We start from the raw sequence: 111023 nt of genomic DNA on the forward strand, positions 1-111023 counted from the left end.
TCAACGACCGCGTGACCCTCGACCTGGCCTATCGCTACATGAACCTGGGCGATGCCATGAGCGACACGGTCATTGCCTATGACGGCAGCGGCACGGCTGACGGTCTGGAGTTCGAGGATATCGACTCCCACGACGTGATGCTGGGCGTGCGCTGGAAGTTCGGCCATTGCTGCGGCCAGCCTGCGCCGATGCCGGTAGCCTTCAAGTAGCCTGACCGGCACAAAAGATCCCCGTTCTCATTGCAGGGAACGATCGAGGGGCTGTCCGTTTCTCCTGGCGGGCGGCCCCTTTTCATTTGCGGGACCGGTGCTTGCGCAGCCCTTCGCTTGACCTCGGCAACAAGCTGCCTTTATGGCGATAGATACTGTGCCTTTCAGTTCGGCGAATCACCGCCTGAGCGAGGTCTGCCTAATGTCCGCCAAGCCCCCAAGACGCCCTGAAAATCCGCGGTTTTCGTCCGGTCCCTGCACGAAGCACCCGGGCTGGTCAGTCGAATATCTCCAAGGCGCCTCGTTGGGGCGCAATCACCGCTCCGACGTGGCCCATGCCAAGTTTCAGCTCGCACTGGAGAAGAGTCGGGAGCTCTTGCGGCTGCCGGACGACTATCTCATCGGCATGGTGCCGGCCTCGGACACGGGAGCCATGGAGATGGCGCTGTGGAGCCTGCTGGGGCCGCGCGGCGTCGACGTGCTCGCCTGGGAAGCGTTCAGCGCCGACTGGGTCACCGATATCGTAGAGCAGCTGAAGCTCACCAATGTGCGTGCCGTTGTGGCGCCCTATGGCGAGCTTCCGGATCTGAATCAGGTCGATTTCAAGCGTGACGTGGTGTTCGCCTGGAACGGCACGACCTCGGGCGTGCGCGTGCCCAATGCGGATTGGATTTCAGCGGATCGGGAAGGGCTCACCATCTGCGATGCGACCTCGGCGGTCTTCGCCCAGGAGATCGACTGGTCGAAGCTCGATGTGGCGACCTATTCCTGGCAGAAGGCGCTTGGCGGCGAGGCGGCCCACGGCATGCTGATCCTTAGCCCCCGCGCCGTGCAGCGGCTGAAGACCTATACGCCGCCCTGGCCGCTGCCGAAGATCTTCCGCCTCACCCATGACGGTGTCTTCCTGAAGGAGATCTTCGAAGGATCGCCCATCAACACGCCGTCGCTGCTGTGCCTTGAGGATTATCTCGATGCGCTTTCCTGGGTGGAAAGCATCGGCGGGCTGGATGCGATGATCGCACGGGCGGATGCGAACGCCGCGGTCGTGGATTACTGGGTGGAGCGGACCGAATGGGTGGAGTATCTCGCCGCCGATCCTGCCACGCGCTCCAACACCAGCGTGTGCCTGAAGGTGGTGGACCCGGATGTGCTCAGCTTGCCGTCCGAGGCGCGGGCCGCGTTTCCGCGGGCGATCGCGAGCCTTTTGGATGCGGAGGACGTGGCGAAGGATATCGCGTCCTACCGGACTGCGCCGCCGGGCTTGCGGCTTTGGACAGGCGGCACGGTCGAGCAGAGCGATCTGGAGCTTCTGATGCCCTGGCTGGACTGGGGCTTCGAGCAGGCCAAGCAGGCCATCGCACGGGCGGCTTGATTTCACGAAGGTGAGACACCGCTAGCGCTCGCATCGGAGCGCGCCTCACGCTATAAGACGACACGGCCCCCAAGAACCGCGGGGCCGTTTTTGATGTCAGGACAGGAGCAGCGGCCCCATGGCCAATGTTGCGGTCGTCGGCGCCCAGTGGGGCGACGAAGGCAAGGGAAAGATCGTCGATTGGTTGTCTGAGCGCGCCGATGTGGTGGTGCGCTTCCAGGGCGGCCATAACGCTGGCCACACGCTCGTGATTGCCGGCACCACCTACAAGCTGTCGCTGCTGCCCTCGGGCGTGGTGCGGTCCACCAAGCTGTCGGTAATCGGCAATGGCGTGGTGGTCGATCCGTGGGCGCTGGCCGACGAGATTACGCGGCTGCAGGAGCAGGGCGTCACCATCGACCGCAGCAATTTGCGACTGGCGGAGAACGCGACGCTGATCCTGCCGCTTCATCGCGAGTTGGATGCGCTGCGCGAGGCGGCGGCCGGCGACGGCAAGATCGGCACCACCAAGCGGGGCATCGGCCCGGCCTACGAGGACAAGGTGGGGCGGCGCGCGATCCGCGTGATGGATCTCGCCGAGCTTGAGAGTCTGAAGCCGAAGCTTGCCCGTATCCTCACCCATCACAATGCGCTGCGCCGCGGCCTGGGCGAAGAAGAGATCGATGGCGACGAGCTTTACAGTCAGCTCGCCGAGATCGCGCCGAAGGTTCTCCCCTACGTCGATACGGTCTGGGCGCTGCTGGACGAGAAGCGGCGCTCTGGCAAGCGCATCCTGTTCGAAGGTGCGCAAGGCACGCTGCTCGATATCGATCACGGCACCTATCCGTTCGTCACCTCTTCCAACACCATCGCCGCGCAAGCTGCGACGGGCTCCGGGGTCGGGCCTGGCTCGATCCAATACGTGCTCGGCATCGCCAAGGCCTACACGACACGGGTGGGCGAGGGGCCCTTCCCGACGGAGCTGTTCGACGAGACGGGTCAGCGGCTCGGCGAGCGTGGTCACGAATTCGGCACGGTGACGGGACGTGCGCGGCGCTGCGGCTGGTTCGATGCCTGCCTGGTGCGGCAGGCGGCCAAGGTGGGCGGCATCGACGGCATCGCCCTCACCAAGCTCGACGTGCTGGATGGGTTGCCAGAGCTGAAGGTCTGCATCGGCTATCGTCTCGACGGCAAGCCGATGGATCACCTGCCGGCGGCCCATAACGCGCAGGCGCGGGTCGAGCCGGTCTACGAGATCATGGAAGGCTGGTCGGAATCGACCGCCGGCGCACGCTCCTGGGCGGAGCTGCCGGCCCAATGCATCAAATATGTCAAACGCTTAGAGGAGCTGATCGAGGTTCCCGTGGCGCTTGCCTCGACCAGCCCAGACCGGGACGATACGATTCTGGTGCACGATCCCTTTGAGGATTAGGGGAGGGCGCATTGGCCGACAAATATCCCTGGAAGGTTGCCTGGATCACCGGCGCATCGGGCGCCATTTGCGGCGAGATGGCCCGGCGCCTGGCCGATGGTGGTGTGAAGGTGGCGGCCACGGCGCGGCTGTCGGAGGCCCTAGAGAGGCTTGCGGCCGAGCATGCGAACATCACGGTGTACCCGGCCGACGTGCTTGATCCGGAAGCGCTGAAAGAAAGTGCGGCGCGGATCGGCGGCGAGCTCGGTGCTATCGATCTGGTTGTGGCTGGCGCCGGCATGTACGAGCCGTTCGACATCAACGATGTCGATGTCGCCGGTTTCGGCAAGACCATGGATCTCAATGTCACCGGCGTGATGAACACGGTGGCGGCCGTGCTTCCGACTATGCTGGCGCGGCGGAGCGGCCATATCGCGCTGATGGGATCGCTGTTCGGCTACACGGGCTGGCCGGGCAATGGGGGCTATGGGGCCTCCAAAGCCGCGGTGATCAATCTCGCCGAGAGCCTGAAGCTCGAGCTGCACAAGACGGGCGTCGACATTACCCTGGTGAGCCCGGGCTTCGTCGATACGCAGCTCAACGCCTCTTACGAAGGTAAGAAGCATTTCGTGATGAGCCCCCAGCGCTGCGCCAAGAAGATACTGAAGTCGCTGCCGGGCAAGCCCTACGAGATCGCTTTTCCTATCCAGGTAGCGCTATTCCTGAAGACGGCGCGTGCGATGCCCAACGCCATTGGCCGGGCGATGATCCGCGGCTTCATCAAGGCGATGGGGTAGCCATGAAACCGACGATCGAAATGCTGGCCGGCTATAACGCCTGGGCCAACGGACGTGTCTACGACGCGGCGGAAGCGCTGCCGGACAAAGACTACCGCGCGGATCTCGGGGCGTTCTTCGGCTCCGTCCACGGCACGCTGAATCATCTCCTGACCGGCGATTACATCTGGATGCACCGCTTCACGGGCGAGGGGCCGAACCCGGACCGGCTGGATGCGATCCAGCATGAGGCGTTTGGCGATCTTCGTGCCGCGCGGAACGCTGCGGACAAGCGGATCGTCGACTATGTGGCCGGGCTCGGCGAGGACGATATCTCAGGCGATCTGGTCTATCGGACCATATCCAATCCGGCGGAGGTGCGTCAGCAGCTCGGCGGCCTGCTGATCAATTTCTTCAATCACCAGACCCATCACCGGGGGCAGGTCCATGCGCTGCTCACCCGGCTGACCGGCGATGCGCCGTCTCTCGACATGATCCTGTTCCATCGCGAGGCGGGCATCAGCGAGGTGCGGCCGCTTTAGAGGTGGGCTCGGAACATATGGTTTCGTCATTGCCGGGCTCGACCCGGCAATCCATGCCGTTCCGTTGCAACTTGCTCCCGGCGTATCGATCGGGGGCTGAGGGTGCTGAGAGGTAACGGAATGGATGCCCGGATCAAGTCCGGGCATGACGACGGAGCGAGTGGCTAAGGTGCTGCCCATCCTTCGAGGCTCGACGCGTTTCGCGCCGACCACCTCAGGATGACGCCGAGGTTGGGTGGTGCAGTCTATTCGCGCCTAAAGCAGCTCGCGGAAATAGTCGTCGATCAGGCGGTCGTTCGGGTCGGCCTTCCTGCGGGCTTCCTTGAACTTGTCGATGCGCTCCTCGCCAAACGCCTTGTGCACCTGATCGCGGGTGAGGAAGGGCGTCTGGTTGAAGAGGGGCGATCCGCCGTTCTCGCTGCAGAACTCGTTATAGGCTTTCAGGAAGGTCTCCCACTCCTTGCCGCCCGTTGAAGCCGGATCGATGCTCAGCCCTGCGCTGTTCCAGGTATAGGAGAAGAGCGCGTTGCGGTCCTGGGCGACCGAGTAGCCGACGCTCGGCAGGTTGGTGCGGTAGCCCGTGCGCTCCTCGTAATCGATGAGGAAGTCGCAATAGCGCTCCAGGATGTCGAAGAAGCCGTCCTCCGGGAACGACCACATGCTGAAGATGTATTTGTTCAGGCCGGGCTCGCGCGGATAGCTGATGATCTGCTCTTGCGGCCAGGTGCGGTCGCCGCCGATGAGGCGGGCGAGGCCCTGTCGAATCAGGCCGAAATGAATGCGGTCGAGGGCGTGGCGCACGGCGCGGTTGGGCGACAGCTCCTGGATCTTGCGGGTGATCAGCGGATCGTATTTGCGCCAGAACCGGTTGCGGTACTGCCAGCGGTGGCGCTGGTTCGGCGTCGCGTCCGGATTGTCCTTCTTCAGTTCGACGACGACCCGCTTCTCGTAGGGGAAGATGTAATACATCACCGCGCAGCCATCGGCCTTGAACAGGGGGAAGCGCTCGCGGAACTCCTTGAGGTTGAGATTCCGGTGGCGAAGCCAAAGGGCCACAGTCGGCTGCACGCGGATGGTGAGCTCGAAGACGATGCCGAGCAGCCCATATGAGGACCGCATCAGGTGCATCTCTTCCGGATTGTCCGTCTCGTTGATCTCGCGGATTTCACCTGAGGGCGTCACGTAGCGCATGGCGGTGACGTAGGAGGAGATCTGACCGTACTCGTCGGGGAAGGAGGAGTCCTTCGTGGCGGCGGTCGCCATGGCGCCCAGGGTCACATTGCCGATCTCGGTCATGATGTTGAACTGGAGCCCGTGCTTGCGCAGCTCACGCACCAGCGGCAGGAAGGTGATGCCGGCCTCCACGGTCACCGTATCCTCGCCGATCTCGATGATGCGGTTCATGCCGAGCATGTCGACCATGGTGCCTTCATCGCCGTTCATGCGGGCGGTGGAGTGCATGGACCCTTTGGGCCGCACGGGAGACGGGAAACGCTCCTTGTTGGTGAGGATCTCGACCAGATCCTGCGCGCTCTCGGGCTTCACGAGCACCTTGGGGCTGTAGTCCCAGGTCCCGTCCCAGCTCTTGATCTCGACGTTGTGGCGAATTTCCATGCCATCTCCCAAAGAAAACGTTTGGGACATTAACTGAAACGGGGCGGGCTGCCACCCCGTAGAGGGTATCAAGCTGATCGAAATCAGGGGCTTTTTGCCGCTTTCGGTCAGAACGGTCCGGATAGGGCTGCTCTGGCACCAGTCCCCATGCTAAGGACGGTTGCAGGACGATGGTTTCGGGCGAGGGATCTTCAGTGTCCGGGAATGTGAAAGACAAGCGGTATTGCATCATCGGCGCCGGGGCCTGCGGGCTTCCCGTCGTGAAGGCCTTGGCAGAGCGCGGCATCGCCTTTGACTGCTTCGAGGCGCTCGGCGATGTCGGTGGCATCTGGAACCCGCAGAGCCCGCACCGGGTCTACGATTCCACCCATCTCAATTCGTCGATGAAGCTGACGCGGTATCGGGATTTCAATGCCGCAGAAGACCTGCCCTACTATCTGAGCGCGGCCCAGGCGGAGGACTATCTCCGGGACTATGCGAAGCATTTCGGCCTCTACGACAAGATCACCTTCAACGCGGAGGTGGCGCGGGCCGAGCGGACAGGCGAGGGCTGGGACGTCACCCTGAAGGGCGAGAGCGCACGTAAGCATTACGACGGGCTGATCGTCGCCAACGGCCATCACTGGTCGCCGCGCATGCCCGATTACGAGGGTACGTTCACCGGCGAGGTGATCCACTCGCACGACGTGAAGTCGAAAGATCAGCTCAAGGGCAAGCGGGTGCTGGTGGTGGGCGCGGGCAACTCTGCGGTCGACATCCTGGCGGATGCTGCAGTCGAGAACGGGCGCGCGGTGCACAGCATGCGGCGGACCTACTACTTCTTCCCGAAGATGGTGTTCGGCAAGCCGACGGATCAGTTCGTCGATCTAACCAGCCGCTGGCCGCTGCCGCGCAGCGTGATGCGCTGGCTCTACCGGATGGGCATGGGCGTGCTGGTGGGCAAGCATCACCGCTACGGGCTCCCCGAACCGGATCACGATCTCTTCGAGGCGCACCCGACCGCCTGCACGGCCTATCTCGACCATATCGTGCATGGGCGGATCGTGGCCAAGCCGGGGATCGAGCGGCTGGACGGGAAGACGGTCCATTTCAATGACGGGACCAGCGAAGAGGTCGATATGCTGATCTTCGCCACCGGCTACGAGCTGACCTTCCCGTTCATGGATGCCTCCAACGTGCTGAACGAGGCGGGACGCTCAAAGCTGTTTCTGCACTGCTTCGACCGGACCTCCGACGATTTCTTCGTGGTGGGACTGTTCGAGCCCGCGGAAGGAGGCGTATGGCAGCTCGCCGATTATCAGGCGAAGCTGATCGGCAGCTTCCTGGTTTCGATGGCGCGGGCGCCGGAGAAAGCCGAATGGTTCCGCGACCTGAAGCGGGAAGCCCATCCCGATATCGGCCACGGCATCCCCTACAAGGGCACCATGTGGCACAAGTTCGAGATCCAGCATTACCGCTTCCGGAAATACATGAAGCGGCTTCTGAAGCGCTTCGGTACGGTCTCGGAAGAGGCGCTGGACGGACGTCCGCTCGACACGGAGACAGCTCGCCAGGAGCTCGACGAGGCGGCTTAGGCTTTCTTCCGCGCCTTCTTCGACGCCTTGCGGAGCTGGCTCGCCACCAGCCCGGGTGCGATGGCGCTCATGAAAAAAATTGCCCGATAGAGGGCAGGCTTCACCACCCGGTCCTTGCCGGCTTCCACCCCATCGACGATCGCTTTCGCCGCCTCGCTGAGACTCAAGTCGGGGAGCAGCTGCTTGTTCGTGGCGGGCACGTTCTCCCGGCTCCCGGGATTGTGCTCCCAGTAGGGGCTCTCCACGGTGCCGAGCACGATCAGGGTCACGCCGATCCCATCGGGCTTCAGTTCCGAGCGGAGCGCCTCGGCGAACCCCTTCACGGCATGGCGGGCGGCGAGATAGGTGCTGGCGTTGGGCCAAGTGAGATAGGCGCCGGGGGAGGCAACGAAGGCGAGCCGGCCTGAGCCGCGCTGCACCATGGCCGGAAGAAGCGCGCGGGTGAGATAGACGCTGGCGAGATAGGGGACGGCCATCATCTTCACGGCCTCCTCGGTGCTGGTCTCCAGGAAGGGAATCCAGCGGCCGACTCCGGCATTGTTGACGATTAGGTCCGGCGGGCCCGCCTCTTCGATGATGGTGTCGGCGGTTCGCTGGACGGCGCGGTCGTCGGCAAGATCGACCGGATAGACATCGGCTTTCCCGCCGGCTTCCCGGATGTCGCCCGCAACGGTCTCCAGCCGCGCGCGATTGCGGGCCAGTAGAAGACAGCGATAGCCTTTCTTGGCGAGCTGCTTGGCGGTCTCGGCGCCGATTCCGCTTGAAGCGCCGGTAATCAGGGCCAGCTTTTTGCTCATCTCCGCCCCCTTCCTGATGGCTCGGCAGGCGAGTTCCTGGCCTCTGTTGCGCGGCGGCTACAGTCGCACAGGAATTCCTCCCTCACCCGTCTAGAATACTGCGCAGGGCGAATCAGCGATATATTCTGCGTCTTCTTTTTATCGTTAACAGAGGGGACCGGTTGGATGGGCTCGTTTACTCGCGCCTTTGGGATGGCGCTTTTGGTGGCCGGTATCGGCTTTGGTTTTAGTGCGACGGCGAATGCCCGTTGCGTGGGTATTTCGGGAACGGCTGACGGGTTCGATCATCAGACGGCGATCTCTCGGGCGCAGGACTCGATTGCGCAATCTGTGGCTGGCATCAAAGCTCAGTATCGCGTTCGCAACGTCAGCCTGAGCCCGCGGAAGATGAAGCCGCAGCCTTACTGGCGCGATCAGGTTACGCCTGACCTCTTCGTGAAACCCGATATCGTGACGCGTCAGACCCACACGGTCTGCTGGCACGGTGTGGTTTCGCCTTACGTCTGCACGTCGGGTGCGCGCGCCTGCTTCTAGGCTTTGGCTGTGAGCAAGGCGGAGCGTTCCGCTTCTTTGGTGAAAGAGCCCCCGGATCCGTCCGGGGGCTTTTCATTTTGGGGTGTGGTTTGCGGTTCGGTGACCGGCGGGGGCTAGCGCGCCACCAGGATTAGCCCGCCGCCATGACCAGGGCGCCGTCGGTCTTGGTGCGTTTCATGATGAAGACAACGGGCAGGATGGCGAAGGTCACCACGCCGATGAACCAGAACAGGTCGATGAAGGCCAGGAGCTGAGCTTGTTTGGCGATCTCGACGACGATGGGCGCCATGGATGACGGCACGTCGGGATCCAGGCCCGCCCGGTCCAGATAGGACGTGATCTCCGGGTTGAATGGGTTCACATGCACCGTCAGCTGGCTCCAATGCACCTGTCCCTGGCGGGCCAGCAGCCAGCTCACCACGGCGATGCCGATGGACGAGCCGATGCCACGGGTCAGCGCGAAGAAGCCCGAGGCCTCGTCCAGCTTGTCCCGCGGAATATCGCTGAAAGCGACGGTGGTCAGCGGCACAAAGAACATGCCCATGCCGATGCCGGCGATCACGCCCGGCCAGGCAATGGCCCAGGCATCGGCCTGCAGGGTCAGCCCGGCTAGCATCATGGTGCCGATGGCCGAGACGATGATGCCGCTCGCCACGAGAATCCGCGCGTCGATGTAATAGAGAAGGATGCGGCCGGTGATGGCGAGGGCGATGGCGCTTGCGATGGCTCGCGGCATGAACAGCATGCCGGCGCTCATGGGCGGGTAACCCATCAGCCGCTGGGTGAGCAGGGGCAGGATGGCGATGGAGCCGAACAGGGTGACGCCATAGGCCATGATGGCGATGAGGCCTGCGGTGAAGTTGCGGTTCTTGATCAGGGACAGATCGACGATGTTCTTCGCGTAGTTCCAGCCCCGCATGAAGAAGGCGATGCCGGAGAAGACGGTGACGCCGGTCAAAACGAGGATGAGCTTGGAATCGAACCAGCCCTTGGACTGGCCCTGATCGAGCACGAATTGCAGGGAGCCGACGCAGAGCACGAGCAATATGAGCCCGGTCCAGTCTGTACTGAGATCCTGGGTGCGCGACTTGGGCAGCTGACCCATAGCCAGCAGCAGCGCGAAGAGACCCAGCGGCACGTTGATGTAGAAGACGGCGCGCCAGACGAATGTCTCGGTGAGCCAGCCGCCGAAGGTGGGGCCGAGAATAGGCGCCACCATGATGCCTAGGCCGAAGATGGCGAGGGCCTGGCCGTGCTTCTCCTTCGGGAAGGCGTCGAGCAGGATGGCCTGGCTGAGCGGTACGAGGGGCGCGCCGAAGATGCCTTGGAGGAGCCGGAACACCACCATGCTCTCCAGATTCCAGGCGGTGCCGCACATGGCCGACGTGATGATGAAGCCGACGATGGAGGTGGTCAGCAGACGACGGCGGCCGAAGCGCTTCGAGAGATAGCCGGTGAGCGGCATGACCACGGCGGAGGCGACCAGATAGGAGGTCAGCACCCAGGTGATCTGATCTTGGGTGGCGCCGAACGCGCCCAGCATATGGGGCGTCGCCACGCTCACGATGGTGATGTCGAGAACCTCAAGCACCGCCGCAAGCACCACGGCCACGACCAGCGCCAGCGACGGCTTCGGATGGACCTCCGGCTGGGGGACGATCGGGACCGGGACTTCGGCGGTGGCTTCCGTCATTGCGCGGCCTGCGCGTCTCCATTGGCCGCCGTGCCGGACGCCGTGGAGCCTGCCTCGTCGTCCTTTTCGGTCGTGTCGATGGTGACGGTGGCGGTCGCGCCGACGCGCAATGGCTTGTCCTTATGCTGGTCCGGCTTCGGAATGCGGACCCGCACGGGGAAGCGCTGGGTCACCTTCACCCAGTTGCCGGAAGCGTTCTCCGGCGGAAGCACGGAGAACGTGGCGCCAGAGCCGGGGCTGATGCTTTCCACGACGCCCTTGAACTTCACCCCCGGATACATGTCGAGGCTGATATCGGCATCCTGGCCGGGCTCGAGCCGGGCGATGTCGGTTTCCTTGAAGTTGGCGTCCACCCACCAGTGATCGCCCTCGATGATGGCGAAGACCGGACGGCCCTGACCCACGGTGGTGCCGGGGCGCACATCGACGGTGGAGACCGTGCCGCCGCCGGGCGCCAGCACATGGGTCTTCATGCGGTCGTAGATGGCCTTCTGAAGCTGGGCCGCGGCAGCGCGGAGCTTCACGGTGGGGGTGGAGATGGTCAGGTCGGCGTCCTGGGCCTTGGCGAAGGCCTTGACCGCGTCGTCGTAGCCTTTCAGGGCATCGCGCCAAGCTTTCTCGGTCTGGCCGAGCTCATCGGAACTCGTGGCGCCTTGTTTCAGGTCGTCCTTCGCCTTCTGATAAGCGGTCAGCGCCTCGTCGAGAGCGCGGCGCTTCTCGTCCAGGGTCTTGGCGGCTTCCTTCAGATCGTCGGCCTCGGTGCCGGAGGCGGCGGCCGCGGCATCGAACTGAGCCTTCGCGCCGCGCAGGGCGGCATCATAAAGGGTGGGGTCGATGTCGAAGAGCGGGTCGCCCGCCTTCACCTTCTCGTCGCTGTCGACATAGACCGTCTCAACCACGCCGTTCACTTCAGGCGCGACCCGGACGATCTCGGAGCCGATATAGGCGTTCTCGGTGCTCGGGTAGTAAGCGCGGTACTGCCAATAGCCGAACATCCCGGCCACCATGAGGACGAGCAGGACGCCAAGCGCGATCCAACGGGTCCTGACGGACAACAGGCGTTTGGGCTCCTCGGATTCGCTGGAAGCGGTCTCGGTCACTTCTAGTCCTAACCTCGTCTGAAACGGAAAAAGTCTTGCGCTCAACTTTGCGCAGCATGCCGATCATCCCAAGGATCGGCAGAATTATGGCGTGGCTTAAACTGACTGATGCTGCGTCGCAAGGGGTGGATGGTTAATGGCCAAACCTTACGGCTTCGTATGCTGGCACTCTCAGGAGCAAATAAGGTGTGTCCGCATGGCTGGGCTCTGTTGAATGTGGGCGACGTGCGCCATAGAGTCTCCCCGTTCCGAGGGGTGTCCCGGGTAAGGGACTGAGACGCCGCAATCGCATATTCGTTGGTTAGCTCTTGTGGGCCACGGCCGACACGGAGATGTGCCCAGCGGTGACCCTTTGAACCTGATCCGGGTCACGCCGGCGAAGGGACGGGAACCGTTTCAAGCCGCTTTCCCGGCAGCCTCCTCTCACACAAAGGAGCTTGCCGATGAACAAGCAATTCTCAACGACCGATCTCGAGACCTCGAAAGGCGCAGGTCCCGACATTTCTCCAAAAGTCACGACCGGTCCGCTGACCGGCAGCCGCAAGGTCTATTCGTCGCCTGAAGCCGATCCAAACGTCCGGGTGCCGTTGCGGGAGATCAGCCTCGCCGATCCCGACATGCCGGCTTTCCGGCTCTACGACACGTCCGGGCCCTACACGGACGAGGCCGCCGCGATCGACGTGGACCAGGGGTTGCCGCCCTTGCGCCGCGGGTGGATCGAGAGCCGCGGCGCGGTTGAGCCTTACGAAGGCCGCACCATCAAGCCCATCGACAACGGCAATGTCTCGGGCAAGCATCTCGCCCGGAACTTCCCGAACCTGCGGCAGCCGATCTGCGGCGTGGGCGAGGCGCCGGTGACCCAGCTCGAATTCGCCCGGGCCGGGATCGTCACATCCGAGATGGTCTATATCACCCACCGGGAGAATGCCGGGCGCGCGCAGGCCGCCGACGAGGCGAAGGCGCGTCTCGCGGACGGCGAGAGCTTCGGCGCTTCCATCCCCGAGTTCATCACGCCGGAATTCGTGCGCGATGAGGTGGCAAGGGGCCGGGCGATCATCCCCGCCAATATCAACCACCCCGAGACCGAGCCGATGATCATCGGCCGGAACTTCCTGACCAAGATCAACGCCAATATCGGCAACTCCGCCGTGACGTCGTCCGTCGAGGAAGAGGTGGAGAAGATGGTCTGGGCGATCCGCTGGGGCGCCGACACGGTCATGGATCTCTCCACGGGGCGGAACATCCACAACACCCGGGAATGGATCCTGCGCAATTCGCCGGTGCCCATCGGCACGGTGCCGATCTACCAGGCGCTGGAGAAGGTGGACGGCGATCCGGTGAAGCTCGACTGGGAGGTCTACAAGGACACGCTGATCGAGCAGTGCGAGCAGGGGGTGGACTATTTCACCATCCATGCGGGCGTGCGGCTGGGCTATATCCACCTGACCGCGGACCGGGTGACCGGGATCGTTAGCCGCGGCGGCTCCATCATGGCGAAGTGGTGCCTGGCCCGGCACCAGGAGAGCTTCCTCTACGAGCGGTTCGGCGACATCTGCGACATCATGCGGAAGTATGACGTCTCGTTCTCACTCGGCGACGGGTTGCGGCCGGGCTCCATCGCGGACGCCAACGACCGGGCGCAGTTTGCCGAGCTGGAGACGCTGGGCGAGCTGACCAAGATTGCCTGGGACAAGGGCTGCCAGGTGATGATCGAGGGGCCGGGTCACGTCCCCATGCACAAGATCAAGGTGAACGTGGAGAAGCAGCTCGAAGAGTGCGGCGAGGCGCCATTCTATACGCTGGGGCCGCTGACCACGGATATCGCGCCGGCCTACGACCACATCACATCCGCCATCGGGGCGGGGATGATCGGCTGGTTCGGCACGGCGATGCTCTGCTATGTGACGCCGAAGGAGCATCTCGGCCTTCCGAATAAGGAGGACGTGAAGACCGGTGTGATGGCCTACAAGATCGCGGCGCACGCCGCCGATCTCGCCAAGGGGCATCCTCTCGCGCAGGCGCGCGACGACGCCATCTCAAAGGCGCGGTTCGACTTCCGCTGGGAGGATCAGTTCAACCTTTCGCTGGACCCCGAGACCGCGCGGCAGTTCCACGACGAGACCCTGCCCAAGGAGGCCCACAAGGTCGCCCATTTCTGCTCCATGTGCGGACCGAAATTCTGCTCCATGGAGATCACCCAGCAGGTGCGCGACTACGCGGCGAAGCTGAAGGGCGAGCAGGCGGCGCAAAGCCCGGAGACGGTGGAGCAGGCCCGCCGCGAGGGCATGGACGAGATGAGCGAGAAATTCCGCGAACTCGGCGAGAAGGTCTACGTGCCGGTGGAGGAGTGAGGGGGTGTCTTTTCTGAATCAGTCGGATGGCGCTTCTTCAGTTTCTCCCAACAGGAGTCCTGATATCTGCTCGAACAAATCAGCGTAATCAAAATAGCGGCATATCATCAGAGAAAGACCGCAAGTAATATGTATCAATTCTTGTAACGATACCTCTAGGCCGCTTTCCTGAAAAATGCCTCCCGCTATCGCCCTTTCAGGGTTGTGTTTGTTGGGTGAGATTGCAGGCGTCACATGAGTGTAGCGTTCAGATAGTTCCGAGTACCAGGTGGAGGGTGTCAATTCGAGTTCAGGAGCGAGTCTGCGTAGCTTGGCTCGGACCTTTGATGGACTGAAGTCTCGCATCCGAGTGGGTTTATCGGAGTCGATCCAGTGCGAAATTGCATCCTGGTCTACGGTGGACAAAGCTACGAGGTGATAGATTTCTCCGATTCCTCTCACCAAGTTCAAAGCTTCATCGTAGTAGCCGCTTGTCAGTAAGGTGAAAGCCGCGCAGGCGTGATTGTACGCTCTCGCGGACAATCCCTCCAATAAATGAGGACCCTTATTGCAACCGCGGTGGCAGGTGGCTGCTTGGTATAACGCGCAGAGACAGATGCCGAGCAGGCGTAGATCCGGTGAGCCGGTTTTAAGCCTGTCGGCTGTTTCCGCCTTGGCTAGCTGAGCGCCTTTCGCGATGAGAGTGAAATGAGCCAGACCGGACGGGATGCCGTGATTTTCTTCGGGCGCCGTCCTCGTATTTGCGGAGTGATCTTTCATCTAGGCTGTAACCCCTCGGAGGGCCGCGAATTATGAGAGTAATCCCATTCTTGAAGACGGTATTCTAGGGCCGATATTCGGCGGCCCCCTCACTCCGGCAAGCGCCACACCCACCACGCCAGCGGAAGGACCGCGGCTTCCAGCCCTGCGTAGACGATCAGCAGGGGATCGGGCAGGCCGTCGATGGCGAAGCTTAAGCAGCGGCCTGCGAGGAGGCCGCCGGCGAAGACCATGACTGTCAGGATCGCGACGCTCTTGTGCTTGCCCGTCAGGGCGCGGGCGAGGCAGAAGACGGCGCGCAGGTCTATGTGCCGGTGGAGGAGTGATGGGTGGAATAATGAGCCCGAGCGGACATTTCGTCAGTTGAGCGTGTTCTTGTAGATCTTGCCGTCCTTCATGATCAGGTCGAAGTTCTCTTCCGGATCGGCGACCAGATCGAGGTTCTCCAGGGGATTGCCATCGACCAGGATCAGGTCGGCATAGGCGCCCGGCTCGATCACGCCAAGAGGTCCAGCCGGATATGGATTGCGCGGACCGGATAGCGCCAGCAACTCGCCGGCGGTCGATGTTGCCTGGCGCAAAGCCTCCGCCGGCGTGAACCAACGTCCCAGCTTGGCAAGCTGCTTGCCCTGCTTCTTTGCGAGCTCGGGGTCGAAAAGGGTATCGGTGCCGAAGACGATCTTTACGCCCAGCTTCTTCGCCTCTCTATAGACGTTCTCGGTTCCCTCGGTGACAAATTCGAACTTTGCCTGATTTGGCGAGCCCGGCGGGAAGGGAATGGCGTCTTCATCGTTAAGGACCGGCTGCATGCTGAGAAAGGCGCCCTTCTCAAGCATCATTCGCAGCGTTTCCTCGTGCAGCAGGTGCCCGTGCTCGATTGAGAGGACGCCAGCCTCGAGCGCCTGCTGCGCCGCCTTGTCGGTGAAGACATGGACGGCGACATAGGTGTTCCACTCGCGAGCCGCTTCGACGGCAGCCTCCATTTCCTCCGGCGAATACTGCGTCACATCGATAGGATCAAAATTCGAGGCGACTCCGCCGCCAGCCATGACCTTGATTTGAGTAGCCCCCATGCGCAGCGCTTCGCGCGTGCGCTTCAGCACCTCCGGGACGCCGTCGGCGACCACGAAGTGGCCCACGCGCTGCGTATGATCAAGCGGTGCGGCGATGTCGAAGGGTGCTCCCGTGGCCGGACGCCAATCGCTGTGGCCCGAAGTCTGCGAGATTGCCGGACCGCTGGGGAAGATGCGCGGTCCGTCGTACACGCCCGCATCCGTCAGCTTGTGAAGAGAAAAAGCATTGCCGGCCATGTCACGCACGGTCGTGAACCCGCGCAGCAACGCGTCCTCGTTCGCCTTGGCCGCGTTCAAGGCGTGATAAGCCAGATCGGTGTTCAGCGCCTGCGCAATGCTCAATGTGGCGAAGTTCGCATGCCAGTGCATATCGATCAGACCCGGCATCAATGTGCGCCCACTACCGTTGATGACTGTCGCGCCCTCGGCCTCGATCGGATCGGTCGAGACCTGCTTGATCAGATTGCCCTCGACCAGAACGTTGGCGTTCTCGATCCGCTGCTCGTTCTTGCCGTCGAAGACATTGACGTTGGTGAAGAGGGTTTGCGGCTTGGTGTTGGCCTCCTGCGCGAGCGCCGGGAACGGTGCCGTTATGAGAACGAGCAGAAGCAAAACAAAGCGGTACATAGAGCCTCTCCCTTGTTCTTGGGCGCAAGAGCACTGCAACCCAGGATAGGTATATTGCACCCGGATTTAAACATTTTTCGGCGATGGGTGCTGAAGAGCGCGCTTCGTGCCAGAGCCAGCGGCGGTTAGGGCCAACGCGCCTCGAACTCTCACTCCGGCAAGCGCCACACCCACCATGCCAGCGGCAGCACTGAAGCCTCCAGCCCTGCGTAGACAATCAGCAGGGGATCTGGCAGGCCGTCGATAGCGAAGCTTAAGCAGCGGCCTGCGAGGAGGCCGCCGGCGAAGACCATGATCGTCAGCACGGCGGTGTTCTTGTGCTTGGCCGTGAGGGCGCAGGCGAGCCAGAAGCCCGCCAGCGCCAGATAGAGCCCCATGACCGCCCGGAGGATATGGGCGCTGCCGACACTGAGGTCGCTCAGCCCGAGAAAGCTCCTGGCGAACCACTGGGGATCGAGCCCATAGAGAAGCGCGATCACGCAGACGATGCCTGCGGTGAGGATCAGGAGCGCCCGCTTCAGGTCCCAGGACTTATACACGGCGTCATCTCCCTCAAAATTTCCATCCGGCAATTGTGCCCCGAATAGGCGAGAATGCCGCCTTGTTGGAGGCTTTGCCAGGGAGGATCGGCAGATGAGCGATCATGACGGTGTGGCGGCGGCGGCCGCGGCTTTCTACGACGCGCTGAACATCTTTTTCGGCGGCGAGATGGAGCCCATGAAGGTGGTCTGGTCCCATGCGGACGACGTGACCTATATGGGGCCGGATGGCGGGTTTCAGGTGGGCTGGCGGGCCGTGCTGGCTGAATGGGAGAAGGTGGCGGCGATGAAGCTCGGCGGACATGTAGTGCCGGAGGGCATGCGGATCACCTGCGGCGGCGATCTCGCTGTCGTCAGCAACTACGAAAAGGGCACCAACACGAATATCGGCGATGGGCCGGTGGACGTTCTGATCCGCGCCACGAATATCTTCCGCCGCGAGAACGGCGCCTGGAAGATGATCGGCCACCACACCGACAAGCTCTCGTTTTTGGCCTGACGGCGCGCAGGGGGCAGAGCAACCGCACCCCAAAACGAAAACGCCCCGAAACCCGGCAGGGTGGCCACCGGGTCTCGGGGTCGTTCGGTCGGTCAGTCAGTCGGCGCGGATCAGCACCAGGATTTGTCGCATTCCCGGAAGCGGGTGCCGTATTCTTCCTTCATGGACGCGCCGTTTTCCCACTCGGACTTGCTGACCGAGTTGGAGTTGTTCTCGTCCAAGGCGTTGAAGGTCGGCGCGAAGGTGGCGTCGCCGATCACCTCGGGCAGCTTGTTGAACTCGGCGCGGCTGATGGAACCGCTGCCGTCGGCGTCGAGCTCCGTGAAGCTTTCCGCCCACTCGGCGGCCATGGCCGAACCCGAGAACAGCAGAACTGCAGCAGCCAAAGCGACCCATGTCTTGGTCATTGTTGTTCCTCCCGAACAATTGTTCATTGCCGTGAAGCCCCCGGCCCTTGCAGCCGGCGGGCTCGCTGCCGGTTTCCGGCAGCCTCGCAATTGGGCGCTTTTCGGGGAATTTTTGCCAATGGCAGACCTGCCCGATCCGGCGCGACAATCTGTCCCAAAATTACCTGGGACATGCGCCAATGGGGCCGTGAAGAGCGGCGGGGCAGGATTGTAAAACTTGGAGGAGGGGAAGCTTAAGCCGCTCAATTTATTGCAGTTTCCTGCGCGGCCTGACAATAGCCGGAAGGCAGGCGGAAGCCGTGAGAAATTGTCACAGCCTCCGCTTTGAGTGTGGCGGGATCCGCTACTTCAGGGTGATGGCGAGGCCGCTGAGATCCGCATTGGCCATGAGGCCTACCTGGCGGCCTTCCAGCTTCAGCACGGCGCCTTTCGGGTTGGTCAGCACGATGGCGCGGACGCCCGCGCCGACCGCCAGGCCTGCGCCGGCCGCGGCGTAGACACCGGCCACGTCGGACGGGCTCTGGATGTTCTCCACCGTGCCGTTCAGCACGGTCTTGGAGCCGCCGAAGATCAGGCCGTAATCGAGGCCGCCGACGCCCAGACGATAGGTCTTGCCCTTGAAGGTGAGGGTGCCGCGGCCGCCGGAGCCGCCGATGATCCAGCCTCCTTTGAGGATGGTGAGCTGGACGGTGCCCGTGTCCGCCTTCGCGGCCGGCAGGCCGACGCCCAGGGCGCATGTCAGGACAAAGGTGGCGACGAAGATATTCCGGAAAATGCTGGCGATGCGCATGGCGCGTTCCCCCTCTGTTGGGCTTTGCAGTCCGATGCTGCGCGCCCAGTGAATGTTGCCGCTTCGGGCCCGCGAATCAATCGCTAGGCCTCAACGAAGAAGGGTATGGCACGGAAGGGGCGAAAAGCGGGCGGGAGACGGTCTCGCTACGGATCGCGTAGGAAGAAGCGCCGCTTGGGCGAATAGTCCAGAACCTTGCCGTCGAAGATGGGGGCTTCTTCAGGCGTGGCGGCGAGAATGAGCTCGACGCTGGAGACGGTCTGGATCGGCAACCGAGAATCGGTGAGCGCTAGGCGCTGTGTTCCTCCAGCAGCTCGAACAGCGCGGGGTAATCGTCGAGCACGCTCTCGTCGCCGGTGAAGAGGCTATACTCGACCCGGTCCACCAGAAACTCGACTTCAAGCCGAATTCCGATCAGCGGGATCAGGACCAAAATGCCATCGTCGCGCTGGTGCTCCAGAGTGTACCAGAAGCGTTTGTCCTTCAGGTAGTTGAGGAAGGGCAGGAGATCGCCGATGTCGCTGACGGGCAGGGACATGCGACGGTCTTTCAGCGCACGATCAGATTTCCGAAGACGGATGGATCGTAGTCGATCAGGCGTTTCTCGCTCGCGTCCAAGACCTCGTTCGGGATGGCGACAGCGAACTGGAAGCCGCTCCCGTCATGCAGCGCAGCGGCGGGATACCTCTCGCGCCGGTCGCCACCGAGGTTCAGCCCCGGACCATGATCTTCCACGGTGCCGTCGGGGTATTGGGTCGATCGGGCGATTCCCCAGTCGATGGAGACGAGCCATTTGCTGCTTGGGCCGGTGGCGCTCAGGGCTTCGGCGAATTCGCGGGCGTATTCCAGTGCTGCTTCGGAGAGGCTTACCTCCCCCGGCAGGCGGTAATACTGCAGCTGTTCGTCGTTATCGTTGTTAGACGCTAGTTTCATAACCTGCCGCCCCTACTCCGTTTTGGCGTGCTCTCTGCGCGATTATCGATCGACCCATATCCCGCGCGGCCGTTTGCCGATGGATGTGTGAGTAAATGTGCGTCCGTCACGGCACTCATAGGTTGCAGTATACTCAATGGGTCCCGTCTCGTGTGAGGTTTGTGCGAGCCCGACGACAATACAGATCGGAATCACATCTCCGGCGAGGCGACGCCTCGCTCTAGACCCTCGCGGGTTGGGGATCAGAAAGCGGTCTTGCTCTCTGTTTTCGTTGTTGCGTTCTGATGTGGTGTTCGGTTCGGCGCTTGCGATGGCCGAGCCACCGCCACCTCCGCCGCCATTCCCATCGGTCCATTGGCCGCCGTCAGGATTGCCGGCGGGAACGCGGGGCTGGTTGGGATTGTATTTGAAGGCGTGGACGAGGCGCCGGAAGCTGGCCTCAACGGCCTGCGCCTTGATCTGCCAGCTGAGCCGGTGAAGCCGGAATATGAGCGTGACGCCGTCCATGGGGCACAGGATACGCTCTCACGAACAAGTGGGGATAAGCGGCTATTGAAGGGCGTGGTGAGACGCCTGCGCGCTTCCGATCAGGGGACAGCCCAGGGCGCGTTCGAAGGCGCGGACCAGATCCTCATGGGTCTGGGCGGTGACGTAGCGGCCGCCGGTCTGCTTTGACAGGCATTGCACGTCGAGGATGCTCTGGGGGCCCATCCACTGCACGGCCTTCATCTGATAGGCGATGACGTGAACGGTGACGGCGCCGGTGGCCCGCAGCTTCTTGCCGAGCTCGCAGGGCGTGCCGCCGCAGGTCTCCTCGCCGTCGGTCAGGAGCACGACGACCCCGGGCTTGGAGCGGTAGTTCAGGGTCTCGGCGGCCTTCTCGACCGCCGTGGAGAGCGGCGTTTTGCCGGCGGCATCGAGCACGTTCACCGCCGCCATGATGGGTTTGGCGGCGTTGGGCACGGGCGGAAGCTTCAGATCCACATTGCATTGCAGGTGGGGGCCCGGCCCGTAGGTGATGAGGCCCACTTTCCGGAACTGGGTGACGTTGGGGAGCACTTCTGCGAGGGCTGCGCGCACCTCCTGGATGCGCGTCAGGGGCGAGAAGATGTCCTGGGTGGTCGCGCCTGCCATGGAGCCGGACGCGTCGAACACGATCATCGCGTCCTGGGTGCACAGATCCATGGCATCCTGGGCGGGCGCGTGGCCGGGGAGGAGCGCCAGTCCTATCAGTGCGGTGCTGGCGAGAAGGCCGGCGCAGAGGAGGCGTGAAAGCGACGACATTCTCCGAGGTTACCGCTTTCGCGAGCCGTTTGGCAGAGCGAAATCGATCAACTCGCGGTGATTTCGCCTAGCGGCATTCGGCGGTGAAGGGCGGCGGGGCGGGATCGGAGATCGTCGTCGGGCGATTGAGCTCCGGATAGTCGCTCGGCAGCCGATCGATCATCAGGCGCACGTCGTCGTAGCGGGCCGGGTGGGTCGGTGCGCCGAGCACCACGATAACGATGGTCTGGCCGTTGGGCGCGCGCCAGCCGACGATGAGATTGTAGAGCCCCTTGGAGAAGTAGGAGCCGGTCTTGGCGCCGACGATGCCAGGCTCGCCGACGATCTCGATGATGTCCTTCAGCTGCTTTGAGCGCGGATTCGGCCCACCGATCTGCACGGTCCGGTGGGCGCATTGCCAATAGGGCAGGAGCCGGGGATCGCGGAAGGCGTCGGCGCCCAGCAGCGCCAGGTCGCGGGCCGTCGAGACATTGTAGCGGGACATGCCGTGAGGATCGGAAACCTCGGTATGGGTGGCGCCGACATTCTGGGCCTTGCTGCGCATGGCCGTGAGGAAGCGCTGGGTGCCGTTGCCGCCCTGACCTTCCATGGCGAGCATGATGCTGCCGCCGTAGCGGGCGATGGCGTTGGAGGCATCGTTGCCGGAGACGAGGAGCATGCCGTAGAGCAGATCCTCGATGCTCCAGACATCGCCGGGCTTGAGGTCGGCGCTGGAGCCCGGGGCGAGGTCGCCCTGTTCGATGGTGAGCTGATCCGAAAGGTCGCCCTGGAGCAGATCCATCAGCACGCTCGCCGTGAGCAGCTTGGTGATGGAGAGCATGCGGTACCGCTCGTTGGGGTTCTTCTCGTAATAGACCTGACCCGTATCGGCGTTCATGGCGTAGACCGCCTTGGCCTGGACGCCGGGTGGCGGCGAGGCGGCGAAGGCCGCCGGGGCGCAGGCCATCAGGAGGCCGATCAGCATCGTCAGGCCGGCGATGGCTTTCAAACGCGGAAATGTCATCGGTGAAGGAAGCACGGGTGTTTGCGACAGGCGGTTCTCAGAAGACGGTCCATTCGGCGTGACTATACGGCAATCAGATGACTTTGGAGTTTCCTCTTGGACGTCACCGTCGTGCCTTTAGTTCCGCACGAAGGTGCCGAGCCCGGTGCGGTCGTAATAATCCAGCACGACCCGGGTCGCCTGGCCGTCCTCGCCCAGGGTGAAGATCGCGCCCGCGAGGCCATTCGCGTTCTCGCCGATTGTCTCGAAGCTGAACGTGTCGCCGTCGAAATGGGTCAGGGCGAAGGTGGTTGGCGCATCGAGCGGGCCCATTGTCATGGAAAGCGCACCTTTCGTCTCCGTCACCGTGAGCGGGCCGTAATACCCGTTGGCGTAGCGGCCGGTGTAGGACGAGAGCTTTTGGGCTGGCGCCGGTACGGCAGGGGCTTTCGTGTAGTCGATCTTCGGCGCTTCGGCGGCGCGCATCTGGTCGAAGACATGGCCGAGGAAGCCGACCCAGTCGACGGTCACCTTGCCGTTCTGGGCGACGTCCAGGAAGGACGCGCCGATGGCTTCGGCCACACCGATGGGCATACCGTTGGTGAGCACGACGATCCCCAGATCCTCGCCGGGCATGAAGGAGATGTTGGTGGCGGTGCCGAGCTCGAAGGCGCCGGAATGGCCCAGTCGGAAACGCCCTTCGTCGTCATAAGAGACGTTCCAGCCGAAGCCGTAGAAGCTTACCCGGGCGGCCGGCGATGAGGGCGCCCCCGGAATCATCTGGGGCACGTGGGTGGCGGCTAGCGCATCCGCATCGACGATCTTCTTGCCGTCCAGAGTGCCCTGGCCGAGCTGCAGACGCGCAAAGCGGAGCATGTCGTTGAGAGAGGCCGAGGCCCCGCCGGCGGGGGCTTCGGCGTCCGGGTCGCGGTCGTAGACTGCTTCCCAGCGGTTATCGGGGAAGCGGTGATGGATATGGGCGCGGTCCTCGTCGGCGAGAAAATCCGCGTGGCGATAGCTGGCGGTCTTCATGCCCGCTGGCTCGAACAGGACCTCTTCGGCCAAGTCTTCCCACTGCATGTCCGTCGCTGCGGCGGCCGCGACCGCGCCGGCCGTATAGCCGAAATTGCTGTAGTGGTAGGTCGCGCGGAAGGGATCGAGCGGCTGCTGATCGATGTGGGAGAGGATGTAGGCGCGGTCGAAGCCGAGATCCTCCAAAAGATCGCCCGAGCCGGTCTGGAGTCCGCTCCGGTGAGACATGAGATCGGCAATGGTAGCGTTGGCCGTGACGTACGGGTCGCTCAGCGCGAAGGCCGGGTTATGGCTCCTGGCCGTATCGTGCCAGCCTACCAGCTCGTCACCGACCAGCTTGGCGACGATGGTCGAAGCGATGGGCTTCGATACGGAGGCAAGCTGGAAGACCGTGTCCGGATCGACCTTGCCGTCCTTACCCACTTCGCGCACGCCGAAGCCTTCAGCGAAGATCACCTTGTCCTTGTAGACCACACCGACGGCGATGCCAGGCACGCCGGTGCGCTCCATGGCCTTCTCGACGATGCCGGGCAGGGCCTCCTTCGCGCGGTCGATATCGGCTTCCGTGAACAGGGGCGGCACGGGGACGACGGGCGCTTCCAGCAGCTTCTTGCCGCCGGTCTCGTCCGCCTCAGCGGCTGGCGCTTCTTGCTGTTTGGAAGGCTCCGCCGTGGCCACAGCCGGCTGCAACAACCAGGCGGCGCTCAAGCCGGCGAGGGCGAGCGTGATGGCGCTGATGCGGGCCAGAGCAGGGTGGTGGGGCGCGGCGAGTGCGGGCATCGGAGGTCTCCAGACGTGACATCTCACGGGTCTCTAAGTGGCAGGCCATTGCCGGGACAGGGCGGCTTGCATGGGCTGCCCCGCTCACTGCCATGGTTCAGGTAAAGGCCAAGTGCACGCAAAGTGCATTGCGAGTGCACATGGTACGCATATCGAAGCCAGGTTGGGGGAAGACATGAGAGAGTTCTTCAGGCTGCTGGTCCACAAATACGGATGGGTGCACCTGTCGCTCGGCCTGTTGGGGAACACGGCCTTCTTCATCGGCAGCGTGATGTTCCTGCCGAGCTTTGCCAGCTGGAAGACCTTTGCCGTGTGGCTGTTCATCGGCGGCTCCTTCTTCATGCTGATCGGCGCCATCGGGCAGCTGCTGGTCAATGTGCTCGACGATACGCCCATCGCGCCCAAATTGGGGCAAGAGCGCGGCAAATAAGACGCTGAAAAGCCTCATTTTTTCTCGGAACCGCCGATTTGGCATCTGGGTTTATTCGCCGTCGAGGACGGGGATCGCCGGTGCGCCGCTCAGGCGTCCTGCCCGGCACCCCGAAACCCAACGTTCAGGGAGAAATGACGTGCTGAAACAAACTCTGGCTGCCATCGGGCTCACCCTTGCGGGGGCCGTGGCGGCGACTTCCGCCAGTGCCGGACAGGCGACGATCGCTGTGACCCCCGCCATTCAAACCGGTGCTGCGAGCGCCGATATGATCACGCCGGTCAAGCGCTGGCATCGGGACGATTGGCGCTACGACCGCTATCGCCATGGGCGGTATTATGATCGCCACGCGGATTACCGCTATCGGCATCACCATCATGATCGGTACGCCCCGCCGCCGGGTTGGCGCCGCTATTCCTATGCGCCCTATGGCTGGCGCGACCGCGGCTGCATCAATGTCGGGCCGGTCTGGTACTGCTCCTAAGAGATCAGCGTGCGAGGGAAGGAAGGGCTGCTGGACCCTGCGCCGGCGGCTCTTTCTTCGCTTGTGCGTCAGACCCGCGTCCCAACGCGGGACCGCGAGCAAGGCTCCTTTGAGCACTTCGCCAGTTTCATCGAGAAAGCGTGGTTCGGCTTAAGCGGATTCAAGCGCCTCCTCGCCATATTCCTGGTCTAGGTATTCCGCGTGCCGAGCTTGCCGAATGCCGAGGATCGAACCCTCGAGAGGATTAGACGTGTTGAAATATGTACTCGCCGCCGTGACGGTGGCGCTTTTCGCCTTCTCAGGCGCGCAAGCTGCGCCTCAGGCGAGCTCACTCAAGGTCACCCCCGCCGTCGCTTATGGCGATTCATCGGATCTGCTGGTGCAGGTGAAGAAGAAGCGGTACCGGAACTACAAGCATTACAAGCACAACAAGCGGTACAAGCACTATAAGCACGACCGGTATTATCATGACCGGCACTACCGGTATCGGTATGACCGGGATCGCCACTACCGCCATAATTACTATCGGCGTCCGCCGCCGGGCTGGAACCGCTATCACTACCGCCCCTATGGCTGGAGCCGCCGCGGCTGCATCGCCTTCGGTCCGGTGTGGTACTGCCCGTAAGCGTGCCCGCCAAGACGGATTAGACAGGGTCGCCGGTTCTGCCGGCGGCCCTTTTTTGTGCCGTTTCAGAAGATCGGGCTATTTCTTTGCGGGGCTTGAGATTCGCATCCGGGGGAAGAGCCGATGCAAACTTACGTGCTATGGGCGCTGTTCGGGATGCTGGGTTATTCCTTCATGACGCTGTTCGTGAAGCTGGCCGAACGAAGCGGCAGCGCGTCCACCTACATGGTGCTGATCGCGATCTGAGCTTGAGGCTGCGCGCGCGTTCGGGAACGGGAGGGCCGCGAAGCGGCTTTATCCGTCAAGGTCTGGACACAGCAAAGCGGTACGGTCCAGGCTGCAGAGCTTCTTTGAAGTCCCGCATCGAGAGACAGCAGCCGAGGCCCCCCGAATGCCCGATCTCACCAAGGTCAAAAGAGCGCTTGCCTATTTGCGTGAGGAGATCCCGGCGGAGGACATCTCCAAGAATGCCTCCGTCCAGCATCCGCACAACACGGCGCGCGTGGTCCCGGAGCGGCTGCCGCCGCAGACCGTGAAGGCGCTCTCTCAGCTGGAGCCATGGAAGGCGGTGACGGCGACGCTCCTCCAATGGGCGGGCATCGCCTTGGCGATTGCGCTCTGTACGCTCTACTGGCACTGGGCGCTCTATCTGATCGCGGTGATGTTCATCGGCGCGCGGCAGCATGCACTGCTGATCCTCGGCCATGACGCCTCCCATTACCGGACCCTGAAGTCACGCTGGCAGAACGATCTGTTCTCCAATCTCTTTATGATGTGGCCGACCTTCGCGTCGGTGGAGGCGTTCCGGAAATTCCACGCGACCCATCACCAGTACACAAACCTGCCCGACGATGGGAACCGGCATATCTGGTACACCCATGACGCGGCGGGAGAGCTGGCGCCGGACTGGCAGTTTCCCAAGAGTCGGTTCGGGCTCTTCATGGTGCTGCTGCGCCGGGGGCTGTTTCTCACCGGTCTGTTCTGGATCGTGCGCGGGCTGATCGGCTCGACGCTAGTGCCGTCGCCGGGCTGGATGCGCGCGACGCGGCTCGCCTTCTATGGCGGCACGGCGATCGCCCTGACCGTGTTCGGCGGCTGGACCGCCTTCCTGCTCTACTGGATCGTGCCGTTCTGCACCTGGCATATCGTGGCGCAATATGTGCGGCTGATCTGCGAGCATAGCGGCGTGGACGCGGATGAAGAGGAATACGCGATCACGCGGAGCACCATTCCGACGCTGATCGAGCGGATCTTCATCCTGCCCTGCAATGTCGGCTACCACATCGAGCATCACTGGTATCCCAGCGTGCCGTTCTACAATCTGCCGGCGCTGCATGAGGCGCTGATGGAGCGCCAGGGCTTCCGCGAGAACGCGGTGGTCACCAAGTCCGTGTTCGCCTCGCTCGGCGAATGTGTGGACCGGGCCGCTCACGGCGCTGCTACCCCTGCGGCGGAAACCGGGCGTTGAAGTCTTTCGTCGAGTTGACCTGCGGGTAGGGCGTGTCGGGCACCAGCACGTCGAGAAAGCTGCACAAGGGCTCCCAACCGTCTCCCGGCTGATAGATCAGCATCCGGTTCGGCGGCACCTCGGCGAGCACCGCTTCGGTGTGGGCCTCATAGGTCGCGATGGCGTGCTCCTTGCCGAGATCGCCGCCGAAGCTTCCCTCCACGACGATGGCGTCGATCATCTCCATATGAGCGCGGCGTTCGGCTGTGAGCGTCTCTGCTTCCCCGGTCTCCAGCATCTCGCGGAAATCGAGCATGCGCCGGAAGATGGTCGCTTCCGCACTCGCGTACCATTCGGCCGCAGGGCGCAGGCTATGGATCACCTTCGCGTCCGGATGGGCGGCAATCATCTCCCGCCAGACGAAGGCGGACGGCCAATCGACGGTGGCGCGATAGTCTTGAAGGATCCTGCGCCATTGATCCGTCTGGCCTTTCGCCACCTCCAGCCAGCGCCGGTCATGATCGGGATGCTCGCGGGTCTCGGCCATGTGGTAGCAGGGGCAGAAGCCGAGCTCTTCGAGGGCGAATTTCAGGGACAGGGTGCCCGTCCGCCCAAAGCCTGTGCCGATGACCTCAAGCATGGCGGGCTCACTCGACCGGCGTCAGAACGAAGGTCGTGACCCCATCCTTCATCTGCTTCGTCACGGTGAAGGTCTCGTCCACGGGAATCCTGACGATTCCCGTGCCGCCGCCGGTCGTCTCATAGGGGCTGTCGTCGGCCGCCTCGATCCGAAACATCACGCTGCAATCGGGCTTGCCTTCGATGGGGAGCGGCAGGGCCTTCCCCTTGATGTCGCCGCCGAAGGCCGGGTCCTCGGCGCTCTTCGTCGGGAAGCAGGTCTCAGCAATGCGATAGTGCTCGTCGGTGGCGATGTCGGCGTTGATGGTGCCCAAGGTGACGGTCTTGCCGTCCCGCTCGGAGAGAAGCGCCGCCGCTGCCGGGTTCTCCGGCTCGGCCATGGTGATGAATATCTCGCCGATCTTGGGCGCATCCTCGGCCAGGGCCGGCGGGGCTATCAGGATGAGGGCTGCGAGCAGCAGAATGGAGCGGGCGGCGGTCATGGTATTGGCCTTCGGGTTGGCTGGCGGTTTTCAAGGACACGCGACTCATTCAATGAGAAGCGGGCGAAGAAGGCAATGAATGCGAAGGAGACAAGCATGAGCGTGGCGCTGGACGAACGACAGGAGCAGCTTCCCGATCTCTTGGCGCCGGCTCTCGATATCGTCTTCGCAGGCGCGCAAGCCGGCGGGTGCTCGGCCAAGGCGGGCGCCTATTTCGCCGGGCGCGGCAACCAGTTCTGGCCGACGCTCTACGAGATCGGCCTGACGCCGCGGCTCTTCCAGCCCGAGGACTACAGGGAAGGACTCGATCTCGGCTTCGGCTTCACGGATCTGGTGAAGGTGGCCGGCGAGAAAGAGCGGAACGTGAAGCCCACGCCTGACGATCTCGCCGCGTTTGAGGCGAAGATGGAGAAGGTTGCCCCGCGCGCCATCGCCTTCACCTCAAAGGGCGCGGGCGCCTTCTGGCTGAAGCGGCCGGCGGCCAAGATCGACTACGGCTTGCAGGACGAGAAGGGGCCGGGCGGTGCTGCGCTCTTCGTGCTGCCGTCTCCCTCAGGTGCCGCCCGCAAGAGCTGGGATATTGCGCCTTGGCGGGAGCTGGCGGCATGGGTGAGGGGCTAGGCGGGATGTATAGTAAGAGCGTCTAACCCTTTATGCTGTTGCAGTATGGGTGCGTGACCTGACAATTATCGATGTCCCCTCGGCCACCCTCCCTTTTCGGAGTGATGTGATCGCAAGAGATCGCCTTGGCTAAGTCCAAGTATCCACCGCATAATTCGCACTTAGGAGCCGACTTAAGGCTTTCTCGAAGTGCAATAGCTGACTTGGTTTCGTCAGAAAACCCCACCGGTCCATCGATAAGTTTAAGTTCTGCAATTTTTCCTTTTAGTCCGAGAAGCTCAAGAATAATTGCGTCTGATATTTTCTTGTTTTCTCCGCACAACGCAGTCATTCCAGTAAGAAGATCTGATACTCTATGAATTCTCTGTCTGCTATTAACATTGGCTAAGGCTTGGTTTATTACTGATTTCCTCTTAACCAAGATAGTTTCTATGTTCTTTCTTACTTCTGTGAACTTTCTAAAAAAAGTAGAGTTATTGTTCCTAACTGCATCCGCCACCATTTTCACAGTTCCGAGAAATAGAAATCGGCTATGTCGACCCTTTTCATTGTAAAAGTAAACAGCTGGATGAAGGCCTAAACTTGATGGCGTAGTGCCTGTAATTTTCCTTATGACTTTTTTGGTGGAGCTCAAGGTCTTGTGCGTTAATGTCCCGTCTTCGTCGTTTTCAATATGGCTTATTGCCTTGTCTGGTTCTTCAAATCCATCGACTATCGCGAACGTGTCTATCAACATCTTTAAAGCATCTACGGGTGAAGATGTCCCGCCCAGCGGAAGATCTAATGTTTTGATTGGATTTGTTATCTCAGGTTCAAATAAAAGCCGATAAAGTTCTTCAGAATCTTCTTCTATTTGATTTATAATAGCTTCATCGAATTTAGACCAATATTTATGGCCTGTTCCCGCACGAACAATTGAGCGAGCGGCTATGGCGTAGGAAACTCCGCGATTTCTGAGAAGTAGTTCTTCCGTTTTATCGAGAGGTGTTCCTTGTGAATTTATCTTAAAGAATGATGTTTCGGCTACTTCTTGGGATCCTTGAATCCACTGTATCGGAATGGCCTTCGTAAATATTTTGCTTGCTAGAGATTTTTTTTCGAGATTGCTATCGCTGCTGTCTTCCCACACTGCAGCAAAGTCAGAGTAGCGACCCACGCTGCGCTCGACCATCCGACGTGTAGTTTTCGCTATTGCCTTTTGTTCTTCAGGAATTTCACCATTGTAGAAAGCATGCGATATGGCGCCGTCTCCATAGTCATTTTCGACCCATGCGCGAAGTGCACTAAGTCTGTGAGCGCCATCGATAACGAAGACGAAGGAGTCAGATTTCCAGAGGATCAATGATGGGATTAATTCCCCATGAGCGAAGCTAGATACTAACTCGACAACCTGACCTGGTCGCCAGTGGTTAGTTTCTCTCTGAAAGTCTGGTTTTCGGAGAATTTTTAGTATCGGGCTTTTGCTATCAAGGTGGGTTATCTGGAATTTATCGAATAAGTCGATTGAGGTGGATTCAGATTGTTGAGCGAAATCTGCCCGCTTAATCATTGCATCAAGGACAACCCGTTTTGCCATTCTGCCCCCCAATTTGGTTATCTGCTTATGCTAGCACTGCGGGTAGGGTAGGAGAATACCCGCGTGGCACTCCTCTTTAGGGTTTCCGACGGCGCAACGAGTTGGCTGACTTCACTCGCGGCTCCATGGGCTTTGCGGAGGCGTTGCTTCGTCCTATTTTCACAGGAACGATGATTGTGGAGGAGGCGCGAAGCATGACCAAGATCACCTATCACGTGGTCGAGCACGATGGCGGCTGGGCCTATAAGCTCGATGATGTCTATTCGGAGACGTTCCCGTCCCACGATGCGGCGCTGGGCGCGGCCAAGCGGGCGGCGGCGGAGCAGCAGCTCGGCGGCTCCACCACGGCGATCCAGTGGGAAGACGCCAACGGCAAGTGGCACGAGGAGCTGTCGCGCGGCGACGACCGGCCTCAGACCGAGGTCGAGGACGACACCTAGCAGCTGCCCAGTCTGCAGCGCGGATATCAGGGCCGGTGCGGCGATCCCGCAGCCGGCCCTTGTCATGTCTGGTGCTCTTACGCGTTCGCGCCGCCATCGACATCAAGGCTTGCGCCAGTGATGTAGCTCGCGGCCGGGCTCGCCAGGAAGACGACCGCGGCGGCCACCTCTTCCGGCCTGCCGTAGCGTCCCAGCGCGGTGAGCGCCCGCATGGCGTCGCCCATCCTGCCGTCGGCCGGGTTCATGTCGGTGTCGATGGGGCCGGGCTGGACATTGTTGACGGTGATGCCCTTGGGCCCAAAGTCGCGTGCCCAGCTTTGCGTATAGAGTTTCACCGCCGCCTTGCTCGCCGCGTAATCGGCGGTGCCGGTGAAGGGCGCGCGATCACCATAGATTGAGCCGATATTGATGATGCGGCCGCCCTCGCCCATGTGCTCCACGGCGGCATGAGCGGCGACGGCGACCCCATCGACATTGACGGCGAGGATGCGCCGGCGGTTGGCGTCTTTGTCGGTGGCGCTGCGGCCCGCGCCGACGCCGGCATTGTTCACTAGGATGTCCAGCCGGCCGAATTGCTCGGCGACCTGATCGACCAGATTCCGAACCGCTTCCGCGTCGCCCTGATCGGCCTGAAAGGTGGCGGCTCGCACGCCTTTGGCCTTTAGAGACTCGACCACGGCGTGAGCCTTTTCCTCGGAGCTCGAATAGGACAGGGCCACGTCGGCCCCTTCATCGGCGAAAGCTTCCGCGATCGCCGCGCCGATGCCGCGAGATCCGCCGGTCACCAGGGCGACTTTGCCTTCGAGGGTTTTGGCCATGAATGCTTCGCTCCTTTCGGGGCTCTTCTCTCGTTTCGATGCACAAGGTTGGTCTTGCCGCGCATATAGGAAGCGGTAACCGGTTTTGGCATGAGGGCGTTCCCAGCGAACCGTGACTCTCGCCTAAAGGTCCAAGCCGTGGCATGATTTCAGCTATGAAATTCGCGTCCTTCATCGCTGTCGCGCTTGTGAGCCTCTTCGGCGCCGCAACGGCACATGCCGAGACGAACTACGCGTCCGGTCAGCTCACCCCTTGCGTCAGCAAGGAGAAGGCGAAGGACTTCGCCACCGGTCCCGATTCTGGGCTCTCTGCGTGGGGCGCGGAGGTGGCCGGCGGGTTTGACCGCCAGAAGGCCATGGACGACTTCAAGAAGATGCAGGAAAGCCACGAGAAGCTGCTGGGCGATATGACCCCGGTGGCGGTCGCCACCTGCGCGCTCAATCTCGGGACGGACCTGTTCTATTCGATCCGCCTGCCCGCCGGCAGCCGCGACGATGCGGATAAGCTCTGCGCTAAGCTGAAGGATGGCGGCGTTCCCTGCATCGTGCGGAAGAATTAGCTCGCGCCTGCTTTGAGGCCATAGTGCCGCTTGCCCGTCATCGCCGCCCATGCTTCGTTACGCCCGGTTTTCGCAAGGGGGACGAGGATTGCAGCAAGACGCCGGCGCCAAAAAATCTGACAAGCAACTCAAGGCCATCCGCCGTCTGATCGAGACGATCGGCGATGCGCTGGAGATCGATGCGTCCGTCGAGCTCTGGGATGGGTCTACCGTGCCGCTTGGCCGGTCGGTCACGAGTCCCTTGCGCGTGACGATCGCAGCCCCCGGTGTGATCGCCTCGCTGCTGCGCCGCCCGACCCTGGACCGGCTGATCCGGCTTTATGCTAAGGGACGGATCGGGATCGAGGGCGGCACCCTGGTCGATTTCGGCGAGCAGCTGCAGGCTCAGAGTACGCGGGCGCGGCTGAAGCATCTCAGCAAGCTGGGCGTGGCGAAGATGCTGCTGCCCTTCCTGTTTGTGCCGGGCGACAAGCCGGAAGCGACCCGCGGTTACGAGGGCGACGATTCCGGCCACGGCCGCCAAAAGGAAGAGAACAAGGATTTCATCCAGTTCCACTACGACGTCTCGAACGATTTCTACCGGCTCTTCCTCGACCCGTGGATGCAGTATTCCTGCGCCTATTTCACGAGCTGGGAGGGCGGGGTCGATCAGGCGCAGGCCGACAAGATGGAGATGATCTGCCGGAAGCTGCGCCTGAAGCCGGGCGACCGGTTTCTCGATATCGGCTGCGGCTGGGGCGGGCTCGTCACTTATGCGGCGGAGAAGTACGGCGTGACCGCCCACGGCATCACGGTCTCGGAGCGGCAGCTCGATCAGGCGAAGACGCTGATCGCCGAGAAGGGCTTGGGCGACAAGGTGACGGTGGAGCTGAAGGACTACGCGGACCTCACGGGTGAGTACGACAAGATCGCTTCCATCGGCATGTACGAGCATATCGGGCTCGCCAATATCCCGGCCTATTTCGACAAGATGCGCAGCCTGCTCTCCGACGACGGGCTGTTCCTGAACCATGCCATTTCCCGGCGCGCCAAGAAGCGTGGCGGGCGGTTCGGTAAGCGCCCAGAGCACAAGGCGATCACCCGCTACATCTTCCCCGGCGGCGAGCTGGACGATATCGGCCATTCGGTGCAGGCCATGGAGCAGACCGGCTTCGAGGTGCAGGATGTGGAAGCCTGGCGGCGCCACTATGCGCGCACCACGAAGATCTGGTGCGAGCGGCTGACGGCGCGGCGCGATGAGGCGAACGAGATGGTGGGGCCGGAGCTCACCCGCATCTGGCTCGCCTATCTCGCCGGCGTGTCGCTCTCCTTCTCCCGGGGCTCCTTGCGCATCTATCAGACGCTTGCCAGCAAGCGGGCGCGGGCCGTGCCGGAGCTGCCGCCGACGCGCGCCGATCTCTATCGATAAGGCCGCACGGGACAAAGCCGAAGCAGCCGAGGAACCTGCCATGCTGACGATCTTCGAGACGGCCGATAAGGGGCTTGCGAGGCAAGAGGGAGAGCCTGCGCTCAACGACAAGGTCCTCTGGCTCGATCTCAACGATCCGACCGCCGACGAGACGCGGTGGGTCGAAGAGACGCTACAGGTCGATGTGCCGACCCGGGCGGAGCAGGCGGAGATCGAGGTCTCCAGCCGGCTTTACAAGCAGAACGGCACGGACGTGATGACCGCGACGGTGATGTATCAGGTGTTCCAGCCTCAGCCGGCGGTCACCATGATCACCTTCATGCTGACGGATAACCGGCTGATCACGCTCCGCTATGCGAACCCGCGGGCCTTCGAGATGTGCTTGGACCGGGCGCATTACGAGAGCACGCCGCCACGCAGCGGGGTGATCGTGCTGCTGTTGCTGCTCGAAGCGATCATCGACCGGACGGCTGATGCCATCGAGCGCATTCAGGGAGACGTGGACGCCCTGTCCCATACCATCTTCGAGATCCGGGGGCGGGCAGTGACCAAGCAGCGCCGCCTGGATGAGGTGCTGCAGTCGGTCGGCCAGCAGGGCGATCTCGCCTGGCGGGCCGGCGACAGCGTCCACTCCTTAGGCCGGCTAATGACCTACTTCGCCTACACGGCCAATGAGCGGAAGGTCGACAAGGTTCTGAGGACCCGCATCCGGACGGCCTCTCGCGACGTGACGTCGCTGTCGGACCACGTGAACTTCCTGACCGACAAGATCGTTTTCCTGCTGGATGCCGTGCTGGGCATGATCACCATCGAGCAGAACAATATCGCCAAGATATTCTCGGTTGCGGCGGTGATTTTTCTCCCGCCCACCATGATTGCGTCAATTTATGGGATGAATTTCGAACATATGCCGGAGCTCGATTGGTTTTTCGGTTACCCCTTCGCCTTGTGCCTCATGGTGATCTGCGCCCTAGGCTCCTATATCTACTGGAAGCGGAAGGGGTGGCTTTAGCACTGACGCGAGCACCTTTGATTTTTGGATTTTAAGAGAATGCGCTCCGTTTGCGGGTTTCGGCCCGCGGGGCGCAAAGAAAAAGGAGTTTCACGCATGACGATTCGTCGCTTCACACTTATGGCTTCCGCGGCTGCGCTTGCGGCTGCTTGGGCGATGCCGGCAGCGGCCGCCCCGGGAGCCGGCGTGTCCGTCCCCGCCGAGCGCGTCCAGAACGTGCAGAAGGTCGGCTGGTTCAGGAACCGCCGCGACGAGACCTATTACGTCGATGGCTCGGGCGAGCATGTCCGTGCGCCGGGCGCCGACGTGGACACCAACAGCCGCGGCACCCGCGTGCTTGCGCCGTTCGTCGATGTCGACACCCAGGGCAACGACGTTCGGGTGCGCGCGCCGTTCGTGAACATCATCCGCCCGAAGAATTGGGCCGACTAGTTCAGAGCCGACGCTTCATCGGTTTTCGGGAAGGGGCTCTCTGAGGAGGGCCCCTTTCTTTTGGGCATCGCATCTCTTTTTTCGCGCCGCATCCAAGCACTGGCTGCGGCGGAGTGCTGCGATTATGTCATTCCCGTTTTTTCCCGGGACGTGATAGCCAAGGGACAGACGACAAAGCGGCAAGCGAGGGAAGCCAAACGACATGCATAGTGAGGGTCTGCTTCAGATCGCGGTCTTTCTTGCAGCTGCGGCGTTCGCCGCGCCGCTCGGCCGCTGGCTGCAGATCAGCTCTGTGCTGGGATACCTGCTCGCCGGCGTTCTGATCGGGCCGTTCGGGCTCGGCCTCATCTATTCTCTCTACGACGTGGAGAACATCCTGAACTTCGCCGAGCTCGGCGTGGTGATGCTGCTGTTCCTGATCGGTCTGGAGCTGCGCCCGATCCGCCTGTGGTCCATGCGCTCGGCGATCTTCGGCTTGGGCGGCGCGCAGCTCTTCGCGACGGCGATCCTGCTCGGCGTGGCCGCTTTGCTGTTCGGGCTGGAGTTCAACGAGGCGATCTTCGTGGGGCTTGCGCTCTCCCTGTCCTCCACGGCCTTTGCCATCCAGATCCTCAACGAGAAGGGCGAGATGACCGCCCGCCACGGACGGCTCGGCTTCACGGTGCTGCTTTTCCAGGACCTGGCCGCCATCCCGCTGATCGCTCTCGTGCCGGTCTTCGCCTTCGGCGTGGGCGAAGGCTCAGGGATGGATCTGCAGGCCGCGGTGCTGGCCATCGGCACTATCATCGGCGTCGTGATCGTCGGCCGGTTCGTGCTGGCCCGGGTCTTCCGGCTGGTGGCGATGACCGATGTGCGCGAAGCCATGACGGCAACGGCGCTGCTCACGGTGGTCGGCGTCGCGCTGGTCATGGAGTCGGCGGGGCTGTCGGCGGCGCTCGGCGCGTTCATCGCCGGCGCGCTACTCGCCGATTCCGAATACCGCCATCAGATCGAAGCCGATATCGCGCCGTTCGAGGGGCTGCTGCTCGGCCTGTTCTTCCTCGCGGTCGGCATGACAGTCGACTTCAACATTCTCGCCGACCAGCCGGTCCTAATCTTCGGGATTGCGGTGGGGCTGATCGCGATCAAGGCGGCGGTGCTCTATTGCCTCGGGCGCTGGTGGGGGCTTTCGAACAGTCCTGCTCGCAGGCTGGGGCTGGTGCTGAGTCAGGGCGGTGAGTTCGGCTTCGTGCTGTTTCAGGCAGGCGCTGCCGATGGGGTGATCGATACGCCGCTCGGCAATCTTCTGACGCTGGCCGTCACGCTTTCCATGGCGGCCACACCGCTGCTCCTGCGGCTCGACGACATGATCCGTGGCTACTCCAGCGAGGAAGCGCCGGACTACGAAACGCCGCCGGAAGCGGATGGCCACGTGATCATCGCCGGGTTCGGCCGGTTTGGGCAGATCGTGGCGCGCGTGCTGCGCGCCCGGCAGATTCCCTTCACGGCGCTGGATATCAGCGTGACCCAAGTCGACTTCGTGCGCCGTTTCGGCAGCAATATCTATTACGGCGACGCGGCGCGACTCGACATCCTGCGCGCAGCCCAGGCGGACAAGGCGCGGGCCTTCGTGCTGGCCATCGACGATGTGGAAGCCTCGATCCGGGTCGCGGAAACGGTCCGTCAGAACTTTCCGGACCTCCCGATCTATGCGCGCGCCAGGAACCGGACCCATGTGCATCAGCTCATGGAGCTCGGTATCACCGATATCCAGCGCGAGACTTTCCTCTCCGCACTGGAACTGACGCGTGGCGTTCTAGCCGGGATCGGCTTGAGCTCGCGGGAGGTGAAGCGGCTTACCGAGACCTTCAAGGCTCATGACGAGCGGCGGCTCTACGACGACCGGAAATATTGGAGCGATGTCGAGAAGATGCGCGCCAATGTCATGTCCTCGGCGAAGGAGCTGGAGGAGCTGTTTGCCCAGGACATCCAAGATCTCGCCGACCAGGACGAGATCAACGATGAGAAGAAAGATGGGAAAGAATCAGCTTCGCGATCTCGGATTGATGCGTGAACGGGCTCATATGGCCGGCGCGCGGAATGATGGTCAGCTCCGCATCCGGTAGGGCGTCGGCGAGCATCTCCACCACGCTGCGGGCGGGAGCCCGGGTCTTTCCGCCGACGATCAACAGGGTCGGTGCTTCGACCTTAGCGTAATCCTCAAGGGTCGTTTCCGCCTCGATGGCCACTGTGAATTCCAACGCCACCTTCGGAATGGTCGCCGCGATGGCCCGCTTGAAGCGGTCCGGCGCCAGGAACCAGCGCAGCCGTCCGAGCCAGTAGCTCATGAAGGCCGCAGCGGCCCGGCGGTCGTCGCCGTCGGCCACGGCGGTGAGAACCCGCACGCCGAGACGATCGATCTCCTTCCATTCCGGCCGGTTCTCCTGACGCAGCAGGTGAAAGGAGACGGGCTCGATCAGGCAGAGGCTCTTGACCCGGTCGCCAAGACGGAGCGCCGCCTCTAAGGCGAGGGCCGCACCATAGGAATGGCCGACGAGATGAAGCGGGCCGTCGGCCTTCTCGGCGAGCTCAGTGAGAATGCGGACATCGCCGTCGATGGAGAAAGGGCGATGGACGGGCCAGGCGTCGGAGCGGCCATAGCCGATGAAGTCCGGCGCGATGAAATGCCAGTCATCATGGAGCTGATGGATCAGCGGCAGCCATTCCTTGTGGGAGGCGCTGGAGCAATGGCCGATCAGCACCGTAGGGCCCGCGCCTTCTTCCAGATAGGCGATCTTCAGATCGTCGAGCTGAAAGCTTTCCAGGTGCGGCGCGACCGCTTCTGTGGCCTCCGACTCCGACACGAGCAGCGGCCGGCTATTCGACCGAGGCCGGTTCGTACTGCTCGGCGGCTGCCTTCTGCACGGCTTTCTGGACCTTTTCGAAGGCGCGCACTTCGATCTGCCGGATACGCTCACGGCTGACGCCGAACTCACCGGAAAGCTCCTCCAGGGTGAGGGGATCCTCCGACAGCCGGCGCGCCTCGAAGACGCGGCGCTCGCGGTCGTTCAGACCTTCCAACGCCTGGACCAGCAGGTCGTGGCGGTTGCTCTTCTCCTCGGACTCGGCGAGCAGGGTCTCCTGGTCGGTGTTCTCGTCGACCAGCCAATCCATCCATTCGCCGCCGCCTTCCGCATCGTGGCGGATGGGTGCATTGAGAGAGGAGTCGCCGCCGAGGCGCCGGTTCATGGAAACTACGTCGTCCTCGGTCACGCCGAGGCTGGTGGCGATCTTCTTCACCTGATCGGGGCGCAGATCGCCTTCGTCGAGGGCGCGGAGCTGGCCCTTCATCTTGCGCAGATTGAAGAACAGCTTCTTCTGGGCGGCGGTGGTGCCCATCTTCACCAGGCTCCAGGAGCGCAGGATGTATTCCTGGATCGCAGCCCGGATCCACCACATGGCGTAGGTGGCGAGCCGGAAGCCTTTGTCGGGATCGAAGCGCTTCACCGCCTGCATCAGCCCGACATTGCCTTCGGAGATCACCTCGCCGGTGGGCAGGCCGTAGCCGCGATAGCCCATGGCGATACGCGCTACGAGGCGCAGGTGAGAGGTCACCAGCATATGGGCCGCGTCGCGGTCGCCATGCTCCTGCCAGCGCTTGGCGAGCATGAACTCCTGCTCCGGCTCGAGCATGGGGAACTGGCGGATCTCTTCGAGATACCGTGTCAGGCCGCCATGGGCCGAGACGCTGGGGAGCGCGCGGGTGGTCACGCTGCGCTGGGGCGCCGGGGTCTTCTCCGCAGGGCCGTCATCCTCATCCTCATCGTCATCGTCGGAGACCTCGTCGAACTCTTCGTCCAGTTCCTCTTCGAGTTCGGCGGAGGTCTCTTCCTCATCGGTCTCCGATTCCTCAGCCTCGGCACTTGCCTTCGCCTTGGTCTCCTCGGATTCAGCCGCAGCCGCCTTGGCGGTCTGCTTCTTCGTAGCCGCCGTGGTCTTCTTCGCGGCGGTCGACTTGCTCGCTGACGAGGACTTGGCAGTCGCCGGCTTCTTCGCCGTTGAAGATTTGGCCGTCGAAGATCTGGCCGTTGAAGATTTGGCGGCCGTAGATTTGGACGCAGCGGATTTCGCAGCGGTCTTCGTCGCAGGCGCTTTTTTTGTGGCCGTCGAATTCCTAGATGTCTTGCTGGCGGACTTGGTGCCGGTCTGCTTCTTCGCAGCCGGCTTGTCAGCCGTCGACGCCGCGGTCGCCGTCTTTGCGCTAGCCGACTTGGCGCGCGTGTCTTCGGTTGCTGACTCGGTCTTGGTGGAACGTGCGCGCTTGGCCTTCGATTCGGAAGCCTTCGCGCTCGACGCGGTTTTGCTTGCGCTGGCCGCTGCCTTCGTCCCTGCTTTTTCTGCAGCCATGAGAGCACTCTCCTTGCGGCCTACTCAGCCGCAATCCCGCCTCGCTCGCCCCCCGGCGGCACTAGCTATAAGGGGTTTTCCTCTAGTGTTAAAGACTACGACCTCTTCACGGTTCCTTGAAAGCCGTAATCAATTTGTCGAGATCGGCGGGGAGCTTGCTGTCGAAGGCGAGATATTGATCCGTGGTGGGATGCCGGAACGCGAGATGGGCGGCGTGGAGAGCCTGTCGATGGAGTCCCCCCGCGACGTCCGCGAGACGGTTAGGTAGTGTGCGGATCTTGGATTTAAACCCCTGCCCGTAAAGAGGGTCGCCTAGGAGCGGCGTGCCGAGATGGGCCATGTGAAGGCGCACTTGGTGGGTCCGCCCCGTCGCGAGGGTGCATTCCACCAAGCTGGCGAAGGGGGCGCCGCTCGTCTCGTCCGGCAGGGTGTACCGCTCGACCACGCGATAATGGGTCACAGCTTCGCGGGCGTCCGGGCGGTCCGGTTTCACCACGGCCATCTTGGTGCGATGGGTGGGGTGGCGGCCGATCGGAGCCGCGACGGTGCCGGCGGGTTTGGACGGTGAACCCCAGACGATCGCCAGGTAGCCCCGCTCCATATCGCCGGTCTTTCCATGGTCGGCGAACTGGGCGGCCAATGATCGATGGGCCACATCGGTCTTGGCGACGACCAGAAGCCCGCTCGTCTCTTTGTCGAGGCGATGGACGATGCCGGGCCGGGCCACCCCGCCGATGCCGGAGAGTTCTGAACCGCAATGGGCGAGCAGCGCATTCACCAGGGTACCGTCCTGGTTGCCGGCCCCGGGATGGACGACGAGGCCCGCCGGCTTATCGATGACGAGGAGCTGATCGTCCTCGTAGACGATGTCGAGCTCGATCTCTTGCGCCCTGAGGCCCGAGGGCTCGGGCGGGGGCAGGGTGAGTTCGAAGCGTTCGCCTTGTTTGACCCGGTATTTCGGGTCTCTTATCGTCTCGCCGCCGCGGCTGAGCTGGCCCTGCCGGATAAGGTCTTGGACCCGGGTCCGGCTGAGATCGGCGATCCGGGATGCGAGAAACCGGTCGAGCCGGTCGTTCTCGTCGGCGGCTTCGGCCTCAGCCTCCATAGTTTTTGGCGGTTCGGTCATGTCAGGCGATCGGCTTGTCTCGAATAGGGGGCGGGCCGGCAGAAGGAATAAGACGGATGACGAATCGCGGCGAGACGCCTCCCGATACTGATAACACGCCCATCGAAGGTTCGCCCTTCACGCCGCGCCAGGTCCGCATCCTGAAGATCGCGGTCATCGTCATGGGCGTGCTGCTGGTCGCCGGCTTCCTGCTGATCATCGCGACCATCGCTTTCCAGGCGACCCAGATGGGCGTCGAGGAAGATACGACGCCCGCCATCGAGCAGGCTTCCCCGCCGGCGGGTGAGCAGAAGACGCGCAAGGCGTTCGACGTCACCATCCCCGATGGCGCCGAGGTCGTGGATATGACCGTGGACGGCAACCGGCTGGTGCTCCATCTCAAAATCGCGGAAGGCGGTGATGTGCTGGTGATCGATTTGACGGACGGCAAGGTGATCTCGCGCATCGGGCTTCGCCCCGAATAGGCCTCGAGGCCCGCGGGCGCGACCCCTGAAATGGCCGGGAAGTTCACTTTTTAGAAGCCTCACCGTGCTATCCACAACCTAAGAGGGACGTTGCGGCGCGCACGCCCAGGCTGGCGCGGGTGCGCCGGCTTGCGTCCCCGTTAGCCCGCAATCCTCCAGCTTGGGCGGTCAAGTGATGAGCGAGCGCATCGAAGATTATGGCCTGATCGGCAACATGACGTCGGCCGCTCTGGTGAGCCGCGAAGGTTCGATCGACTGGCTCTGTCTGCCGCGCTTCGACTCGCCGGCTGTGTTCGCGCGGCTCTTGGGCGACGGCGAGAATGGCTTCTGGAAGATCGCGCCGAAGGGCAAGACGACATCGGTCACGCGCCGCTACCTGCCCGAGACGGCGGTGCTGGAGACACGGTTCGAGACCGAGAAGGGATGCGTCACGGTCACGGACTTCATGCCGCTTTGCCATGAGCCGGAGAAGGTCGACGTGGTGCGCATCGTCGAGGGCGTCTCCGGCGAGGTCGACATGACAATGGAGCTGTCCATTCGCTTCGGCTACGGCGAGGCGGTTCCGTGGGTGCAGCAGCGCGACTACGGCCTACATGCCGTGGCCGGACCCGACACGGTGGAGCTCCATACGGACCTGCCGCTGGAAGGTAAGAACATGCGGACCTTCGCCCATTTCAAGGTGAAGGCGGGGACAAGTGTTCCCATGACGCTGTCCTATCACCGGACCTTCCAGGTCCCGCAATTCGTGCCGGACCGCCAACAATGCCTGAACGAGACCGTCACTTTCTGGCGGAACTGGGTAAAGCGCGGCGATTTCAAACCGATCCCCGAGAAGTGGCGCTACGCCGTCATCCGCTCGATGATCACCTTGAAGCTCTGCACCTTCGCGCCGACGGGCGGGCTCGTGGCCGCGCCGACGACCTCGCTGCCGGAGACCCTCGGCGGGGGCCGCAACTGGGACTATCGCTTCTGCTGGCTGCGGGATTCGTCGCTCACCCTCTATGCGCTTTTGAACGGCGGCTATCGCGAGGAAGCGGCGGCCTGGCGTAAATGGCTGATGCGCGCCGTCGCCGGCGATCCGCGCCAGCTGCAGATCATGTACGGCATCGCGGGCGAACGCTCCCTGCCGGAATACGAGCTCGACTGGCTCGCCGGCTACGAGAAGAGCTCGCCGATCCGAGTGGGCAACGCGGCGGCGAAGCAGACCCAGCTCGATGTGTTCGGCGAGCTTCTCGACATGCTCCATGCGGCGCGCTGCGCCCAGTTGCCGCCCGAGGCGGAGGCCTGGGAGGTGGAGACGGTTCTCCTGGAGCATCTGGAAAAGAACTGGCAAGACCTGGGGCGCGGCATCTGGGAGGTGCGGGGCGATCCCCATGCCTTCACCCATTCGCGGATGATGTGCTGGGCAGCCTTCGACCGGGCCATCGAGAGCGCGCAGCGCTTCGACCTCAAAGGTCCGCTCGACCGCTGGCGGGAAATCCGGGACAAGATCCACGCGGAGATCTGCGAGAAGGGCTTCGACAAGGAGCTGAACAGCTTCGTGCAGTATTACGGCGGCAAGACCCTGGATGCGGCGCTTCTGCTGATGCCGCAGCTCGGTTTTCTGCCGGCGGACGATCCTCGGGTGCTCGGCACCATCGAGGCGATCGAGAAGAAGCTCCTGAAGGACGGCTTCGTGCTGCGCTATTCGACGGACAATGTGGACGACGGCGTGGGCGGCCGCGAAGGCGCGTTTCTCGCCTGCAGCTATTGGCTGGCCGATGCCTATACCCTGGCGGGCCGCAAGGAGGATGCCGAGGCGCTGTTCGACCGGCTGCTTTCGGTGCGCAACGATCTGGGGCTTCTGTCGGAAGAATACGATCCGGTTGCCAAGCGGCTGGTCGGGAATTTCCCGCAAGCCTTCTCCCATCTCGGACTGATCAACTCCGCCTATAACCTCTGCGAGAGGGGCGGACCGGCCCAGCAACGGGCGGGTAAGGACGGGCCGCCTGCGGATGGCCACGAATAGCGCTTGATCGGGGGTGGCCTAAGCCACTATAGGTGTCGCTTCCTGCATCGCAGGCCCTCGACGCCCCGTTCGTCTAGAGGCCTAGGACGCCGGCCTCTCACGCCGGAAACAGGGGTTCGATTCCCCTACGGGGCGCCATTTTCTCCCAGGGTTTTCTCCACTGCTTCTTTGCGATCCCTTGCGCACGTCTTTTCCGTGCGGGGGCGGCATCGCCCGCGTCTGGCGGCAGAGTGAGATCGAGCCGGCGAGCTAGAGTCTTCCCGCTATACGGATGCCCGGGCCGACCCAGCGGCGTCCTCGTCCGCAGATCTCTGTGGGGAGGCAGTGGCGATGCGCTGGCGATACTCTTGGGGGCTCATGCCGGTGGCGTTGCGGAAGGCGCGGGCGAAATGCGCCGAATCCGAATAGCCGAGCGCTTCGGAAATTGCAGTGACGGTCGCGTCCGTATTGCGTAGCAGCTCCGAGGCGCGCTTGTTTCGCATGGCATTGGAGAGGCTGCGGAAGTCGGTTCCTTCCCGGTTGAGCTCGCGCTGCAGGGTCCGAACGCTCGTATTGATCGATCGTGCAGCGCTCTCGATGGAGACCTGGCCCGCCAGAACCTGAGACCATATCTGCTGAAGAACGATGTCTTGCAGCCCGGTCAGGTTGAGGCACTCAACGCGCGCCCGCGCGAGATCTTCCGGTGTGATCAGCCTACGGGCGGCGTGATGTGCGGGGCCGTTGTTCAGCCGGTGGGACTCCACACAGACCGAAACGGTCGGTGCATCGAACACGACCGGGCACTGAAAAATGTCCTCGAAAATCTCCGGATGGCGCGGTTTCGGGATGTCGAGCTCGATGCGGACCGGACGCCAGTGACTGGGCAGGAACATCCTGCAGATGCTGAGGACTGCGCCGGCCGAGCCGCAAGCGACGTGCTGATATCCCGGCTGTCCCTTCGCAGCGCTGGCGTAGCTCACGCGCGCAACGTCATCGGCGACCACGACCGAGAACACATCCCCTTTGCTATGAAATCCGACCGTCGCGATTGCTCGCTGCAGTGCCTCGCCGAGCGTGACGGCCCCGAGGATATATTCTCCCCAGCAGCCGTAATTCGCGATGGACAGGAACGGGGCCACCGTCAGACCGAAGAATTCTTCGCCGGCGAGTTTTGCGACGGCTTCCCCGAAGGTGGTCATGGTGATGTGGGGGATGAAGCAATCCTGATCCTCGATCGCTTCGATATCCAGGAGGGCGGCTTGGTTGGCGCGCCGGAGCACGCTTTCGCCGAATGCGTCGCGGACGAAAGCAGGGATGCCCGCCAACGCTGCCACACAGAGCAGGGACGTCGAGCCCAGCGGCGATACGGTCGAAAGTTTCCTGGCCGTTGGCGCAAAATGGCTGGTCGGCTGCATCCGCTCATGGTCCCTAGCCACCGCAGCACAACCGCTGGTTCCACGACGGAAGCAAGATTCCATTCCCGTCGAGCGTGCTGCTTTGCACCAATAATCTAGATCAGGGAGTGCCCAATGACTAGCAGAGTCCAAGTCGGCGTTGCCGTCGTGGCTGCCTTCACCGTCGCTCTTCTCGGGATAGCAGCATCTATGGCCGCCGAGACCAAGAAAGCCGATTTTCTGTTTGTCCAGAGTGCCGACAGCATGAGTTTCGACCCCGACTCTAAGAGACTTACGCTCAAGGGGGTTAGCCCGGTGACAGTATTTTTCACCGATCGTCCAGAGCGTATTGCGGGTAATATGAAGACGACCAGGTTCGTGCCGTTCTGGAGTGAGGGGGACGACAGCTTCAAGTCCGACCCGCCCAACGCCGATGTCTCCATCCTGGAGGGTAATGAGCTGAAGCAGACTGTGGTTGAGCTGCAGGATCCGACGCTCGATGGCGACAACCTCAGCTATACGGTCAAGGTGATCAAAGGCGAGATGCCGGAAGCCGGGACGGAAGTCGCGGTGTTCATCGACATCATCGGCCGGCCCCTGACGCCCCTGTCCTATGCAGGCGTCGCCCGCCGTACCTACCGCCGCGCCGTCTTGTACTAGGCCATGCCACCAACAGGAGGAAACGTCATGCTTGGTATCGACTACACATTCCGGGCGCTCCGAAACGCGGTCGCGCCCGCCGTCATTGCGGTCGCCATCATCTCAGGCGCCATGACCGTCACCCCGGCGAAGGCCCTGACCCAGGACGACGCCAACGCCATTGCGACGGAAGCCTATCTCTATCTCTATTCCCTCGTGACCATGGACCTGACCCGTCTGCAGTCGACGAATGTCGACAAGGTCGGCGACTTCAAGGGACCGGCAAACGTGTTCGTGAACGTTCCTGCCTATCCCACAGCCGAGATGAAAACCGTGGTGCGGCCGAACTTCGACACGCTGTATTCGTCTGCGTGGCTGGATCTCACCGATGGGCCGCTGGTCGTTTCGGTGCCCGATACGGGCGGGCGCTATTATCTAATGCCCATTCTCGACATGTGGACCGACGTGTTCGTCTCGCCGGGCTGGCGGACCACGGGGACGGGCGCGCAGACCTATCTGATTGCGCCGCCCGGCTGGCGGCCCGATCTGCGAGACAACCTGGCCGAGAAGCTGGAACTGCCGGAAGGGACTCTGCGTATCGATGCGCCGACGCCCTACGCTTGGATCATCGGCCGCATCAAGACCGACGGTCCTTCGGACTACGACGCCGTCCACAAGATCCAAGACGCGTTGACGCTGAAGCCTCTGTCCGAGATGCGCAATAAGGACTGGAAGCCCAGCCCGGCGAAGATCGATCCCGACGTCGACATGAAGACCCCGCCGAAGATCCAGGTCGACACGATGTCCGGCGATGCTTTCTTCACCTACGCAGCCGAGCTGCTGAAGCTGCATCCGCCGCACTTCACCGATCAGGCGATCCTGTCTCGCATGGAGCGTCTCGGTATCGAGCGGGGCGAGAGCTTCGACTTCGAGGACGCCGATCCCGTGGTCAAGAAGGCTATCGAGCAAGCGCCGAAAGCGGCCCAAGAGCTGATGGCTTGGAAGACTCCGCGGCTGGCCGAGGTCGAGAACCAGTGGTCGATGAACACCGATACGATGGGCGTCTATGGGAACTACTATCTCAAGCGCGCCATCGTCACCCAGGTCGGTCTGGGTGCAAATCAGCCGGAAGATGCCATCTATCCGCTGAACATCGGCGACAAGGATGGCAAGCCGCTCGACGGCGCCAATAATTACACCATCCATTTCGACAAGGACGAAATCCCGCCTGCGGACGCCTTCTGGTCCATCACGCTCTATGGCCCGAAGGGGTATCAGGTCGAGAATTCACTTAACCGGTTCGCGGTTTCCAGCTGGATGCCGTTTGCGTTCAACGAGGACGGCTCTCTCGACCTGTACTTCCAGAACGAGAGTCCGGGCAAGGACAAGGAAGCGAACTGGCTGCCGGCACCGAAAGGGCCGTTCAACCTGACCATGCGCCTCTATGCACCGAAATCGGCGGCGCTGACGGGCAAGTGGAATCCTCCGCCAGTGACCAAGGCCGAATAGCCTGCAATGACGACGGGGTGCTGCTTTGAAACAGGCAGCACCCCATTTTGCTCTTGTCTCTATCTCGGCGAAGAAGAAAGTCGATTTGATCGCCTGGGGGCTGGAGATGGATCAGAAGCTAACCGAGCTGCGGGAGCGATGGCGCGATCCAACGCTGACCGCGCTCACCATCATGCTCTGCTTGCTGCTCTTCGTGCTCGCACCGCTGCGCGCGGAGCGGATCCCGGGCGCACAAGAAGCGGGATTCGCGCTTGTCGCCGTGTTGACGGGCGCGGTGCTTCTCCTGACAGGAAAGCGCTATGCGATCTGGGCCCTGATTGCCGCCATCCTGCTCGCAGGCTTCGCGGCGATCCACCGGCTCATACAGCCCTCCATGCTGGACGTGTATCTCGATGCCGCTGCGTGGCTGCTCCTGAGCCTCGCGCTGATTTTGGAGGTCGGGCGCACGGTGTTCGGCCCGGGGCGGGTGACCTATCACCGGGTCGTCGGCGCGGTTCTGCTCTACCTGGCGGTGGGGCTCGGCTTCGCGGCCGTCTTTGCCTTCATCGGGGCTGCGTCGGACAAGGCGTTCTCGGGCTTCGTCGTGAGCGACAGCGCGAACCTCGCCGACGTGCTGATTTATTTCAGCTTCGGTGCGTTGACGGGGATTGGGTCCGGCGACATCACCGCGCTGCACCCGATCGCGCGCAGCATCGTGCTCCTGGAAGCCATGTTCGGACAGCTCTATCCAGCCACCCTGCTGGCGCGGATCGTGACGCTTGAGATCGAGGATAGGCGGATCTAGGCGTTCGCGCGGACGATTTGCAAAGGGCGCCCATCGAGGCGTCACCTCAAACTCCGTCCGACAATTCGGTAATATCCCGAACGGGGTAGAGCGCTTCATTGCGTTCTCGGAAGCGCGCGAAGCCGGTCTATCGCATTCAAACTGAACGGTTTTTCCCATTGCGGTCTCGTTGAGATCCGTGGCGGACGGGTTCGGCCTGCGGCTTGCCCTCGGATTCGCGGTTTGAGACGATCCCGCCCGGAAGGGCACCCTCAAACGCGAAGGATTTGTTTGAATGACGGTGCAAGACACGGCGGAGATCATCGATGGGAATGCGATCGCGGCGAAGATCCGCGGCGGGCTGAAGGCGCGGGTCGACAAGCTCGTGGCGGCGGCTGGGTGGCGGCCGACACTTGCGGTGATCCGAGTCGGCGAGGATCCCGCCTCGATCGTCTATGTCGGGCGCAAGGTGCGCGCCTGCGAAGAGGCAGGGATCGATTCTCGGCAATACGTCTTTCCCGAAGACGTCAGCCAGGCGGAGGTGATCGCCACGGTGCGGGAGCTTTCTTCGGCGCCGGACGTCCACGGCATTTTGGTGCAGCTGCCCCTGCCGGAGCATATCGCCTTGGCGCCGGTGCTCGGCGCGATCAGCGTGGAGAAGGATGTCGACGGCTTCCATCTCTACAATGTCGGCGGGCTGGTGATCGGCGATACCGTCTTTCCGCCCTGCACGCCCCATGGCGTCATGCTGCTGCTGGATGCGGCAGGCGTCGACGTTTCCGGCAAGAACGCCGTGGTCGTGGGGGCCAGCAACATCGTGGGCAAACCCATGGCGCTGATGCTGATGCAGCGGGAGGCAACGGTCTCCATCTGCCACATCAAGACCCGCGACCTCGCCCAGTACACCATCCTGGCCGACATCCTCATCCTCGCGGCCGGCTGCCCGAACCTCGTGGTCGGGCCCATGGTGAAGCGCGGGGCCGTAGTGGTCGATGTGGGTATCAACCGTCTGCCCGATGGCAGGCTGGTGGGGGATTGCGACTTCGACACCGTGAAGGAGCGGGCGTCATTGCTGACGCCGGTGCCCGGCGGCGTCGGCCCCATGACCGTCACCATGCTGTTGGCCAATACGGTGAAGTCGGCAGAGCGTCATTTTCAGCGGGAAAAGGGACAGGCGGAGACGGTCGGCGAGCCCGAGCCGGCATAGGTCCGGGTTAGGCGTAGCCAGCGCCGCTACGCCAGATCTGGCTCCGACATGTGGATCTTGCCGTAGATGCCGCGGGAGAGGTTGAAGGCGCCGAAGGCGGCGAGGCCGAGGGCTGTGAGACCGAGCAGGATCCAACCATAGGGCTGCTCCTGCAGGCTGCGCAGGGCGCCGCCCAGCCCTTCGGCGTTGGACGGGTCGGACTGGTAGCCGGCGACCATGAGAAAGATCCCGATCAGCACGAAGACGATGCTGCGCGCGGCGTAACCCACTGTGCCCAGTGTGCCGAGCCAGGCGCTCGGCTCGCCGCGGAGGTCCTCGCTGAAATCTTCGTTGAAGGCTTTCCAGGCATAGCGCACGCCCACGCCTGCGATGGTGATTCCGGCGGCCGCCACCAGCCATGGGCCGAAGGGTTGGCTTAGGAGCCAGGCGGTCCAGCCCTTTGCGCCGGAATCGCCGCTGCCGCCGCTGGCAAACCCAAGGGCGAGGGTGATCGCCCACCAGCCCAGGCCGAAATAGACCAGGCCGCTGACGACGCAAATGGCGCGCTTGGTGACGGCCTTGGAGCCCGACATGTCGCCGCAATCGGCATCGGTGGTGGCCTGCAGGATGCGCCAGGCGGCGAAGAAGAGAAGCCCCACACCGACGATCCCTAGAAACACCCAGCCCATGGGCTGGGACAGGAAGGATTGCAGCGCGCCCTTGCTGCCGGTCACGTCGCCGCCGCTCCCCATAGCGGCAAGCGCGGCGAGCCCACCGACCATCAGATAGGTGAGACCGCGGGCGCTATAGCCGAGCCGCGCCATGGTCTCCAGCATGTTGCTTGGTTTCGCGTCCGAAGCGTCCATGAAGTCGTTGCCTCCCTCGGGCCGCTCGTGAAATGGCGGCCGTCAGCGAAAACAACCATGGCGTCAGGGGCAGGGTTCCGTTTGGCGCTCGTCTAGTGGCCGGTGCCGAAGATCAGGGCGATGGCCGTACCGGCGAACAGCACGCCAAAGGAGATAAGCGTCATCACCCAGACGGGCGGTTCGGGATGATGGATCACGGAGCCCGTCTCGGCCGCCATCTTCATCTTCTTCTGCATGTCGGCATCGGATGACATATCCATGCCCTCCATCGCCGGATCCTTCCTGCGCACGGTCATCATGCCGTGCTTCAGGTGGTGGACGACCAGCCAGTAGTTCATGGGGTAGGCGGCCAGCGCGCCGACCATGAGGGCCAGGGACATGCGGAACCAGAAGAGCGGCTCGGCCGGATTGTGGGAGGCTTCGTCGCCTGCGAAGGCGAGGGCCGAGACCGGAAACATGCCGCCCATGAGGCAATTCATGGAGAGCAGCTCTGAGGTGAAGGTGCCCTTCATGGCCTGCCAGTAGGAGCCGAACATGCCGCCCATGAAGAGCGCCTGGAAGATGGTCCAGCCGAAGGCGAAGCCCAGCATGTACTCCAGCACCATGTCGGCGGCCATGGGGAGCGCGACCAACGCCCCGATGACAGCGCCGACCAGGATGCCGATCCCGTCGCCGGCGGCGCAATGCATGGTGGAGCCGAGCGCTTGGCGCCAACGGGCGGCGACGTATTTCTCGTGCAGGCCGGGCAGGGGCTCCCGGCAGCCCAGCACGTAGAGGAAGGCGCCGAAGGGGCCGGAATAGACGGTGAAGAGGACGAAGGCCCATTTCATCACCGGTTTCTCCGGCGTGGTGCGGATGTCGATGGCGACGAACACGACCGAAAGCGCCGTCAGGATGAACCAGAGCAGCATGACGCCGTCGATAAGCATGAAACGTCCCCTCGGTGCCGCCCGCTTTCGGGGCCGAAGGGAAGAAGACTAGCGCAATTATGTTGCTGCAACCTTGCGGTGTGAGACTGCGCCTAGTCCTTCAGCTGGATCCAGACGGGGGCGTGGTCGGACGACTTCTCCCAGCTTCGCGCGTCCCGGTCGACGCCGGCGGCTTTGAGGCGCTTGGCGAGGGCGGGGCTCAGGAGAAAGTGGTCAATGCGAAGACCGGCATCGCGCTGAAACGCGTTCCGCCAGTATTTCCAGAAGGTGTAGATGCGCTCTTTCGGGTGGAGCTTCCTGATGGCGTCGGTCCAGCCTTGGTCGCGCAAGTTCGCAAACGCTTCGCGCACCTCGGGCCGGAAGAGGGCGTCGTCCTCCCAGCGTTCCGGCGCGTAGACGTCGAGCTCGGTCGGCATGACGTTGAAGTCACCGGCGAGCACGACTGGTGCGCCGGACTCCAGCAAGTCCTTGGCGTGGGCTGTCAGCCGCTCGAACCATTTCAGCTTGTAGTCGAATTTCGGCCCCGGTGCCGGGTTGCCGTTGGGCAGATAGAGGCAGGCGACGAGGATGCCGTCGATGGCCGCCTCGATATAGCGGCTCTGATCGTCTTTGGGATCGCCGGGAAGCGCGCGTGCGGTCTCCACCGGTTCAGCGCCACGGCTCAGGATCGCGACGCCGTTCCAGCGCGGCTGTCCGTACCAGATGGCGTGATAGCCGGCCTTTTCAATGGCCTCCTCCGGGAACTTGTCCTGGGGCGCCTTCAGCTCCTGCAGGCAGACGATGTTGGGCTTTGATTCCTTCAGCCAGCGGAGCAGGATCGGGAGCCGCCCATTGATGCCGTTGACGTTGAAGGTGGCGATCTTCATTCGGCCTTGGGCGAGGGCTTGTTGTCTTTGCCGTCCTTCGCCGTGTCCGCTTCCGGCCAGGGCAGGATGGGGACGACGCTCACCGCGTTGGCCGGCGAGCCGTCGATGATCTTCGAGCTCACCGCGAGATAGACGATCGAGTTATGGGCGACGTCGGGGATGCGGTAGATGCGCGTCTTCTTGAAGAAGATGCTGGTCTTCGAGGTGAAGGCCTGCTCGCGCTCCGGCAGCTTGGAGATGTCGACATCGATGGGGCCGAGCTGGCGGCAGGCGACGGAGAAGTTGGACGGGTCCTCGTTGAGGCCGAAGGGCTGGCCCCAGCCGCCTTTGCGAGCTTGCGAGATGAAGCAGGCGACGCCCGGCACATCCGGGTCCTCGAAGCTGGAGACGCAGACCTTGTCATCGGGCGAGAAGAACCGCCAGGTGGTGTCGACGCATTCGAGATCGTCGGCCCGGGCATGGCCGGCCGCCAACAGGGTGCAGATCAGGCTTGCGCAAAACGCGACCGCAACACCGAGACGTTTCATTCTTTCCTCCTCGCTCACTTCCGCGCCTCGGAGGTAAGGCCGAAGCCGGATGGCGGCAATAAAAAAGGCCGGCGCGCATCAAACGCACCGGCCTTTGTCGTTTCTGGTCCGATCCTTACTGCGCTTGGGCAGAGCGGATCAGCGGGGTGATCCGCCGGACCGTCACGCGGCGGTTGCGCCGTTCAGGCCCTTCGGTCGGCACCTCCAGATACTCCTCGCCATAGCCTTGGGTCACCAGGTTCTCCGGCGGGATGCCGTAATAGTCGGAGAGCACGATGGCCACCGACTCGGCCCGCCGGTCGGATAGGGCAAGGTTGTAGAGATCGGGTCCCGTGGCGTCCGTGTGGCCTTCGATCATGAAGACCTCGTCCGGGTTCTCCTCCAGGATCTCGTTGAGGATATCGGCGAGATATTCGATCTCCGGCACCTGGCTCTCCTCGATCACGGAGGAGTCCGTGTCGAAGGTCACGGTGCTGATATCGACCCGCGGCATGCGCTCGCGGATGCGCGGATATTCCCGCACCTCCTCGAGCGTATAGGTCCGGGGCAGGCGCTCCACGGGCTGGGCCATGAGGGCGTCGTAGATCCGGTCGCGAGACGCGTCGCCGTAATCCACCACGTACTGGTCGCGCGGGCCGGCATACTGCACGGGGCCAAGCACGACCGGCGGGGGCGGACCGCGACGGACGTCGTCGATCAGGATGATCTCCTGGCCGTTGGGATAGCGGCGCGTCCGGGTCAGGATATAGCCGTCGGGGGCGCGCACGGTGATGATCTCCGTGCCGTCGGGCCGGCGATAGATCTCGCGGGTCCGGCCGCCGGACAGGCGCTCCGTGTAGCCGTCGCCATAGACGTTAAAGCGCTCCCGGTCGTTGCCGTAGACATAGACCCGGCCGTCATCCTCGACGAACTGGCGCTGGCCGTTGTCGAACAGGACGGGTGCGGTCGCACCGATCACCGCACCGATGGCGAGACCCGTCAGCATGTCCTTGCTGGAGAACTCATCCCGGTCCGGACCGCGGCGATAGCGATGGTCATCACGGTGCCAGTCCCTCCGATAGTCGCTGTAGCGCGGGGGATGACGTTTGTCCCGGTCACGGTGCCGCCGTTCGACCTCGCGGCGGTCGCGATCCCGGTCGCCCGTGCGCGAGCCCTGACGATTGCGATCGCCATCCCGGGTTCCGGTGCGAGATCCGTCACGGGATCCATCGCGAGTCCCCTGACGCGTGCGGTCGCCATCGCGGCTTCCGTCACGGCTGCGCTGGGGGCTGATGGATTGCTGCTGGGTCGCGGAAGGCTTGCTCTGCTGCCTCTGCTGCGTCCTCTGAGCGTCCTTCGCGGCCGGCTTCTGGCCGGCCTTCTTCGGCTGGGACTTGTTCGGCTGAGACTCGGCGTCCGGCTTCACCGGCGCGGGCGCAGGTTCAGCGGTCTCCGCCTCGGGCTTCTCCGGCGCGGGCTTGGGCTCTTCCTTAGCCGGCTCGGGAATAGGTTCGGGCTTCGGCTCAGGCTCAGGCTTGGGCTCTTCTTTGACCGGCTCGGGAATAGGCTCGGGCTTCGGTTCAGGCTTGGGCTCTTCCTTGGCCGGCTCCGGAATAGGGGCAGGTTCAGGCTTGGCGTCTTCAGTAGCCGGAGCCAATGAGGGCGCCACCTGCTGCACGGAGCGCTGGGGCTTTGGTACAGGCTTCGGTTTGGGTTTTGCCTCGGCCTTCGGCTTTGGAGCCGGCTTGGGCTTTGGTTTGACCTCTGCCTTCGGCTTCGGAGCCGGTTTCGGCTTGGCTTCCGCCTTGGACTTCGGGGCCGGCTGGGGCTTTGGCTTCGCCTGCGCCTTGGGCTTGGGAGCCGGCTGAGGCTTCTGCTTTGCCTGAGGCTTGGCTTGCGGCTTGGGGGCCGGCTGTGGCTTATCGGCCTTCTTCTTCGGCTGGCTCTGCTGGTTCAGCTTTTTCCTGGCCTCGGCAGGGTCGCCATCGAGCTGGGCAAGGCGCAGCAGATCGTCACGGCGCACATCGTCATTTCTGGTCGCGGCGATCCCTCCGGCAGCAAGCGCTGCAGGGGCGAGCAACAGGCTCGCGAAGGCCACGAGAGATAGTCTCATGAAATACATGGGGTTTCCTCATTGGGGGGCGTAACCCTCGGCAAATGCCCCCGATCGAGCCGGTGAGTCTTTGCACCGGACTTTGACTAAAATTCGAGTGAGGCGGGGAAGGTTCCTGAGTTTTCAGGACAATGCGGTCTCAGACCCAAGAATGGCCGGGCTTAGCCCTGCTCGCTGCCGACAGGCTCCGGGGCCTCAGCCTTGTGCCGATTGCCGGCCCCTGGCCTTTTGCCTGATGTCGCCGATTCCACGGTCTTGCCGCGGCGTGCGGCCATGCGCTCGGACAAGGAGCTGGGCTTGCCCTTCGAGTCGCCCGTGGAACCGCTCTCCGACTGGTTTTGAGCTTCGCCGTTGGCGGCTGGCTTTTCGGAAGAAACCTTATCGGCGGATTTCCTGTCTGCGGAGGTCTTCTTATCCCCGGAAGTGTTCTTGTCGGCAGACGCTTTGGGCTGGCCGGCCAGCTTCTCCCGCAGGCGGCTTCCGAATCCGGATTTTTCGGCACTGGGAGCGCGCTCGGGGTCTGCCTTGAGCTCAGGGGAAGGCTGTGCGGATGCCTGGTCCGGCGCCGGTGCATTCTCCTGCGCAGGCGAGAGGGCAGGGGCTTCCTGCTCGAAGGCTTCCGAGGCGGCGCGGTATTCTTCGATGCCTTCCGGCGGCTCCTCAGGGATCAGCTCAGGGAGAGGCGCATCCTCGCCTTGTGCGGCGCGCAGGATCTGCATGGACAGGTTCCGCATCTCCTCGCGGAGCAGATAGTTCTCGCTGTCGAAGTGGCGGGCCATGGCCAGCTCTTCCTCCAGCGCCGACAGCCGCGCCAGGAGAACCCGGTTTTCCTTGGCGAGCGCCGTGTCGGAACGGCCGAAGAGACCTCGGACCGGAGATTCCCCCGATTCCAGCGCGGCGCGAAGATTCCGGATGTCTTCGGCCTGGCGCTTCACCGTCGCTTGGGCGGCGCGCAACGCTTCCCTGTCGCGGGCGTAGCGGAAGCGCAGCTCCTCGTCGGTCTTCTTGATATCGGCCATCGCCTCACGGGCGGTCTGAAGCTCCTCCTCCATCTGGGGGAGGCCGCGGCTCAGGGTTTGCTCCAGCGCCTGCTTGGCGCTTTCCGTCTCGTCCAGCTTGGCCTTCAGCTCGGACAGCTCGCCTTCGAGCTCGTTGATACGCACCCGTCGCTTGCTGGTTTCCACCAGTTCGCGGACCGCCTTCGCCTTGGCCTTCTCAAGTTCGGTTTCGAGCTGGCGCAGCTCGGTCGCGAACTCGGCCCGCTGGCGGTCCTTGTCGGCCTGAATCTCGGCCGAGGTCATGGGGAGGGTGTCTTCGAGCTGACGCCGCGTGATGCGGGCGGCCCGATTCCATAACGCAGGCACGAAGAGCACCGCGATCAGGCCGGCGAGGAAGAAGCCCAACGCCCCATATAGTATCGCTTCGATCATCGGGCCATGCACTCCCACATGGGGGATGTTTTACCTCAGGCGGTCTCGGGCTGGCGAGGCTGACCCGCGCCGCAAATCCGCGGGCCGCACCTGCTTCATTACCGCCAATCTAGAACGGATTCCAGGTGGGTTGGCGGGTATATTTCAGATAGCCGATATTCGCCCCCAACCTGAGGCCGACGCCCGACCGGATCGGCGCGAGCACGATGTTGTCCTTGGTCAGGAAGGTGATGCCCACACCGCCGATGAGATAGGCGGAGCCGTCGACGCCGGCGAACTTCTGATAGATCTGGTTGGGATCGCGCAGGTCATAGACCAGCACCATGGTCTTGGAGCCCTCGCCGCCGAAATCGTACCCGACGGACGGTCCTTGCCAGAACACCTGATGGGCGCCCGCATCCTTGGTGTAGAGGGTGCCTTCGCCATAGCGCAGGCCCGCGACGAAGGCGCCGCCCGCCTCTTCGCCAAGGATATAGCCGTTAGGCCGGCCGCGGCTCTTGAAGGCGTATTCGATGACCTTGGCGAGGTCGTGGGAGACGGTTCCGAAGAAGCGGTGGCCGGCCTCGGTGATCTCGCTGACGGAGAAGCCGTCATCCTGCGCCTCCGGCGGCACGTAATTTTGCTGAGGACCGCTAGGCGGCACGGGTTCATAGGGACGGCCCGGCCCGTCGTCATAGCTTCGGCCGTAGGTGTCGTTGTTGTTGTAGGTGTTGCCCTGATCGTAGCTGTTGCCGCCCTGGTAGGTATCGCCACCCTGATAGGTGTTGCCGCCTTGGTACGTGTTCTGATCCGGGTAGGTGTCGTAGCCGCGGTCGTAGCCTTGCTCCTGCTCGGGGCTGGGCTGTCCGTAGGCGCGGGGCGTGGCGCCCTGGCTCGGGTCGATATTGGTCGGCCCGCCGGCCTGGGCCAGACGCAGCGGCGACTGGGCGCCCGGCGCAGTCTGCGCCTGGATCTGCGACGGCAGCGGCAACAGCATCAGTGCCGCGATGACGGGGATGGCAAGCCGTTTGAGCTGCATGGGTCTCGTTATGCTGAGCGCAGCCGCCGTATCTTCAGAACCCTGCTCGGCTGCGCTGTGACAAGTCGCGCTATGTTCGGTCCTAACTGGTACCAAACTGTGGCTGTGGTTAATGGCGGGTTACCAGTTGGGCTTGCACGCACGCAATCCTTAGCGTGACTTGCGCGTGATTTGCCTCAAGCCGGTTTGCGGCCCCAGGCGATAAAGGCGGGGTTCTTGAGCCCGCTGTCCCATTTGCCGTAGCGCAGCGGATTGCCGTCGATGGTGACCACGCTGCCGCCAGCGGCGCGGAGCACGGCGTCGGCCGCGGCGGTATCCCATTCCATGGTGGGGCCGAAGCGGGGATAGAGATCCGCCTTGCCCTCGGCCAGTTGGATGAACTTGAGGGACGAGCCGGCACTGTGGCGCTCGGCGATGGGGAGATCTTTCAGGAAATCCTCGGTCGCCTCGTCGAAATGGGAGGCGCTGACCATGGCGGTGATGCCCTCGGCCGGGACATCGCGCACGGAGATGGGGTGGGCATCCAGGGTCTGCTGCTCGGCTTCGATGTCGGGATCGAGGCTCGCGGCAACCGCGCGGTGCTCGGCGATGGTGAAGGCGATCTCCTTGCGGGCCGGCGCATAGACCATGCCGAAGACGGGTACGCCATCCTCGATCAGCGCGACGTTGACAGTGAAATCCGTGCGCCGCTTGATGAACTCCTTGGTGCCGTCGAGCGGATCGACGAGGAAGAACTGATCGCCGCGATCCCTGTCGAGCTCATGGGCCGATTCCTCCGACACGATGGGGATCTCGGGATCGATTTCCCGCAGGACCGCAAGCAGGACTGCTTCGGACTCCTTGTCCGCCAGGGTCACCGGGCTGTCATCGCTCTTTCGCTCGAAACCTGCATCGCTGTGGTAGTGCCGCATGATCGCCGCGCCGGCTTGGCGGTTGGCGACGAGAAGCATTTCGCAGGCGCGCTCGGAGTCGAAGCTTTTCATAGGATCCTATCGCGTGTTGTGGCTGATGGGGCCGGGAAGGCAAGATAGACCGGATTAGGTGATTCGGTCTCTCGCAGCGGCGCTAGGGAGCCGTTTCCCTTTACCAGAGTTTCCCCGGCCGGGGCGACATTTCCGTGTCCTGCGACACCGAAGAGGAGGCCATTAGGACACCATGAGCGAACAGCCGATTCCCGATATCGACCTTACGGCGCTGATCTCCAGCCGGATCTGCCACGACGTCATCAGCCCGGTGGGCGCGATCGCCAACGGGCTTGAGGTCCTGAGCGAAGAATCCGATCCGGAGATGCGCGAGCATGCCATGGAACTCATCACCAAGAGCGCCGCGACGGCCTCGGCCAAGCTGCAATTCGCAAGGCTCGCCTTCGGTGCGGCCGGGTCGGCCGGCGCGGAGATCGATCTGCGCGATGCGGAGAAGGTCTCGCGCGATTTCGTGCAAGGAAAGCATGAGCTTACCTGGACGGGACCGCTCGCGACGCTGGCGAAGAACAAGGTGAAGCTGCTGCTCAACATGGTCTCGCTCGGCGTCGTCGCCCTGCCGCGGGGCGGCACGCTGGATGTCCATATCAACGATCAGGCCACACGGTTCGAGATCCGCGGCCAGGGCAAGGCGGCCGGCCTGAAAGACGAGATGAAGGCGCTACTCGCTCCCGACGGACCCACCGAGGGGCTCGATGCCCATTCCATCCTGCCTTATTTCGCCCGGCGGCTGGCAGATTCCATCGGCATGACGATCGCCGTCGACAATCGCCCCGAAGAGGTGGTGATCACCGCCAGCTAGGCGCGGGAATGGCGGGAATCCGCCATCTCGAGCCTCTTGCTCAACGAAGCGTAAACCTCAGTACGTCATACTGCCGGCTTCGAACCGGTGCGCAACGATGCGGGATGCCGGGCGTGCTGGGTTGAAGGTATGGATGAGCTCTTAGGGGAATTCCTGGCGGAGACGGACGAGAATCTCGAGCGGCTCGACACGGAGCTATTGCGCTTCGAACGCGAGCCGAACAATCAGGAGATTCTCAACAAGATCTTCCGCCTGGTGCATACCATCAAGGGGACGTGCGGCTTCTTCGGCCTCGATCGTCTGTCGGCGATCGCCCACGCCACGGAATCGCGGCTCGGCGAATATCGCGAGGGCGAGGCGGTGACGGTCGAGGGCGTCAGTGTCGTGCTGGCCTGCCTGGACCGGATCAAGGAAATCCTGAGAGGGCTCGAAGAGGGAAAAGAGCCGCCGGGAGACGATGCGGATCTGATCGACCGTCTCGAAGCGCTGAAAGATATGGCGGCGCTGGATGTCGGGCCCGAAGAGCATGCGGAGACCTCTACCGCGGCGACCTCCCAGCCTGCGCAGAATTGGGAGAAGGGCCCGAGGAGATCCGTCGCGCCGGAAGGCCTGCCCGAACCGCCCAAGCCCAGGGCGTTCTTCAATGCCGCGCCCGAGCCTGAAACGGCTGAAACGGCAGATGCCCCGGAGGAAACACCCTCGGAGGAGCCGGAGGCGGCTAAGGAGACCGATGTTCTCGCCGAGGCCGACGCGTCTGAGGAGTCTCAGCCGAAATCCGAAAAGCCCGCGGGCGACGCAAATCCCGACATGATCCAGATGGTCCGGGTGCGGGTCGACACGCTGGAGCATCTGATGACCACGGTGAGCGAGCTGGTGCTCACCCGGAACCAATTGATGGATGTGGCGCGCCGGACGGACGAGACCGGCTTCAAGGCGCCGCTCCACCGGCTTTCCAACGTCACGAACGAGTTGCAGCGCGGCATTATGAAAGCTCGCATGCTGCCGATCTCGAAAAGCTGGCAGAAGCTTCCGCGCCTGGTGCGCGAGCTGTCGCTTTCTCTCGATAAGCCGATCAAGCTGATCAGCGAAGGCGGAGATGTGGAGCTCGACCGGCAGGTGCTGGAGTTCGTGCGCGATCCGCTGACCCATCTGATCCGCAACGCAGCCGACCATGGCATCGAATCTCGGGCCGAACGGCAGGCGGCCGGTAAGCCGGAGCAGGGGATGATCCGGCTCAGAGCCTTCTCCGAAGGTGGGCATATCGTGATCGAGATCGCCGATGACGGCCGCGGGCTGAATGCGCGCGCCATCCGCGACAAGTGCCTGGAGAAGGGGCTCGCCACGGCAGCCGAGCTCGACCAGCTTACGGACTCGGAGCTTCAGCAATTCGTCTTCCGGCCGGGTTTCTCCACGGCGGCCGAGGTCACCGATGTTTCGGGCCGCGGCGTCGGTCTCGACGTGGTGCGCAGCGATATCGAGCTGATCGGCGGCACCGTGGAGCTGAAATCGAGCAGCGCCCGCGGCAGCGTCTTCGTCATGCGGATTCCGTTGACGCTCGCAATCACCGCGGCGCTCATCGTGGAGAGTGAGGATCTGCGCTTCGCCCTCCCGCAGCACAACGTCGTGGAGGTGGTGCGGGCCCATGCCGGCTCCGACTACCGGATCGAGATGGTCAACGACGCGCCCCAGCTTAGGCTGCGCGGCAAGCTGGTCCCGGTCTTCGATCTCGCCGAACTGCTCGGCGAGCGCGGTGCCGAGGCCCGCGCGCCGGAACGCTTCGAAAGCGGTATGACCACTGTGGCCGTGGTGGAGCTCGGGTCGCGGATCTTCGGCATCATCGTCGATGACGTGTTGCGAACCGAAGAGATCGTGGTCAAGCCCAAGGCGAGCCTGCTGCGCAATCTGACGGTTTTCTCCGGCAACACGATCCTGGGCGACGGCAGCGTTATCATGATCATCGATCCGACGGCTCTGGCCCATCTCGCCGGGGTGGACGAGATCCGCGTGGACAGCCTTGCGGCGCCTGTCGAGGTGGAGGCGAAGCCGGAGGAAGAAGAGAAGCTTCCGCTCCTGCTCTTCATGGCCGGCTCGTCCTCGCGCAAGGCGGTGCCGCTCTCCCTGGTGACGCGGCTTGAGGAGATTCCGGCGTCGCAGCTGGAGCTTTGCGACGAGGGCTACGTCCTGCGCTATCGCGACGGCCTCATGCCGGTGCTTTTCATGGAGGGCGTTAAAAAGCGGTCCGGCGAAGATCTGCAGCCGATCCTCGTGTTCAGCGAGGAGGGCCGCAATGTCGGCCTCGCCATCGATGAGATCGTCGATATCGTGGAGGAGAAGATCTCCATGGAAATCCATTCCAACGCGCCCGGCGTATTGGGAGCGTGTCTGGTCCATGGAGAGGTGGTCGAGGTGGTGGATGTCTCCCGCTATGTCGGCGAAGGGCTCGGTCATCGGATCCTGGTGAAGGAGACCGAAGGCAGCCGGACCCAGAGGGTCTTGCTGGTCGACGACAGCCAGTTCTTCCGCAACATGCTCGCCCCGCTGCTTTCCGCCAACGGCTATGACGTGACGCTTGCCGCTTCCGCTCACGAGGCGCTCGAGTTGAAGGAGGAGGGGCAGCTCTTCAATGTGATCATCAGCGATCTGGAGATGCCCGATCTCGACGGGATCGCCTTCGCCGAGAAGGTGAAGGCGGACCGGGCATGGGCGGAGACGCCGATGATCGCGTTGTCGTCCCATACCTCGGCCCGGCTTATCGCCCGGACCCGGGCGGCGGGCTTCGCCGACTATGTCGGTAAGTTCGACCGGCAGAAGCTGATGGATGCGCTCGAGACGTGCTGCTCGCGCTGGGAGGCCGCTGCATGAACCAACAGATGAGTGACCAGATCCGGCGCCGGGCCGAAGAAGGCTACGTGACCGCCATGGTGGGCGATCAGCTGTTCGGTGTCGCGCTCACCCAAGTGCGGGACGTGTTCGTGCCGAAAGGAATTTGCCGCGTGCCCATGGCGCCGCCGTCCGTGGCAGGGCTGCTCAGCCTGCGCGGCCGGGTGGTGACCGCAATCGATCTCCGCCGCCGGCTGGGACTGCCGGCGCGGGAGGCCGACGCGCCTTGCGTCGCTATCGGGATCGAGCGCGGACAGGAAGTCTATGGATTGATCGCGGACCGGATCGGCAACGTGCTGCGTCCGGCTGCGGAGAGCTTCGAAGCCAATCCGATCAATCTCGCTTCGAGCTGGTCGGAGGTTTGTGCAGGCATGCATCGCCTTGAAGAGGGGGTCATGGTGGTGCTCGACATCGAGAGCCTGCTGAATGCGGAGAAATTGAAAGAGGCAGCTTGAGGCGCGCTTGGTTGGAGCGGCCACAATAATTAGAGGGGCTGATGAAACATTGCCTGGTGGTGGACGACAGTCCGGTAATCCGGAAGGTCGCCTGCAGGATTCTTGAGGATATGAACTTTAAGGCGTCGGAGGCGGAGAATGGCCAGGAGGCGCTCGATCAGTGCCGGGTCTCCATGCCCGACGCCGTGCTGCTCGATTGGAACATGCCGGTCATGGACGGCATCGCGTTTCTGGTGGCGCTGCGCCGCGAGCCGAACGGCGACAGGCCGATGGTGATCTTCTGCACGACGGAGAACGACGTCAGTCACATCACACGCGCTATCTCGGCCGGCGCCAACGAGTACATCATGAAGCCCTTCGACCGGGACATCATCGAGGCGAAGTTTCACGAGGTGGGCCTGATCTGATGTCGGATGCGCCGGCCACCAAGCTCCCGTCCATGGGCCTCCGCGAGGGGGCTGGGGAGAGAGAGTCGGACCGCCCCATTCGGGTGATGGTGGTCGACGATTCCCATCTCATGTGCTGGCTGCTGACCCGCTGGATCGGTGAAGCGCCCGGCCTGGAGTTGGCCGGCATCGCCTCTTCGGGAAGTGAGGCGGTCGCCACGATCGGTCGGCGCTGCCCGGACGTGGTTCTGCTCGATCTGGAGATGCCCGAGATGGGCGGTCTGGAAGCGCTGCCGACGCTTCTGAAAATCTGCCCGTCGGCCAAGGTGCTGGTGGTCTCCGCCCTCACCAAGAACAATGCCGGCGTGGCTCTGGATGCGCTGGCGAAAGGCGCGGTCGATTATGTGAGCAAGCCCAGCGCCTCTGGCCAGAACTGTGATGGCCAGGAATTCCGCCGGGCTCTCCTGAAGCGGATCGAGGCAATCTGCCGGCCGCCGGAGCCGCGGCCTGTGCGCCGGCCGCGCCAAGCCAAGCTGGACACCAACCGGGCGGCGCTGGGCTTCGGCGATGGACCGGCCATGCCCGTGGTCCGAAAGCCGTTCTCCATGGTGGTGCCGCGGGTGATCGGGGTGGGCAGCTCGACCGGCGGGCCGGAGGCCCTGCTGCGTTTCCTCACCCCGCTTGCGCCTGCCATCCGGCGGGCCCCTGTGCTGATCGCCCAGCATATGCCGGCGGAATTCACGCGCACCCTTGCGGCACGGCTTGCCATCGCCACAGGCATGTCGGCGAAGGAGGGCATGGACGGCGAGCCGATCAAGCCTGGCCATATCTATCTGGCGCCCGGCGATCGCCATATGACCCTCGCCCCGTCCAAGCCGCCGACCATTGCGATTAGCGATGCGCCGCCGGTGCGGTATTACCGCCCCTCTGTCGATTTGCTGTTCGAAAGCCTGGTCGATGTTTACGGGCCGGCCGTCCTCGGCGTCGTTCTGACCGGGATGGGATCGGACGGTATGGAAGGCGCCGGGGCGATCTCGAAGGCCGGCGGCAGCGTTATCGCTCAGGATCAGGCCTCGAGCGTCGTCTGGGGCATGCCGGGTGCGGTCTCCACCGCCGGATACGCCGCCGGCGAAGGAACGCCGGAGCAGTTGGCCGAGGTCACGGTCGGTCTTTTCGAGATGGAGCGGCCATGATGCTGACGCCGATGACCCCGCAAGAGTTCAAGTTCCTCGCCCATGCGGTGAAGGAATGCACCGGTGTCAGCCTCACCGAGGATCGGAAGGAGTTGCTGCAGTCGCGGCTGAAGCGCGTGCTGAAGGAATACCAGCTCGATTCGGTGCCGGCCCTGTGTGGCGCCATGGCCCGCAGCGACGGCGAAAGCCTCAAATGGCGGCTCGCCGAATGCGTCGCGGTTCAGGAGACCTATTTCTTCCGGGACAAATCGGTCTTCGACTGCTTCGAGGATCAGGTCTTGCCCTCGCTGATCGAGGCTCGAAAGGCAAGCCGGCGCTTGCGTATCTGGTGTGCGGGTTGCTCCACGGGTCAGGAACCATACTCGGTCGCCATGCTGCTTGCCGATATGGCCGACCGCCTGGAAGGGTGGGAGCTTGAAATCCTCGCCACGGATTTCTCCGAAGAGGCCCTGCTGACGGCAGGGCGCGGGGTCTACAGCCAGTTCGAAGTGCAGCGCGGCCTGCCCGTGACGCTGCTGGTGAAGGACTTCAAGCGGGTGGCCGATGGGTGGGAACTTGCCCCGGAGATCCGCGAGCGGGTGCACTTCCGGCATCAGAACCTGATGCATAACAGCATGCGGCACGGCGTGTTTGACGTCGTATTCTGCCGTAACGTGTTGATATATTTCGACGAAACGACGAAGCGTCAAGTGCTGTCGAGGCTCGCTCAACAGGTGCGGGCGGATGGGTATCTGCTGCTCGGCGCGACGGAGAGCGTGCTCGGCCTCTGCGACGGGTTCACCTCTCTGGAGACCCCGTGCCCGGGCGTTTTTCGTCCGGTTTCTGCGGAAAATGAGGGGAAATCGAGTGGGGCGGGGGCGGCAGATTCGTCGACCGCGTCGGCTCCGAGCTCTTCGACTTCATCGCGTTCGGCCGGAGATTCCGCTGCCGGACCGGCGATTGCCGCCGTCGGGCGTTAATCATCCGCAATAAGCTATTGGAATCTTGAAAAGAAAAACGCCCCCAGATTTTCGGTCCGGAGGCGCTTCTCGGTGCTGAGTAAGTCTGAAAAGTCGTTGTTACGCGGCGACTTCGGATTCCTCTTCGGCGTTCCGAAGCACGTAGCCGCGGCCCCACACCGTTTCGATGTAGTGCTTGCCGCCGGTCGCAGCCGCCAGCTTCTTGCGCAGCTTGCAGATGAACACGTCGATGATCTTCAGCTCGGGCTCGTCCATGCCGCCATAGAGATGATTGAGGAACATCTCCTTGGTGAGGGTGGTGCCCTTCCGGAGCGAGAGAAGCTCCAGCATCTGGTATTCCTTGCCGGTCAGATGCACCCGCTGGCCATTCACATCGACGGTCTTGGTGTCGAGATTGACGCGCAGGCCGCCGGTGGTAATGACCGATTGGGCGTGGCCCTTGGAGCGGCGTACCACGGCGTGGATCCGGGCCACCAACTCATCCTTGTGGAAAGGCTTGGTCATGTAGTCGTCGGCGCCGAAGCCGAGACCGCGAACCTTATCCTCGATGCCGGCAAGTCCCGACAAGATAAGGATCGGCGTCTGAACCTTGGCGACCCGAAGGGTCTTAAGAACCTCATAGCCGCTCATGTCGGGCAGGTTCAGGTCCAGAAGTATAATGTCGTAGTCGTAGAGTTTTCCGAGGTCGACACCTTCTTCGCCGTAGTCAGTCGTGTAGACGTTAAAGCCGTCCGACTGCAGCATCAGCTCGATGCTCTGGGCGGTCGCGCTGTCGTCCTCGATTAGAAGCACCCTCATTCTGATCCCCCGGTCGTCGAAATTTCAGGTTTGCTTCTCGGGGTCGCAAACCCTGTGAAACGCGAATGGTTAACTCGAATCAAGAAATTAGCCCCCAATAGTTAACAAAAACTAACCTGTTAGGGGTGAGTTAATTCTCTGACCGTGGCGCTGCCTCAATCGTTAGGCCGGAACTTTAAATGCCTCAGGTATGGTTTACCGGCGTTTAAGTGCTCTTTGGCATACTGCTCTTTATCGGGGGACGTCCGGGACGAGGGAAGCGGTAAGTGCCGCAACCTCTTCGGGTTTTTCAATGCGGCGAGGGATCGATGCTCGGCGCAGGAAAGCGGGGGACCTTTTGAAACGAGAGTGTTTTTCGTCGGCGCATGCCGCGCCAGCCGCCCCATGAGGATGTTCGCTTTTTAGAGTGTTTCAAAATGGTGGCACGTTATTTGAACCGTGCCCAATAAAGCGTTCGAAGTTGTTGAGGTACTGAGTCATGAAGTCACGGGACGCACTGATCCGCCTGAAGCGTTTCGAAGTCGACGAAAAACGCCAGACGGTGGAGGACATCGAGGCCATGATCGCCGATTTTCGGCAGATGGCCGCCGATCTCGACCGGCAGATTGCGATCGAGCAAGAGCGGGCCGGAGTGACGGATGTCAATCACTACGCCTATCCCACCTTCGCCAAGGCGGCTGTGGAACGGCGCGATAATCTGATCAATTCCTCGCGCGATCTAGAAGAGAAGCTGAAGCAGGCCCAGGAACGGCTTGCCGAGGCGGAAGAAGAGCTGAAGCGGGTCGGCATGCTGGAAGAGCGCGACCGCGGTCGGGGCGAAGCTGCCGAAAGCGATCGTTCCAATCTGGAACACCCGGGACAGCATCGGGTCGCCAGCTAAGCTTTTTGTTTCGCGCTTCTCGCGCATTGAAGACGGCGATCAGCCGTGAAATCATAGGCCGCCCGGCGCGCTGACGGGCGGCCTTCGCGCGTCAGGGCGCATCCCACCAACAACACGGAGGGCGGCATGCCGTCTTTCGACATCGTTTCGAAGACCGATCTCTCAGAGGTCGATAACGCGCTCGCCAATATGAGCCGCGAGATGGAGCAGCGCTACGATTTCAAAGGCGCTTCGGCCTCCATCGAGCGCAAGGGCGACGAGATCGTTATCAACGCCGACGACGACCTGAAGCTGAAGCAGATGCACGAGCTGCTGCAGGGACATTTGGCGCGCCGGCAGATCGATGCGGGCTGCATCGAGTACAAGACGGCGGAAAAGGCGGCGGGTCAGTCGGTGCGCCAGACGGCGGTAATCCGCCAGGGGATCGACAAGGAACTCGCCAAGAAGCTGGTCAAGGAGATCAAAGCCCAGAAGCTCAAGGTCCAGGCAGCGATCCAGGGCGACGAGTTGCGCGTCACCGGCAAGAAGCGGGACGACCTTCAGGCCGTGATCGCCTTTCTAAAAGAGCTGTCCATCGAGCAGCCGCTGCAATATGAGAATTTCCGGGACTGACGGGGGATAGAGATTGCGCGCGGGGCGGTCGATTTCAGTTGCGGTCGGATTGGCCGCGCTGCTCACCGCGAATCTCTTGGCCTGTACCGCCCAGCCGGTGAAGACCGTGCGCGGTTCCAAGCCCATCGACGCCTATGTGCTGCTCGGCAGCATCATCAAACGCTGCTGGTTCAGCCCCGAGCATCCTCTGCTTCGCGAGAAATACGTCTATCACGCCGACGTCGCGCCGGACGGGAGCAAGGTGCAGATCTCAGTGCATGAGAAGAAGCCCGACGGCCGGCCGGGCTATGGCGCCTATGGAATCTTCTTCCATGAGGAAGGAGGGCGCACGGTTCTCAATCAGGAGAACAAGCGCATGCCGCCGCCGCTTGCCGCCAAGATGCGCACCGACGTCGAGCGCTGGCACCGGGGTGCAACGGACTGCAACGCGGATATGCCGGCGCCGACCCAAGCCGATGCGCCAACCCACTCGTAAGGCATGAATAGAGCGCGAGGGGCGCTAAGCCCCTGAAGGGAAGGTTGCTAGCCGCGATATTCCTGAACGCGGGTAGCGCGCAGGCCCGGAAGGCCGTGCTTGTCGATGGAACGCTGCCAGCTCAGGAACTCGTCAACCGTGAGCGTATAGCGCTCGCAGGCTTCCTCCAGGCTGAGGAGCCCGCCGCGAACTGCGGCGACGACCTCGGCCTTACGGCGGATCACCCAGCGTTTCGTATCTTTTGGCGGAAGGTCGGCCACGGTCAGCGGGCTTCCATCCGGTCCGATCACGTAACGGACACGCGGCCTGTAATGCTCAGTCATCGTACTCACTACACCAATCGATGAGCTTTATATTGCTGCGGAGAGTAGCGCTGGCCTTTTAAAAATTACCTAAGCGAGCCGGTAAAGGAACGACCAAACGGATCGGCTAAAATTGCTGGTTTTACGAGGAAAATTTCTTCTCAACGACCATTTGTGCCAGCTTGGCACGAAAGTCTACGGTCGGAGGTCTCAAGTGTTTCATTGCGAGACCTTCGGAGATCTGAGGGCGAAAAGGATGCGCGCACCTGCGTCTTGCTTGCGCTTGCGTGACTTTCCGCCACCGCCTATCTTCCGCCCAACGTGACAACTATGACATCTCGGCTCGACGGAGCGTGGTGCGGAGCGGGATGGCCGCCAGCGCGATTCGCCGCCGCGCCGAGAATTTCATGACGGTGCGCGCGGACGCGTATCGAAGGCCCCGGTGAGTGGGCCATTTGATTTTAAGAGACGACCCTATGTCCAACAGTCTGCATCTTGAGGGTTTGCCGGCCGAGAACCGCGTGGTGGTTGCCATGTCGGGCGGCGTGGATTCCTCGGTGGTGGCTGCGCTCCTGAAGAGCCAGGGCTACGACGTGGTCGGTATCACCCTGCAGCTTTACGATCATGGTGAGGCGGTGGGCCGCCGCGGCACGTGCTGCGCAGGCCGTGATATTCACGATGCCCGCCGGGTGGCCGAGACCATCGGCATTCCCCATTACGTGCTCGATTACGAACGCCGCTTCTCCGAGGCCGTGATCGGTGCGTTTGCCGACAGCTATCTTTCCGGCGAGACGCCGGTGCCGTGCGTCGCCTGCAATCAGAAGATCAAGTTCCGCGATCTGCTCGATACGGCGAAGGATCTGGGCGCTGCCTGCCTGGCCACCGGACATTACGTGCGCAGCCGCCCTGTCGACGACGGGTTTGCCCTTTATCGCGCCCATGACCAGGAGCGCGATCAGAGCTACTTCCTGTTCAACACGACGCCGGAGCAGCTTTCCTTCCTGCGCTTTCCGCTAGGTGATCTGCCGAAGGATGAGACACGGCGGCTGGCCCATGAGTTCGGCCTGCCGGTGGCGGAGAAGTCCGACAGCCAGGATATCTGCTTCGTGCCCACCGGGCGCTATACGGATGTGATCGAGCGTCTGCGGCCCGGCGCTGCGGAGCCCGGCGATATCGTCCATGTGGACGGCAGCGTGCTCGGGCGCCATCGCGGGATCATCAACTATACGATCGGCCAGCGCCGCGGACTTGGCATCGCGGCTTCCGAGCCGCTTTACGTTGTCCGGCTGGATGCGGACAGAAGCGAGGTCGTGGTCGGCCCGCGGGAATGGCTGCTGGCGCGCCGGATCACCTTGCGCGACGTCAACTGGCTCGGCGAGGAGCCGCTTGAGACGCTCACCGAGGGCAAGGACGTGCTTGCCCGGGTGCGCTCCAGCGGTGTGGTTCAGCCTGCTACGCTGTCCTGGCAGAACGGCGAAGCAGTGGTCGAGCTTGAGGATGGCGAGGAAGGTGTCTCGCCTGGACAGGCATGTGTGTTCTATGCTGCCGATGGTGACGAGGACCGCGTGCTTGGCGGGGGCTGGATCACGTCGGCGGTGTTCGGTGACGATGAGATCGACGGCGCGGCAAAGAGTGCGGTGCGCGGGTATGAAGAACCGATCGTGGCGGAGCGGCGTTAACCCGTTGAGCTTCAAGCACAGGTTGAGAGTGAGAGGGGCGTAAGTTGCGTGCAAAACAAATCCTGATGGACACGGATTCCGTGCTCGATGCCTATCGGCGTTGGGCGCCCGTCTACGACACGACCTTCGGTAAGGTCGCTGCGGCAGGCCGCAAGCATGCGGTGGAGCTGATCAACGGCCGCGAGGGCAGGGTGCTCGAAGTCGGGGTCGGCACCGGTCTCTCTCTGCCCGCCTATCGCGACCATCTGAAAGTCACCGGCATCGACCTGTCGCCGGAGATGCTGGCCAAGGCGCGGGACAAGGTGGAGCGGCTCGGTCTCGATCATGTCGAGGGGCTGCACGAGATGGACGCCACCAATCTCGATTTTCCCGACGACAGTTTCGACACGGTCGTCGCCATGTATGTGATGACGGTGGTGCCGGATCCGGAGAAGGTGATGGCGGAGCTGGAGCGCGTTTGCGCTCCGGGCGGTGAGGTGATCCTCGTCAACCACTTCAGCCAGGACGACGGTGTGCGCGGCTGGTTCGAGCGCCGCATGGCGCCGCTGGCCGATCAGCTCGGCTGGCATCCTGTGTTCCCCGTTGAGACCGTGCTGGTGCGCGACGACCTGCGCATGACCGAGAGCCATTCCCTTCGGCCCTTCGGCCTGTTCACCATGCTCCGCTTCGTCAAGGAGCCGGGCTATGGACTCGGCCGCACCCCGCCGGCGATGCCGGCGCGCAAGCGCTCCGGCCGGCAATCGGCCCAGGTCATGGCCGCGCGGCTTGCCATGCAGGGGCGCAAGATGACCGATATCCGCTATTGGCGTTCGCTGCGCCGGCGGCTGTCGAGCCAGAGCGCCGACTAGGCTTCTCTCAGAAGCTTCCCGAACGATCTTCCCAATAGAAAAGGGAGCCCGCGATTGGGCTCCCTCGGTACTATTGGGCTACGTCCGACTGCGCCGACTACTCGGCGGCCTCGGAAGAGGGCGGTGCGGAGCTCTGAATGTCCGCGCCCGAGGTCGGATCGGGTTCACCGCTGCCGCCGGGCTTCACGGCCTCTTCAGAGTCCATATCACTGGACATTTCCTCGGCAGCTTCCGATCCAGGCGGTGCGGAGCTCTGGATGTCGGCACCGGAAGTGGGATCGGGTTCGCCGCTCTCGCCAGGCTTCACGGCGGCTTTCGGCTCGCTCATGCTGTCGTCGGTCGCCATATCGCCTGCGGGCTTGGCCGCGCCGTCAACGTCGCCGGTGTCCATATCGACCGGATCGCCGGTGGCGGCTTCAGAGCCGGGCGGCGTGGAGCTGCGCTCCATGGCAGCGCCTGACGTGTCGGCCTCACCGGACTCCGGGCTCATGGCCGCATCGGAGGCATCGGAGCCACCCATGGTCTCGGCAGCATCCGATCCGGGCGGTGCGGAACTCTGTCCCTTGGCACCGCCGGACGTATCGGCCTCGCCGGATTCAGGTGTCTTGGCCTTCTCTACCGCGGTCGACGTGTCGTCAGACATCGCCGAGTCGTCCGCGGCCATTGCCGGCGTCAGGCTCATCACGAGCGCGACGGCGGTCGTCGTCAAAAGACGGTTCATGATCTTCTCCTTGAGCGTTTCCAGTTTTCTCCCAACGGGACGCTTTGGTGCGCCGCTCGTCTGGGTCGTAAAACTTTGAGCTAAGGACGTTCGTTCCAGCCGGCGGAAAGAAACCAAAAGATGCGAAAGCGGCAGGCGCCTCCGCTTTCAAGCCTTCTCAAGCGTGTTACGAGTTGCTACATAAGCTGCAGCCAAGGACGCTTTGCGTCGCGCCGCCATGGCGATCCCGATGGATTGCCAGATGCGGCTATTCGGCCTAAAAGCCCGTATTCCGGGCGTAACAGCCTACATGATGGCGGAGTAGCTCAGCTGGTTAGAGCAGCGGAATCATAATCCGCGTGTCGGGGGTTCAAGTCCCTCCTCCGCTACCATTCTTAGGAAATAGCGATTACCCATGACTTGGGAGCCTCGATTTGGGGCGCACCCAAGTAAGCAGCCGATTTTATCGTTTTACCTCAATGATCTAAATCGGAAATTCCTAGCCTCCCGACATGGTAGGCTAGATGTCCGCAGCCAAATGGCAGCTCCCGGTTGAGCACGGCCATTGGACTTTTAAGAGGTTTCCGGGACGGCACGGGTTGCTGCCGCCCGTCCTCTAACAGGCGCCGCATAGATCGGCGCCAAGGAAAACTAATCAGTGACAATGACTTTCGATTCGCTCGGCCTCGCCGAGCCCTTGCGGCTCGCGCTTGAAGCCGAGAAGCACCTCAAGCCGACTCCGATTCAGATCAAGGCGATTCCAGTGGCGCTCGAAGGGCGCGACCTGCTCGCCGTGGCTCAGACGGGAAGCGGCAAGACGGCGGCCTTCACGCTGCCGCTGCTGCATCGGCTTGCAGCCGACAAACATCATCGCGTGCCGGGTTCGCCCCGGGCGCTCATCCTTGCGCCGACCCGCGAACTGGCCAGCCAGATCGTCGAGCGCATTCATGCCTATGGCCGCCGGCTCAAGCTGAACACTTCGGTGATCTTCGGCGGCGTTCCCCACGGTAAGCAGATCAAGGCTCTCAAGGCCGGCACCGATATCGTCGTAGCGACGCCCGGCCGCTTGCTCGAGCTCTTGAACAATCGCCACATCAAGCTGGACCGGCTCGAGGTTCTGGTGCTCGACGAAGCCGACCGCATGTTCGACATGGGCTTCATCAGAGACATCCGGAAGATCGTCCGGTTCTGCCCGAAGCAGCGCCAGACGCTGCTGTTTTCCGCCACCATGCCGCCGACCATCGCGGAGCTGGCTAAGGAGGTCTTGCACGATGCGCAGCGCATCGAGATCTCGCCGGAAAAGGTGGCGGTCGATCGCATCCGCCAGCAGGTCTACTTTGTCGGCGCGCAAGACAAGCGGAAACTGCTTGCGGACTTGATCGACGGGCCGGAGACGGGCCAGGCGATCGTGTTTACCCGGACCAAGCGCGGCGCCGACCGTGTCTGCCGCGGTCTCGTCGAGGGCGGCACTTCTGCGGTCGCCCTGCATGGCAACAAGGCCCAGGGCGCCCGTGTGAAGGCGCTGGAAGGCTTCCGCAGCGGCAAGGTCCGTGTGCTGGTGGCGACGGATATTGCGGCGCGCGGGATCGACATCCCCGGCATTTCCCACGTCATCAATTACGAGCTGCCGAACGAGCCGGAGAGCTATGTGCACCGCATCGGCCGTACGGCCCGGGCAGGCGCTTCGGGTATTGCGCTTTCGTTCTGCGATGCCGCTGAGCGGCCTTATCTGAAGGCCATCGAGCGGCTCACCCGCGTGGCCGTGGAGGCGGTGGACCATCCGCTTGCGCAGGTGTCTCAGGATGAGGCGCCGAGGCGGCCGGCAAAACGCGGCGCGCGCGGCGCCGGACCGGCTCGGAAGCGCCGCCGTCCCGGAAAGCGGCCGGTGCCCGGAGGCCGCCCGTTCGCTAAATCCAGAGCAGTGCAGCGTCAATCGGAGGCTTCGGTATGACCAAATCTTCTCTCGCCCGCCTGTCGGCGGCAAAACTCAAAGGGGAGGCGCTCTTCGAGCGCCGCCTAGCGCCACAGGAACTGATCAAGCAAGAGCGGCAGGTGGCCTCTGACGCCATCTCAGCGAAGACGGAGCGCCTGCGTGCGCTGCGTCTCGCCAGGGAAGCGGCCGAAAAGCAGGACGCGCCCATCCCCGGACCCGGTTCCGTGGCTCGGAAAAAGGTGCGGCGTTCGAAGCAGACCTGACAAGGAGAGCGGCCAGATGGCGTTCAAACCAAACTATAATTACGAGAAGGCCGAGCGTGCTCGGGCCAAAGCGCAGAAAAAGCAGGACAAGCTGCAGCGGCAGCAAGAAGAGACCGCAAAGCGCAAGTCCGACCGTGACGATGAGAGCCCTGCAGCCGTGAGGGAAGAAGACTCCGGCGCGGCTTAGGCAAAAAGGACAGGTCATGGCTAGAAAGCAAAAGGCGAAGCCCCAGGGCTTCGTGCTGTTCGACGTCGTCTACGAGGACGGCACCCAGACGTCCAACCGGAAGGTGCCGGCAACGGAGCTTGCCGGGCTGGAAGGGGATGCGCCGGCGCGCGATATCATCGAGGATCAGGACCGGAAGATCGTCGAAGCCTCGGGCGTTGCGCGGGCGCCGATCAAATCGATCAGCCGGAGCCCAAGCACGCGTTCGAGCACCCGTGGCCGTGCAGCGGAAGCGGCCGGAGGCGTCTAAGGCGTATCCATCTCCGTCACCGATGACGGAGATGTGGTTTTCCGTGACGGCCGCCCCCGCGATACAGTCTTCAAGAGATAATATTCCTCCATGAGGATTGCGGCTCGATCGGGTCTTCCCGATCCATCTCTTTTTCGAGAGAGGAGGTCAGAATGCGGTTTCTCTCAGTTGCACTGCTCTTCGCGCTGGTGGTTGCACCGGCGCTTCATGCGACGTCTGCAAGGGCCGAGCCCACGGAGATCACGGTCCGGGTGCTCGGCAAGGATTCCAAATTCGTCGGCACCAGCATGGGCGGCGTGCAGATCACCTTGCGGGATGCCCAGACCGGCGAGGTCCTGGCGAAGGGCGTCACCGCAGGCGGCACCGGCGATACCGAGCTTCTGATGCACAAGGATCGCGGGCGGCGCGCCCAGCTTTCCGACGACTCGGCGGCGAAGTTCTCCGCGACGCTCGATCTCGACACGCCCCGGCTGATCAAGGCGGAGGCTTATGGTCCGCTCGGCCAGCTGCAGGGCGTGGGCCACGCCTCTTCCACCCAATGGGTGGTGCCGGGCAAGGACGTGACGGGTGGCGACGGCTGGGTGCTGGAGCTGCCGGGCTTCGTGGTGGATGTGCTTTCGCCGCCGGCCCATGTCCGGATTCCGGCAGGCACGAGCAGCGTGCCGGTTGAGGCGAATGTCGTGATGATGTGCGGCTGCCCCATCGAGCCCGACGGGCTGTGGGATGCCGACGCTTACGAGGTGAAGGCGCTCATCCGCCATGATGGCGAGCCGGCCGGCGAGGTCGCCCTGAGCTATGCCGGCGAGACCAGCCAGTTCAAAGGCGAGGTGCCGGTCGACGGGCCGGGCGTCTACGAGGTCACGGTGTTCGCCTACGACCCGGCCAACGGCAATACCGGCCTCGACCGGACGACCTTCATCGCCAAGGGCGAGGAATAATCGCTGACAAACAGCCCGCTCTAGTGGGCCATCAGGGCGGGGATCTTGCTGTTCGCCATGACGTGGCGGGTGGCCCCGCCCAGCACCCATTCTCTGAAGCGCGAGCGGCCGAAGGCACCCATGACAATCAGGTCGGCGCTCTTCTCCTCCGCGATCTTCAGGATCTGCGCGCCCGCATCCGCGCCGGGGATCTGCTTGTCGTATTTTGTAGCATTCACCCCGTGGCGCTTCATATAGGCGAGGGGATCGGGAGCAGGCACCCGCAAGGTGTCGGGTAGGGTCTCCTGAGACGGGCCCACGAGCAGGGTCACTTCCTCTGTGTGCTTCAGAAGCGGCATGGCCTTGCGCAAGGCGGCGGCGGCCTGAACGCTGCCGTTCCAGGCGACGATGGCGTGCTTGCGCGCGACAGGCCCGTCCCATTTTTTTGGAACGACGAGGGTGGGGTAGCCGGAGAGTGCCATCTGCACGGCCGGTCCCCATAGCAAATCGGCGCCCGGTGTCGACTGCTCCACCACGACGAGATCCTGCAGGCGGCAGGCCTGGAGCAGCACGTCGGCGGAATCGCCTTCGCCGATCATCCAGCTATGGGTGACGCCGGCCGCATCGGCCGCCTCGGTGAAGCGCTTCTCGGCCGCCTTGGCCTCGCGCGCTTCGGCGTCAGAGACCTTCGCGATCTCTTCCTCGGACGGGTTCATGAACGGGGTCTTGGTGACTGTCCGGAGCATGGCGCTTTCCGGCAGGCTCGCCACGCCGGTCAGATGGGCCTCGTCCTGCTTGGCGATCTCCACGCCAACGCGGAGGGTCGCATCCCCTCCGGCCAGCGGCATATGCACGAGAATTTCCTGGTAGCCTTCCACGCCGTTCCTCCTCCAAGCGTTTTCTTTGAGCCAGAGGATGGGCCGAAGCTTCGCCGCGATCAAGGGAGAGGCTTGGCACAGCTGCAGGACTGATAAGCATCGTCCGTCAGAACGTTGGGAAGACCCCGCGCGGGGCGCCGAACTCCTCAGGCCAGGTCACCCAGGGGACGTCCGTGGCGCAAATCACCTTCTCGCGCACGGTCCAGCGGCCGGCGCGCTTGAACAGCAGGGCGTGAATGAGCCCGCCGCACATATCGTCTTCCACGTCTTGCGCGTAGTCGGTTTTGCTCCAGTCGATGGGCTTGCCGCCGGGGCGCTGGGGTTCGGCCTGCAGGAAGGCCCAGTTTCCGCAAACGCCGAAATGACTGATCACGAAGACGACGTTCTGGTTGAACTGCGGCTGAATATCGGTCCGCAGGGTATCGAGAATGGCCTTGCGCGCCGGGGAGCCGGGAGCAGGCGTGTGCGGGCACGACTTGGCTGCGACGGACTGAGGCAGGGCGGTGAAAAGGACCGCGGCCAAGAGTGAGGTCAAGAGGGTTGCGAAAACGGTCTTCATGGCAATCAGAACCTCCGGAAAACGGCGTAAAACACCTGAAACGATAGAGCCGCAGGCAGCTTCAGGACAAGGTGACGGCGCTCTATCGATCCGATCTGCCTCGGCCGGAACCATCCTCTTGAGAAACCAAGGAGAAAAGGGCGGCTTGTCTCTTAGACAAACCGACTCTAAAAGTCTCCTTTTGCACTCCTAATCCATTAGACTGAGCGGATAATGCTGGCGCCATTCCTCATCATGTTGCGCGAAGGTTTGGAGGCCGCGCTGATCACCGGGATCATCGCGACCTATTTGCGCCAGACGGGCCGGTCCGCCTGGATGCCGATGGTCTGGATCGGCATCTTCCTAGCGGTTGCCATGTCGCTCTTTGTGGGTGCGGCGCTGCAATGGGTCAGCGCCGAGTTTCCGCAGAAGATGCAGGAGCTGTTCGAGGCCTGCGTTGGCTTCGTCGCGGTGGTCGTACTCACCTCCATGGTCTTCTGGATGCGCAAGGCCGCTCGCTCCATCAAGGCGGAGCTCCACGATTCCATCGATACGGCTCTGGAGTCCTCTGCCGCCGGCTGGGCGCTGATCGGCATGGTGTTCTTCGCCGTGGCGCGGGAGGGGCTGGAATCCATCTTCTTCCTGCTCGCCATCTTCCAGCAAAGCTCAGGTCCGGCAATGCCGCTGGCGGCGCTTGCCGGCGTTCTGCTCTCCATGGCGGCGGGCTTTGCGATCTATTTCGGCGGCCTCCGGCTGAACCTGAGGCGCTTCTTCCGCTGGACGGGGATCTTCATCCTGTTCGTCGCAGGCGGTCTCCTGGCCGGTGCGCTGGGCAGCCTGCACGAGGCGGGTCTGTGGAACGGTCTGCAGACGCCCGCCTACGATCTGACCGAGGTGCTGCCGGTCTCCGGCGTTCTGGGCACCATCCTCTCCGGCATCCTCGGCTATCAGGACAGCCCGAGCATCGGCGAGGTGATCGTCTATCTGGGCTTCCTCGCCTTCACCCTCACCTGGTTCCTTCAGCCCTACACGCCGTCGACTGAGAAGACGGATACGGGTGCGCTGAAATCCGCGGAAGGGACCAATGCCTGAGCAGCCGGAGCAGACAGGCGGCGCGCCGTCGTCGCGCTGGGTCTATGGCGGCCTGGTGGGCGCGATCCTTCTCATGGTCGCGGGCGGCGTGGCGTTCTATCTCGCCACCCAGCGGAAAGGGCCGGACACAGCGGCCGCCGACTACACGGTCTCGGTCTCGGCCAAGTCTTGCGAGCCGAACGAGATCACGGTGCCCGGCGGCAAGCGCAGCTTCGAGATCGTGAACACCTCCGACCGGCCCATTGAGTGGGAGATTCTGGACGGGGTCATGGTCGTGGCGGAGCAGGAGAATATCGCGCCGGGCTTCCGGCAGACCCTAACGGCCCAGCTCGCCCCGGGCGAGTACGAGATCACCTGCGGGCTGCTCTCCAATCCGCGCGGCAAGCTGGTGGTGACGGAGTCCAAAGAGTCGCGGGCGGCCGCGGCCGATGTGGGCCTGCGGAAGTTCTTAGGGCCGCTGTCGGAATACCGGGTCTATCTCGTGCTGCAGAGTGCGCGGGCAGTCGCCGAAGCGGAAGATCTGGCGGCGAGCATCGAGGCGGGCGATTTGGAAGACGCGCGGGTGCAATGGGAAGAGGCGCGCCTGCCCTATAAGCGGGTGGAGCCGGTGGCCTATCGCTTCTCCGATCTGGAGAACGCCATCGATCCGGTCGCCGATTATCTGGCCAAGCGCGAGGACGATCCCGCCTTCACCGGCTATCACCGGATCGAATATGGGCTGTTCGAAGAGAACACCACGGAAGGGCTGCAGCCGGCGGCCGATCAGCTCGTGACGGATCTGAAAACGCTGAAGGAGCGTCTGGCCGAGCTGAAGCTCGATCCGGCGCTACTGATCTCGATCCCGGCCGACATGTCACGGCAGTTGGCGCAAGGAAAGATCGCGGACGGCGAGGACCGCTATGCCGAGACCGACCTTGCCGATATCGCGGCCAATTTCGAAGGGATCGCCAAGATCACCGGGCTGCTGCAATCGGTGGTGAAGCCGGTGGACGCAGGTCTCGAAGCGCAGATCGAAGAGGATCTGGCGGATATCGAAAGCCAGCTTGCGGCGCTCAAGACGGAAGGCGGATACCCGCCCTATAGCGAGGTGGACGACAGCGCGCGTGCAGCCCTGGCGGATGCGTTCGGCGCGCTTGCCGACACGCTCGACCGGCTCAATTCAGTGATCGGATAGTTGCCATGACGGAAGACGGCAAAAAGAACAGACGCGCGGTTCAGGGGGGCGGGTGCCCCTATGCGAGCCGCCGGGAAATGCTCTTCGGTCTTGCCGGTGCCGGCGGGGCGCTTGCGCTTGGGGCAGGCGGTGCGTTCGCCAAGGACGCCAAGCAGGCCGAGGTTGAGGTGAAGACGGGAAGGGCGGACTCCACGAGCGGCCGCCAGGTTGCCGATGCGCCGTCGGGCTCGGGCAATACCAAGGACCGGGTGCCGTTCTATGGTGCGCATCAGGCGGGCGTGATCACCCCGCGGCCGGCCACGGGTATCGTTGCGTCTTTCGATGTCGTCGCGCGCAAGCCGGAAGAGCTGGAGCAGATGTTCCGGGAGCTGACCGACCGGATCGCCTTCCTCACCCAGGGGGGCAAGGTGCCCCAGCTCGATCCCAAGCTGCCGCCGGCGGATTCCGGTGTGCTGGGGCCGGTGATCGAGCCGGACAATCTCACCATCACCGTGGGGCTCGGCGACTCGCTTTTCGAGAACCGGCCGTGGCTTAAGCCACTCAAGCCAAAGCAGCTCCAGCGTATGCCGGAATTTCCGAACGATGCGCTGGATGCGGAGCGGAGCCACGGCGATCTATCTATCCAGTTTTCCGCCAATCTCATGGACACGAACATCCACGCCTTGCGGGATATCGTGAAGAACCTGCCCGAATATCTCGTCATGCGGTGGATGCAGGAGGGCGACGTGCCGGTGATCCCGCCGAAGCCGGACGGCAGCTCGGAAAGCGCCCGCAATTTCCTCGGCTTTCACGACGGCTCGGCCAATCCGGATTCCAACGATGCGGAGCTGATGGAGGAGGTCGTCTGGGTGGATGAGGGTGACGACGAGCCGGAATGGGCCTATGGCGGCACCTATCAGGCGGTGCGCATCATCCGGAACTTCGTGGAGCGTTGGGACAGGACGCCCTTGCGGGAGCAGGAGCGCATCTTCGGCCGCAAGAAGAACTCCGGCGCCCCGCTCGATGGGGGCACCACGGAAAGCGATGTGCCGGACTACGCGGCGGATCCGGAGGGCAAGCTGACGCCGCTGGACGCTCATATCCGGCTGGCCAATCCGCGCACGCCGGAATCCGACGAGAATTTGATCCTGCGGCGGCCGTTCAACTATTCCAACGGCGTCACGAAGTCGGGCCAGCTCGACCAGGGGCTGCTGTTCATCGCCTATCAGGCCGACCTGGAGAAGGGCTTCATCACCGTTCAGCGGCGTCTCGATGGCGAACCCCTTGAGGAGTACATCAAGCCCGTGGGCGGCGGCTTCTTCTACGTGCTGCCCGGCGTGCCCGGACCCGAAAACTATCTCGGCCAGAGCCTGATCGAGGCTGCCAAGAAATCCGACGACACCCCAACCTAAGGCTTACCCCCGAAGGAAACCGATATGTCTTTCACCCGTATTCTGTTCGCGGTCACTCTTGCCGTGCTCCTGAGCGTCGGTCCTGCCCAGGCGCAGTCCACGCAAGCCTCGCTTGAGCTGGTCGAGCCCCTGGCGGAGTACAAGATTTACGTGGCGGAGCACGCTGCGGCGCTGGTCGAGGATACGGAGAAATTCGTGACCGCGGTGAAGAACGGCGAGGTGGAGAAGGCCAAATCGCTCTTCGCGCCGACCCGGCGCCATTATGAGAAGATCGAACCGATCGCCGAGCTATTCGCCGATCTCGACGTGTCGATGGATTCCCGCGCCGACGATTACGAGAAGGGCGAGGCCGATCCGAATTTCGGCGGCTTCCACCGGATCGAATACGGTCTTTGGGAGAAGAACAGCACCGAAGGGCTCGACGGCTACGCCGACAAGCTTCTGGCCGATGTGAAGGATCTCAACAACCGGGTCGCCGATCTGACCTTCCCGCCCGAGATCGTCGTCGGCGGTGCCGCAGTTCTGATGGAGGAAGTCGCCGCGACCAAGATCTCCGGCGAGGAGGATCGCTACAGCCGCACAGATCTGTGGGACTTCGAGGCCAATTTCGACGGCTCGCGGAAGATCTTCGAGCTGTTCAAGCCGCTGATCGACGACGAGGCGTTTATCGCCAAGGTGGAGTCCAACTTCGCCGACGTCTACGAGATCCTCGAAGAATACGAGACCGAGGATGGCGGCTTCGTCTCCTATGTGAAGCTGACCGATATGGACCGGCGGGTGTTGTCCGCTAAGGTCAACACGCTGGCCGAAGAGCTCTCGACCCTGCGCGGCCGGCTGGGGCTGGGATAACGCATCGCCGCCTAGACCTTCAGCTCGGGCTGCTCCTCTGTGCCGAACCATCGGATCACGGTGGGGAGCGTGAGCCCCTGCACCAGGATCGTGAACAGCGCCACGCAGTAGGTAGCGGCCAGCAGGGCCGGCTTCTCGTCCACGTTGGGGATCGACAGGGCGAGCGCCACGGAGATGCCGCCGCGCACGCCGCCCCAGGTTAGAATGGGGATGGTGCCTTTGGCGAATTCTTCCCAGGCCTTTAGCGCGAAGACGGAGATCGTCACCGCCATCAGGCGTCCGAACAGGACGATGGGCACGGCCAGGCCTGCGAAGGGCGCAAACGCGGCGTCGAACTTTAGGACCAGAACCTCCAGGCCGATCAGCAGGAAGAGCAGCGAGTTCAGGATCTCGTCGATCACGGTCCAGAAATCGAACAGATGCCGGCGGGTGGTCTCGCTCATGGCGATGGCCGCCCCCCGGTTGCCGATCAGCACGCCCGCAGTCACCACGGCGATGGGGCCGCTGATATGCAGATGCTCGGCGATGGCGTAGGTGGCCATCACCAGGGCGAGAGAGATGATGATCTCGATGGGGTAATCGTCGATCTGGCGCATGGCCAGATAGGAGATGTAGCCGGTCGCGAGACCGAGAGCCGCGCCACCCAGGGCCTCGGCGAAGAACAATCGCCCGAGCTCCAGAAAGTCGATGCCGTTCTGATCGCCCGAGACCGCTGCGGCCAGGAGGATGGTGAACAGCACCACGCCGACGCCGTCATTGAAGAGGGACTCGCCGGCCATATCCATCTCCAGGGTCTTGGGCACGCCGGCATGCTTCAGGATGGCCAGCACGGCGATGGGGTCGGTCGGGCTGATCAGCGCGCCGAAAACGAGGGCCCAGGCGAATGAGATCGGCAGGCCGACCAGCGTGCCCGCATACCAGACACCCACGGCAATGATGATGGTGGAGATGACCACGCCCAGAGTGGCCATGAGGCCGACGGCCCATGCGCGATCCTTCAGCAGGCCGAGATCGACCTGGAGCGCGCCGGCGAAGAGCAGGAAGCCCAGCATGCCGTGGAGCAGGGTCTCGGAGAAGTCGATTTCCTGAATCGTGTCGGTGAGCTCGGCGAAGATCGGGGTCTCCGGGACCATGAGCTCCAGGCCGACAAGGACCAGGGAGGCTGCGAAGGCCATGACCAGCAGCCCGACATTGTGAGGCAGGCCGATGACCCGGTGATTCAGCCACGCAAACAGAGCGGTCAGGACCAGGAGTCCTGCAATGATTTCGAATAGCGACAACGGCCGGTCCCCCGATGGCCGCCATGGGTGAAGGGCGCTCCTGCCCGCCCCGATGGCGTGAAGTTCGAAAACAAAGAACCCGCAAGCCGCGCGCGGCGTCAAGGGAGAAGGCCGGAATCATGCGGTGGGCGCCCACCTCGTGGGCGCTAACTTTGCGCTAAACATATCTCGAGTTTTCCAGAAAACAGCCCGGATCCTCGGCCCGCTTTAACCGTGGCCATGCCATGGGTTGTGCGCTCGCGCGACGTCGCGCTTGGCACAAGAATGGGAAAGAAGAATGGGCCACGCAGCTGGACAGATCGACCCGGCATTTCGGGAATTGCTGGGGCAGGGAGATGGACAATCCTCTTTGGACGAGGTGCTTGACAGTCTCGGTGACAGCCGGGAAGACGCCCCGCGCGAGGCGGATGAGGGCGATGTCGCAAGCCTCCTGAAGCGGCTCAACGACGAAATTCGCCAATGGGACGACGTACCTCCTGCGGAGCGCGACGAGGACGACGCTGGGAGCAGCGACGCCCCGGCCGACGGTTCCGACTACGCAGCGCAGGCGCGTCCCGTGCGTCAGTTCCTGACGCCGGAGCGGGCAAACCCGGCGATTCCGCAGCCCGTGCCGCTCGCACCGGACGGCCCGGAAGACGATTCCGCTTCTAAGCCGACAAAGCAGGGCAACGGGAAGGCGAAGACCTATCTCAGCCGTGGCATCAAGACGGGCATTCTTCTGGCGGTGCTGATCGTGCTCGGCTGGGCCCCGCTGCAGCGGCTGTGGCAGGCCTCGAGCGCCGAGGCCAGCGTCAATGCGCGGGTGATCACCTTGCGCTCGCCCATCGATGGGACGGTGGAGCTGCCGAATGGCCCGGTTCAGGTGGGCTCTGCGGTCGATGCCGCCAAGCCGATTGCCCTGATCGAAAATCCGCGCGCGGACCGTGCCCGTCTCGACGATCTCACCAGCGACATCGCCGACCTCAAGCTGGAGACCGAGAGCCTCGAGACTCGCATCGTCGAGCTGACCGCCCATGCGGGGAAGCTCGAGGAGCAGCGCGACGCGTTTCAGGCCGGGCGCATCGAACAGCTCGAAGCGCAGATGAAGGAATACGATGCCGATATCGCCGCGGCCAAGGCAGAGCAGAAAGAGGCCGGCCAGATGCTGGCGCGGACCAAGCGCCTCCTGGAGCGCGGCTATCAATCCCACGCCTCCTACGACACGGCAGTAATGAAGGAGCAGGTCGCCTCCAGCCGCATCGTGTCTTTGGAGCAGAAGCTCATCGGGACCCGGGTGGAGCTTGAAGCGGCGCGCAAAGGCCTCTTCGTGGGCGACAGCTACAACGACATTCCGCGAACCGCCCAGCGGCTCGACGAGATCACCCAGGAGTTGGTGACGCTGCGCGCTGAGCGCGCCTCGAAGCAGGGACGTATCGCGGTTCTGGAGAAAGAGATCGCGCAGGCCCGCAAGCGCTACGATGCGCTCGCCTCGGCCACCATCGGCGTGCCGTCCGCGGGCCGAGTTTGGGAAGTGCTGACCGCCGATCACGAAGTGGTCACCCAAGGCCAGCCGCTGTTCAAGCTGCTCGATTGCGGTGGCGCGTTGGTCACCGCAACGGTGAGCGAATCCACCTATAACGCGCTGAAGCTGGGGCAGCCGGCGATGTTCCATCTGCGGGGCGACTCGGCGGAGCTGCCGGGCAAAATCGTCGCCCTGAACGGTCTGGCGGATGTGCCGTCGAACCTGGCCCTGGGCGAAGGGATCTTTTCCCGCGAGCCGTATCACGTCTCCGTGGCGGTGCCGGGTCTCGCCGAGAAGCCGGATTGTTATTTTGGACGTACGGGCAAGGTGACCTTCGATACCTCGGCCGCTTCCGGCGCGGTGGCAGCCGTCGCGAAATGAGCTACGCCTCAGGGGTCAGCTACTGGGAGGCTCTCGTTCCAGGCCTGTTGGTGCTCTTGGCGTCGCTCGCCATCCTGCCGTGGCTGAACCGCAAGAGCGATATCGCGCGTAGCGTGGTGATCTTCATCTGCCTGGCGATCACCTGGCGCTACATGATCTGGCGGATCACCCAGACATTGCCGCCGGTCGGGCTGACGGCCGACTTCGCCGCCGGTGTGATCTTCACGACCGTGGAGTTCCTGGCCATCGTCGGCGGGACCTTGTCGCTGTTCTTTCTGACACGAAGCCGAAACCGGACCGACGAGGTGGAGCGGAATCTCCCTTGGCTCCGGTCGCTGCCGAAGCAGCCGCTCGTGGACGTGCTGATCTGCACCTATAACGAGGACGAGCGGATCCTGGAGCGCACCATCATCGGCGCGCTCGCCATCGACTATCCCAACTACAGGCTTTGGGTCTGCGACGACGGGCGCCGGCCCTGGCTGGAGGAGATGTGCGCCCGGTATGGCTGCGGCTATCTCATCCGCCCCGACAACGCCCACGCCAAGGCGGGCAACATCAACAACGCGCTGAAGCATCTTTCGACGCTTGCCGAGCAGCCGGAATTCATCTCGATCCTGGATGCGGACTTCGTACCGAAGCGCAACTTCCTAAGCCGCACGGTCAGCCTGATGCATGCGCGCGATGTCGGCGTGGTGCAGACGCCCCAGCATTTCTTCAATCCGGACCCCATTCAGACGAACCTGTCGCTGGCCCGGGTCTGGCCCGACGAGCAGCGCTATTTCTTCGATGTGGTGATGCCGTCCAAGGATGCCTGGGACGGGGCATTCTGCTGCGGCACCTCTTCGGTGATCCGTTACCGCCCGCTCATGGCGATCGGCGGCTTCCCGACGGATTCGGTGACCGAGGACTATCTCGTCTCCCTGCGCTTGCGGGAGACGGGCTTCCGCACGGTGTTCCTCAACGAGGTGCTCTCTCTCGGCCTCGCGCCGGAGGGGCTGAAGGACTATATCGGCCAGCGCAGCCGCTGGGCGCTGGGCTTCGCGCAGATCTGCCGGGGCAAGAGCGGACCCTTCCGCATCGGCAACGGCATTCCCCTGGTGGACCGGGTGATGATGGTGGAGACCTTTCTCCACTGGTCGGTGAGCTATCTGATCCGCATCCTCGCGCTGATCGTGCCGGCGATCTATCTGCTGTTCGACGTCCAGGCGGTGTTCGCCAATGTCTCGGACGCGATCTCTTACGTGATCCCGCATTTCGCGGCCCAGGTCGCGGTGATCGTCTGGATCTCCAAGGGCCGGGCGATGCCGGTGCTGTCGGATTTGGGGCACATTCTGTGCGCTGACGCCATCGTCAAATCCGTGACCATCGGTCTGTTCGGGACGAAGGATCAGAAGTTCAAGGTGACGGCCAAGGGCTACGACCGCACCAAGCGGACAATTCAGTGGCCGCTTCTGCGGACTTTCCTGTTCTACCTCGCGCTCACCTTCGCCGGCATCCTGTGGGCCTTCGTGATCGACGATACGCGCTCGCTGGCGGACGCCGCCGGCATGGCGCTGTTCTGGAGCTGGTACAACATCGTCATTCTGGTGCTTGCCTGCCTCGTCGCGGTGGAATCTTCCCAGCGGCGTGCCGGCGACCGGTTCAAGGCGCAGGGGATGGCGACGCTTACGTGCGGGGGGCGATGCTATTGCGCCCCGGTGCGGGATATCTCGATCAGCGGCATGGGGCTTTACGGGGCGGCGCCTGCGCCTGTCGGCACGAGACTTTATGTCGAATTCGACGAGCTGGCGTTGGATGCGGAGATCGCGGTCTCCTACCCGGACAGGTTCGCAATCAAATTTGCGTTATCGCCATCGGCGCGGGCGGCCCTGGTCCGGCATATTTACGGCGGGAGCTACGAGGCACAAATCCATGAAATACGGCCCTTGTCGGTGGCTGGCGCTCTCGCACAACGGGTATTGAGATAACGTGATTACCAAACCTTCCACCTTTAATGGTGAAACGGAAGGCGGCTCACTCTGTTAGTCTGTCATACAGCGGACCTTCTACATGGGCCCGGAGAAAATCGATTGAAATCGAGAGGAAACGTCATGATCAAGAACATGCTTCTGTCTGCCGCTGCCGGCGCCATGCTGCTCGGCGGAGCCACTGTCGCGATGGCCGCGACCGGCGAGTTCGACAATATGTGCGCCATGGGCCTCGCTCTGGATAAGGAAGTCGAGACCGATTGTTCGGTGAATGCCGAGTACGACGGCAAGACCTATTGCTTCGGCAATGAGAAGGCCAAAGAGATCTTCATGAAGAACCCGGAGAAGAATCTCGAGAAGGCCGAGGCTGCCTATTCCAGGAAGCACGAAGACAATATGTAGCTCGTTGCCGCTGATACGGCGGAGCTAAAGAAATGGCCGCGCCTGAGGGCGCGGCCATTTTCGTGTCTGCAGTCGTGTCTGGCTTACGAGCCGCTCGGCTTCGATTGGGCCTGGAAGACGGTTCCGTCCGTGTCGGTCATGGTGACGTCGAGATCGTTGTGCTCGCCACGGCCGAAGGTGAAGCGGAAATTCGGATTGGCCGAGATCGACGGGGTGGCGTCCATGGTGAAGACCAGTTCGCCATCGCGCTTCACTACCATCTTCTCGATGAAGCGGGCGGAGATCATCTCGCCCGTGTTGGGGTTGATCTGGAAGCCGCTGAAGTTCGGGTGCTTCAGCATAACCTGCCCCTCCCAGATCGGCGTGGAGTCGAGCGCCGGCGGGAAGGTCTTCACGATCATCTTGCCCATGCCCTCGGTCAGGGTCGTCGGGTCCTTCGCGTTCATGGCCGCGCAGCCGCCGGCCGCGGCGATGAAGCCCTTGGTCATGTGCAGCTGGCCGTCTTCGGTCTCCACCACGGCGCGGATATGGGAGAAGCTGTCTACCCGGACCCGGGTGGTAAAGCGGCGCTCACCGCCTTCACCGGCCGCGGGGCCGAAATGGAGCTGGGCAACCACGGGCGCCGGGTTCTTATCCAGCACGATGGTCAGCGACTTGAGCGGACCCTTCACCTCCGGGGGCACGCGCACGGTGATCGGAACCAGCGCCCCGTCATCGGCCTGGGCCGGGGCGTCGAGGATGACGACGCCGTCGTCTTCGATGATGTCGCGATTTTGAAAGACCGCTGCGTGGAGCATCGGCCAGTCATCAATATCGGCGCGCGCCGGGACCGGTGCGGTCATGCTCACGGCCAGGAAAGCCGCCAGGACGCCGGAGGGCAGGAGCGCCCGGCGCAGTCGATAGAGAATCCATTGGGGCATCGTTCTTCCTCCCATCAGGGTTTGCGTCATTCTAACGCATTCGGGGCCGGAACTCATTCCCATTCGAGCTCGGCAAAGGCGGCAGTCACATTGCGCCGGTGATAGACGTCGAACAGCTTCCACTTGTCTTTTTCGCTGTAGCCGGCGGTTTTCACCGCTTCTTCCAGGGTGCCGTTCTCGTCGATCATCTTCCGGATATCGTCGGCCACGACGGTCCAGTAGCGCTGCTCGTCGTTCAGGCTCGCCGGCATGTCCATAGAGACCGGACCGTGGCCTGAGACGACCCGGGCGGCCTTTCGGCCGTGGAGCTGGTCGATCAGGTCCAGCCATCCCAGGATCGAGCCGTCGAGGGTCGGGATGTGCTTGGAGAAGAGCAGGTCGCCCAAAAAGAGCGTGTCGGTATTCTCGTCGGTGATGATGAGATCGTTGTTGGTGTGGGCGGTCGGCTGAGGCTCCAGCACCAGCTTGCGGTTGCCGAGATCGAGGACCTCCTTCTCGGCGATCTCGCGGGTGGGGAGGATCACCTCGGTGCCCACCATGGCCTCCTTGCCCATCATGCGCTCCGAGCTCGCCAGATAGGTCTCGGCGCGGACCGACAGGCCGGCCTTCATGTTCTTGTGGGCGACGAATTCCGGGTCGTCGTCCTTGAAGGCAACATTCCCGAAAACATGGTCCGGGTGCATGTGCGTATTGATCACGTAGCGGATGGGCTTGTCGGTGATCTCGCGGATGCGCTTACGGAAAGCCTGGCCGGCGATTGCCGTTCCCGACGTGTCGATCACCGCCACAGCGTCATCGCCAACGATGAAGCTCGCATTCGCCATGTCGCCCATATTCTCCGGCGACTGAAGCTCGTAGCGGCCGTGATGGACGAAGACGCCGGGGGCGATCTCCTCAACGGCCATATCGGGTGCGGTCGGGTCGGCACTCGCGGCCGCGGCGCGTGCGGGAAGGCTGTGCGCGAGGGGAAGGCATGCCAGGGCGCCCATTCCCTTCAAGACGCTGGCCCGGGTTACGGGCTTTGCCAGAAACGAATGGCGCTGGAATTTTGGAGTTCGTATCATCTTACTTACTAGTAGGTAGGCTGATGACGCGTGTTTGGCAAGTGAAGCCTTTCCCTAGAGAAGAGCTTCCTTGCGCGCTCTGGGTTTGGGGCGAGAGGGCGCTCGGCTACTGGCCTGCGGGCGAAATCACGGGTTCATCGTTCAAGATGCATTCCCAGGCGCCAACGGCGGGGTATTCAGCCAGGTCGGTGCGCTGCTCGAGGAACTGCATGGCGGTGATGTAGCCGGCATGTCCCCGGCAGGCGCCGGCGTTCATCCGCCCAGTCACGAACTGCATGGGAATAGGAACGTCGATGCAGCCAAGATCGCGGTACATGGCGAGGCGCTCTTCTTTGCTCAGCGCCTTTACGTCGTCGTACTTGACGCCCTGATTGGTGGGCTCGAGCAGAGTCTCCGAGGCGTGGCACGCCTTCACGATGATCTGGACGTAAACCTGATCTGTCGGATTGGAGCTGTCACTTGTGGAACCCGTGGCGGCGTCTGCCGGCACGGAAGCCAGCAGCGGTGAGACCATCAGGGCGGCGAGCGCCCAAAGCTTCAATTGCATCGCTATCTCCGATGCCGGCCAGCGCAGTCTCTTCTTGTTATTGAGGCCGACAATGCTTGGGGCGCTCTAAGCACCCTCATTGCCCTCAATGTCCTTGTCCCCAGTCATCAAAGCGCGGCCCACGGAACAAAATCCCGTCTGACCGCGTATTTCATACGATAATCCTATATATTGCCTGTGGTTCTTTCCACTCAACAAAAGGTGACCAATGACCGGCCATAAGTTCAAGATCGGTGAAAAAGTTCAGCTCGCACGCGACCCGCTCAACCGCAAGACGGGGATCTATGAAGTTATGGCGCTGCTACCGGAAGAACATGAAGGCTGGCAGTATCGGATCCAGGATCCTCAGAGCAAACAGCAGCGGGTGGTCATCGAAGCCCGGCTTTCAGAGGTTGCCGGGGCGTAAGCTAGGCACTCTTCGGTAACGGATGCGGCAAGGCCTCTTCGTCGGCCTCGCGGTGTTTGCTATTGACCCTGACCCACTCCTCGAAAAGCTTCGGCGCCAAGGCTGGCGAGAATAGAAAGCCTTGCGCCTCGTCGCAGCGCTCCTTCTGGAGCGCCTCGAAGAGTTCGATCGTCTCCACGCCCTCTGCGACCACGCGATAGCCGAGATTGTGCAGTGTCGTGAAAAGCGTCCGCACGAGGGTGCGTGAGCGGTCTTCCTTACCCAGGGCCTGCACCAACGACCGGTCGAGCTTCACAACTCCGGCCGGAATATCCAACAGATAGGCCAGATTGCTGTAGCCGGTGCCGAAATCGTCGATGGCGACGACGACGCCGGCCTGGTCGATCACGTTCAGCTGGCGCAAAGCCTGCTCGCCCTTCTTCAGGATCGCGCCCTCGGTCAGCTCCAGCTCGAGGGTTTCCGGATCGATTTCGTGCTGCTGCAGCGTCTGGATGAGACGGGCCGCGAAATCGCCTTCGCCCAGATTCTCAGCCGAGATGTTCACCGACACGTTCAGCTCCATGCCCTGCTTCTTCCAGGCTGCCATCTGGCGAACGGCCGTATCGATGACCCAGGCCGTAAGCTCCCGGGTGAGGGAGGTTTGCTCAAGAAGGGGGATGAACTCGCCCGGCGCGATGTTGCCGAGCTCCGGGTGGGTCCAGCGAATTAGCGCTTCCGCGCCGATGTATTTGTGTGAGGCCACATCGATGCGGGGCTGGTAGGCGAGATAAAGCTGGTCTTCAGTGCGGATCGCTTCGCGGATGTCTGCAAGCAGCCGGTAGCGGCGCCTCTCCGCCTCGTCGAGCTGCGGCGAATAAAAGCTCAGCTTGCGATCGCAGTGCCGAGCCTCCTCGGCGGCACTGTGGGCCATTCGGATCACGTCTTGCGGATCGGATTCGCCGAGCTGGAACGGCACGACACCGATGCTGGAGGTGAACAGGACGGGCGGGTTGGTGCTGCTCAGGGTTTTCTGGATGCACCGCCGCAGCTTTTCGATCTCGGTGGCGCGGAGCTTCTCGTCGATCTGGTCCACCAGATAGATGCACTGGCCGTTGCCCGCCATGTAGAGGCGCTGGTCTTCGCCGAAGGCCTCGCCGATTTCCCGGGTGACGTTGTCCATGAAGCTGTCGATGAAGGCCGGTCCGAGCACCCGCATGGTTTGGGCGAGCTCCGAAGGGTGGGCGAAGTCGATGAGAGTGGCGTAGCGAGTCTCGCCTTCCTCATCGCGGGCGAAGTCCTGAACATCCTCGATGAACTGATTGCGGCTCGGCAGGCCGGTCACCGGGTCGACACGTCCGAAGGCGTGCTCGAGCTCGATCTGGGCCATCACCAGGGCGGCGAGGTCGCGCAAAGCGACGCATTCGTCGTCGGTGACCTCCCGGGGCTCGGTTCCGAGCACGCACATGGTGCCCAGACCATAGCCGTCGCGGGTGATCAGCGGGGCGCCGGCATAGAAGCGGATGCCGTGCTGGGCCAGGAGGCTGTCGGCGTATTTGTCATGTTGCAGCAGGTCCCTGAGGACGAGAACATCCTTCTTCTCGATCACCTCGGCGCAAGGCGCCTTGTCGCGCGGGACCTCGGTCTGCTCGAGGCCGATGCGGGACTTGAACCACTGGCGGTTCTCGTCTGTCAGCGAGACCGCGGCGATGGGCAGGTCGAAAATCTGGCTGGCGAGGCGAGTGATGCGGTCGAAGCTTGCGCTGGGCGCGGTGTCGAGCAGACCGAGGGAGCGAAGTGCCAGAAGCCGCCTCCGTTCCGCGGTTTGGGGGAAACGTTCGATGGCGGCTGTCGCGGTGGGCTCGGTCATGGTCACCAAAACTCGTGTCCTCCAAGGGCTGGCGGCAACATGGACTGACAGCAACGTGGGCCGCTGCCAGAAACGCGCTTCGATCGATCGGTGTTTCCCGCTGACTCCAATCTAAAAAACCATTGAAAAGGTTGTCTTAGGCGACTGGATAAATTGCGCGGCGAACTTATCTAAAGGTGTCAGTAACGGCCGCTGGCAGGGGCGCCGCTTGCCTGATAGGTTTCGCCACCGTCCGACCGGCGCTGCTTTCCGGTTCGCCCGGACGTCCTTCCGTCATTTCATCCAACGTCACCGCAGGGTCCGATGCAGCCCGCCATCTCCGTCACCGACCTTTCCAAGACCTACGATTCGGGATTCCGCGCATTGAAGAATGTGGACCTCGAGATTCAGTGCGGCGAGATCTTCGCTCTGCTCGGACCGAACGGTGCGGGCAAGACCACGCTGATCAGCATCATCTGCGGGCTGGTCAACCCGACGGACGGCAAGGTGGAGGTGCTGGGCCATGACATCATCAAGGACTATCGGCCGGCCCGCCAAAGCATCGGCCTGGTACCCCAGGAGCTGACGACGGAAGCGTTCGAATCGGTCTGGGACACGGTCTCGTTCAGCCGCGGCCTGTTCGGCCTTCCGAAGGACCCGGACCATATCGAGCGTGTGCTGCGGGATCTGTCGCTCTGGGAAAAGCGCGACAGCAAAATCATGGAGCTTTCAGGGGGCATGAAGCGCCGGGTGCTGATCGCCAAGGCGCTGAGCCACGAGCCGGACATTCTGTTTCTCGACGAGCCGACGGCGGGCGTTGACGTGGAGCTGCGCCAGGCCATGTGGGAGGTGGTGCGGAAGCTCCGGGATCGGGGCGTCACCATCATTCTCACCACCCATTACATCCTCGAGGCGGAGGAGATGGCCGACCGGGTCGGCGTGATCAATCACGGCGAGATCATCGTCGTGCAGGACAAGGCCGATCTCATGCGCTCCTTGGGGCGTAAGCAGCTTCGTCTGCAGCTTCAGGAGCGTATCGAGACTGTGCCGAGCGAACTGGACCGGTTCGGGCTGTCCTTGGACGAGGGCGGTCACGTGCTCGTCTACGACTACGACACCCAGGCGGAACGCACGGGCATCACGGCGCTGCTGACAGCGCTGAGTGACGCCGGTTTGCGCTTCAGCGATTTGGATACCAAGCAGAGCTCCCTGGAGGACATCTTCGTGAGCCTGGTCAAGGACGCGTCATGAGCTTCAGCTTCGAGTCGGTCAAGGCGATCTATATCTTCGAGATGCGCCGCGCCTGGCGCACGATACTCCAGAGCGTCGTCTCGCCGGTGATCTCCACGGCGCTCTACTTTATCGTGTTCGGGGCTGCCATCGGCGGGCGTATTGAGGAGGTGAACGGCATCAGCTACGGCGCCTTCATCGTGCCGGGGCTGGTCATGCTGTCCCTGCTTACCCAAAGTGTGAGCAACGCCTCGTTCGGCATCTTCTTCCCGCGCTTCGCAAAGACGATCTACGAAATCCTGTCGGCGCCGATCTCCGCCTTCGAGATCGTGCTGGGCTATGTGGGCGCGGCGGCGACCAAGTCGATGGTGCTGGGGCTGATCATCCTGGCGACAGCGTCGCTCTTCGTGCCGCTGCAGATCGATCATCCAATCTGGATGCTCGCCTTTTTGGTGCTCACCGCGATCACCTTCAGCCTGCTGGGCTTCATCATCGGCATCTGGGCGGACGGGTTCGAGAAGCTGCAGCTCGTGCCGCTGCTCATCATCACGCCGCTGACCTTCCTGGGCGGCACGTTCTATTCCATCGATATGCTGCCGCCGGTCTGGCAGACCGTGACCTTGTTCAATCCGGTGGTCTATCTGGTGAGCGGCTTCCGCTGGAGCTTCTACAGCGCGTCGGATGTGAGCGTAGGCATCAGCCTCGGCATGACGCTCGTGTTCATGGTGGTCTGCCTCGTCATCGTGCATCTGATCTTCAAGTCCGGATACCGGCTGAAGAGCTAGGACAGCGTGCATAAAATGCCTGGCCGCGCGCGGGCACAGTTACGGCGCGCGGTGGCAACGAAGACGATTTCGGAAATTAGGAGCCGGCCGAGGTGCTCGCGGCCGCCGTCCGGTCGCTGCGGTTCCCGGGGCGGCTGGTGAGCAGCTCCAGATCCTGAGCGGCTCCGGGGTTCGAGCCGACCAGCTCGTCCAGGGTGTGCTCGTCGAGGACGCTGATGAAGGCGTCGAGAGCCTCGCCCAGAAGCCGGTTGATCAGGGCGGCGGGCTTGATGGCGCAATCGCGGGAATCGCCGCCGCCGCATTCGGCCTCCACATAGGTGGCTTCCGTTGCGCGCACCACATCGCCGATCTGAATCTCTTCGGCGGGGCGGGCGAGCTTCAGGCCGCCGAGACGGCCGCGGGTCGATTCGATGAAGCCAGCGCGGACCAGGATCGGTACGATCTTGGCCACGTTATATTCGGTGATGCCGTAGATCTGCGCGATCTCGCTTGCCCGGACGGACTTACCCTCTTTGCGTGCGCAATGGGTCAGGATCCGGATCGCGTAGCTTGTCTGTTTGGTCAGTCGCATGGTGATTTGCCTCACCCGCTTATAGCAAAAATGAATCGCCCAGACAGACAAAAGACTCCAAGGATCGAAAGGGCCCTGTCCGGCGATGTGCAATCTTAGAGCTACTCTAATGTATGATCGTGTCCGAAAAAAGGGCTGCTAACCATAAGTTGATAGTGCCGGGAAGATCCGGAAGCCCCCCAATGACCGTAACGCTACCAAAGCCCCATATTTCAATAACTTACTGCCAGCTTTGTGGTTGGCTTCTGCGTGCGTCTTGGACTGCGCAGGAGCTTTTGACGAGCTTCTCCGACGAGATCGGTGCCGTGACGCTGATTCCGGACCGGACGGGCGGCGTCTTCGACATCCATGCCGATGGCGTGCTTGTCTATTCCCGGGCGGATGAGGGACGGTTTCCTGAGATGAAGGAGCTGAAGCAACTGGTCCGGGACCGGATCGCGCCCGAGAGGGATCTCGGCCATTCCGATCGGCGTTGATCGAATGAGCACAACCTAGCTTTGAATCGGGTTGCGCCCCATATGAGGCGGCATGCGCCCGTAATGCGCGAAACCGAAACCTGCGAGGTCAGACATATCCATGGGTAAGCCCGTTACCGTCGATATTCCCCATAATCTCGGCAAGGAGGAAGCGATCCGCCGGCTGAAGAACGGTTTCGGCCAGGTGCGCTCGTCCTTCGGCGACAAATTCGCCGTGCTGCAGGACGATTGGACGGGGGACCATCTGGATTTTCAGGCGAGCCTTCTGGGGCAGAAGACCAACGGCAAGGTGGATGTGGCCGACGACCATGTTCATCTGGAAGTCGAGCTTCCCTGGATGCTGGCCATGCTCGCCGACAAGGCCAAGGCGCTGGTCAAGAAGCAGGGCCAGTTGATGCTTGAGAAGCCGGTCAAGAAATAAGCCTCAAGGCCATACTCAGCGAATCTCGATGATTTCCGCTTCGCCCGCGCCGGCGGCGACCAGATCGCCCTCGGAGCGGCCCATCAGGGCCTGGGCGACCGGCGAAGCGTAAGAAAGCGTTCCTTTGGACGGATCCGCCTCGTCCTCGCCTACAATGGTGAAGGTCTGGCGGCGGCCGTCATCCCGCTCGATGGTGACCGTATTGCCGAATCGGACCTCTTCGGTCTGGTCGGTCGCAGGCATGAGCTGCGCTGTCGCGCGGCGCGCGGTGAAATAGCGGAGATCGCGATTGATCCGCGCCAGGCGATGCTTGTCCTCTTCGGCCGAGGCTTCCGCATGAGCGTCATGGAGTGCGGCGAGCTCATCGTCGATCAACTTGAGGCCGCGCTCGGTGACCAAGTTGTTCGAAGAAACGGGACGGTCCGGCAGCTCGTCATAGACGTCGCTACCTTCCTGCTCTTTGGTGAATGCCTTACTCATCGGAAGACTCTAGCATGGATTGATCTCGCCTCGTCGAGGGGCTCGGAAGCTGGTTTTGTGCACGATATCTGTGCAGTGCTGATAGTTTTAGCAAGGCGATTGAAGCTCTACAAAAGCTTCCCAAGTAGAGCTATAGCTTTCGCCGAGGTCTAAACTTTCCTTTTTCATTTACGGAAGGACCGAGGCCGGAAACAAGGGGTCGGACGCAATCCGGCCCACATCATAAATAGGGAGAACGAACGCTATGAAATATGTTGTTGCTGTTATTCAGCCCCATCGGCTTCACGAAGTGCACGATGCCCTGACGGCCATCGGTGTCGAAGGCCTGACCGTGTCGGAAGTGCGCGGCGTGGGTCGCCAGAAGGGCCATACCGAGGTTTATCGCGGCGCCGAGTATACGGTGGATTTCGTGCCGAAGGTCAAGCTTGAGATCGCTGCCGACGACAGCGTGGCGGACAAGATCGTTTCGGCGATCTCGGAAGCTGCCAAGACCGGCAAGGTCGGCGACGGCAAGATCTTCGTGCTGCCGCTGGAGAGCGCCACTCGCGTGCGCACCGGCGAAACCGGCGCGGATGCGCTTTAAGCCCTTTGTATCTGCGTTAGCTTCCCTCGCTCGCCAGTAGGGCGACGGGGAAGTTCTTGAGCACCTCGCTGAGGTGCATCTTGTTATCGATTGCGGTCATCGTCTCCCCGGTCAGGAGATTGCGCCAGCTCTTGCTGGCCCAATCACCGGGGAGGCTGATGGCCGTATCCTCCCACTTTTCCGAAGACACGATGGGGGTCTCCTGACCCTCGAGAAGCGCCCGCGCCCGGATGGGGGCGATCGCGATAAGTCCGCACGTCTCATCGCTCCTGAGATAAGCGACCGCGTGGGCGCTCCTGGCGCCCGTCAGATGGACAGGAGTGTAGTCGCCCGTCTCGAACAGGGCCGGATAGTCCTCACGGTGCCGCAGGCCCTTCTCCAGGAGGGAGAGCTTGATGACGCCGCTCCGCCAGCTTTCCAGCAGGTCTGCGGGGTCTGAATCTCCTTCAAGCCCGGACAACATCTCTTCCAGCTTTGCGAAATCCACAGGGCGGCGATTGTCTGGATCGACCAAGCTCAGCTCCCACAGCTCCGACCCGCGATAGACGTCGGGCACGCCCGGCGCCGTAAGCTTGATCAGGGTCTGGCTCAGGCTATAGAGACCGCCGGCAAGCGCGATCTCTTCGTGGGCGCGCGAGAAGTCGTCCAGGAAGTCGGACGCCTTATCGGGATCTAGGACCTCGCACACGAAGCGCTCCACGGCCTCTTCGTAGGGCTGATCCTGGCCCGTCCAGCTCGTCCGCACCTTGGCCTCACGAATAGCCTTCAGCATGAAGGCGGTCATGCGGTCCGACAGGGATTGCATGGCGTCGCGGTCTTCGAATGAAAGACCGAAGGGCCAGGCCCCGGCGAGGGACTGATAGAACAGCCATTCGTCCTCGACGCTGGGCGTGCGCTCGCCGGCCTCATCGAGAGTGAGGGCCGACTGGTTCATCTCCGACCACCGGCGTACGCAGTCAGACCAGTTCTCCGGCGCTTCGCTCAAAGAGTAGAGCCGGGTGCGGGCGTCTTCGCCGCGCTTGGTGTCATGGGTCGAAGTGGTGGAGAGCCCTTGGCGCTGTCGGATCAACCGTCCATCCATCTCATCGTGGAAGGACTCGATGGGCGCGCCGAAGACGTCCGGCTCGCCGCCGACCTCGTTCAGGGCGATCAGCCGGTTGTAGCGATAGAACAGGGTGTCCTCGAGCGCCTTGGCCATAAGCGGTCCGGTGGTCTGCTGGAACCGTGTGGCGAAGGTGAGCGCCTCGGCGCGGGCGGCCGGGTCCTCCAGATCGAGGCGCCAGATCTGGGCGATGAAGTCGATGGCGAGATCGTCCTCCACCTCGCGGGAGGCCTTGGCGACCGCTGTGGCATCGGCGATCAGCATCTCGTCTTCGGCGCTCGGGCCTTCGACATCGACATAGGTGCGGTAGACGGGAAGCGCGACGGCAAGCTCGATGATGGCGCGGCGCAGGGTGTCCCGGCCGAAATCTCGGGTGACGAGATCGGCGGCGGCGAGCTTGGCCGCCAGCCCTGAGAGCACGTCGAGCTCGCCGGCCAGATTGCGCACGAAGATGTGGCGCTTGGCGCGGAGCAGGAGAGTCTCGTAGTCGAGCTGCTCGCCGATGAAGTCGTGATAGGCCGCCGTCATGGCGCTCTCGCCGTTAGGGTCGGTGAAGAGGCCGGCCAGGCTGCGGATGAATTCGTAGCCGGTGGTGCCGGCGACGGGCCAATTGCGCCGCAGGGTTTCGCCCTGACCGAGGATCTTCTCAATCAGCAGCAGATACGGCTCCGCCTCGTTAGTCGCTTCCGTCACAGCCTCTTGCAGCTTGAGGAAATAGGCGAGCGGATCGGAGAGACCGTCGATATGGTCGAGACGGATGCCCTGGATGAGGTTCTTGCCGACGAGGTCGAGGATCAGCCTGTGGGATTCTTCGAAGACGCTCGGCTGCTCCATGCGAACGCCGACCAGATCGGTCACCTCGAAGAAGCGGCGATAGGTGAGAGTTTCGCGCGCGGCGCGCCAGAAGGCGAGGCGCCAGACCTGAGCTTCGTGGAGCTGATGCATCAGCTCGCGATCGGCGACGATCGCGTCCAGCGCTGTCTCCAGCTTGGCACGGGCCGCGTCGTCCTGCAGCCGGTCGCGCAGCTCGGTTTTCAGCTCGGCGGTGGTCTCCGGCGTCGCAATGGCGAACCGGTTGGCGAGATCTTCCAGGCTGCCATCTTCGATCTGGGTGAGGATGGTGGCATAGCTCTGTGGCGTCATGGGGAGCTCATGGCCCGGGGCGGTGAAGTTGAGACCGCCGCTCGCCGCGTCCAAGTCGATGCCGAAGGCGCCGTTCGCAAGCGACAGGCCATAGGGCTCGCCCAGGGCTGGGATCAAAAGCTTGGGCGCCGACCAATCGATATCGAAATGATGGGCATAGGGGCTCTGCTCGCCCCATTCCAGCACGTCGCACCACCACGAATTGAAGGGGCTGGCGCCCATATGGTTGGGCACGAAGTCGAGGATTAGCTGGAGGCCATGCTTCTTGAGCGCCGCCACCATCTCCTCCAGGCCCTCGCGGCCGCCCAATGAGGCCTCGATGCGATTGTAATTGGCGGTATCGTAGCCGTGGGTGGAGCCCGGCACGGCTTCGAAGATGGGCGAGGCATAAAGATGGCTGATGCCGAGGCGCCTCAGATAGGGTGCGAGATCGGCCGCTTCTTTGAAGCCGACGCCTTCGCGGAACTGCAATCTGTAAGTGGCTGTGAAAGGCCGCATTAACGGGGACGTTCGGTTGCGAGGACTTGGACGAGATCCCCGAACAGCTTGTGATCGGGCAGCTCTTCCAGATTAACGCCGATCTTGCGCTGCCAGTTCGGATGCTCGTCCACTGTTCCCGGCAGATTGGCCTGCTCGTCGGCGGCCAAGGCGTCATCGAGCTGCACAGCGAACAGCCGGCAGGGCGTGCGCGACAGGAAGCGGTGGATGGCCAGCAGCAGCTCCTCGGAGAGCTCGTCGGCTGCGGCGATCTCGGGCGCATCGCCTTCGATGAGGCGTGCCTCCTGAAGGGCCTCGACGAGAAGGCGCTTCTCGGCCTCGCGGCCCTCCATCTGGATCTTGGTGTCTTCTTCCTCCTGGGCGCCCACGTGATCGCGCCAGCGGATGTCGCTGCCGGTCCACCAGCCCTTCAGGGTGGGAAGGTCGTGGGTGGAGCCGCAGACCATGGCCTCGCGGCGATAGGCGTGGGGCTGGAAAAAATGGCCGTGGTGGCGGCTGAAATAGAGCACCTGATAGCTGAGCAGGCCAGCGCGAACCATGGTGTCGGTGAAGCCTTCGGGCACAGTCCCGAGGTCTTCACCGATGACGACACAGCGGGCCATCCAGCTTTCGTCGGCCACCATCTCCAGCATCTGACGGAAGGGATAGCGGACATAGCCGCCGCCCAGCGCATCGCTGTCTTCGGGGATCCAGTAGAGACGGCTCAAGCCCATGGCGTGGTCGAGACGCATGGCGCCGGCGTGACGCATGTTGTCCCTGAGGAGGCCCCGGAACGGTTCGAAGCGCTGCTCCCGAAGTCCCATGGGCGAGAAGGGGATGAGCCCCCAGTTCTGGCCGCCGGGGCAGAGCGCATCGGGCGGTGCGCCGATGCGGGCTTCGCGCGCCGTCGCGTGGCCGCCGCACCAGGCGGTGGAGCCGTCGGGCGAGACGCCGATGGCGAGATCGAGATAGAGGCCGATGCGCATGCCGGCCTCGCGCGCCTGCCGCTGGGCGGCGGCGAGCTGGATGTCGGCGAGCCATTGCAGCCAGCTATGGAACTCGACGCGGTGCTTGTGGCCCCGGATGAAGTCCCGCACGGCGAGGCTCTCGCGGTCCTGGTATTCTTCCGGCCAGGTGGACCAGGCGACGTAGCCGCCTTCGGACACGAAGTGCTCCGCCAGGGCTTCGTAAAGCGCGAAGTTCTGAAGCGCTTCCGCCTTCTCCTGCTTGAAGTTCTCATAGGCGCGGCGGTCGGCGTCCGAGGCGTTCTTGGTGAAATGCTCGAATAGCGCGTCGAGGGCGGCGAGCTTCACCCGGTAGACGGAAGGATAATCGATGAACTCGGCTTCCCGGAGCTTCGGCAGCTCGGCCACGAGCTGATCGCGGTTCGGCAGCTCCTCGAAGCCCGGCACCTGATCGGGGGCGATGAAGATGGGGTTGAGGAAGTTCCGGCTCGACGGCGCGTAGGGGCTGATGCGCGAGGGGTCGGCCATGAAGAGCGCATGGAGCGGGCTCACGCCGACGAAGTCCGCGCCGAGCTTGCCCAGCCGGGTTGCGAGGTCGGCGAGATCGCGGAAATCGCCGATGCCCCAATTGCCGGAGGAGCGCAGGCTGTAGAGCTGGGTGGTCATGCCCCAGACGCGGTGGTCGACCAGCCAGAGCGGCCAGAAGCCGCTGCGGGACAGGGTTTGGATGTCCTCTTCGGGGATCGGCGCGGGCGCCTCGGCGATGCTCTGCTCAATCTCCTCGTCGCTGCCCACGGCAACGCCCATGGCCTTCAGAATCTCGGCCTTGGCGGAGAGGGGCGTCTCGACCCATTCTCCCGTCTCGCTCGTATAGCCGTCACCAATTCCGTAGCATTCGGCCAGACGCTGCAACTTCTCACTCACGCGTTGCTCCCCAATTCCCCTATTTCAAGCAGCAGACGATGGACCATGGCGGAAGGTTGCCTGCCTCTAACGCCTCCGCGGCGGTCCCGGGCCGCTGATAAATCACATCGCCCTCGGCGCTTCCTTCGATCTCTTCCGCCTCATCGGCGAGATTGGCGGAGATCGTCAATATCCGGCCGCCGCCGAGCTGCCAGCGCACGGTGAAGGCGCGGCCAGACTGCGCCTCGATCCTCCCCGAATGGGCCGGAATGGACGACAGCGCGGGCACAATGCATTCCCGGCGGATGCGCAGCAAGTCGCCAACGAGCGTTTCGCGGGCTTCACGCTGGGCGGCGGGCACCTCCTCGCGACGGAGCTGGGAGGCTTCGAAGGTCGATAGCGCGTTGGGATCCGGGATCCTGTGTCGCGCTTCAGGGTCTGCGAAAAGGCGGACCTTCTTGAACTCCTCGCGGCGCCCTTCGCGGACGGCGTCGGCGAGCTCGCCATGGAAGTCAGTGAAGTACTGGAAGGGGCGCGTCTCGCCGTACTCCTCGCCCATGTAGAGCAGGGGCGTGTGGGGCGAGAGAAGTAGCAGCGCCAAGGATGTCTCCAGAGCCTCGGGCGATGCCAGCATGGTGAGCCGTTCGCCGAAGGGGCGATTGCCCGTCTGGTCGTGATTCTGAAGGAAGTTGACAAAAGCGGTCGGCGGAATATGGCCGGATGCCTCGCCGCGGGGCGCGCCGCCGCGATAGGAGGAGGGCTCGCCCTGGTAATCGAAGCCTTCCGCCTCCATCCGGGCGACACGGGCGCCGGGATCGTCGACGTAATCTTCGTAGAAGCCGTCATCCTCGCCGGTCAGGATGTGGTGCATGGCGTGATGCCAGTCGTCGTTCCACTCGCCGGTGAAGAGTTTTGGACGGTTCTCCTCGTCGAACTCCAAGAGGGTGACCAGGTTCGAGTCGTCTTCGGAGGTCAGGTGGATATGGCGATCGGGGAAGCGCTTGCGGACCGTGCGGGCCATCTCCTTCAGGATCGGCTCATCGCTCGGATCGTCGATCTGGTCGATGGCGTCGAAGCGGAGCCCGTCGAAGCGATACTCCTCCAGCCAGTAGAGTACGTTGTGCACGAAGAAATCGCGCACTGGCTTGCGGTCGAAGGCGATGGCCGGGCCCCAAGGGGTGTGGCGCTCGGGATGGAAGAACTCCGAGGCGTAGAGGCCGAGGTAATTCCCGTCCGGTCCGAAGTGATTGTAGACGACGTCGAGCAGGATCATCAGATCGCGCTCATGGGCGGCATCGACGAGAGCCTTCAGACGTTCCGGCCCGCCATAGGCAACGTGGGGCGCATAGAGCAGCACGCCGTCATAACCCCAACCGCGATTGCCGGCGAATTGGGCCACGGGGCAAAGCTCGACGGCGGTGACGCCGATCTCGGCGAGACGGTCCAGCTCCTTCAGCACGCCGTCGAACGTGCCGTCGGCTGAGAAGGTGCCGGTGTGAAGCTCGTAGAGAACGGCTTCGGGCCAGGGGCGGCCTTTCCAATCGGCCGTCTTCCATTGATACGCCTTCGGGTCGACCAGCTTGCTCGGCCCATGCACGTCGTCCATTTGCGCGCGGGCGGCCGGGTCGGGCACGCGCATGCCGTCATGGAGCGCAAAGTGATAGCCCTCGCCGGGCTTCACCATGGACGTCTCAAGCTCGAACCAGCCTTCTTCCTGGGGGATCATCTGCATCGCTTCGCCGGACTGGGTCGCGATCAGGGTGATCTCTTCCTGGGACGGTGCCCAGAGACGGAAGCGCGCACCGTGCTCGGTAATCTGGGCGCCCCAAGGGATGTCGTGTTCGAAGCGGTCGGTCATCAGGACGCTCTCTCCAGAAGGAGCAGGCTGCGGGCTGGAACCGAGATCGTGTCGCCGACGAGGGGCCCGTCGGGCCGGATCTCACCCGTGGACGTGTCGCAAAGGGTGCGCCACTTGAACTTCTCCCCACCGAATGACGGCAGGGTGAAGTCGATGGGCTCGCCGTCGCTGTTGAAGATCAGCAGTAGGACCGTGTCGCTCTCGGCGAGGCAGAGGCCGACGCATTTCGCGACCGGGTCTTCCCAATGCTCGGGACGCTTCTCCTCGCCATCCGGCTTGAACCAGGTGACGTTGGCGATGGAGGTCGCGACCGGTTCGCCATGGAGGAAGCGGCGGCAGCGGAGTACGGGGTAGTCGCGGCGGAGCGATGTGAGGCCGCGGACGAACTCCAGCAACTTCCAGTCCCGGTCGGGCCGGTCGGTCCAACGCATCCAGGAGATCTCGGTGTCCTGGCAGAAGGCGTTGTTGTTGCCGCCCTGGCTGCGGCCGAGCTCGTCGCCCATCTGAAGCATCGGCGTGCCTTGGGCGAAGAGGAGGCTGGCGAGCTGGGCGCGCTTGAGGCGCTCGCGTGTTTCGAGAACTTCCGGGTCGTCGGTCTCGCCCTCGACGCCGCAGTTCCAGCTGCGGTTGTCGTCGTGGCCGTCGCGATTGTCCTCCTTGTTCGCCTCGTTGTGCTTCTCGTTATAGGAATAGACGTCGTTCAGGGTGAAGCCGTCATGGGCGGTGACGAAGTTCACGCTCGACCAGGGTCGCCGGCCGTGATTGTCGTAGAGATCGGCCGAGCCCAGCACGCGATGGCCGAGGCCGGGTAGGCTGCCCATCTCGCCGCGCCAATAGTCGCGCAGATCGTCGCGATAGCGGTCGTTCCACTCCGCCCAGCCCGGCGGGAAGCCGCCAACCTGATAACCGTACTCACCGAGATCCCACGGCTCCGCGATTAGCTTCACCTGGCTCAGGACGGGGTCCTGGCCGATGGCGTCCAGGAAGGACGAGGAGGGATCGAAGCCGACACTGTCCCGGGCAAGGGACGAGGCGAGGTCGAAGCGGAAGCCGTCGGCGCCTTGCTCCACCCAGTAGCGCAAGGAATCCATGACGAGGCGCAGCACCTTCGGATGGGACATATCCAGTGTGTTGCCGCAGCCGGTGGTGTCGTAATAGTGCCGCGGCTCGTTCGCCAGGCGGTAATAGGAGAGGTTGTCGACACCCCGGAAAGACAGGGTCGGGCCCAGCTCGTTGCCTTCGGCTGTGTGATTGTAGACGACGTCGAGGATCACCTCGATGCCAGCCTCATGGAGCGCATCCACCATCTGGCGGAACTCCTCCATGCCGCCACCCTCGGTGAGATAGCGGCGGGCGGGGGCGAAGAAGCCGATGCTGTTGTAGCCCCAATAATTGCTGAGATCCTGGTCGATCAGGTGCCGGTCGTTGACGAAGGACTGGACCGGAAGCAGCTCCAGCGCCGTGACGCCCAACGACTTCAAATGCTCGATGATGGCAGGCTGGGCGATCCCTAAGAACTTGCCGCGCAGCTTTTCAGGCACGTCCGGGTGGGTGGCGGTCAGGCCCTTCACATGGGCCTCGTAGATGACCGTCTCATTCCACGGCGTGTTGGGACGCGGGGCGGCAGGCTTGGCCTCCTCAGGCAGCACAACGCATTTCGGCAGGTACGGCGCGCTGTCGCGCTCATCCATGGCCAGGTCGCCGGCGCGTTTGGAGCCGATCTTGTAGCCGAACAGGGCGTCGTCCCATTTCAGCTCGCCGGCATAGAGGCGGGCGTACGGGTCGAGCAGCAGCTTGTGAGGATTGAAGCGGTGGCCGGCGCGCGGATCATACGGCCCATGCACCCGGTAGCCGTAGAGCTGGCCCGGGCCGATGCCGTCGATCCGGCCGTGCCAGACTTCGTTGGTGTATTCGGGCAGGGCGAAGCGGTCCGACTCGGTTCCGTCGGTGCTGTCGAACAGGCACAACTCGACCCGGGTGGCATTGCGGGAGAAGATGGCGAAGTTCACGCCTTCTCCATCCCACGTCGCCCCGAGCGGCCATGGCGAACCAGGCCCCATCTTAAGGTCCATTCGCTTATTTACTCCTGAAGCTCAAGGAAGAGCGTGGCCAGCGGTGGGAGGGTCAGGCTGACCGAATAGGGCCGGCCGTCGCACGGAATGGCCTCGGCCTGCACCGCGCCGGCATTGCCAATGCCGCTGCCGCCATATTCGGTGGCGTCGGTATTGATACGCTCTGCCCATGTGCCGGGTTCCGGGACCCAGACGCGATAGTCGTTCCGCACCACGGGGGTGAAGTTGCAGACCACGAGCATGGGGGGCTTGCCTTCGGCCCGGCGCAGGAAGGTCAGCACGCTGTTCTCGCCGTCGGTGGAATTGACCCATTCGAAGCCTGACGGGTCCGTGTCCTTCTCGTGCAGCGCCGGCGCCTCGCGGTAAAGGTGGTTCAGATCGCGAATCAGGCTCTGGACACCGCGGTGATAGCGGTCTTCCAGGTGATGCCAGTCGAGCGCATGGTCGTGGTTCCACTCCCGCTCCTGGGCGAACTCGCCGCCCATGAAGAGAAGCTTCTTGCCCGGGTGGCCCCACATGAAGCCGTAATAGGCACGCAGGTTGGCGAAGCGCTGCCAGTGGTCGCCCGGCATCTTGCCGATCAGCGAGCCTTTGCCGTGCACCACCTCGTCATGGCTAAGGGGCAGAATGAAGTTCTCCGAGAAGCCGTAAACCAGGCCGAAGGTCAGCTTGTCGTGGTGGTAGCGGCGATGGATGGGATCTTCGCTGATGTAATTCAGCGTGTCGTGCATCCAGCCCATGTTCCACTTGTAGCCAAAGCCGAGCCCGCCCTGATCGGTCGGACGTGAGACGCCAGGCCAGGCGGTCGACTCCTCCGCCATCGTGGCGATGCCGGGGAAGGCGCTGTAGACGATCTCGTTGAGCCGCTTGATGAAGTGGATCGCTTCGAGGTTCTCGTTGCCGCCGTACTCGTTGGGTACCCACTCGTCCCGGCTGTAGTCGAGATAGAGCATCGAGGCTACGGCGTCGGCGCGCAAACCATCGATGTCGAAATGGTCCAGCCAGTAGAGCGCGTTGGCGACGAGGAAGTTCATCACCTCCTTGCGCCCGTAATTGTAGATCAGCGTGTTCCAGTCGTAGTGGAAGCCGCGGCGCGGGTCCTCATGCTCGTAGAGCGCGGTGCCGTCGAAGCGGGCGAGGCCGTGCACGTCGGTGGGAAAGTGGGCAGCAACCCAGTCCACGATCACGCCGATGCCCGCCTCGTGGAGACGGCGGACGAAGCGGGTGAACTGTTCCGGCGTGCCGAAACGCGAGGTCGGTGCGTAGAGCCCGATGGGCTGGTAGCCCCAGGAGCCGTCGAACGGGAACTCCGAAACCGGCATCAGCTCGATATGAGTGAAGCCGAGGTCCTGAACGTAGGGGATCAGCCGGTCGGCGATCTCGTCATAGTTCAGGAACTGGTTGTCGGGGCCGCGCATCCACGAGCCGAGATGCATCTCGTAGATGGTGATCGGTGCATCGTGGGCGTTGATCTTTGCGCGCTGCTCCGGCCAGCCCTCCGCGTGGCCAAGACGGCCGGAGGGGCCGTGGATGATGGAGGCGGTGGCCGGCGGATGCTCCTGCTGAAAGCCGACAGGATCGGCCTTCGCAGGCTGCACGGTGCCGTCAGGCCCGATGATCTCGAACTTGTAGATCTCGCCCTTCTGGAGGTTCGGGATGAAGATCTCCCAAACCCCGGCGCGGTGGCGCAGGCGCATGGGATGGCGGCGGCCGTCCCAGTTATTGAAGGGGCCGATGACGCTGACCCGCTTGGCGCTCGGCGCCCAGACGGCGAAGTTCACGCCGCCGACACCCTCGATGGTCATGGGCTGGGCGCCCATCACCTCATAGAGCTTGAGATGATCGCCGTTAGCGAGCAGTTCGAGGTCCATGTCGGAGATGACCGGGGCGAAGCGGTAGGGGTCCTCGACCTCCCAGGTGTACTCGCCGCGGGACATGCGCAGCCGGTAGGGCTTGCGACGTTCCGAGGGGAACTCACCGAGGAAGAAGCCGGACTGGTGGACCTTATCCAGGGAGCCCAGGGACGAGCCCGTGGGCGCCAGGATCTCGACCGTATCGGCTTCGGGCGCGAAGACGCGCAAGGACATCGGCTTGCCGTCGCCGCCATGCAGCCCCAGCACGGCGAAAGGATCGCCATGGGTGCCGCGAACGATCGCTTCGATCGCTCCGCTATCGGGCGCGGCGGCGGGCTGGGATGTGCGGTTTATAATGCTCAATCCAAATCCTCCTTCGGGGGCGGCGCACCGTCGGTCTGAATAAGCTCCAGGGCGGCCTTTGCGGGCACCCAGAGCCAAGCCGGGCGGTTCAACGCCTCGTAGGTAATCTCGTAAAGCAATTTATCGGCCAGGAAGAAAGTCAGCAGCTCCTGCGCGGAGTTGTCCATGACCGTGTCGCCAGCCTCCACCAGCACGCCGGTATAGGCTTCCAGGAAGGTGCGCGAGGCGGCGTCGCGCCAGGCATGCGCCCGCTGCTCGATTTCGCTGAGCTGGGCCACGCCTGTCTGCCACTGGCGATCAACCGCCATGTTGGCGGCATAGTCGAAGGAGCGCAACATGCTCGCAATGTCACGGGCAGGCGGCGCCTTCAGCCGGCGGTCCTCCAGGCTCTTGGCCGGCTCGCCTTCGAAATCGACGATGAAGATATCGTCCTGGGCGACGAGCACCTGACCGAGGTGATAGTCGCCGTGGAGGCGGATCTTCTGGCTGCGCGAACCGCGCGGCATGAGCCTCTCCAGCTTCTGCATGAACTCGGTGCGCATGCCGATGAGCTGATCGACGGGTCCGCGGGAGTGCTCCTCCAGGGTGTGGTCGACGCGCATCAGAAGCTCGAAGACGTGGTTGGCGCGGGCATGGATCGTATCGACCCATTTCGACAGATCCTCTTCGGTCACCGGCTCCGGTGCGAAGGCTGGATCGTCGGTGTTGGCGGCCAGGGTCCGGTGAAGCTCGGCTGTCCGGCGGCCGACGGTCTCGATCAGCGACAGGGAGTAGGGCTGGCCGCCTGCGTCATCGGGCCGGTTCTCGCCGGCGAAGGTCGCCTCCTCCAGCTCACGGTCGAGGGAGTCGACCACCACGGTCCAGCCATCACCCTGGTTGGGAATATTGGCGAAGCACGCGGCGAGGGCCGTCTCGTTGCCGTCCTCGTCCACATGCTGCATGGAGCCGAGCAGGGCAGGGGCGTTGGGGAAGTCGGCTGCCGAGAGATAGCGGCTCATCTCCAGCTCCGGCTGAATGCCTGAGCGAAGGTGCCGGTAGATCTTCATCATCACCTGGCGGCCGATCACCATGCAGGTGTTGCTCTGCTCGCCGGACATGCGGCGGATAGGCTCTTCCGGGTCGAGATCCAGCTCGCTCAGCCAGCGGCTGCCTTCCAGGCGGATCTCGCCGCGCTCGGTCTCAAGGTGGCGCTCGTCGCGCATGGCATCAAGCAGGATGCGGGGGAAGTCGTTGGTGACCGCAGCCTCCTGGATGACGCCAGCGCGCGGCCCCCGGCGCGCCTTGGACAGCACGAAAGGCATGTTCGGGTTGTCGTGATGGAGATTGTCCTCCCCCCATTCCAGGGCGAGCGGCAGGAAGTAGCGCTGTGGCTGATCCTCCGACAGCTCCAGATCCAGGGCCATCAAGAGGAAGCTCTCCTGGCCTTCCCGCGGCAGCTCGCCGAGGACGATGGGGTCGGCGTGGACGATGCGGCTGTCCTTGGCGCCGAACCAGCGCTGATTGTGCACATAGGCCGGCAGGTAGGACTGCATGAAGCGATCGCGACCGCGGGTCTCGCTCCACTGGCTCTCCACCAGGTTCCAGCCGCGGCCGAGCACGAGGGTGTCGAGCTCGGGCAGGGGCTGCTGGGCCGGTTCTTCCTCCAGCGCCAGTGCGGCGGGCTCCATGAGGGAGAACCAGTAGAAGCCGTAGGCCGGCATGGTGAGCAGGTAGGGCAGGGTGCCGATGGCCGGGAAGATCGAGCGGCCGGTCAGCTCGACCGGGATCAGCGTCTTCTTCTCCGACAGGTCCAGCTCCACGGCCTGGGCGGAGCGGGAGAGGTTGAAGACGCACAGGATCGTCTCGCCGTCGAACTCGCGCAGATAGGCGAGCACCTTGCGGTTGCGCGGATACAGGAAAGTCAGGCTGCCCTGGCCGAAGGCGGTGTGGGCTTTCCGGACCGTGATCATCCGCTTGGTCCAGTTGAGCAGCGAATGAGGGTCCTTCTCCTGAGATTCCACGTTCACAGACTCGAAGCCATAGATCGGGTCCTGAATCGGCGGCAGGAAGAGGCGCTGGGGATCGGCCCGGGAGAAGCCGCCATTGCGGTCGGCGGTCCACTGCATGGGCGTGCGGACGCCGTCGCGGTCGCCGAGGAAGAAGTTGTCGCCCATGCCGAGCTCGTCGCCGTAATAGATCACGGGCGTGCCGGGCATGGAGAGCAGTAGGCCGTTCAGGAGCTCGATCTTGCGGCGGTCGTTGTCGAGCAGCGGCGCGAGCCGGCGGCGGATGCCGAGATTGAGACGGGCGCGCTGGTCGTTGGCGTAGGTCTGCCAGAGATAGTCGCGTTCCGTGTCGGTCACCATCTCGAGCGTCAGCTCGTCGTGATTGCGCAGGAAGATCGCCCACTGACAATTGTCCGGGATGTTGGGCGTCTGATTGATGATGTCGGTGATCGGATACCGGTCCTCGCGGGCCAGGCCCATATAGATGCGCGGCATGAGCGGGAAGTGGAACGCCATGTGGCATTCGTCGCCGTCGCCGAAATAGGGGCGGGTATCCTCCGGCCACTGGTTGGCCTCGGCCAGCAGCATCCGGTCGTTGTAGTGATCGTCGAGATCGGCCCGGAACCGCTTCAGAAGCTCATGGGTCTCCGGCAGGTTCTCGTTGTTGGTGCCGTCGCGCTCGATGAGATAGGGCACTGCGTCGAGACGCAGGCCGTCGACCCCCATATCGAGCCAGTAGCGCATCACCTTCAGCACTTCGACCATGACACGCGGGTTGTCGTAGTTCAGGTCGGGCTGATGCGAATAGAAGCGGTGCCAGAAATAGGATTGGGCCACCGGGTCCCAGGTCCAGTTGGAGACCTCGGTGTCGAGGAAGATGATCCGGGTGTCCTGGTACTTCTGGTCAGTGTCGCTCCAGACGTAATAGTCGCGGTACTTGGAGCCGGGCTTCGCCTCCCGGGCGCGCTTGAACCAGGGGTGCTGGTCGGAGGTGTGGTTCACCACCAGCTCGGTGATCACGCGCAAGCCCCGGGCATGAGCGGCCGCCACGAACTGGCGGAAGTCGCGCATCTGCCCATAGGTCGGGTTGATGGCGGTGTATTCGGCGATGTCGTAGCCGTCGTCGCGTAACGGCGAGGGATAGAACGGCAGCAGCCAGACGGCCGTGACGCCGAGCTCGGCGATGTAATCGAGCTTTTTGATCAGGCCGGCAAAATCGCCGACGCCATCGTTGTTGGAGTCAAAGAAGGCTTTGACGTGCAACTCATAGATGATGGCGTCTTTGTACCAGAGCGGGTCGTCGCGATCGATCATGGGGTAGCCAATGCTTCCGAAAGAAGATTGTTCAATTTCGTGCGCTGCTTCAATTTCGCGCGCTGCCCGGCGGGATCAGGCGCCAGATAGCGTAGGGACGGTCGGCGGGATCGAGCCAGACGGATTGAGTCTTTCCGCTGAAGGTCTGGCGGCTGTCATGCACCAGGTCGACGGCCTCGATGGCTGCATCGTCGGGAAGGCCGAACTCCCATAGCGGAATCTCGAAGGACGCGCCCTGCGGCTCTTGCGCGTCGAGATTGACGGCGACGACGACGAGATTGTCCTTCGCCGCGCTGCATTTGTAATAGCAGAGAATATTGTCGTTCCATGCGTTCAGGAACGTGAGGTCCGTGAACTGCCACAGGGCCGGATTGTCGCGCCGGATCCGATTGATGAGCTGGATGTCGTCCTTGATGTTCTCCGGCTGGTCGAAGTCCCAAACCCTGAGCTCGTATTTCTCGGAATTGAGATACTCCTCCTTGCCCGGCATCGGCGTGGCTTCGCAGATTTCGTAGCCGTTATAGAGGCCGTAAAGCGGGCTTAATGTGGCGGCCAGCGCGAGGCGCACCTGATGGCCGGCGCGGCCGTTCTCCTGCAGATAGACCGGGTTGATGTCCGGCGTATTGGCGAAGAAATTCGGCCGCATGTATTCGCGGCATTCCTCGGTGGTGAGCTCGGTCAGATACTCGATCAGCTCGTGCTTTTCGTTGCGCCAGGTGAAGTAGGAATAGGACTGGGTGAAGCCGATCTTGGCGAGCCGCTTCATCATCTTCGGCCGGGTGAAGGCCTCGGCCAGGAAGACGCAGTCCGGATAGGCGTCCTGTACCTCGGCGATCATCCACTCCCAGAACGGCACCGGCTTGGTGTGGGGATTGTCGACCCGGAAGATGCGCACGCCGGTCTTTGCCCAGAACAGAACGATGTCGCGCAGCTCCAGCCAGAGATCGGGGAACGCCTTCCCGTAGAAATGGGGCGGGACGATATCCTCGTATTTCTTCGGCGGGTTCTCCGCGTACTGGATCGTGCCGTCGGGGCGCCAGTCGAACCATTCGGGGTGCTGCTTGATCCAGGGATGGTCCGGCGAGCATTGGATGGCGAAGTCGATGGCGATCTCCAGATCGTAGGCGCGGGCCGCCTCGATCAGCCGCGAGAAGTCCTCGAAGCTGCCAAGTTCGGGATGGAGCGCGTCATGGCCGCCCTCCTTGGAGCCGATGGCGTAGGGGCTCCCTGGATCGCCGGGCTTCGCATCGAGGCTGTTGTTCTTACCCTTCCGGTTCTTCTGACCGATCGGATGGATGGGCGGGAAGTAGAGCACGTCGAAGCCGAGATCGCGCACGTAAGGGAGCTGGCCGATCACATCGTCGAAGGTGCCGTGGCGCTCGGCATCGCCGGACTGGGAGCGGGGCATCAGCTCGTACCAGGCGGCGTTGGCCGCGAGCGGGCGGTCCACATAGACCTGATAGTCGACCAGATGGCGGGAGAGGTTCTCCCGGTGGCCAGCCTTGTCCATCAAGGCCATGGTCTCTTCGCTCACCATGCGCTCGGCGAGGACCTGCTTGTCACCCAGGGTCTCCATCTCGGTGAGAAGCTCGCGCATGGCTTCGCGGGTCTCGGGCGGGGCGGAGTCCATGTAACGGCCGATGAGGCGTAAACCCACGGCGAGGTCGACGGCGACCTTCTGCTCGGCCTCCAGCTTCTTCATCACGCCGGCGCGCCAGCTTCGATAGGCGTCTTTCCAGGCCTGCACGAAATAGAAGTAGCGGCCGATGCGGTCGAGTGTGAACTCGGCCTCCCAGCGGTCATTGACCAGCGGCCGCATGGGCGTCTCGTGCCAGGTGTCCTCGTCGATATGCCGGTAGCAGAGACAGCCATCGATGATGTCGTGGCCGTCCATGAAGATGTCGGCCTCGATGTGGAGCGTCTCGCCCAGCACGCGCTTGATGGGGAAGCGTCCGCCATCGACCTCCGGCGCGACGCCTTCGATCACGACGCGGTTGGTGGCCAGCTCCTGGAGGCGCTGATCGTACTTGCCCGCCTTGGGCGGTTTGGGCTTGGTGGTCTTGGTCTCGGCGAGGAGCACGGCGCCTTCGTAAGGCGGCAGGCTGCCGACCAGACCTTCGGAGCCTTTCGGAGCGACCACCTTGAAATCGGCATTGGCGTCGGCGGCGCGGGCGAGCTCGGCATGAGCGGGCAGGGGCGCTTCGACGGCGCTCATATTGGCGAGCGTCACGACGGTCTGGCTGCCGTCCTTGGTGGAGGCGGATTTGGAAAGCGCCACGACGGAGGCATCCGGCGCCGATGCGCGCTCCAGCTGGGCATCGCTCTGAAGCGCCGGCGTCTTGGCCTTGAGCCGGTTGATCTCGCCGATCGCATCGGTGATCTCGAAGCTCGCCTTCTCCTGCATGCGTTCCCAGTCGACCGCACGATAGCCCTTATCGTCCAGGGGCGCCGAGGCGCCGAACTCGAAGCCAAAGGGGCAGAGGATGCCGGACGAGACGGTTGCCGCTAGGCGGTATTGGGTGGCGTAGATGTCGGCGATGGTAGCCGGATCGAAATGCATCAGCCGGTGGATCAGTCGCGGTCCGGGCCAGGGCTCGGGCGTCGCCACGGTGCGGGCAAGCGGTGCAATGTCCCGCTGCTGATCGAGGAACCAGCTCTCGCGCAGATCCCACCAGGCGAAGCTGTTTAGCAGCCAGCCAATGCCGCATTTGGCGATCTCGTGCTGCTCCTTCGGGGAACGCCCCAAGCTGTCGGCGAGCACCAGAAGGTCGCTGTCTTTCGTATCCAGCTTGGAGAGCTTCGCGATCCAGTCCTTGGCGGACATGGTGCGGGCCGAGGAGAGCATCACCCCGTCGGCACCCGCCTTTTTCCAGGCC

Annotated in this window: 108 protein-coding genes, 2 tRNA genes and 1 riboswitch (2 of these 111 only partly in view); of the genes, 58 read left to right on the plus strand and 52 right to left on the minus strand. The window is 63.1% G+C overall.

Annotated elements, in window-relative coordinates:
- The 5 genes from ACFQ2F_RS05345 to ACFQ2F_RS05365 all read left to right on the plus strand — a co-directional run.
- Nucleotides 1–209, plus strand: partial view of an outer membrane protein gene (locus ACFQ2F_RS05345; RefSeq protein WP_379086796.1) — the final stretch only. The gene continues 622 nt to the left of window position 1, outside the view; the window shows 209 of its 831 coding nt (coding positions 623–831); its start codon lies beyond the left edge, outside the window; its stop codon occupies nt 207–209.
- Nucleotides 210–411: 202 nt separating this feature from the next.
- The gene (locus ACFQ2F_RS05350; RefSeq protein ID WP_379086799.1) at nt 412–1581 is read left to right on the plus strand and encodes a phosphoserine transaminase; all 1170 of its coding nucleotides are present in this window, start codon (nt 412–414) and stop codon (nt 1579–1581) included.
- 118 nt (nt 1582–1699) lie between these two features.
- Nucleotides 1700–2992, plus strand: coding sequence for an adenylosuccinate synthase (locus ACFQ2F_RS05355; RefSeq protein WP_379086802.1), 1293 nt, complete (start codon nt 1700–1702; stop codon nt 2990–2992).
- An 11-nt stretch (nt 2993–3003) separates the two neighbouring features.
- The gene (locus tag ACFQ2F_RS05360) at nt 3004–3768 is read left to right on the plus strand and encodes an SDR family NAD(P)-dependent oxidoreductase (RefSeq protein ID WP_379086805.1); all 765 of its coding nucleotides are present in this window, start codon (nt 3004–3006) and stop codon (nt 3766–3768) included.
- Between the two features lie 2 nt (nt 3769–3770).
- Nucleotides 3771–4289 carry a DinB family protein gene (locus tag ACFQ2F_RS05365; protein WP_379086808.1) on the plus strand — a complete coding sequence of 173 codons (519 nt, stop codon included), beginning with the start codon at nt 3771–3773 and terminating at the stop codon, nt 4287–4289.
- 255 nt (nt 4290–4544) lie between these two features.
- Here the strand turns inward: ACFQ2F_RS05365 and ACFQ2F_RS05370 are convergent, their stop codons facing one another.
- Nucleotides 4545–5903 carry an FAD-binding protein gene (locus ACFQ2F_RS05370; RefSeq protein ID WP_379086811.1) on the minus strand — a complete coding sequence of 453 codons (1359 nt, stop codon included), beginning with the start codon at nt 5901–5903 and terminating at the stop codon, nt 4545–4547.
- 194 nt (nt 5904–6097) lie between these two features.
- On the opposite strand from ACFQ2F_RS05370, the gene ACFQ2F_RS05375 reads away from it, so the two are divergent.
- A complete protein-coding gene (locus ACFQ2F_RS05375; RefSeq protein ID WP_379086814.1) occupies nt 6098–7477 on the plus strand; it encodes a flavin-containing monooxygenase in 1380 nt (459 codons plus the stop codon).
- Here the strand turns inward: ACFQ2F_RS05375 and ACFQ2F_RS05380 are convergent.
- Nucleotides 7474–8274: an SDR family NAD(P)-dependent oxidoreductase gene (locus ACFQ2F_RS05380; protein WP_379086817.1), complete on the minus strand. Its 801-nt coding sequence runs from the start codon at nt 8272–8274 to the stop codon at nt 7474–7476. The genes ACFQ2F_RS05375 and ACFQ2F_RS05380 overlap by 4 nt on opposite strands.
- Before the next feature lie 252 nt (nt 8275–8526).
- Between ACFQ2F_RS05380 and ACFQ2F_RS05385 the strand changes: the two genes are divergently transcribed.
- Nucleotides 8527–8808 carry a hypothetical protein gene (locus ACFQ2F_RS05385; protein WP_379086820.1) on the plus strand — a complete coding sequence of 94 codons (282 nt, stop codon included), beginning with the start codon at nt 8527–8529 and terminating at the stop codon, nt 8806–8808.
- 130 nt (nt 8809–8938) lie between these two features.
- On the opposite strand, the gene ACFQ2F_RS05390 is transcribed toward ACFQ2F_RS05385, so the two are convergent.
- Together ACFQ2F_RS05390 and ACFQ2F_RS05395 are read right to left on the minus strand one after the other, a co-directional pair.
- Entirely contained in the window at nt 8939–10501 is a 1563-nt protein-coding gene (locus tag ACFQ2F_RS05390; RefSeq protein ID WP_379086824.1) for a DHA2 family efflux MFS transporter permease subunit, read from the minus strand.
- Complete coding sequence (locus ACFQ2F_RS05395; RefSeq protein ID WP_379086827.1) at nt 10498–11601, minus strand: efflux RND transporter periplasmic adaptor subunit; 1104 nt, start codon at nt 11599–11601, stop codon at nt 10498–10500. Before ACFQ2F_RS05395 ends, ACFQ2F_RS05390 begins: the two co-directional genes overlap by 4 nt.
- A gap of 241 nt (nt 11602–11842) precedes the next feature.
- Nucleotides 11843–12003, plus strand: a riboswitch (TPP riboswitch).
- 41 nt (nt 12004–12044) lie between these two features.
- Between ACFQ2F_RS05395 and thiC the strand changes: the two genes are divergently transcribed.
- On the plus strand, nt 12045–13952 hold the full coding sequence (gene thiC / locus ACFQ2F_RS05400) for a phosphomethylpyrimidine synthase ThiC (protein WP_379086830.1): 1908 nt from the start codon (nt 12045–12047) through the stop codon (nt 13950–13952).
- Nucleotides 13953–13970: 18 nt separating this feature from the next.
- Here thiC and ACFQ2F_RS05405 read toward each other — a convergent pair whose 3' ends face one another.
- From ACFQ2F_RS05405 to ACFQ2F_RS05420, 4 genes are all read right to left on the minus strand, one after another.
- Nucleotides 13971–14711: a hypothetical protein gene (locus ACFQ2F_RS05405; RefSeq protein ID WP_379086834.1), complete on the minus strand. Its 741-nt coding sequence runs from the start codon at nt 14709–14711 to the stop codon at nt 13971–13973.
- An 89-nt stretch (nt 14712–14800) separates the two neighbouring features.
- Complete coding sequence (locus ACFQ2F_RS05410) at nt 14801–15019, minus strand: DUF4345 family protein (RefSeq protein ID WP_379090602.1); 219 nt, start codon at nt 15017–15019, stop codon at nt 14801–14803.
- A gap of 51 nt (nt 15020–15070) precedes the next feature.
- Nucleotides 15071–16411, minus strand: a complete 1341-nt coding sequence (locus tag ACFQ2F_RS05415) for a metal-dependent hydrolase family protein (RefSeq protein ID WP_379086837.1) — start codon at nt 16409–16411, stop codon at nt 15071–15073.
- Nucleotides 16412–16560: 149 nt separating this feature from the next.
- Nucleotides 16561–16950 carry a DUF4345 domain-containing protein gene (locus tag ACFQ2F_RS05420; protein WP_379086840.1) on the minus strand — a complete coding sequence of 130 codons (390 nt, stop codon included), beginning with the start codon at nt 16948–16950 and terminating at the stop codon, nt 16561–16563.
- Nucleotides 16951–17044: 94 nt separating this feature from the next.
- Between ACFQ2F_RS05420 and ACFQ2F_RS05425 the strand changes: the two genes are divergently transcribed.
- Nucleotides 17045–17449, plus strand: a complete 405-nt coding sequence (locus tag ACFQ2F_RS05425) for a YybH family protein (protein WP_379086843.1) — start codon at nt 17045–17047, stop codon at nt 17447–17449.
- A 110-nt stretch (nt 17450–17559) separates the two neighbouring features.
- On the opposite strand, the gene ACFQ2F_RS05430 is transcribed toward ACFQ2F_RS05425, so the two are convergent.
- From ACFQ2F_RS05430 to ACFQ2F_RS05470, 9 genes are all read right to left on the minus strand, one after another.
- On the minus strand, nt 17560–17856 hold the full coding sequence (locus ACFQ2F_RS05430; protein WP_379086846.1) for a hypothetical protein: 297 nt from the start codon (nt 17854–17856) through the stop codon (nt 17560–17562).
- 343 nt (nt 17857–18199) lie between these two features.
- A complete protein-coding gene (locus ACFQ2F_RS05435; protein ID WP_379086849.1) occupies nt 18200–18646 on the minus strand; it encodes a hypothetical protein in 447 nt (148 codons plus the stop codon).
- A 146-nt stretch (nt 18647–18792) separates the two neighbouring features.
- A complete protein-coding gene (locus ACFQ2F_RS05440; RefSeq protein WP_379086852.1) occupies nt 18793–18918 on the minus strand; it encodes a hypothetical protein in 126 nt (41 codons plus the stop codon).
- 17 nt (nt 18919–18935) lie between these two features.
- A complete protein-coding gene (locus ACFQ2F_RS05445; protein ID WP_379086855.1) occupies nt 18936–19184 on the minus strand; it encodes a hypothetical protein in 249 nt (82 codons plus the stop codon).
- An 11-nt stretch (nt 19185–19195) separates the two neighbouring features.
- Entirely contained in the window at nt 19196–19579 is a 384-nt protein-coding gene (locus tag ACFQ2F_RS05450; protein WP_379086858.1) for a hypothetical protein, read from the minus strand.
- A 42-nt stretch (nt 19580–19621) separates the two neighbouring features.
- Nucleotides 19622–20086, minus strand: a complete 465-nt coding sequence (locus tag ACFQ2F_RS05455; RefSeq protein WP_379086861.1) for a hypothetical protein — start codon at nt 20084–20086, stop codon at nt 19622–19624.
- 42 nt (nt 20087–20128) lie between these two features.
- Nucleotides 20129–20863: a vWA domain-containing protein gene (locus ACFQ2F_RS05460; protein WP_379086864.1), complete on the minus strand. Its 735-nt coding sequence runs from the start codon at nt 20861–20863 to the stop codon at nt 20129–20131.
- A gap of 67 nt (nt 20864–20930) precedes the next feature.
- Nucleotides 20931–21866 carry a D-alanyl-D-alanine carboxypeptidase family protein gene (locus ACFQ2F_RS05465; RefSeq protein WP_379086867.1) on the minus strand — a complete coding sequence of 312 codons (936 nt, stop codon included), beginning with the start codon at nt 21864–21866 and terminating at the stop codon, nt 20931–20933.
- A 117-nt stretch (nt 21867–21983) separates the two neighbouring features.
- Nucleotides 21984–23657, minus strand: a complete 1674-nt coding sequence (locus ACFQ2F_RS05470; protein ID WP_379086870.1) for a serine hydrolase — start codon at nt 23655–23657, stop codon at nt 21984–21986.
- Nucleotides 23658–23832: 175 nt separating this feature from the next.
- On the opposite strand from ACFQ2F_RS05470, the gene ACFQ2F_RS05475 reads away from it, so the two are divergent.
- The 5 genes from ACFQ2F_RS05475 to ACFQ2F_RS05495 all read left to right on the plus strand — a co-directional run bounded on the left by ACFQ2F_RS05475 (nt 23833) and on the right by ACFQ2F_RS05495 (nt 26664).
- Nucleotides 23833–24087, plus strand: coding sequence for a YrhK family protein (locus ACFQ2F_RS05475; RefSeq protein WP_379086873.1), 255 nt, complete (start codon nt 23833–23835; stop codon nt 24085–24087).
- A gap of 139 nt (nt 24088–24226) precedes the next feature.
- Nucleotides 24227–24571, plus strand: a complete 345-nt coding sequence (locus ACFQ2F_RS05480; protein WP_379086877.1) for a hypothetical protein — start codon at nt 24227–24229, stop codon at nt 24569–24571.
- Between the two features lie 250 nt (nt 24572–24821).
- Nucleotides 24822–25196 (plus strand): hypothetical protein, encoded by a 375-nt coding sequence (locus ACFQ2F_RS05485; RefSeq protein WP_379086880.1) that lies wholly within the window; start codon nt 24822–24824, stop codon nt 25194–25196.
- A gap of 123 nt (nt 25197–25319) precedes the next feature.
- Nucleotides 25320–25442, plus strand: coding sequence for a hypothetical protein (locus ACFQ2F_RS05490; protein ID WP_379086883.1), 123 nt, complete (start codon nt 25320–25322; stop codon nt 25440–25442).
- Between the two features lie 145 nt (nt 25443–25587).
- A complete protein-coding gene (locus ACFQ2F_RS05495; RefSeq protein WP_379086886.1) occupies nt 25588–26664 on the plus strand; it encodes a fatty acid desaturase family protein in 1077 nt (358 codons plus the stop codon).
- Here ACFQ2F_RS05495 and ACFQ2F_RS05500 read toward each other — a convergent pair.
- Nucleotides 26636–27283, minus strand: a complete 648-nt coding sequence (locus tag ACFQ2F_RS05500) for a sulfotransferase family protein (protein ID WP_379086888.1) — start codon at nt 27281–27283, stop codon at nt 26636–26638. The two genes, ACFQ2F_RS05495 and ACFQ2F_RS05500, sit on opposite strands and share 29 nt — an antisense overlap.
- Before the next feature lie 7 nt (nt 27284–27290).
- Nucleotides 27291–27764, minus strand: a complete 474-nt coding sequence (locus tag ACFQ2F_RS05505; protein WP_379086891.1) for a hypothetical protein — start codon at nt 27762–27764, stop codon at nt 27291–27293.
- Between the two features lie 96 nt (nt 27765–27860).
- Here ACFQ2F_RS05505 and ACFQ2F_RS05510 point away from each other — a divergent pair, with 96 nt between their 5' ends.
- Nucleotides 27861–28385 (plus strand): mismatch-specific DNA-glycosylase, encoded by a 525-nt coding sequence (locus tag ACFQ2F_RS05510; protein WP_379086894.1) that lies wholly within the window; start codon nt 27861–27863, stop codon nt 28383–28385.
- 22 nt (nt 28386–28407) lie between these two features.
- On the opposite strand, the gene ACFQ2F_RS05515 is transcribed toward ACFQ2F_RS05510, so the two are convergent.
- Nucleotides 28408–29961, minus strand: coding sequence for a GmrSD restriction endonuclease domain-containing protein (locus tag ACFQ2F_RS05515; protein WP_379086897.1), 1554 nt, complete (start codon nt 29959–29961; stop codon nt 28408–28410).
- 194 nt (nt 29962–30155) lie between these two features.
- Between ACFQ2F_RS05515 and ACFQ2F_RS05520 the strand changes: the two genes are divergently transcribed.
- The gene (locus tag ACFQ2F_RS05520; protein WP_379086900.1) at nt 30156–30401 is read left to right on the plus strand and encodes a DUF2188 domain-containing protein; all 246 of its coding nucleotides are present in this window, start codon (nt 30156–30158) and stop codon (nt 30399–30401) included.
- 77 nt (nt 30402–30478) lie between these two features.
- On the opposite strand, the gene ACFQ2F_RS05525 is transcribed toward ACFQ2F_RS05520, so the two are convergent.
- Nucleotides 30479–31219: an SDR family NAD(P)-dependent oxidoreductase gene (locus ACFQ2F_RS05525; RefSeq protein ID WP_379086903.1), complete on the minus strand. Its 741-nt coding sequence runs from the start codon at nt 31217–31219 to the stop codon at nt 30479–30481.
- Between the two features lie 155 nt (nt 31220–31374).
- Here ACFQ2F_RS05525 and ACFQ2F_RS05530 point away from each other — a divergent pair, with 155 nt between their 5' ends.
- From ACFQ2F_RS05530 to ACFQ2F_RS05550, 5 genes are all read left to right on the plus strand, one after another.
- The gene (locus ACFQ2F_RS05530) at nt 31375–31779 is read left to right on the plus strand and encodes an SPOR domain-containing protein (protein WP_379086906.1); all 405 of its coding nucleotides are present in this window, start codon (nt 31375–31377) and stop codon (nt 31777–31779) included.
- An 88-nt stretch (nt 31780–31867) separates the two neighbouring features.
- Complete coding sequence (locus tag ACFQ2F_RS05535; protein ID WP_379086912.1) at nt 31868–33187, plus strand: class I SAM-dependent methyltransferase; 1320 nt, start codon at nt 31868–31870, stop codon at nt 33185–33187.
- Between the two features lie 40 nt (nt 33188–33227).
- Nucleotides 33228–34199 (plus strand): magnesium transporter CorA family protein, encoded by a 972-nt coding sequence (locus tag ACFQ2F_RS05540; RefSeq protein WP_379086916.1) that lies wholly within the window; start codon nt 33228–33230, stop codon nt 34197–34199.
- A 96-nt stretch (nt 34200–34295) separates the two neighbouring features.
- Nucleotides 34296–34631 (plus strand): hypothetical protein, encoded by a 336-nt coding sequence (locus ACFQ2F_RS05545; RefSeq protein ID WP_379086919.1) that lies wholly within the window; start codon nt 34296–34298, stop codon nt 34629–34631.
- A 202-nt stretch (nt 34632–34833) separates the two neighbouring features.
- Complete coding sequence (locus ACFQ2F_RS05550) at nt 34834–36684, plus strand: monovalent cation:proton antiporter-2 (CPA2) family protein (RefSeq protein WP_379086922.1); 1851 nt, start codon at nt 34834–34836, stop codon at nt 36682–36684.
- Here ACFQ2F_RS05550 and ACFQ2F_RS05555 read toward each other — a convergent pair.
- The 3 genes from ACFQ2F_RS05555 to ACFQ2F_RS05565 all read right to left on the minus strand — a co-directional run bounded on the left by ACFQ2F_RS05555 (nt 36626) and on the right by ACFQ2F_RS05565 (nt 40143).
- Nucleotides 36626–37474 (minus strand): alpha/beta fold hydrolase, encoded by an 849-nt coding sequence (locus ACFQ2F_RS05555; protein WP_379086925.1) that lies wholly within the window; start codon nt 37472–37474, stop codon nt 36626–36628. The two genes, ACFQ2F_RS05550 and ACFQ2F_RS05555, sit on opposite strands and share 59 nt — an antisense overlap.
- 13 nt (nt 37475–37487) lie before the next feature.
- Nucleotides 37488–38381: an RNA polymerase sigma factor RpoH gene (gene rpoH / locus ACFQ2F_RS05560; RefSeq protein WP_379090604.1), complete on the minus strand. Its 894-nt coding sequence runs from the start codon at nt 38379–38381 to the stop codon at nt 37488–37490.
- Nucleotides 38382–39123: 742 nt separating this feature from the next.
- Nucleotides 39124–40143, minus strand: coding sequence for an RluA family pseudouridine synthase (locus ACFQ2F_RS05565; RefSeq protein WP_379086928.1), 1020 nt, complete (start codon nt 40141–40143; stop codon nt 39124–39126).
- Between the two features lie 56 nt (nt 40144–40199).
- Between ACFQ2F_RS05565 and ACFQ2F_RS05570 the strand changes: the two genes are divergently transcribed.
- The 3 genes from ACFQ2F_RS05570 to ACFQ2F_RS05580 all read left to right on the plus strand — a co-directional run bounded on the left by ACFQ2F_RS05570 (nt 40200) and on the right by ACFQ2F_RS05580 (nt 42753).
- Nucleotides 40200–40607, plus strand: coding sequence for a hypothetical protein (locus ACFQ2F_RS05570; RefSeq protein ID WP_379086931.1), 408 nt, complete (start codon nt 40200–40202; stop codon nt 40605–40607).
- 175 nt (nt 40608–40782) lie between these two features.
- The gene (locus ACFQ2F_RS05575; RefSeq protein ID WP_379086934.1) at nt 40783–42615 is read left to right on the plus strand and encodes a glycoside hydrolase family 15 protein; all 1833 of its coding nucleotides are present in this window, start codon (nt 40783–40785) and stop codon (nt 42613–42615) included.
- 62 nt (nt 42616–42677) lie between these two features.
- Nucleotides 42678–42753: transfer RNA gene (locus tag ACFQ2F_RS05580), tRNA-Glu, on the plus strand.
- A gap of 125 nt (nt 42754–42878) precedes the next feature.
- On the opposite strand, the gene ACFQ2F_RS05585 is transcribed toward ACFQ2F_RS05580, so the two are convergent.
- Complete coding sequence (locus ACFQ2F_RS05585) at nt 42879–44141, minus strand: AraC family transcriptional regulator (protein ID WP_379086937.1); 1263 nt, start codon at nt 44139–44141, stop codon at nt 42879–42881.
- 207 nt (nt 44142–44348) lie between these two features.
- On the opposite strand from ACFQ2F_RS05585, the gene ACFQ2F_RS05590 reads away from it, so the two are divergent.
- The 4 genes from ACFQ2F_RS05590 (at nt 44349) to folD (ending at nt 48106) form a co-directional block, all read left to right on the plus strand.
- Nucleotides 44349–44648 (plus strand): hypothetical protein, encoded by a 300-nt coding sequence (locus ACFQ2F_RS05590; protein ID WP_379086940.1) that lies wholly within the window; start codon nt 44349–44351, stop codon nt 44646–44648.
- Nucleotides 44649–44675: 27 nt separating this feature from the next.
- On the plus strand, nt 44676–46136 hold the full coding sequence (locus tag ACFQ2F_RS05595) for a DUF1254 domain-containing protein (protein WP_379086945.1): 1461 nt from the start codon (nt 44676–44678) through the stop codon (nt 46134–46136).
- A gap of 106 nt (nt 46137–46242) precedes the next feature.
- On the plus strand, nt 46243–46920 hold the full coding sequence (locus tag ACFQ2F_RS05600; protein ID WP_379086948.1) for an ion channel: 678 nt from the start codon (nt 46243–46245) through the stop codon (nt 46918–46920).
- A gap of 274 nt (nt 46921–47194) precedes the next feature.
- Nucleotides 47195–48106: a bifunctional methylenetetrahydrofolate dehydrogenase/methenyltetrahydrofolate cyclohydrolase FolD gene (folD, locus tag ACFQ2F_RS05605; RefSeq protein ID WP_379086951.1), complete on the plus strand. Its 912-nt coding sequence runs from the start codon at nt 47195–47197 to the stop codon at nt 48104–48106.
- A gap of 26 nt (nt 48107–48132) precedes the next feature.
- Here folD and ACFQ2F_RS05610 read toward each other — a convergent pair whose 3' ends face one another.
- The 8 genes from ACFQ2F_RS05610 to cysQ all read right to left on the minus strand — a co-directional run bounded on the left by ACFQ2F_RS05610 (nt 48133) and on the right by cysQ (nt 56796).
- On the minus strand, nt 48133–48951 hold the full coding sequence (locus ACFQ2F_RS05610; protein ID WP_379086954.1) for a DUF1206 domain-containing protein: 819 nt from the start codon (nt 48949–48951) through the stop codon (nt 48133–48135).
- A gap of 92 nt (nt 48952–49043) precedes the next feature.
- Nucleotides 49044–49880: a DUF4396 domain-containing protein gene (locus ACFQ2F_RS05615; RefSeq protein WP_379086957.1), complete on the minus strand. Its 837-nt coding sequence runs from the start codon at nt 49878–49880 to the stop codon at nt 49044–49046.
- A gap of 92 nt (nt 49881–49972) precedes the next feature.
- The gene (gene xth, locus ACFQ2F_RS05620; protein WP_379086960.1) at nt 49973–50746 is read right to left on the minus strand and encodes an exodeoxyribonuclease III; all 774 of its coding nucleotides are present in this window, start codon (nt 50744–50746) and stop codon (nt 49973–49975) included.
- Nucleotides 50743–51273 carry a CreA family protein gene (locus tag ACFQ2F_RS05625; RefSeq protein ID WP_379086962.1) on the minus strand — a complete coding sequence of 177 codons (531 nt, stop codon included), beginning with the start codon at nt 51271–51273 and terminating at the stop codon, nt 50743–50745. Before ACFQ2F_RS05625 ends, xth begins: the two co-directional genes overlap by 4 nt.
- Before the next feature lie 115 nt (nt 51274–51388).
- Nucleotides 51389–53365, minus strand: coding sequence for an OmpA family protein (locus ACFQ2F_RS05630; RefSeq protein WP_379086965.1), 1977 nt, complete (start codon nt 53363–53365; stop codon nt 51389–51391).
- Between the two features lie 161 nt (nt 53366–53526).
- Nucleotides 53527–54795: a hypothetical protein gene (locus tag ACFQ2F_RS05635; RefSeq protein ID WP_379086968.1), complete on the minus strand. Its 1269-nt coding sequence runs from the start codon at nt 54793–54795 to the stop codon at nt 53527–53529.
- A 109-nt stretch (nt 54796–54904) separates the two neighbouring features.
- On the minus strand, nt 54905–55813 hold the full coding sequence (locus ACFQ2F_RS05640; RefSeq protein WP_379086971.1) for a DUF1134 domain-containing protein: 909 nt from the start codon (nt 55811–55813) through the stop codon (nt 54905–54907).
- Nucleotides 55814–55989: 176 nt separating this feature from the next.
- Complete coding sequence (gene cysQ, locus ACFQ2F_RS05645) at nt 55990–56796, minus strand: 3'(2'),5'-bisphosphate nucleotidase CysQ (protein WP_379086974.1); 807 nt, start codon at nt 56794–56796, stop codon at nt 55990–55992.
- A gap of 172 nt (nt 56797–56968) precedes the next feature.
- On the opposite strand from cysQ, the gene chpT reads away from it, so the two are divergent.
- From chpT to ACFQ2F_RS05675, 6 genes are all read left to right on the plus strand, one after another.
- Nucleotides 56969–57595, plus strand: coding sequence for a histidine phosphotransferase ChpT (gene chpT / locus ACFQ2F_RS05650; RefSeq protein ID WP_379086977.1), 627 nt, complete (start codon nt 56969–56971; stop codon nt 57593–57595).
- Between the two features lie 129 nt (nt 57596–57724).
- Entirely contained in the window at nt 57725–60457 is a 2733-nt protein-coding gene (locus ACFQ2F_RS05655; protein ID WP_379086980.1) for a hybrid sensor histidine kinase/response regulator, read from the plus strand.
- Entirely contained in the window at nt 60454–60930 is a 477-nt protein-coding gene (locus ACFQ2F_RS05660; RefSeq protein ID WP_379086983.1) for a chemotaxis protein CheW, read from the plus strand. The genes ACFQ2F_RS05655 and ACFQ2F_RS05660 overlap by 4 nt, the downstream gene beginning before the upstream one ends.
- A gap of 41 nt (nt 60931–60971) precedes the next feature.
- Nucleotides 60972–61337: a response regulator gene (locus tag ACFQ2F_RS05665; RefSeq protein WP_379086986.1), complete on the plus strand. Its 366-nt coding sequence runs from the start codon at nt 60972–60974 to the stop codon at nt 61335–61337.
- Entirely contained in the window at nt 61337–62509 is a 1173-nt protein-coding gene (gene cheB / locus ACFQ2F_RS05670; protein WP_379086989.1) for a chemotaxis-specific protein-glutamate methyltransferase CheB, read from the plus strand. Before ACFQ2F_RS05665 ends, cheB begins: the two co-directional genes overlap by 1 nt.
- Nucleotides 62506–63468: a CheR family methyltransferase gene (locus ACFQ2F_RS05675; protein WP_379086992.1), complete on the plus strand. Its 963-nt coding sequence runs from the start codon at nt 62506–62508 to the stop codon at nt 63466–63468. Before cheB ends, ACFQ2F_RS05675 begins: the two co-directional genes overlap by 4 nt.
- Before the next feature lie 99 nt (nt 63469–63567).
- On the opposite strand, the gene ctrA is transcribed toward ACFQ2F_RS05675, so the two are convergent.
- Nucleotides 63568–64266, minus strand: coding sequence for a response regulator transcription factor CtrA (ctrA, locus tag ACFQ2F_RS05680; protein ID WP_379086995.1), 699 nt, complete (start codon nt 64264–64266; stop codon nt 63568–63570).
- Nucleotides 64267–64744: 478 nt separating this feature from the next.
- Between ctrA and ACFQ2F_RS05685 the strand changes: the two genes are divergently transcribed.
- The 3 genes from ACFQ2F_RS05685 (at nt 64745) to ACFQ2F_RS05695 (ending at nt 66233) form a co-directional block, all read left to right on the plus strand.
- Nucleotides 64745–65146, plus strand: coding sequence for a flagellar export protein FliJ (locus ACFQ2F_RS05685; RefSeq protein WP_379086998.1), 402 nt, complete (start codon nt 64745–64747; stop codon nt 65144–65146).
- A 126-nt stretch (nt 65147–65272) separates the two neighbouring features.
- Nucleotides 65273–65758, plus strand: a complete 486-nt coding sequence (locus ACFQ2F_RS05690; RefSeq protein ID WP_379087001.1) for a YajQ family cyclic di-GMP-binding protein — start codon at nt 65273–65275, stop codon at nt 65756–65758.
- A 76-nt stretch (nt 65759–65834) separates the two neighbouring features.
- Nucleotides 65835–66233 (plus strand): hypothetical protein, encoded by a 399-nt coding sequence (locus tag ACFQ2F_RS05695; protein ID WP_379087004.1) that lies wholly within the window; start codon nt 65835–65837, stop codon nt 66231–66233.
- 47 nt (nt 66234–66280) lie between these two features.
- Here the strand turns inward: ACFQ2F_RS05695 and sciP are convergent, their stop codons facing one another.
- Nucleotides 66281–66556 (minus strand): CtrA inhibitor SciP, encoded by a 276-nt coding sequence (gene sciP / locus ACFQ2F_RS05700; protein ID WP_069095034.1) that lies wholly within the window; start codon nt 66554–66556, stop codon nt 66281–66283.
- 455 nt (nt 66557–67011) lie between these two features.
- On the opposite strand from sciP, the gene mnmA reads away from it, so the two are divergent.
- Both mnmA and ACFQ2F_RS05710 read left to right on the plus strand, forming a co-directional pair.
- Complete coding sequence (mnmA, locus tag ACFQ2F_RS05705) at nt 67012–68214, plus strand: tRNA 2-thiouridine(34) synthase MnmA (RefSeq protein ID WP_379087008.1); 1203 nt, start codon at nt 67012–67014, stop codon at nt 68212–68214.
- A gap of 44 nt (nt 68215–68258) precedes the next feature.
- Nucleotides 68259–69062, plus strand: a complete 804-nt coding sequence (locus tag ACFQ2F_RS05710) for a class I SAM-dependent methyltransferase (protein ID WP_379087011.1) — start codon at nt 68259–68261, stop codon at nt 69060–69062.
- A gap of 97 nt (nt 69063–69159) precedes the next feature.
- Here the strand turns inward: ACFQ2F_RS05710 and ACFQ2F_RS05715 are convergent, their stop codons facing one another.
- Nucleotides 69160–69783, minus strand: a complete 624-nt coding sequence (locus ACFQ2F_RS05715) for a hypothetical protein (RefSeq protein WP_379087015.1) — start codon at nt 69781–69783, stop codon at nt 69160–69162.
- Between the two features lie 294 nt (nt 69784–70077).
- On the opposite strand from ACFQ2F_RS05715, the gene ACFQ2F_RS05720 reads away from it, so the two are divergent.
- The 6 genes from ACFQ2F_RS05720 to ACFQ2F_RS05745 all read left to right on the plus strand — a co-directional run bounded on the left by ACFQ2F_RS05720 (nt 70078) and on the right by ACFQ2F_RS05745 (nt 73372).
- Nucleotides 70078–70154: transfer RNA gene (locus tag ACFQ2F_RS05720), tRNA-Met, on the plus strand.
- A gap of 272 nt (nt 70155–70426) precedes the next feature.
- The gene (locus ACFQ2F_RS05725) at nt 70427–71713 is read left to right on the plus strand and encodes a DEAD/DEAH box helicase (RefSeq protein WP_379087018.1); all 1287 of its coding nucleotides are present in this window, start codon (nt 70427–70429) and stop codon (nt 71711–71713) included.
- Entirely contained in the window at nt 71710–71958 is a 249-nt protein-coding gene (locus ACFQ2F_RS05730) for a hypothetical protein (protein WP_379087021.1), read from the plus strand. Before ACFQ2F_RS05725 ends, ACFQ2F_RS05730 begins: the two co-directional genes overlap by 4 nt.
- A gap of 16 nt (nt 71959–71974) precedes the next feature.
- Nucleotides 71975–72145 (plus strand): hypothetical protein, encoded by a 171-nt coding sequence (locus ACFQ2F_RS05735; RefSeq protein ID WP_379087024.1) that lies wholly within the window; start codon nt 71975–71977, stop codon nt 72143–72145.
- A gap of 16 nt (nt 72146–72161) precedes the next feature.
- On the plus strand, nt 72162–72434 hold the full coding sequence (locus ACFQ2F_RS05740) for a hypothetical protein (protein WP_379087027.1): 273 nt from the start codon (nt 72162–72164) through the stop codon (nt 72432–72434).
- A gap of 152 nt (nt 72435–72586) precedes the next feature.
- On the plus strand, nt 72587–73372 hold the full coding sequence (locus ACFQ2F_RS05745; protein ID WP_379087030.1) for a hypothetical protein: 786 nt from the start codon (nt 72587–72589) through the stop codon (nt 73370–73372).
- A gap of 20 nt (nt 73373–73392) precedes the next feature.
- Here the strand turns inward: ACFQ2F_RS05745 and ACFQ2F_RS05750 are convergent, their stop codons facing one another.
- The gene (locus ACFQ2F_RS05750) at nt 73393–74229 is read right to left on the minus strand and encodes a universal stress protein (RefSeq protein WP_379087033.1); all 837 of its coding nucleotides are present in this window, start codon (nt 74227–74229) and stop codon (nt 73393–73395) included.
- Between the two features lie 106 nt (nt 74230–74335).
- Nucleotides 74336–74788: a hypothetical protein gene (locus tag ACFQ2F_RS05755; protein ID WP_379087036.1), complete on the minus strand. Its 453-nt coding sequence runs from the start codon at nt 74786–74788 to the stop codon at nt 74336–74338.
- A gap of 213 nt (nt 74789–75001) precedes the next feature.
- Between ACFQ2F_RS05755 and efeU the strand changes: the two genes are divergently transcribed.
- Genes efeU through efeO (ACFQ2F_RS05775) form a run of 4 tightly spaced genes read left to right on the plus strand, consistent with a single transcriptional unit; the run spans nt 75002 to nt 79273 of the window.
- Nucleotides 75002–75859, plus strand: a complete 858-nt coding sequence (gene efeU / locus ACFQ2F_RS05760) for an iron uptake transporter permease EfeU (protein ID WP_379087039.1) — start codon at nt 75002–75004, stop codon at nt 75857–75859.
- Nucleotides 75852–77033, plus strand: a complete 1182-nt coding sequence (gene efeO / locus ACFQ2F_RS05765) for an iron uptake system protein EfeO (protein WP_379087042.1) — start codon at nt 75852–75854, stop codon at nt 77031–77033. The genes efeU and efeO (ACFQ2F_RS05765) overlap by 8 nt, the downstream gene beginning before the upstream one ends.
- A 5-nt stretch (nt 77034–77038) precedes the next feature.
- Complete coding sequence (gene efeB, locus ACFQ2F_RS05770; RefSeq protein ID WP_379087045.1) at nt 77039–78424, plus strand: iron uptake transporter deferrochelatase/peroxidase subunit; 1386 nt, start codon at nt 77039–77041, stop codon at nt 78422–78424.
- A gap of 24 nt (nt 78425–78448) precedes the next feature.
- Nucleotides 78449–79273, plus strand: coding sequence for an iron uptake system protein EfeO (efeO, locus tag ACFQ2F_RS05775; RefSeq protein WP_379087048.1), 825 nt, complete (start codon nt 78449–78451; stop codon nt 79271–79273).
- An 11-nt stretch (nt 79274–79284) separates the two neighbouring features.
- Here the strand turns inward: efeO (ACFQ2F_RS05775) and ACFQ2F_RS05780 are convergent, their stop codons facing one another.
- Nucleotides 79285–80553: a cation:proton antiporter gene (locus ACFQ2F_RS05780; protein ID WP_379087051.1), complete on the minus strand. Its 1269-nt coding sequence runs from the start codon at nt 80551–80553 to the stop codon at nt 79285–79287.
- A 277-nt stretch (nt 80554–80830) separates the two neighbouring features.
- Between ACFQ2F_RS05780 and ACFQ2F_RS05785 the strand changes: the two genes are divergently transcribed.
- The 3 genes from ACFQ2F_RS05785 to ACFQ2F_RS05795 all read left to right on the plus strand — a co-directional run bounded on the left by ACFQ2F_RS05785 (nt 80831) and on the right by ACFQ2F_RS05795 (nt 84804).
- Nucleotides 80831–82435 carry an HlyD family secretion protein gene (locus ACFQ2F_RS05785; RefSeq protein ID WP_379087054.1) on the plus strand — a complete coding sequence of 535 codons (1605 nt, stop codon included), beginning with the start codon at nt 80831–80833 and terminating at the stop codon, nt 82433–82435.
- Complete coding sequence (locus ACFQ2F_RS05790; RefSeq protein WP_379087057.1) at nt 82432–84402, plus strand: glycosyltransferase family 2 protein; 1971 nt, start codon at nt 82432–82434, stop codon at nt 84400–84402. Before ACFQ2F_RS05785 ends, ACFQ2F_RS05790 begins: the two co-directional genes overlap by 4 nt.
- Before the next feature lie 123 nt (nt 84403–84525).
- A complete protein-coding gene (locus ACFQ2F_RS05795) occupies nt 84526–84804 on the plus strand; it encodes a hypothetical protein (RefSeq protein ID WP_379087061.1) in 279 nt (92 codons plus the stop codon).
- An 83-nt stretch (nt 84805–84887) separates the two neighbouring features.
- On the opposite strand, the gene ACFQ2F_RS05800 is transcribed toward ACFQ2F_RS05795, so the two are convergent.
- The 3 genes from ACFQ2F_RS05800 to ACFQ2F_RS05810 form a co-directional block, all read right to left on the minus strand.
- On the minus strand, nt 84888–85724 hold the full coding sequence (locus ACFQ2F_RS05800) for a quinoprotein dehydrogenase-associated SoxYZ-like carrier (RefSeq protein WP_379087064.1): 837 nt from the start codon (nt 85722–85724) through the stop codon (nt 84888–84890).
- A gap of 53 nt (nt 85725–85777) precedes the next feature.
- A complete protein-coding gene (locus tag ACFQ2F_RS05805) occupies nt 85778–86713 on the minus strand; it encodes a quinoprotein relay system zinc metallohydrolase 2 (protein ID WP_379087066.1) in 936 nt (311 codons plus the stop codon).
- A gap of 181 nt (nt 86714–86894) precedes the next feature.
- Nucleotides 86895–87335: a hypothetical protein gene (locus ACFQ2F_RS05810; RefSeq protein WP_379087069.1), complete on the minus strand. Its 441-nt coding sequence runs from the start codon at nt 87333–87335 to the stop codon at nt 86895–86897.
- 208 nt (nt 87336–87543) lie between these two features.
- Between ACFQ2F_RS05810 and ACFQ2F_RS05815 the strand changes: the two genes are divergently transcribed.
- On the plus strand, nt 87544–87741 hold the full coding sequence (locus ACFQ2F_RS05815; RefSeq protein ID WP_379087073.1) for a hypothetical protein: 198 nt from the start codon (nt 87544–87546) through the stop codon (nt 87739–87741).
- 1 nt (nt 87742) lies between these two features.
- On the opposite strand, the gene ACFQ2F_RS05820 is transcribed toward ACFQ2F_RS05815, so the two are convergent.
- Nucleotides 87743–89587, minus strand: a complete 1845-nt coding sequence (locus ACFQ2F_RS05820) for an EAL domain-containing protein (protein ID WP_379087076.1) — start codon at nt 89585–89587, stop codon at nt 87743–87745.
- Nucleotides 89588–89890: 303 nt separating this feature from the next.
- Between ACFQ2F_RS05820 and ACFQ2F_RS05825 the strand changes: the two genes are divergently transcribed.
- Complete coding sequence (locus ACFQ2F_RS05825; RefSeq protein WP_379087078.1) at nt 89891–90817, plus strand: ABC transporter ATP-binding protein; 927 nt, start codon at nt 89891–89893, stop codon at nt 90815–90817.
- Nucleotides 90814–91581: an ABC transporter permease gene (locus tag ACFQ2F_RS05830; RefSeq protein WP_379087080.1), complete on the plus strand. Its 768-nt coding sequence runs from the start codon at nt 90814–90816 to the stop codon at nt 91579–91581. Before ACFQ2F_RS05825 ends, ACFQ2F_RS05830 begins: the two co-directional genes overlap by 4 nt.
- 76 nt (nt 91582–91657) lie before the next feature.
- Here the strand turns inward: ACFQ2F_RS05830 and ACFQ2F_RS05835 are convergent, their stop codons facing one another.
- Nucleotides 91658–92152: an Rrf2 family transcriptional regulator gene (locus ACFQ2F_RS05835; RefSeq protein ID WP_379087082.1), complete on the minus strand. Its 495-nt coding sequence runs from the start codon at nt 92150–92152 to the stop codon at nt 91658–91660.
- A 182-nt stretch (nt 92153–92334) separates the two neighbouring features.
- Here ACFQ2F_RS05835 and ACFQ2F_RS05840 point away from each other — a divergent pair, with 182 nt between their 5' ends.
- Together ACFQ2F_RS05840 and ACFQ2F_RS05845 are read left to right on the plus strand one after the other, a co-directional pair.
- Nucleotides 92335–92628 (plus strand): SelT/SelW/SelH family protein, encoded by a 294-nt coding sequence (locus ACFQ2F_RS05840; protein WP_379087085.1) that lies wholly within the window; start codon nt 92335–92337, stop codon nt 92626–92628.
- A 100-nt stretch (nt 92629–92728) separates the two neighbouring features.
- Nucleotides 92729–93049, plus strand: a complete 321-nt coding sequence (locus ACFQ2F_RS05845) for a polyhydroxyalkanoic acid system family protein (RefSeq protein ID WP_379087088.1) — start codon at nt 92729–92731, stop codon at nt 93047–93049.
- Between the two features lie 15 nt (nt 93050–93064).
- Here the strand turns inward: ACFQ2F_RS05845 and greA are convergent, their stop codons facing one another.
- Nucleotides 93065–93529 carry a transcription elongation factor GreA gene (greA, locus tag ACFQ2F_RS05850; protein ID WP_379087091.1) on the minus strand — a complete coding sequence of 155 codons (465 nt, stop codon included), beginning with the start codon at nt 93527–93529 and terminating at the stop codon, nt 93065–93067.
- 244 nt (nt 93530–93773) lie between these two features.
- Between greA and ACFQ2F_RS05855 the strand changes: the two genes are divergently transcribed.
- Nucleotides 93774–94112 carry a P-II family nitrogen regulator gene (locus ACFQ2F_RS05855; RefSeq protein ID WP_379087093.1) on the plus strand — a complete coding sequence of 113 codons (339 nt, stop codon included), beginning with the start codon at nt 93774–93776 and terminating at the stop codon, nt 94110–94112.
- Between the two features lie 16 nt (nt 94113–94128).
- On the opposite strand, the gene treY is transcribed toward ACFQ2F_RS05855, so the two are convergent.
- The 7 genes in view from treY to ACFQ2F_RS05890 are tightly spaced (at most 49 nt apart) and all read right to left on the minus strand, a layout consistent with a single transcriptional unit that may run on beyond the window.
- Nucleotides 94129–96855 (minus strand): malto-oligosyltrehalose synthase, encoded by a 2727-nt coding sequence (gene treY / locus ACFQ2F_RS05860; RefSeq protein ID WP_379087096.1) that lies wholly within the window; start codon nt 96853–96855, stop codon nt 94129–94131.
- The gene (gene malQ / locus ACFQ2F_RS05865; protein ID WP_379087099.1) at nt 96855–98723 is read right to left on the minus strand and encodes a 4-alpha-glucanotransferase; all 1869 of its coding nucleotides are present in this window, start codon (nt 98721–98723) and stop codon (nt 96855–96857) included. Before malQ ends, treY begins: the two co-directional genes overlap by 1 nt.
- Before the next feature lie 19 nt (nt 98724–98742).
- Nucleotides 98743–100560 (minus strand): malto-oligosyltrehalose trehalohydrolase, encoded by a 1818-nt coding sequence (gene treZ / locus ACFQ2F_RS05870; RefSeq protein ID WP_379087102.1) that lies wholly within the window; start codon nt 100558–100560, stop codon nt 98743–98745.
- On the minus strand, nt 100560–102632 hold the full coding sequence (glgX, locus tag ACFQ2F_RS05875) for a glycogen debranching protein GlgX (RefSeq protein ID WP_379087105.1): 2073 nt from the start codon (nt 102630–102632) through the stop codon (nt 100560–100562). The genes treZ and glgX overlap by 1 nt, the downstream gene beginning before the upstream one ends.
- Before the next feature lie 8 nt (nt 102633–102640).
- The gene (gene glgB, locus ACFQ2F_RS05880; protein WP_379087107.1) at nt 102641–104848 is read right to left on the minus strand and encodes a 1,4-alpha-glucan branching protein GlgB; all 2208 of its coding nucleotides are present in this window, start codon (nt 104846–104848) and stop codon (nt 102641–102643) included.
- Nucleotides 104845–108147 carry a maltose alpha-D-glucosyltransferase gene (gene treS, locus ACFQ2F_RS05885; RefSeq protein ID WP_379087110.1) on the minus strand — a complete coding sequence of 1101 codons (3303 nt, stop codon included), beginning with the start codon at nt 108145–108147 and terminating at the stop codon, nt 104845–104847. The genes glgB and treS overlap by 4 nt, the downstream gene beginning before the upstream one ends.
- 49 nt (nt 108148–108196) lie before the next feature.
- Nucleotides 108197–111023, minus strand: the 3' portion of a protein-coding gene (locus ACFQ2F_RS05890; protein WP_379087113.1) for an alpha-1,4-glucan--maltose-1-phosphate maltosyltransferase. The gene runs 242 nt beyond the window's last position; the window shows 2827 of its 3069 coding nt (coding positions 243–3069); its start codon lies beyond the right edge, outside the window; it ends in the stop codon at nt 108197–108199.

This window comes from Methyloligella solikamskensis (assembly GCF_042676065.1).
Taxonomy (GTDB): Bacteria; Pseudomonadota; Alphaproteobacteria; order Rhizobiales; family Methyloligellaceae; genus Methyloligella; species Methyloligella solikamskensis.

What these genes read in the sequence shown, in the direction of transcription:
- ACFQ2F_RS05545 (WP_379086919.1), top strand. Translation starts at nt 34,296, where the DNA reads ATGACGATTCGTCGCTTCACACTTATGGCTTCCGCGGCTGCGCTTGCG.
- ACFQ2F_RS05625 (WP_379086962.1), bottom strand. Translation starts at nt 51,273, where the DNA reads ATGAAACGTCTCGGTGTTGCGGTCGCGTTTTGCGCAAGCCTGATCTGC.
- ACFQ2F_RS05525 (WP_379086903.1), bottom strand. Translation starts at nt 31,219, where the DNA reads ATGGCCAAAACCCTCGAAGGCAAAGTCGCCCTGGTGACCGGCGGATCT.
- ACFQ2F_RS05715 (WP_379087015.1), bottom strand. Translation starts at nt 69,783, where the DNA reads ATGAACCGTCTTTTGACGACGACCGCCGTCGCGCTCGTGATGAGCCTG.
- ACFQ2F_RS05475 (WP_379086873.1), top strand. Translation starts at nt 23,833, where the DNA reads ATGAGAGAGTTCTTCAGGCTGCTGGTCCACAAATACGGATGGGTGCAC.
- ACFQ2F_RS05685 (WP_379086998.1), top strand. Translation starts at nt 64,745, where the DNA reads ATGAAGTCACGGGACGCACTGATCCGCCTGAAGCGTTTCGAAGTCGAC.
- ACFQ2F_RS05575 (WP_379086934.1), top strand. Translation starts at nt 40,783, where the DNA reads ATGAGCGAGCGCATCGAAGATTATGGCCTGATCGGCAACATGACGTCG.
- ACFQ2F_RS05785 (WP_379087054.1), top strand. Translation starts at nt 80,831, where the DNA reads ATGGGCCACGCAGCTGGACAGATCGACCCGGCATTTCGGGAATTGCTG.
- ACFQ2F_RS05460 (WP_379086864.1), bottom strand. Translation starts at nt 20,863, where the DNA reads ATGTCGTCGCTTTCACGCCTCCTCTGCGCCGGCCTTCTCGCCAGCACC.
- ACFQ2F_RS05520 (WP_379086900.1), top strand. Translation starts at nt 30,156, where the DNA reads ATGACCAAGATCACCTATCACGTGGTCGAGCACGATGGCGGCTGGGCC.
- ACFQ2F_RS05405 (WP_379086834.1), bottom strand. Translation starts at nt 14,711, where the DNA reads ATGAAAGATCACTCCGCAAATACGAGGACGGCGCCCGAAGAAAATCAC.
- ACFQ2F_RS05465 (WP_379086867.1), bottom strand. Translation starts at nt 21,866, where the DNA reads ATGACATTTCCGCGTTTGAAAGCCATCGCCGGCCTGACGATGCTGATC.
- ACFQ2F_RS05745 (WP_379087030.1), top strand. Translation starts at nt 72,587, where the DNA reads ATGCGGTTTCTCTCAGTTGCACTGCTCTTCGCGCTGGTGGTTGCACCG.
- ACFQ2F_RS05735 (WP_379087024.1), top strand. Translation starts at nt 71,975, where the DNA reads ATGGCGTTCAAACCAAACTATAATTACGAGAAGGCCGAGCGTGCTCGG.
- treS (WP_379087110.1), bottom strand. Translation starts at nt 108,147, where the DNA reads ATGATCGATCGCGACGACCCGCTCTGGTACAAAGACGCCATCATCTAT.
- sciP (WP_069095034.1), bottom strand. Translation starts at nt 66,556, where the DNA reads ATGACTGAGCATTACAGGCCGCGTGTCCGTTACGTGATCGGACCGGAT.
- cheB (WP_379086989.1), top strand. Translation starts at nt 61,337, where the DNA reads ATGTCGGATGCGCCGGCCACCAAGCTCCCGTCCATGGGCCTCCGCGAG.
- ACFQ2F_RS05820 (WP_379087076.1), bottom strand. Translation starts at nt 89,587, where the DNA reads ATGACCGAGCCCACCGCGACAGCCGCCATCGAACGTTTCCCCCAAACC.
- ACFQ2F_RS05805 (WP_379087066.1), bottom strand. Translation starts at nt 86,713, where the DNA reads ATGGGCGCCCTGGCATGCCTTCCCCTCGCGCACAGCCTTCCCGCACGC.
- ACFQ2F_RS05635 (WP_379086968.1), bottom strand. Translation starts at nt 54,795, where the DNA reads ATGATCGAAGCGATACTATATGGGGCGTTGGGCTTCTTCCTCGCCGGC.
- ACFQ2F_RS05515 (WP_379086897.1), bottom strand. Translation starts at nt 29,961, where the DNA reads ATGGCAAAACGGGTTGTCCTTGATGCAATGATTAAGCGGGCAGATTTC.
- ACFQ2F_RS05470 (WP_379086870.1), bottom strand. Translation starts at nt 23,657, where the DNA reads ATGCCCGCACTCGCCGCGCCCCACCACCCTGCTCTGGCCCGCATCAGC.
- ACFQ2F_RS05365 (WP_379086808.1), top strand. Translation starts at nt 3,771, where the DNA reads ATGAAACCGACGATCGAAATGCTGGCCGGCTATAACGCCTGGGCCAAC.
- ACFQ2F_RS05445 (WP_379086855.1), bottom strand. Translation starts at nt 19,184, where the DNA reads ATGTCCCTGCCCGTCAGCGACATCGGCGATCTCCTGCCCTTCCTCAAC.
- ACFQ2F_RS05380 (WP_379086817.1), bottom strand. Translation starts at nt 8,274, where the DNA reads ATGAGCAAAAAGCTGGCCCTGATTACCGGCGCTTCAAGCGGAATCGGC.
- thiC (WP_379086830.1), top strand. Translation starts at nt 12,045, where the DNA reads ATGAACAAGCAATTCTCAACGACCGATCTCGAGACCTCGAAAGGCGCA.
- glgX (WP_379087105.1), bottom strand. Translation starts at nt 102,632, where the DNA reads ATGGACCTTAAGATGGGGCCTGGTTCGCCATGGCCGCTCGGGGCGACG.
- ACFQ2F_RS05840 (WP_379087085.1), top strand. Translation starts at nt 92,335, where the DNA reads ATGACCGTAACGCTACCAAAGCCCCATATTTCAATAACTTACTGCCAG.
- chpT (WP_379086977.1), top strand. Translation starts at nt 56,969, where the DNA reads ATGAGCGAACAGCCGATTCCCGATATCGACCTTACGGCGCTGATCTCC.
- ACFQ2F_RS05740 (WP_379087027.1), top strand. Translation starts at nt 72,162, where the DNA reads ATGGCTAGAAAGCAAAAGGCGAAGCCCCAGGGCTTCGTGCTGTTCGAC.
- ACFQ2F_RS05835 (WP_379087082.1), bottom strand. Translation starts at nt 92,152, where the DNA reads ATGCGACTGACCAAACAGACAAGCTACGCGATCCGGATCCTGACCCAT.
- ACFQ2F_RS05565 (WP_379086928.1), bottom strand. Translation starts at nt 40,143, where the DNA reads ATGACCGAACCGCCAAAAACTATGGAGGCTGAGGCCGAAGCCGCCGAC.
- ACFQ2F_RS05415 (WP_379086837.1), bottom strand. Translation starts at nt 16,411, where the DNA reads ATGTACCGCTTTGTTTTGCTTCTGCTCGTTCTCATAACGGCACCGTTC.
- ctrA (WP_379086995.1), bottom strand. Translation starts at nt 64,266, where the DNA reads ATGAGGGTGCTTCTAATCGAGGACGACAGCGCGACCGCCCAGAGCATC.
- ACFQ2F_RS05660 (WP_379086983.1), top strand. Translation starts at nt 60,454, where the DNA reads ATGAACCAACAGATGAGTGACCAGATCCGGCGCCGGGCCGAAGAAGGC.
- ACFQ2F_RS05355 (WP_379086802.1), top strand. Translation starts at nt 1,700, where the DNA reads ATGGCCAATGTTGCGGTCGTCGGCGCCCAGTGGGGCGACGAAGGCAAG.
- ACFQ2F_RS05800 (WP_379087064.1), bottom strand. Translation starts at nt 85,724, where the DNA reads ATGCCCCAATGGATTCTCTATCGACTGCGCCGGGCGCTCCTGCCCTCC.
- ACFQ2F_RS05755 (WP_379087036.1), bottom strand. Translation starts at nt 74,788, where the DNA reads ATGAAGACCGTTTTCGCAACCCTCTTGACCTCACTCTTGGCCGCGGTC.
- cysQ (WP_379086974.1), bottom strand. Translation starts at nt 56,796, where the DNA reads ATGAAAAGCTTCGACTCCGAGCGCGCCTGCGAAATGCTTCTCGTCGCC.
- ACFQ2F_RS05855 (WP_379087093.1), top strand. Translation starts at nt 93,774, where the DNA reads ATGAAATATGTTGTTGCTGTTATTCAGCCCCATCGGCTTCACGAAGTG.
- ACFQ2F_RS05505 (WP_379086891.1), bottom strand. Translation starts at nt 27,764, where the DNA reads ATGACCGCCGCCCGCTCCATTCTGCTGCTCGCAGCCCTCATCCTGATA.
- ACFQ2F_RS05510 (WP_379086894.1), top strand. Translation starts at nt 27,861, where the DNA reads ATGAGCGTGGCGCTGGACGAACGACAGGAGCAGCTTCCCGATCTCTTG.
- ACFQ2F_RS05725 (WP_379087018.1), top strand. Translation starts at nt 70,427, where the DNA reads ATGACTTTCGATTCGCTCGGCCTCGCCGAGCCCTTGCGGCTCGCGCTT.
- efeO (WP_379087048.1), top strand. Translation starts at nt 78,449, where the DNA reads ATGTCTTTCACCCGTATTCTGTTCGCGGTCACTCTTGCCGTGCTCCTG.
- ACFQ2F_RS05540 (WP_379086916.1), top strand. Translation starts at nt 33,228, where the DNA reads ATGCTGACGATCTTCGAGACGGCCGATAAGGGGCTTGCGAGGCAAGAG.
- efeO (WP_379087042.1), top strand. Translation starts at nt 75,852, where the DNA reads ATGCCTGAGCAGCCGGAGCAGACAGGCGGCGCGCCGTCGTCGCGCTGG.
- mnmA (WP_379087008.1), top strand. Translation starts at nt 67,012, where the DNA reads ATGTCCAACAGTCTGCATCTTGAGGGTTTGCCGGCCGAGAACCGCGTG.
- ACFQ2F_RS05655 (WP_379086980.1), top strand. Translation starts at nt 57,725, where the DNA reads ATGGATGAGCTCTTAGGGGAATTCCTGGCGGAGACGGACGAGAATCTC.
- ACFQ2F_RS05390 (WP_379086824.1), bottom strand. Translation starts at nt 10,501, where the DNA reads ATGACGGAAGCCACCGCCGAAGTCCCGGTCCCGATCGTCCCCCAGCCG.
- ACFQ2F_RS05490 (WP_379086883.1), top strand. Translation starts at nt 25,320, where the DNA reads ATGCAAACTTACGTGCTATGGGCGCTGTTCGGGATGCTGGGTTATTCC.
- ACFQ2F_RS05570 (WP_379086931.1), top strand. Translation starts at nt 40,200, where the DNA reads ATGACGAATCGCGGCGAGACGCCTCCCGATACTGATAACACGCCCATC.
- folD (WP_379086951.1), top strand. Translation starts at nt 47,195, where the DNA reads ATGACGGTGCAAGACACGGCGGAGATCATCGATGGGAATGCGATCGCG.
- ACFQ2F_RS05690 (WP_379087001.1), top strand. Translation starts at nt 65,273, where the DNA reads ATGCCGTCTTTCGACATCGTTTCGAAGACCGATCTCTCAGAGGTCGAT.
- ACFQ2F_RS05425 (WP_379086843.1), top strand. Translation starts at nt 17,045, where the DNA reads ATGAGCGATCATGACGGTGTGGCGGCGGCGGCCGCGGCTTTCTACGAC.
- treZ (WP_379087102.1), bottom strand. Translation starts at nt 100,560, where the DNA reads ATGACCGACCGCTTCGAACACGACATCCCTTGGGGCGCCCAGATTACC.
- ACFQ2F_RS05665 (WP_379086986.1), top strand. Translation starts at nt 60,972, where the DNA reads ATGAAACATTGCCTGGTGGTGGACGACAGTCCGGTAATCCGGAAGGTC.
- ACFQ2F_RS05370 (WP_379086811.1), bottom strand. Translation starts at nt 5,903, where the DNA reads ATGGAAATTCGCCACAACGTCGAGATCAAGAGCTGGGACGGGACCTGG.
- ACFQ2F_RS05530 (WP_379086906.1), top strand. Translation starts at nt 31,375, where the DNA reads ATGAAATTCGCGTCCTTCATCGCTGTCGCGCTTGTGAGCCTCTTCGGC.
- ACFQ2F_RS05495 (WP_379086886.1), top strand. Translation starts at nt 25,588, where the DNA reads ATGCCCGATCTCACCAAGGTCAAAAGAGCGCTTGCCTATTTGCGTGAG.
- ACFQ2F_RS05430 (WP_379086846.1), bottom strand. Translation starts at nt 17,856, where the DNA reads ATGACCAAGACATGGGTCGCTTTGGCTGCTGCAGTTCTGCTGTTCTCG.
- ACFQ2F_RS05595 (WP_379086945.1), top strand. Translation starts at nt 44,676, where the DNA reads ATGCTTGGTATCGACTACACATTCCGGGCGCTCCGAAACGCGGTCGCG.
- ACFQ2F_RS05550 (WP_379086922.1), top strand. Translation starts at nt 34,834, where the DNA reads ATGCATAGTGAGGGTCTGCTTCAGATCGCGGTCTTTCTTGCAGCTGCG.
- ACFQ2F_RS05500 (WP_379086888.1), bottom strand. Translation starts at nt 27,283, where the DNA reads ATGCTTGAGGTCATCGGCACAGGCTTTGGGCGGACGGGCACCCTGTCC.
- ACFQ2F_RS05825 (WP_379087078.1), top strand. Translation starts at nt 89,891, where the DNA reads ATGCAGCCCGCCATCTCCGTCACCGACCTTTCCAAGACCTACGATTCG.
- treY (WP_379087096.1), bottom strand. Translation starts at nt 96,855, where the DNA reads ATGCGGCCTTTCACAGCCACTTACAGATTGCAGTTCCGCGAAGGCGTC.
- ACFQ2F_RS05615 (WP_379086957.1), bottom strand. Translation starts at nt 49,880, where the DNA reads ATGCTTATCGACGGCGTCATGCTGCTCTGGTTCATCCTGACGGCGCTT.
- ACFQ2F_RS05845 (WP_379087088.1), top strand. Translation starts at nt 92,729, where the DNA reads ATGGGTAAGCCCGTTACCGTCGATATTCCCCATAATCTCGGCAAGGAG.
- efeB (WP_379087045.1), top strand. Translation starts at nt 77,039, where the DNA reads ATGACGGAAGACGGCAAAAAGAACAGACGCGCGGTTCAGGGGGGCGGG.
- greA (WP_379087091.1), bottom strand. Translation starts at nt 93,529, where the DNA reads ATGAGTAAGGCATTCACCAAAGAGCAGGAAGGTAGCGACGTCTATGAC.
- ACFQ2F_RS05790 (WP_379087057.1), top strand. Translation starts at nt 82,432, where the DNA reads ATGAGCTACGCCTCAGGGGTCAGCTACTGGGAGGCTCTCGTTCCAGGC.
- ACFQ2F_RS05815 (WP_379087073.1), top strand. Translation starts at nt 87,544, where the DNA reads ATGACCGGCCATAAGTTCAAGATCGGTGAAAAAGTTCAGCTCGCACGC.
- ACFQ2F_RS05675 (WP_379086992.1), top strand. Translation starts at nt 62,506, where the DNA reads ATGATGCTGACGCCGATGACCCCGCAAGAGTTCAAGTTCCTCGCCCAT.
- ACFQ2F_RS05640 (WP_379086971.1), bottom strand. Translation starts at nt 55,813, where the DNA reads ATGCAGCTCAAACGGCTTGCCATCCCCGTCATCGCGGCACTGATGCTG.
- ACFQ2F_RS05590 (WP_379086940.1), top strand. Translation starts at nt 44,349, where the DNA reads ATGAAGACGACCAGGTTCGTGCCGTTCTGGAGTGAGGGGGACGACAGC.
- xth (WP_379086960.1), bottom strand. Translation starts at nt 50,746, where the DNA reads ATGAAGATCGCCACCTTCAACGTCAACGGCATCAATGGGCGGCTCCCG.
- efeU (WP_379087039.1), top strand. Translation starts at nt 75,002, where the DNA reads ATGCTGGCGCCATTCCTCATCATGTTGCGCGAAGGTTTGGAGGCCGCG.
- ACFQ2F_RS05830 (WP_379087080.1), top strand. Translation starts at nt 90,814, where the DNA reads ATGAGCTTCAGCTTCGAGTCGGTCAAGGCGATCTATATCTTCGAGATG.
- ACFQ2F_RS05610 (WP_379086954.1), bottom strand. Translation starts at nt 48,951, where the DNA reads ATGGACGCTTCGGACGCGAAACCAAGCAACATGCTGGAGACCATGGCG.
- ACFQ2F_RS05795 (WP_379087061.1), top strand. Translation starts at nt 84,526, where the DNA reads ATGATCAAGAACATGCTTCTGTCTGCCGCTGCCGGCGCCATGCTGCTC.
- ACFQ2F_RS05350 (WP_379086799.1), top strand. Translation starts at nt 412, where the DNA reads ATGTCCGCCAAGCCCCCAAGACGCCCTGAAAATCCGCGGTTTTCGTCC.
- ACFQ2F_RS05810 (WP_379087069.1), bottom strand. Translation starts at nt 87,335, where the DNA reads ATGCAATTGAAGCTTTGGGCGCTCGCCGCCCTGATGGTCTCACCGCTG.
- ACFQ2F_RS05450 (WP_379086858.1), bottom strand. Translation starts at nt 19,579, where the DNA reads ATGAAACTAGCGTCTAACAACGATAACGACGAACAGCTGCAGTATTAC.
- ACFQ2F_RS05455 (WP_379086861.1), bottom strand. Translation starts at nt 20,086, where the DNA reads ATGGACGGCGTCACGCTCATATTCCGGCTTCACCGGCTCAGCTGGCAG.
- ACFQ2F_RS05730 (WP_379087021.1), top strand. Translation starts at nt 71,710, where the DNA reads ATGACCAAATCTTCTCTCGCCCGCCTGTCGGCGGCAAAACTCAAAGGG.
- ACFQ2F_RS05630 (WP_379086965.1), bottom strand. Translation starts at nt 53,365, where the DNA reads ATGAGACTATCTCTCGTGGCCTTCGCGAGCCTGTTGCTCGCCCCTGCA.
- ACFQ2F_RS05600 (WP_379086948.1), top strand. Translation starts at nt 46,243, where the DNA reads ATGGATCAGAAGCTAACCGAGCTGCGGGAGCGATGGCGCGATCCAACG.
- ACFQ2F_RS05435 (WP_379086849.1), bottom strand. Translation starts at nt 18,646, where the DNA reads ATGCGCATCGCCAGCATTTTCCGGAATATCTTCGTCGCCACCTTTGTC.